The organism is Glycomyces sp. NPDC047010 (assembly GCF_040644205.1).
Taxonomy (GTDB): domain Bacteria; phylum Actinomycetota; class Actinomycetes; order Mycobacteriales; family Micromonosporaceae; genus Glycomyces.
Genome location: NZ_JBEYVY010000008.1, coordinates 1 through 114955 on the forward strand (window position 1 = coordinate 1; position 114955 = coordinate 114955).

A 114955-nucleotide genomic window follows, 5' to 3' on the forward strand; every position below is an offset into this window, starting at 1 on the left:
CTTGGGGGGGGTTCCTACTTCCGTGTTTCTGGGGGTTCCCGGGCCGTTGGCGTGGGGGCCGGGGTTCCGTAAATGGCGCCCCCCCCGTCTTCCGCGGGGCCCGGCCCTCTATGTCTTCGAGCGTTGCCGCTCTGGTCTTAAGCCGCGACCTCGGTGGAGGCCGGGACGATGTTGACCAGCTTGCGTCCGCGCTTCTGCGAGAACAGCACCTCTCCCTCAGCGAGGGCGAAGAGGGTGTCGTCGCCGCCGCGGCCGACGAGGTCGCCCGGGTGGTACTTGGTGCCGCGCTGACGGATCAGGATCTCGCCCGCGCTGACGTGCTGGCCGCCGAAGCGCTTGACGCCAAGTCGCTTGGAGTTGGAGTCACGCCCGTTGCGGGAGCTGGATGCGCCCTTTTTGTGTGCCATGGTTCAACCCCTACTTGGTGATGCCGGTGATGCGCACGCGGGTCAGCGGCTGGCGGTGACCCTGGCGCTTGTGGTAGCCGGTCTTGTTCTTGTACTTGTGGATCTTGATCTTCGGGCCCTTGGTGTGCTCGAGAAGTTCACCGCTCACCGTGACGCCGGAGGCGTCGGTGACCACAGTTCCTTCGTCGACGAGCAGCACCGCGGGGAGCGTAAGCGTGTCGCCGGACTCGCCACGAAGCTTCTCGACTTCGAGGACGTCGCCCTCGGCGACCTTGTACTGCTTTCCGCCAGTCTTGACGATTGCGTACATGTCGACGCGGTCTCCTTGGGTCTTCCCCGATGCGGGGACATGATGTCAGTTCCCCGCAGGGGAACGGTGTCTGTCAAATTTCGCGGTGTCACGCACCGTGCCAACTCCGGCTTCGCGAACGTCGCCTGGGCTGGCCCGCCGATCGAGCTCCGCGCTCGCCTCCGCGTGAACGGGGGCGAAAAGCTGAGGGCTCTATAGGCCGCTCACTAGGGTACGTCATGTACCCGCTGGTTCCGGCATCGGTACCAGGCGGACGCCGCGAACGTCACAGTCCGCGGCGCCGCCCGGGCCTAAGCCGGTGCCGATTCGGTCCCGGCCTCGTCGCCGTTGTCCGGTTCGGCGTCCGCGGGGACGGACGCCTCCGGGGCGGGAGCGGAATCGGCCGCCTCGGTCTCGGCCGGAGCCTCGGCGACCGCCTCGGGGGCGGTCTCCTCGGCGGCCTGGACCTCGGTGGTCTCGTAGTCGTCGTCCTCGTGGCCGTGCTCCGACGCGGCCGCGATCTTCGCGGTGGCGTCGGCGGTCGACTTGGAGTGCGGCTCGGACTTGTCCTGCTTCCGCGACTGCTGCTGCTGTTGCTGCTGCCCGGACTTGGACTTGTCCTTCTTCTTCTTGCCGCCGTTCTGGCCCTGGCCCTGGTTCTGCTGGCCCTGGTTCTGGCCGGAGTTGCCCCCGCCGCCGTTGCCCTTCTTGCGACTGTTGCCGAGGATCTCGTCCGTGTGGACGATGACCCCGCGGCCCTTGCAGTGGTCGCACGGCTCGGAGAACGCCTCGATGAGGCCCTGGCCGACCCGCTTGCGGGTCATCTGGACCAGGCCCAGCGAGGTCACCTCGGTGACCTGGTGCTTGGTCCGGTCCCGGCCCAGGCACTCGGTCAGGCGGCGGAGCACCAGGTCGCGGTTCGACTCCAGGACCATGTCGATGAAGTCGATCACGATGATGCCGCCGATGTCGCGCAGGCGCAGCTGGCGCACGATCTCCTCGGCCGCCTCCAGGTTGTTCCTGGTGACGGTCTCTTCGAGGTTCCCGCCCTCACCGGTGAACCGGCCGGTGTTGACGTCGATCACGGTCATCGCCTCGGTGCGGTCGATGACGAGCGAACCGCCCGAAGGCAGGTAGACCTTGCGGTCCAGCGCCTTCAGCAGGCCCTCGTCGACGCGCTTCTCAGCGAAGACGTCCTTCGTGCCGGTGTGGCGCTTGAGCCGCGGCAGCAGCTCGGGCGAGACCGACTCCAGGTACTTGTGGATCTCGTCGTACGCCTCGTCGCCCTCGACCAGGAGCTCCTTGAAGTCCTCGTTGAAGACGTCGCGGACCACGCGGATCAGCACGTCCGGCTCGGAGTGGAGCACCGCCGGGGCGTTGCTCTTCTTCGCCTTGGACTGGATCTCCTCCCACTCGATCTGGAGGCGGGAGATGTCGCGGGCGAGCTCCTCGGGACCGGCGCCCTCGGCGGCGGTGCGCACGATGACGCCCGCGCTCTCGGGGACCAGCTTCTTCAGCGCCGCCCGCAGGCGGGTGCGCTCGCGGTCGGGGAGCTTGCGGGAGATCCCCGAGGCGTTGCCGCCGGGGACGTAGACCAGGTGGCGGCCCGAGAGGGCGACGTGGCTGGTCAGGCGGGCGCCCTTGTGGCCGACCGGGTCCTTGGTGACCTGGACGAGCACCGAGTCGCCGGGACGGAGGGCCTGCTCGATCGAGCGGGCCTTCCCGGCCAGGCCGGTCGCGTCCCAGTTCACCTCGCCGGCGTACAGCACGGCGTTGCGGCCGCGGCCGATGTCGACGAACGCGGCCTCCATGCTCGGGAGCACGTTCTGGACCTTGCCGAGGTAGACGTTCCCGACCAGGCCCTGGGCACCGGACTTGGAGACGTAGTGCTCGGCGAGGATGCCGTCCTCCAGGACGGCGGCCTGGGCGCGGCCGTTGCGCACGCGCACGACCATCTGGCGCTCGACCGCCTCGCGGCGGGCCAGGAACTCGGCCTCGCTCACGACCTGGACGCGGCCGCGGCCGGACTTGCGGCCGTCGCGGCGGCGCTGGCGCTTCGCTTCGAGCCGCGTGGACCCGGAGACGCCGCGCACTTCCTCGTTGGAGGAGGTGCGGCGCTGCGGGGTGCGGACCTTGACGACCACTTCGGCGTCGTCGTCGGAGTCGTCGGGGCGCGACGAGCGGTCGGAGTCCTCGGACCCGGCCCGGCGGCGGCGCCGGCGGCGACGGCGGGTGACCTCGGGGCCGTCGGCGCCCGAGTCCTCGTCGTCCTCGTCGGCCTGCGACTCGTCGTCGTCCTCATCGTCGTCGTCGAGGCCGCCTTCGGCCCCGTCGACGCCCTTGCCGCGGCCTCGGCCGCGACGGCCCCGGCGGCCGCGCCTGCGGCGCCCGGCCTCGGAGTCGTCATCGTCGTCGTACTCGTCGTCGTCGAAGTCCTCGGCGACCGGCTCCTCGGCCTTCGGCTCGCGCTCGGCGGCCTTGTCCTCGGGGCCCTTGTCGCCGGGCCTGTCGGCGGAGCGCTGCTCGCCGCGGTTGCGCGTGCGCTTGCGCGTCGGCTGCTGCTCCTGGTTCTGGGCGGCCTTCTTGGCCGGAGCCTTCTTCGCCTGGCGGCGGGGCTCGGATTCCTGGTTCCGGCGCGGCTCGGCGTCGTCCCGCTCGTCGCGGGAGTCGGCGCGGGCGCGCTCGGGCCTGGGTTCGGCCGCCTTGGGGGCGGTCTTGGGCGGGGGTGCGAACATCGCGGCGGTCGAAGCGGCGGCACGGGGCCGCTCGCTTCGCGGCGCCTCGGGCGCCGGTTCGTCGCTCTTGGGTTTTTGAGGAGCCATGAAGGTCACCGCGATCGCGGGCACCTGTTCGCGCGGCTCATTCTCGCGCATACGAATAAATCTCCATTCCAGCCGCCGCCCGGGCGCGTGACGCGGTTTGCGTCCGCTGCCGCACGGGCGCGGCATCAGCAGTGCGGTCCTCCCGACCGGGCGGGGGCCGGCTTCCGGCTCGCGTCGCCCAGCAGGCTCGCGAGCCTTGTTCCGGCGCTGTCCCCTGCCGTTCGGGCCGCTCTGTAAAGCCTCAACTCGCGCTGGGGAAACACCTCTGCCCCCAGCCGAGTCGTCAAGTCCGTCGCCGTCGTGAGGGACGCGGACAGGACATCTGCGGGTCGCACCGTCCATGAAAATGTGCGGTACGACAAGGTCGAGTATCGCACACTCTGCGTCATTCGCCGAACAGGTGGACAAGCCGGTGCGGTGCCTCTCAGTGCGGCCGGTCACGATCGGGTGAGAAAACACGACTCCTCGTGGTTGGCACGGTTCGCCCGTGGCCCGTGTCCCATGTACTCGATAAGCTGGCGGTTGGCGCGGCAGCAGAGCCCCCACAGTAAGGAAAGAGCCATCGCACTCCAGGTGATCGACTCGGACGAGACCGAGGAGCCCCGGGCGGACGGGAAACCCTCCACCTACCAGGGGCGGCATCGCGGTGCCGACCTCTTCCGGCAGCTCACCAGCGTCGGATGGGTCCTCGCGGTCGTCGCGGTCCTGCTCCTCGGCGGCGGCACCGTGCTCTTCTGGAGCTCCGGCATCGGCGACGAGAAGCCGCTGGTGGAGGCCGACGCGATCGGCGACCTCTGCGAGCGCGCCGTCAACGCCGAGCTGCTCGGCCCGTGGGCCGACACCGAGCAGGCGCGCAACCCCGCGGAGGCGTCCGAGGAGAAGGTCCGCAGCTTCGACTGCACCTACTCCGCGGAGTACGCCGGGGGCGACGCCTACCGGCTCGTGACGCTGTTCGCGACCGTGCAGGTGTACGAGGACTCGGCGAAGGCGCGGGCCGCGTACGCCGGGGTGCTGGAGTTCGAGGCGTCCGAGGGCCACGCGACGGCCGACGTCGGGGACGTCGGCGAGCAGGCGGCCACCGCGGTGATCGCCGAAGGCGAGGAGACCGAGGTGCGCCTGCACGCGCAGGAGGCGAACACCACACTGAGCCTGAACGTGTTCGTCACGGGCACGCCGCCCGAGGGCGGGGACGTGGCGGTGTTGGCGGAGGACCTGTCGGCGGGTCTCCTCGACTCACTCCCCCGGGCGGGGAATTAGGCGGCTCCCTTTAAGCTGACCGTGACTACCGCGGCGTCAAGTCGACACGCCGCAACCATTCGCGGAGGATCATCGTGAGCGCCACACCACCCTTTGGACCGGCATACGACGAGCAGCCCGACGACGGGCGGCGGTCGGGATCCGGCCAGTGGCGGCCCCGCGCGGGCCGCCCCCAGGGGTCGGGCGAGCCGCATTCCGCGCAAGGAGACCAGGGCCGGTACCAGGACGGGCAGCAGCCCCCTGGTCGCGGCCGGCAGCCGCAGGGCGGCGGGTACGGGCAGCAGCAGCCGGGGCGGCCCCAGGCGGGGCGTCCCTCGCCGCAGGCCGGACGGCCCTCCCCGCAGGCGGGTGCGCCGCGGGCGGGCGGTCCCTCGGCCGGGCGTCCCTCGCCGCAGGGCGGGCAGTACCAGTCCCCGCAGCAGCAGTCCCCCCAACAGCAGTTCTCGCCGCAGCACGGCGGGTATGAAGCGCAGCCCGGAGGGTACGAGTCGCGGCGTTCGGGCGGTCCGGTGACCGGGTCGACGCCGCGCACCGACTCGCGGGGCGCGCAGCCGGGCGGGCGCGAGTACCGGCCGCAGCAGGGGGCCCCGGAGGGCTCGCCTCAGCAGCGCCAGGACCAGCCGTTCGAGGAGGCCGCGTTCGGCGACGACCGCGGCGGGGACGACTGGGGAGGCGGCGGCGAGACCACCGCGATCAAGGGCCTCGGCTCCAGGGAGCCGCGGCGGCGGTCCGACTTCCAGAAGGTGCGCAGCCGCGCCCGCAAGTCCAGCCCGTGGCCGAAGATCATCGCCGCGGTCGTGGCGCTCGGCCTGGTCGGCGGCGGCGCGTGGTGGTTCATGAACCGCGACACGGACGAGGAGCAGGGCGGCGCGGCCGACTCGGGCCTGACGTACTCGGGCTCCGAGGAGCCGTGCGCACTGGTGGACCCGGCGGCGCTGGGCTCGGCGGCGGGCGGCGCCGAGCCGACCGAGGTGGCAAACGCCGAGCAGAAGACCGGCAGCTGGGACCAGCAGTGCGACCTGACGTACGGGGAGCCGGACCAGGCGGCGGCGATGCTGACGATCGAGGGCTCGGTGTACGAGTCCGACGCCATGGCCAGCGTCAACTTCGACCTGGGGACGCGCGACCTGGGCGAGATGCCCGAGCTGTGGACGGTCCTGGACCCGGCTCCGGCGGTCGGCGACGAGTCCGCGGCGGTCGCGCGCGTGGTGACCGACGGGACTTCGAACTACCAGCTCCATGTCAAGGACGACAACGCCTACGTGGTGGTGCGGCTCGCGGTGTCGAAGGACGCCGGGGTCGACGAGGCGGCGCTGACGGAGATGACGACGCAGCTCGCGGAGGCGTACTTGGCGAACTGGCGCGACGCGAGCTGACGTGAATCGCATTTCATAACAAAACGGACCCAAGAGGGACCCCTGGTTCAAAAATACCGAAAGGGTCCGACAAGCACGAAGGGCCGATCCCGCTGAGCGGGATCGACCCTTTCACTCGTACGGGTGAAAACGCCAGGGACGGGCTAGTACGTCCGCATCGGGGCGCCGAACATCTGCGACTCGATCGACGTCGGCGCGCACCACAGGTAGCGCTCCTTCTGGCCCTTGCGGAGCATCGCGATCATGTCGTCGTGGAGCATCTGGAGCCACTGGAGGACCTCCTGGTTGACCCGGATCGCCGAGCGCGCGATCTGGGCCTCCTCGGCCGTGAGCCGCTGGAGGACCGTCATGTGGGCCTCGCCGGTGAGCGCGTCCGCGAAGTTCGTCAGGCGCGGGAGCACCGTCAGCTGCGTGCGCCACGGACCCAGGACCGGCTTGGTCTGGGAGCCGCGCTCGCCCACGTCGTAGACGTACAGGGCCGGCGAGTGCTGGCTCGCCTCGACCGTGACCGGCTGGTCCCCGTGCAGGACCGCGAGGCGGTCGTTGCGGCCCGTCGCCGTCTCCCCCAGGCCGTTCCACTCCTGCGGGCGGGTCGTGCACACCGCGACGCGGGTGCCGATCGCCAAGGCGCGGAACACGAGCAGGCGGGCGAGGTACACGCCTCCGATGAGGTTGATGCGGGTCTCCTCCGGGCGGAAGAACGGCGCGACGACCGGGACCTGCTCGGCGTCGCGGCCGATCACGAGCCCGGCGGGCGGGCTCGCCGACGTCATGAGCTCCAGGGCCCGGGCCGTCGGGATCTGCGAGACGGACTTCACCGGCTCGATCGGCTTGCCCGCGTCCCGGGCGGTCTCGACCGCGCGGTCCGTGACCGGCAGGCCGTAGACCGTGCCCTCCGTGGGGCCCGCCGAGACCTGCGACACGCCGAACAGGCCCGCGGAGGTCGGCATGGAGCTGACCGGGCCGCCGGTGATCGGGGCGCCCGCGCCCGAGTACGGCACGCCGGAGTACGGCTGGGCGCTGGCGGGCTGCGCGGAGTACGGCTGACCCGATACCGGGCCGCCGGAGATCGGGCTGCCCGACACGGGCTGGCCGGAGACCGGCTGGGCCGAGACCGGGGCCGCGGACACCGGGGCGGCCGCGGGCGGCTGCGCGGGGCGCTGCTGCTGGGACGTCGGCTGCTGGTACTGCGGCTGGGCCGGGCGCTGCTGCTGCGAGGACGGCCCCGGCGGGGGGCCGACCGGGCGCTGCGGCTGCTGCGACACCGGCTGCTGGTACTGCGGCGGCGAGGACTGCTGCTGGGGCTGCTGCGGCCCGTGGCCCTGGGGCGGGCGCATCTCCGGGGGCCGCGGCGTCTGGTACTGCGGCTGCTGCGGGTGCTGGCCCGCGGGCGGCTGCGGGGGCTGCGCGCCGCCGCGGGCGCCCGGCGGCTGGGCGCTCGGGGGCTGGGGCGGCTGCTGCCCTTGGCGCGCACCGTAGACGGCGCCCTGCTGGCCGGTCTGCGCGGGCCGACCCGGCTGCTGCCCGGTCTGGCCCGGCTGACCGTAGACGGGGCCCTGGGGCGGGCGGGCGACCGGCGGCTGGGGCGACTGCGGCGGGGAGCCGGGCTGCTGCTGGCCGGGGCGGGGCACGTTGAGGGTGCCGCCCTGGTCGTCGTCCACGGGGCGCTCGTCGTCGTCGCCGGAGTGGCGGCCGCCGGGGCGCTGGTTCCCGTTCTGGTACGAGCCCCCCTGGTAGGTGCCGCCGCCGTAGACGTTGCCGCGGTCGGTCATCGGGGTCCTCCTCCGGTCGGGGCGGATGCGTAGGCGGCGGGGCCGTGCTCGCCGTCGAGGCGCTGCAACCGCACGCCGAGCTGGTCGGCGACGTTGAGCAGCTGGTTCTGCGCGGACTCCCACGACGCCTGGTCGAGCGCGAGGCGCACGATCCCGTCCACGGCGAGCTGGCGCCCCGTGATGCGGCCGTCGGGGTTGACCTTGCCGTTCGTCCCGGCGGTGACCACGGTCGAGACGGTCACGAACGCGGCGGGCACGCCCGAGAGCGCGTCCACGGTGCGGTGCAGGGCCACGGCGTCGGTGGGCCACTTGGTGATCCGGTAGGCGACGTGGCGCAGGCCGTCCGCGTACCAGTGGTTCCACTCCTCGGCGGTGCGCTCGCCCGGGACCGGCGCGAACGCGACGCCGAGCGACTGCTGGACCGCTTCGCGCACGCCCTCGGCGTCGAGGATCCGGTTGGGGACGCCGACGTTGCCGAGGAGCTTGCTGACGCGCTGCGCGGTCGAGGCCAGCGCCTTGTAGACGCCGTCGACCTCGCCGCCGCGCTCGGCGGTGGCCTCGCGGGCGTCGCGGGCGCCGAGGCGCACGGCGAGCCATGCCTTGTGGTGGACCACGGCGGGGTAGTCGCCGAGGAGTTCGCGGTAGGACCGCGAGGACGGGCTGTTGTCGTAGGCGGCGAGGCCGACGGGCGTGGTGTGGCCGACGAGCTGCACGGCGGTGACGGGGACGGAGGTCTCGTCGAAGAGCCGTTCGAGGCGTTCGAGCGGGACGGCCTTGGTGCCCTCGTCGGTGGTGCCGATCTCGATGACCGTGAACCATCCGCCGTTGTCGTGGCCGATGCCCACGTTCTCGTCGCGGTCCTCGACGCCGGTGATGCCCAGGTCGGGGGCGATCCGGTGGAGGACCTCGGTGAGCTGCTGGGGGTCGAGGGCGCGGATGCGCCGACGCATGCGGGACTTGAGCGGCCAGGTCTGGTACCACCAGTAGTCGCCCTTGCGCCAGAACACGACGACCAGCACGATGAGCGCGACGCCGCCTCCGGCGGCCAGCGCGATCATCCCGAAGGCCAGGCTCGCGAGCGCGATCGTGAGCGCGAGCTCCACCGCGATGAGCTGGGCGACGGTGAGCGGGCCGAGCCGTCCCGAGGAGCGGGTCGTGAACACGACCGACTCGCCGGCGACCGGGCCGCCTTGCTGCTGGGCCTGCACGGACGCGGTACCGCGTGCTTGCTGCTGCCCCTGAAGCATCGTCATTGGCGACGTCTCCATCATGAAGGTGAGTGGTCGTACCTATCGTAAGCGGACGAGACCACCTCTTGGTCCCCCGCCCTTGCGGTGTTTCGGCCCGGTATACGGCGGACCGGCCCTTTGGCGCTGCGGCGTTAGACTGTGCGGGTGCGAATCCTCCCGCGTATACCTCTCTATTCTGCGGCAGTCGCGATGGCGGCCGCCGGATCCATCCTGCTGACCACGGCTCCCGTGTACGCCGAGTTCACGCTCGATCCTGCGCCGGCGGACGAACAGGTCCCGTGCCAGCCGGTGTCCGATCCGGGCGAACCGCTGAACACGCGGCCGTGGGCGAAGAACTTCATCGGCCTCGACGACGCGCACCAGTACAACCGCGGCACGTTCGAGACGGGCTCGAAGGAGGGGGATCCGGTGACCATCGCGGTCATCGACTCGGGTGTCGCGGCCGAGCGTTCCGACGTGTTCGGCGACCGGCTGCTGTCCGGTTACGACTGGTGGGACCCGTCTGCCAAGGGCCAGTGCGACTCCGCGTACCACGGCACGGCGGTGGCGTCGATCGCGGCGGGCGGTCCGGTGGGCGACGGCGACTTCATCGGGGTCGCCCCTGAGGCGAACATCCTGCCGATCCGGGTGTTCTCGGGTGCGAAGGACGAAGGCGGGGACGCTGCCAAGAGCATCGTGGTGGCGGGTGCCATCACCGATGCGGTGGCGAACGGCGCCGACGTGATCAACCTGTCGCTCGTGGTGGTCACGACGCCGGACCTCGAAGCGGCCGTCGAGGCGGCGATCGACGCGGGGGTGGTCGTGGTCGGTGCCACCGGCAACGAGAACAAGAACATGGACGACGGCTCGATCGAGGCCGACCAGCAGACGTACTACCCGGCGAACTACCCGGGCGTGATCGCGGTGGCGGCCCACAACCAGAGCGGGAACTGGTACGCGAGCAGCAACTTCGGCGAGCACATCGACCTGCTCGCGCCCGGCCAGGGTCTCGCGTTCCCGTATGCGGGCGGCGAGTGGAAGGTTGCCGAGGGGACGAGCTTCGCGACGCCGTTCGTGGCGGGCGCGGCGGCGCTCTTGAAGGGCGAGTTCGGTGCCGAGGCGACGCCCGCATGGATTCAGGCACGCTTGCAGGAGACGGCGATCCACCCGCCGGACGGGTTCAACATCTACCAGGGCTACGGCGTCCTGAACGTGGCGGAGGCCCTGACGGCCCCGTTCGACGCCTCGGAGGTCACTTCGGTGGACGTCGATGCGGTCCCGACCGAGGATGCCGTTTCGGCACCGCTGTCGGAGGAGGACCGCGACGAGATCGGTGCGCTCGACGTCGATTACGACCCGCTGGGCCTCCAGAAGACGATCGCTTGGGCGAGCGTCGGTGGTGCGATCGTGCTGGTCGCCTTGGTCCTGGTGCTGCGCACCATCATCCCGAAGGGCCGGCGCCGTCGCTGGCGGGCGGGGACCAGGGAGCCGGAGAAGGTCTCGGTCGGCGCCGACAGCGGCTGACCCGGCGTGAGCCGAACGGGCGGGGGTGCGGGCTCCGGCCCGCACCCCCGCTCGTTCGGTCCGTCCGGGCATTCGTCGGCCGATGGGATCGATCGTCGTCCGGCTTCGGGGCGGGGACGGCAGAAGACCCAGGCGATCGGGGGGATCGGCCTGGGTCTTCGTTCAGCTTGGCGTGCCGAAGGTTCCGGTCTAGCGGAACCGGGCGGCGTTCGCGGCCTCGGCGTCAGCGTAGTTCTGACGGGCGCGGTCGACGGCGCCGCCGATCTGCTCGAGGATCTCGTTGATCTTCGCCATCGACGAGTCCCACTCGGCCCGCTGCTCCATGTAGGCGTCGCGGTCCGCGCCTTCCCACTCGAGGGCGTCGAGCTTGGTGGCGAGGTCCGAGAGCCTGTCGTTGATGGAGCCCGACTCGCTGATGATCTGCGAGTACGCGGACTCCATCTCCTCGTAGCTAAGGGCAATCTGTCCGGCCATGGTGGTTCACCTCTTCCTTGGGGTCTTGGGGGTTGGGCTAGAGAAGTCCGTCGAAGCCCTGCGAGCTGGTCTGGTCCTGGTCGGCCGTCGCGGTGGCGCTGTTGTCCAGCATGTTCGCGATGTTCTCCAGGGCCTCAAGGAGGTCGGTGGCTTCCTTGTCCCAGACGATCATGACTTCCTGGAAGGACGCGGCGCCCGCACCCTGCCACGAGGCGGCGAGCGAGTCGCAGAGCGACTTCAGGCTCGCGAGGGTGCCGTCGACGTCCTGACGCGCGTTCAGAGTCTCAACAGCCGCATCGCGGACTGTGTCTTCTGTCATTGCAACCATGCGAAACACCTCCTGTTTCGTAACCGGGGGCCGCGGCGCTAGGTTCCTAGGCCGTAGGGGTATCCCAGTGAGTCTTCATCGATTCCGCAGTCACCATAACCCGTCCGTGCAAACTCACCGGGCTGGCGGTGCGCCTCCGAGTTTACTAGTAGTGACCGAGCCCGTGTATCCCCACTTAGTGCCACGTCGGGCGTACGGGGCAACCCGGGCGGACCCCCGGGTAGTCGGGTCGAAAGGGACGAGCCGTCATCCGTGATGCGGGAGTTGCCCCGGCTCGCGACCGGACGGAATCGCGGCTTCCGTCCCAGGTCGGGGGATCAGCCTCGCTCCCTTGTGTCCCGATCTCCCCCGTTCGTGCCATGTCGTGCCGCCGCGGCGTCCGGATTGCGCCGCATCGGTATGCTGGAGGGAGCACAGATCGGAGCGGCCGCGTGCCCATCGCAGCGCGTCGAGGTTCGCGAGCGCCCGACCATACCCCCTGACGAATCTCATACCCGAGGTGATGACGTTGCTTCCTGAGGACATGGGCGGCGGTGCAGTCCAGAACCGCGACGGCTCCTACACCGTTACCGACTCCAGCGGCACCAGGTTCCAGATGACCGAGGAGTCCTTCGACGAGTTCATCTCGAAGATGGGCATCACCCTCGACGACCTTGAGCTGTACCGCAGCCAGGTCATGGGCGGATCGGTCGTCCGCCTCCGCGAGGGCGCCAACCCCGAGTACCTCAGCGCCGGCAGCTTCCAGCCCGTCGACACGGTGAACGTGCCGTTCGGCGGCTTCGACGACGCGCTGGAACTCGCCGAGTCGTACAAGTCGGTCTTCTACCCCGGCCGCGCCGAGCAGATCGACCGCGTGTTCCACGGCCTCGACACGGGCCGCGTGATCAGCGAGGAGATCAAGGTCGGCTACCTGGAGGCGGACGGCAACGTCACCGCCAGCGTGAACAGCGTCCAGAGCGAGTTCGACTCGCGCGGCGGCGGGCTCTCCGAGAACGACGTGAACAACGTCCGCGGCGACAACGAGCGCGGAAGCGACACCCCCGGTTCCGGTGAGACCCCGGAGTCCGACGACGACATCGACATGCTGTAGCCCTGCGGCAGCAGACGACCTGAACCCCGAGGAAGGAGCCCGTCATGGTTGCCAAGGGCAAAGGCAAGGACTATTACAAGAGCACCTACACCCACGAGCAGCTGTGGGACATGCTTCAAGTAGGTGACGACTGGAGGGTCGAGCAGGCCGGCTCGATCTGGACCACCGCCGCGAGCGGTATGAAGGCCGCGCGCGAGGAGATGGCCGTCCACGTGACCACGCTGCGCACGCAGTGGACCGGCGCGGCCTCCGACGAGTTCCAGGGCCGCATGTCGATCGTCGAGCGGTACAGCATCGAGTCGGAAGACGGCATGAAGCAGATCGGCGATGTCACCATGCCGAACCTCGCCGGATTCCTGAAGTCGGCGCAGACCGATGCTCAAGGTGCGGACCTGTACCCCAGCTCCACCGAGACGTACGACGAATGGCTTGAGAGCCAGGACATCGACAAGACCAAGCCGGAGTACGAGACCAAGAAGGTCCAGTACCAGCAGCAGTACGAGCAGTACCTCGACCAGCGTCACGAGGCCATCGCGCAGATCGTCGCCGACCTCGGCGACCAGTATGCGATCGTCAAGGCCGAGCACTTCGAGGAGCCTCCGTCCCCGCCTCCCAGTGACATGCCCGGCAACACGACCTACCAGGCACCGACCGGCGGGGTCTTCGCCGACGACTCGCTTTCAGGCTCCAACGACGTGGGGAACTCCCCTGCTGACATCTCGAGCGGCGACACCTCCGGTGCCGACGGCATCGTCGGCACCGACGATGATCTCGACCCCGTGTCCAGCGAGTGGACGCCGAGTTCCTACGAGGACACCGACGGCCAGCTCGCCGGTGGTCTCGCGGGCGGCGGCGGTGTCATCCCCTCCGGTGGCGGCGGCTACACCACCGGTATGGGCGGGGGTGGCCTCGGAGGCGGCGGTCTCGGTGGCACCGGTGCGGGCCTCTTCGGCCCGGCGCGCGGCGCGACGCCCGTCGGCGGCGCGGGGAATTCCCCGGGACGCGGCACGGGCGGCACGAGCCCTGCACGCGCGGGCGCCTCTTCCGGTTCGGGCCGTGGCGGTTCGGGCAGCGGACGCGGCGGCCTGAACAACGGCAGCGGCGGCCGGGGCACCGGCTCGGGCAGCCGTCCCGGCAGCAGCAACAACAGCGGACGCGGCGGCTCCCGCTCCGGTTACAGCGACGATGACGACGACGAGACCTACAACAGGGAGACCTGGCTGCGGGAGGACGACGTCGACTGGAGCCGCAACCGCGTCAGCGACGACGAACTCGACGAGGACTAGTCGGCGCTGAACGAAGTCGATGAGGGGCGAGCGGAACCGACCGCTCGCCCCTTTCGTCTGCCCGAGAGACAGCGAGGGCCGCAACCGATGTGAATCGGTTGCGGCCCTCGCTGTCTGATCAGCGCTGGTTGGGTTCGCTCGGCCGCCACGGCGGACTCTGCTCACCCGGATTCGGCTGGCCGTACCCCTGCGGCGGGCTGCTGTAGCCCTGGCCCGGAGGAGGACCGCCGTAGTTCTGGCCGCCGCCCCCTGGCGGGACGTACGGCTGCTGCTGCGCCCCTTGCTGGTACGGCGCCTGGCCTGGGCCGTTCCCGGGGTTGAACTGGCCCTGCTGCTGCGCGGCGGCCTTCCGGCCGCGGCCGCGGAGCACCAGCCAGACCGCAATGGCAGCGCCGACGAGGACGACCGCCGCCGCGACGACGATGATCGTGGAGAGGTTCGACTCCTTGTTGCCTTCGGCCGCAGCCGAAGGGCCGCCGGTGGCGGCGCCCGGGTCCTGTGCGGAATCGGACGGCGCGGGGTCGTCAGGAGTGGCTCCGCTGGCGCCGGGCTCGCCCATCGGGTACCCGAGCGGGTTCTCCTGGACCGGTTCGATGCCCTCGGCGTTGACGGCCTGGTCGGCGTTCACGAGGCCGTATCCGGCGTCTTCGCTGCGCTCGCCGTTCCCGTCTCCGGCGGTCTGGATGATCCGCTGGATGACGTTGCTGGCATCCAATTCCGGATGCGCCGCCCAAGTCAGCGCCGCAACGCCGCCGACGAAGCCGCTTCCCATGGATGTACCGCCGTACTGCGGTCCGTAGAGGTCCTGGTCATCGCTGAGCGAACCGACCGACGGGAGCGGAATCGTCATCTCATCGGCGGGAGCAGCGACGACGACTTCAGGGCCGGTTGTGGTGTTCTCGTACCAGATTTCACCGTCGCGTTCCGTACCGGTCACTGCCACAACGCCTTCGGTGGAGGCTGGGTAGAACACCGGGTCTTCCGGCGTGTTGCCGGTCGAGGCGACGACGATCGCACCCTTGTCGATCACGTACTGCAAGACTTCGGCGTATTCCTCGGGGTAGCTCTGACCGATGAGCCCCCAGGGCATGACGAGCACATCGGCACCATTGTCGACCGCCCACCGGAACGCCTCGTACTCCGGCTCTCCGATTGCGCCCCCGACCTCCAGCGCCGCACCCGTGTCGATCCGGACCGGCATCAACGTCGCCTTCGGAGCCGCGAGCAGCACCGCCGATGCCACGGCGGTACCGTGCCCGTCGTTGTCGTTCCACGCGTCCTCTTCATCGGGGAAGACCGTGTAGCCGGGCAGGACGTCCTTGTCCTCGAAGAACGGGTGCTCGCTGATCCCGGTGTCCACGACCGCGACCGTGACGCCCTCGCCCTCGGTAGTCCCCCAAGCCCCCGGGGCCTGGATCAGGTCGGTCACCCAGGCGTCCTCGTCGTTGAGGGTCGTGTCCTGGGCCAGCGCGACTCCCGGCCAGGCCGTGACCGCCGCCGTAGCGGCCAGTGCAGTGAGGCCGGAGGCGAGTGCGGTGCGGAGTGTTCGGCGTGGGGTCCGGGGAGCGGCGAGGGTTGGGGTGAGAGGTGTGGCCATAGGGATGGACCCCTTCCGTGTGCCGGTCGTTACAGCGCTGTCCGCTCTGCCCCACAACATACCGGACCTGTTTCAGCCCCGCGAGCCACGGAGGATCGCCGGGGGAACATAACGATCTGGTCACAGACGGGACGTTCCGTGCGTCGCCACTATCGGCCGTTTGCCTGGGATTTGTACGCTGTGTGTTGATCGGCACACGAGAGATTGGACCCCCCGTGAGCGCCCCACCGGTCTGTACCCGTCTTGCCCGCACCGCTTCCCTTGGGACCCAGCATGGTTGATCTGTCATTGGACCCTGAGGAGATCAAGCGCGGCGGCGTCTCCATGTTCGCGGCCTCCGACGGGCTGTACGAGGACTTCAAACAGGTCGCCAGTGAGGGCGGCGCGCTGGCGGGCTCGGTGGACACCGGGTCGTTCACCGGCGTCAACGAGGTGGCCCAGGCGGTCGAGCGGTGGGAGGGCGCGATCGTGCCCGGGCTGCGCGGCCGGGTGGAGGAGCTGGGGGCGTTCCTGGCGGTGTACTCGGTGCAGCACGTGGAGCTGGACGGGATGACCGCGGAGATGTTCGCCCAGTACGCGGACCCCGAGGTGTTCCCGGTCGATCCGGGCGCCCGTACGACGCCGGCACCGGAGTAGGACATGGGGATCAGTTACGGCGCGCTTCGCGACGCCGACTTCGCGCCGCTCGCGGCCGTCGGGGAGCAGTGGCGGGCCCAGGCGGGCCGCATGGAGGAGCGGGAGTCCGAGCTGGACGACCTGCGCCGCAGGCAGATCGGCGAGTCCCAGTGGTCCGGGACGGTGGCCGAGGAGGTGCGGTCGCGGGTGAAGCTCATCGGCGACGACACCGTGGAGCGGGCGGGCGAGTGCCGCCGGATCGCGGCGGCGATCGAGGACGCGGTCGAGGTGTTCAAGGACCGGCAGGAGGAGCTCCTGGAGCTGCTGGCGTCGGTGCCGGACGGCCTGTCGGTGGACGCCGACGGGGTCGCGACCGGGGAGGCGGCCGACGTGGCGGCGTTCGAGCAGCGGATGGACGCGATCCTCGACGCGGTAGCGGAGGCGGACGAGACCCTGCACGCGGCGGTGGCCGCGATCGCGGGGACCACGGACGCGGGCGAGCGCGCGGAGCTCGCGGCGGGCGTGGCGCTGGCCGACGACTTCCAGGACATGCTGGACCGGGACGCGAGCCCCGCGGAGGTGAACGCGTGGTGGGACGGCCTGTCGCCCTTCGAGCAGCAGGGGCTGCTGGAGGCGCGGCCGGAGCTGCTCGCGCAGGTCGACGGGATCCCCTCGGGGATCAGGGACGACGCGAACCGGACCCTCCTGGAAGGCGAGATCAACCGGCGGGACGGTGAGATCGAGGCGGTCGAGGACCGGCTCGCGGCCGACCCGGGGAACGAGGCGCTGCAGAAGCGGCTCGCGGACCTGCAGGGGACGCAGGAGAAGCTGACGGACCTGCGGTCGCTGGTCGAGAAGCCGTACCAGGTCGGGTCCGGCGGGCCCGCGCTCGACCACTACCTGCTGGGGTACTCCTCGGCCGAGGACGGGCGGGCGATCGTGGCGGTCGGGAACCCGGACGAGGCCGACAACGTGTCGGTCCTGGTGCCGGGCACCGGCGCGGACCTGGGGAACGTCGGCGGGAGCGTCGACCGGGCCGAGCTCATGGCCGGGGACGCGTACTGGGCGGACCCGGACGCGAAGACCGCGTCGGTGCTGTGGCTGGGGTACGACGCGCCGGACGACATCGTGCCGCAGGCCATGGACCAGAAGTACGCGGAGGGCGCGGCGAAGGACCTGTCGTCGTTCGCCGCGGGGATGCGCGCGGTCGACGAGGACGGCCAGTCGCACCTGACGATGACCGGCCACTCCTACGGGTCGACGACCGTGGGGATCGCCGCGCGCGACGCGGGCCTGGACGTGGACGACATGGTGTTCGTCGGCTCCCCCGGCGTGGGCGTGGACTCGGCCGCGGACCTGGGCATCCCCCCGGACCGGGTGTGGGCGACCAGGAACGAGGAGGACATCATCGGCTGGGCCCGCGAGGACACGATCAACACGGTCGTCGGCGGGGGCGGCGGCGGGCTGCTGGGCGGGCCGCTCGGGGGCCTGGTCGGCGGCGCCGTCGGGTACTTCACGTCCGACCACGACGACCTGATCCACGGCACCGACCCGGTCTCCGACGCGTTCGGCGGCAGGACGTTCCACAGCGACGCGACCCGCGACGCGGACGGCCTGGACGAGCTGTGGAAGGACAACGTGGAGAACCACTCCTCCTACTGGGACGGCGACAACGGGCATCCCCGCAACGCCGCCCGCGACAACATGGCCTATATCGTCACCGGTCAGACCAGCGGCGTCAGGTGAAGTCCCTTGCGCTGGCCCTCCCACTACTGCTCGCAGGATGCTCGATGACCGCAACCGAACCGCCCGAGGCCCGCTATACGCAGGCGGAGGCGTACGCCCCGATGGAGGCCGCCGTCGCCGAGGCCGCGGCGGCGCTCCCGGACTTCCCCGGGTTCGCCTCGCGCACCTGGCACGAGCTGCCCTGCACGCACGCGGGCGCGGAGGACCCCGGCCATGTGGGCGTGGAGATCTCGTACATGTTCGCCGAGTCGCTGTGGTCCGATCCGCTGGTGCGGGAGACGTACGCGGACGCGCTGCGCGGGAAGTGGGCCGAGGACGGCCTGGACGTGCACCGGGACGACTCTGTGACGCTCGCGACCGGCCGCACCGACCGGAACGTGGAGGCGCTGCGGGAGGACGGGATCAACCTCTGGTACCGCGTCTCGGGCGTCGTGGGCCTGGTCGTGCAGTCGGGGTGCGTGCCGCGCAGCGACCCCGGGGAGATCGAGTACGTGCCCCCGGCGGGCGGGATCGCGCCCGGGGGCGCCGGCGACCTGGTCGGCGAGTACTTCCCGGAGGGGATTCCGAAGGACCCGGTGGACGGTGAGGCGGACTACTCGTCCCTGTAGTCAGTCCCGGCAGGCGATGCCGTAGACCCGGTCGGTGGCCGGTTCCCCTTGGGGCGGGACGCATCCGGGGTCGGGGTCGACGCGTTCGACGCAGCCGCTGGCGGCGGTGAGCGCGGGGGCGTCGCCGCCGGTGTAGCCGAGGGCGATCTCGTCGGTGCGCTCGGCGGTGATGCGGCGGACCCCGTCGAGGGTCGCGCCGTCGTAGGTGAGCGCGTAGTCGCCGCCGGACCAGAACGCCCGCACGGCCGCCTCGTACGCGGGGAGGTCGGCGGCGCGCAGCTCGTACGTGAGGCTGTACCGGAAGGTCTCCAGGCCCGCGGGGGTGCGGTAGCCGCACGAGGCGACCTCGACGGTGCGGGCCGCGAACCCGTCGAAGGCGGGGACGGCGGCGGCGGTCTCGCCGACGGCCGCTTCGAGCCGCTCCCAGGTGCCGTCCTCGGTGTACAGGCCGCGGGGGTCGCCGGGTTCGGCGGCGGCGAGTGCCCACTGGCGGACCTCGGCGCCGGTGGCGACGGCCAGGAGCAGCGCGAGGGACCACACGGCGGTCTCGATCCCGGCGATGCGCCCGCGCGGGCGGTCGGGTTCGGCGCCGAGCCAGCCGCGGGCCTTCGCGGTGACGGCGAGGACCGCGCCGAGGAACACGATCGGGGCGGTCGCGGCGAGGAACACGGCGGCGACCTGCGCGGCGCCGTCGCTCATGGCCTGGCGGACCGGCATCGCCGAGGGCGTCAGGAGCAGCACGAGCTGCACGAGCGCGAGGGAGCCGGCGGCGGCGAGGTAGAGGCGGGCGCGGCGCCCGCCGCGGCCGAGCCAGATCGCGGCGAGGACGTTGACGGGCACCGAGGGGGCGAGGACCAGGAGGTACGCGAGGCCGCGCTCGGCGAGGCCGTTGTCGACGCCGGGCCACGCGTACGCCTGCACGCCGCGCCAGCTCCACAGCCACACGGCGATCACCGCGGCGGCCTCGGCGAGGAGGAGCACCTGGATCGCGAGCACCCCGAGCGGCGGCCGGGCCGGGCGGCCGGGCCGCGTCAGCGACGCGGAGTCGAGCTCGGGGGGCGTGAGCAGTGGGTTCAATTCGGGCCCTCGGTGTGCGGGGGTGCGAGGGGGATTCGCACCGGTACGAGCGTAGTACGCCGCGGGGCCGCCCTCCGGTTGCACGTGACGAAGCTTGCGAGTCACGTATGTTCACATACCGGTGGGCGGCCCCGCGTCGCTCGTACTTAGGCGGTCCCGTTCGGGGGGAGCAGCGTCGTCTGGATGAGCTGCTCGCCGTCCTTGCGGCGCACCAGGGTGCCGCGGCCCGGGGGCTGCGGGCTGGGCTTGAGCTTCCCGAAGATCGCGCCCTCCTCCTTGCGGCCGCTCATGAGCAGGCCGGGGGATTCGAGCGACTTGATCTGGCCCACGATCGGGTCCATCAGGGCCCGGGCCGCACCGGAGGCGCGGCGGGCGATGATGACGTGGAAGCCGATGTCGCGCCCGACCGGGATCAACTCCTGGATGGCGGCCAGCGGGTTCACGCGCTGGGCGACCATCTCGTAGTCGTCGACGATCAGGTACAGGTCCGGACCGGTCCACCAGGAGCGGTCGCGCAGCTGCGCGGGCGTGACGTTGTCGCCCGGCAGGCGCTTCTCGATCGGGCCCCTGAGGTTCTTCACCGAGCCCTCGAAGTGCTTGCCGGACATGGCGTAGTCGAGCAGGGTCGGCTTCTGGATCTCCTCCAGCATGCCGCGCCGGTAGTCGGCCATGATGATCTTGGCCTCGTCGGCGGTGTAGGTCGACTGGATCTGCCGCGCGATGTGCCGCAGCAGGTTCGTCTTCCCCGACTCCGAGTCGCCGAAGACCAGCATGTGCGGCTCGTTGGCGAAGTCCAGGTACACCGGCTTGAGCCCGGCCTCGTTGAGGCCGATCGGGATGCCCGGCCTGGTGCGGTCGACGGCCTTGAGGAAGTCGGCCACGTGGAGCTGCTTCGGCAGGAGGCGCACGGGCGGGCACGGCTGTCCGCGCCACGCCTGCTTGACCTTCTTGACGAAGTCCTCGACGCCCGGCTGGAGGTCGTCGCCGTCGCGGATCGAGTCGATGCGCGGCACGGCGGCGAGGGTGTGGAGCTTCGAGAGCGAGAGCCCCCGGCCGGGGCGGTTCTTCGGCACGTTCGCCGCCGCCTTGCGGTCGAGCTCGGACTCCATGTTGTCCGAGAGCTTCAGCTCCAGCTTCAGGCCGAACATGTCGCGCATGTTCATGCGGATGTCGCCCCAGCGGGTGCAGGTGACCATGACGTGGACGCCGTAGGCCAGACCCCGGTTGCCGATCGCGCGGACCTGGTCCACGAACGGCTCGAAGTCCTCGCGCAGGGTCATCCAGTTGTCCACCACGAGGAACAGGTCCCCGTACGGGTCGTCCTGGAAGCGGCCCTGCTCCTTCATGCGCCGGTAGGAGCCCATGCTGTCGATCTTGTTGGCCGTGAAGAACGCCTCGCGCTCGTCCAGGATGCTCGTGACCTCCTGGATCGTGCGCCGCACGCCCTCCTCCTCCTGCCGTCCGAAGACGCCCGCGACGTGCGGGAGGTCTTCGAGGCCGCGCAGGGTGCCGCCGCCGAAGTCCAGGCAGTAGAACTGCACTTCGCGCGGGGTGTGGAGCAGTGCGAGCGAGCCGATCATGGACCGCAGCATCGTGGACTTGCCCGACTGGGCGCCGCCCGCGATGGCGACGGTGCCCTGGGCGCCGGAGAGGTCCACGATGAACGGGCTGCGCTTCTGCTCGAACGGGCGGTCCTCCTCGCCGAGGACGGCGTGGAGCTTCCCGTTGAGGGAGAAGCCCTTCGGCGTGAGGCCCCGGACCGGGTCCACTTCCAGGGGCGGGAGCACCTGGTCGAGGGTCGGCGGCTCGGCGAGCGGCGGCAGCCACACCTGGTGGGCCGGGCGGCCCATCCCGATGCAGTTGTTGACCATGACCTCGAGTTCGGAGAGCTTCTCGTTCTCGTCCTCGGTCTCGGCCTCGACCACTTCCTCCTCGGGCTCCTCCTCGACCTCGGGCTCCGGCGGGAGCTCCACGAAGCCGGGCAGGAACCGCTGCACCTTGTGCTGGACGGCCGCGATGCGCTCGGCGCGCGAGGCGACCCGCTTCGGCGGCTTGTACGACCCGCCGACGTAGGCGGCGCGGAACCGCACCAGGTCCTGGGTGCCGACCTGGAGGTAGCCGTGGCCGGGGGCCTGCGGCAGCTCGTAGGCGGCGCCGGTGCCGATGACGGTGCGCGACTCCTGCGCGGAGAACGTGCGGAGCGCGACCCGGTACGACAGGAACGTGTCCAGGCCCTTCAGCTTGCCCTCTTCGAGCCGCTGCGAGGCGAGCAGCATGTGCACGCCGATCGAGCGGCCGATGCGGCCGATCTGGAGGAACAGGTTGATGAACTCGGGCTTCGCGACGAGCATCTCGGAGAACTCGTCGGCGATGATGAGCAGCGTCGGCATGGGGTCCATCGGCTGCCCGGCCTTGCGGGCCTTCTCGTACTCCCACCGGTTGGTGAAGTTGCCCGTCGAGCGCAGCACCTCCTGGCGCCGCACCAGCTCGCCTTCGAGCGCGTCGGCCATGCGGTCGACCAGCTCGATCTCGTCGGCGAGGTTGGTGATGACCGCGGAGACGTGCGGCAGCTCGTCCAGGGACGCGAACGTCGCGCCGCCCTTGAAGTCGACGAGGATGAAGTTGAGCTCCTCCGACGAGTGCGTCGCGATGAGCGACCCGACGATGGTGCGCAGCACCTCCGACTTACCGGAGCCGGTGGCGCCGATGAGCAGGCCGTGCGGGCCCATGCCGCCGACCGCGGACTCCTTGAAGTCGATGTCGACGATGGCGCCGTCCGGGCCGGGCCCGATCGGGACCTTCAGGTAGTCCTTGACGGGCTTCTCGCGCCAGTGCACGGCCGGGTCGAGCGCCGCGGCGTCGTTGAAGCCGAGCATCTCCGGCAGGCTCGACGGCGCGGCCATCGGCGAGGCGTCCTCATCGCCCGACTCGGTGGCCCCGGTGGCGCCCTTGAGGGTCAGCCGCCAGGGGGCGAGCGAGCGGGCGATGCCCTCGGCCTGGTTGTAGGACAGGGAGTCGGGCCTGCCGAGCACGCGGCGCCGGCCGGCCTGGTCCGTGTAGATCTCCTCCGCGGTGACGTCGTAGAGCTTGACCTGCGGCCCGGGCTTGCGCGGCAGGTAGCCGGAGAAGTCGAACACGGTCACGCCGGCCATGCCGTCGGCGGCGATGATCCCGGTCGGGTCCACCTCGCCGCCGTCGAGGACGACGACCAGGTGCGCCTGGCCCTCCCCCGCGGTCGCGCCGGGCGACCACGCGCCGCGGCTCGACAGCTGGTCGCGCAGGGAGGTCTCCAGCTGCGTGGTGGTGTTGAAGAACATCCGGACCGGACCGGCCCCGTCCTCGGCGGACGGGTGCTGGAGGTGCGGCAGCCACTTCATCCAGTGCCACTCGGGCATCCGCTCGCTGTCCGCGACGACCGCGATGATCACGTCGTCGGGCGAGTGGAGCACCGCGAGCTGCGCCAGCTGGGCGCGCACGTTGTCCATGACGGTGGGCCGCTCGCCGCGCAGCACCAGCCGCGCGGCCTCGGTGTACTTCATCGACCGGGGGATGTCGATCACGTTCGAGTGCGCGGCGACGAACCGCCGCAGCGCCATCGACGTCATCGGCTCCAGGTCCTCGACCGGCTTGGTCTCCGGCGGCACCAGCTTCATCGTCATGCGCTGCTTGCCGATGCCGACGCGCACGTCCAGGGAGTCGTCGTCCTTGGAGCGGCGCTCCCACATGCGGCGGGAGCCCACGAGCGACCACAGGGCCTTCGGGTCCGGGTGGCGCCACCGGGCCGCGCGCCACTGGCGCTCGGCGCCCTTGCGGGCACGGCGCCGCACCTGGTTGAGGTAGCGCATGTAGTCGCGCCGGTCGGCGTTGAACTCGGCCTTCTTCTGGGCCCGGTTGCCGCCCATGTTGGTCGCCATCATGCCGACCATGGAGATGCCCATCATGGCGCCCATGGCGATGCGCATGGTGTTGCTGCCGCTGTTGGCCGAGGACCCGGTGCCGACGCGGGTCATCATCATCATCGCCATGGCGGCGGCGCCGGCGAGCATCGGCAGGATCATCAGATACTGGGCGATGTTCTTCGGCTGCGGATCGGGCATGTCCGGCGGTGACTCCAGGAGGATGTCACCGCGGGGAGCCTGCGGCCCGCGCTTTCGCGGCGGTCTGCGGAAGAGTTTGGTCGTCACAGAGGGTCCTTGTACTCACCGGGGGATGCGCCTGCCACGGCCGGCCCGGCCGATGCCCTGCGAGCGTCGGCGAGGATGCTTGCTGGCCGCGGCGTGGGCGCTGCCGTATAAAAGATATAAGTGCGCTCTGTCGAGTATCGCACTAACAGGGTAGAACCGCATCGCCACTCGGGCGGTACACCGACCGTGGCATGCGGGATTTATCCTTTTACAGTCCCCCCGATTCCGACCCGACCCGGAGGTTCGCGCGGTGAGCACCAAGTCGGCCACCCTCTCAAGGGTGACGATCGTCAGTCCTCGCACCAGGATCGACCTCGCACTGCCCTCAGACATCCCCCTGTCCGACCTCCTGCCCACGATCCTGCACCAGGCCGGCGAGTACTACATCGACGAGGCCGGCGACAACGGCGGCTGGATCCTGGCGCGCCTGGGCGAGGACGCCCTGGACACCGGGCACTCCTGCTCGCAGCTGTCGATCAGCGACGGCGAGATGCTGTACCTGAACCCGGCCGACGCGGCCAAGCCCGAGATCGTGTTCGACGACGTCATCGACGCCGTCGCCACCGCGACCGAGCAGCGCGGCAACCGCTGGGACCACCTCGCGACCAAGCGCTTCAGCGTCGGGGTCGGCACCGCCGCCCTGGCCGTCGGCGCCATCGCGATCCTCCTCACCGGCCACCTCGCGAGCGCGATCGTCGGCCTGTCGATCGCGCTGATCCTGGTCGGCGCCTCGGCGCTGCTCTCCCGCGCGGTCGGCGACTCGCGGGCCGCCACCTACTTCGGCATCACCGCCGTCCTGTACGCGGGCGTCGGGGGGCTCCTCATCGCCGCGGACGGCGGCCTGTTCGACCTGACCGGGCCCAACGTGCTCATCGCCGCGTCCGCGATCCTGCTGTTCAGCGTGCTGGCGATGGTGTCCGTGGGCGACATGGCCTCGGCCCCGGTGTTCATCGTGTCGATCCTCGGGGCGGTCGTCCTCGGCGTCTCGACCGCGTTGATGATGGTCATCCCGGGCAGCAGCGCCGCGACGGCCGCGGGCATCGCGGCGCCCCTGGCGCTGGCGATCCTCCCTGCCGCGCCGCGCCTGTCGCTCACCATGGCGATGGTGCCGACCCCGACGCTCCCCACGACCACCGAGGAGCTGAAGGAGGGCGACACCGAGGCCATCGACGGCAAGCGGATCCTGAAGCTCTCCGAGCACGCCGGGAACTACCTGGAGGCCCTGTACTCCTTCGCGGCGGTGACCGGCCTGGTCTCGGCGATCGCGCTGGCGTTCTCGGGCACCATGCCCGGCCTGATCCTCGCGACGATCCTGTCGCTGGTGCTGCTCAGCCGCGCCCGTACGATCGAGGATCGTCCCGCGCGCATCGTGATGCTCACCGGCGGCATGGGCGGCCTGGCCGCGACCCTCGCGGCGATCTTCGTCGCCAGCGGGGACAGCATCCTGGTGCGCCTGACGGTCATCCTCGGCGCGCTGACGCTGCTGACGCTCATCGCGATGGTCTACGGCCTGGCCGTGGCCGGCAAGAAGATCGCCCCGACGTGGGGCCGCAGCCTCGACATCATCGAGGCGCTGCTGATCGTGTCGATCCTGCCGCTGGTCGGCTGGGTCTGCAACCTGTACGAGATCGCGTTGTCGCTGCGCGGCTAGCCCCGACACCCCCGATTCGAGAGGCGTATTCCGATGCCCCAGATGCGTTCCCGCCGCGAGCAGGTGGACGCCCACAAGTTCATCACCTCGCGGATGAACCAGGCCCTGGTGCTGGCCAACCCCGACTCGGTCGAGCGGCCCCTGCGGCGCATCGGCGTGTCGATCTTCGCTTCGGTGATGGTCCTGGCGCTGGTCTTCGGCGGCTTCGCGATCGCGACGCTGTTCGGCAAGGGCAACGCCCTGCCCGAACCGGGTCACATCATCACCATCAAGGGCAGCAACTCCGTCTACGTGTACACCACGAAGAGCGGCGGCGAGGCCACCGAGGAGGACCCGCTGCGGCTGTGGCAGGTCGCGAACTACACCTCGGCGCTCCTCCTGGTCAAGCCCGGCTCCGACGGCAAGCCGCCGGTGCAGGACCTGAAGGCGTCTTCGCTGAAGAACATCAAGCGCGGCAGCTTCACGATCGGCATCCAGAGCATCCCGTCGCAGCCGCCGGACCCCGCGGAGCTGCTCCAGGACCAGAACTGGAACACCTGCTCGATGCCCCGCACCGACGGCGGCACCGCGAACTTCCAGCTCACGCAGTTGATCCTCAAGGACCTCCCCGATCCCTCCCAGTGGCTCGGCGACGACAACTGGCTCCTCGCCAAGACCGCGGTCGACGAGGAGAAGGGCGAGATCCCGGACTACTTCCTGCTGTGGAACGGCTTCAAGCACAAGATCGGGGCCGACACCGAGACGGCCCGGGCGCTCATCGGCGACCTGAACCTGAGCATGGACGACGCCATGCCGCTCAACGAGAGCATGCTCCGCACCGTCCCCTCGGGCTCGGAGATCGAGCCGCCGGTCGAGGACGGCTTCGGCGAGCCCTCTGCGGTGCTGACCGACGACAACGAGCCGCTCGACTACGGGCGCCCCGTCAAGTCCGGGAACGAGCTGTACGTGCTCTTGAAGACCCCCGCCGGGGACGAGTTCGCGCGGATCACGCCGACCATGGAGATGCTCCTGGCCGCGAAGTACAAGGGGACCGTGGAGGTCGACCCCACGACCCGGAGCGAGATCGGCTCCGACGCGGTGTACATGCCGAAGAACTTCCCGGACGCGAATCTGAGCGGTTCGACCTGGTCGGTCGACCGCGACCGCCCGGCGGTGTGCGCGGTCTACGACCCGGCCGATCAGCACGACGAGGCGACCTCGATCCAGATCGCGATGTACGAGGACGCGCCGGACGCCCTGACCGGCCCGGCCGATTCGGTGGAGATCACCGACGAGGGCGAGATCTTCTCCGACGTCAAGGACCTCGTGGCGCAGACGGTCCTGCCGCAGGGCACCGCGGCGCTGGCCGACGCCCGCACCGACCAGGGGTCGACGATCCAGGGCTTCACCTACCTGATCAGCGACCAGGGCATCCGCCACGGCCTGGTGGACGACGGCGAGACGGACTCCACCCAGAAGATGCTCGGGTACTTGGACGTCAACCCGATCTCGGTGCCGAACGAGATGATCTCCCTGATCCCGGTCGGCAACGCGCTCGATCCGCGGGACGCCAGGAAGCAGATGTACTCGGACGCGGACGACATGCCCGCGTACGAGTCGGCCGAGCCTTCGGCGGAGGCGGGCGGCTGACGGTTCGTGCACGCCTGTGCCGCCGGGGACCGTTCGGTTCCCGGCGGCTTTGGCGTTTTCTGGGGATTCAGGGAGGGTCCGCGCGTGTTAGCCTGGCGCGACACACTCCCGACAAAACGAGGAACCGTCATGTCCTACCCGCCTCAGCAGCCGGGGTTCGACCCGAATCAGCAACCTTCCTACGGCCAGCAGCCGGGTTACGGGCAGCAGCCGCAGCAGCCCGGCTACGGGCAGCAGCCCCCCGGGTACGGTTCCCAGCCGCAGCAGCAGCCGGGGTACGGCCAGCAGCCCGGCTACGGGCAGCAGCAGCCCCAGCAGCCCGGGTACGGCTCCCAGCCCGGCTACGGCCAGCAGCAGCCCGCGGGGTACGGCCAGCAGCCCGGCTACGGCGCGCCCGGCCTCCCCCCGGCCCCGAAGTCGAAGACCCCGCTGATCCTCGGGATCGCGGGCGGCGCGGTCGTGGTGATCATCGCCGTCGTCCTGCTCGTGCTGAAGCCGTTCGGCGGCGGCGGCCCGGGCGCGGGCGACTCCCCGAGCGACGTGGCCGACGGCTACATGGGCACCACGGTCGACGCGATGAACTCCGGCGGGTTCTCGGACCTGGAGGGCCTGGCCGCGGACCTGCGCCCGTACATGACCGAGGAGCTCCAGCAGGAGATGGACGAGGGCCTCGCGGACTCCGACTCCGGCGACATGGCCGAGTTCGAGAGCATGTTCGACGGCGCCGAGTTCAACATCTCGTACACGATCGGCGAGGAGACCGTCGACGGCGACACCGCCACGGTGGCCGCGACCCTCGCGGGCGACGCGACGATGGCCGGCGAGACGATCCCGATGGACCAGGAGCTGACCCTTGAGCTCGTCAAAGAGGACGGCGTCTGGAAGATCAGCGGCGACGGCGGCCTGCTCTAGCCTTTGAAAGACCGAAGGGCCCCACCGGATTCCGGTGGGGCCCTTCGGCGTCGCTCGAACGGGGGCGCGGCTCAGACGAGGGCGTCGAGCAGCGGCAGGTAGCCGTCGCGCTGGCCCGCGGCGTTCGGGTGGTACGACTCGCCGATCGGGTACGAGATGCCGTTGACCCACTCGGTGTCGTCGCACACGGCGTGGCCGGTGAAGGCGTCGCGCACGTCGATGTAGTCGAAGCCGTGGCTGGCGGCGACCTGGCCGGTGGTGGTGGCGAGGAGGTCGGCGGCGGCGTTGAGCTGGGACTGCTCTCCAGGGCTGATGCGGGTGATGGCGTTGCACTGCTCGCCGTTGAACAGCCGCGGGTAGCCGAGGACGACGACCTGGGCGTTGGGCGCGGCCGCCTCGATCGCGTCGTAGACGGCGTGGAGCTTGGCCGGGAGCTGGTTCCGGATGAACGCCTCGGCGTCGTCGATCTCCTCGTCGCAGGTCCACGGGTACGGGTACGCGCACTGCTGGACGACCCCGGCCCAGCCGGTGTCGTTGCCGCCCACGGTGATCGTCACCAGGTCGGTGCTGGAGGAGAGGGCGCCGAGCTGCTTGGAGAGCACGTCGCCGGTCTTCGCGCCCGAGCAGGCGGCGAACTCCAGGTCGGCGCCGGTGGCGTCGGCGAGCAGGGACGGGTAGGCGGACTCGGAGCGGGAGCAGCCGCTCCCGTCGTCGATGTACGAGCGGGTGCCCACGCCGGAGGCGTAGGAGTCCCCGAGGGCGACGTACTCGATGGTCTGGGCCTGGGCGGCGCCGCTGGTCAGCGCCAGAACCGACACGACGGAGACGGCCAGCGCCGCCGCCATTGTGGAGATTCTCCGGGAGAGGGACATTTTGGGCTCCGTCTCGAATTTTGTCCGAACTGGGAGCTTTAGTTATATCGGCTGCACCCGGCGCAGTCCACAGACGGAACATGCCAAGTAGGAAAATTTACTTCTTTCGATACCCCCTGGGCGGCAGGGGTTTTCAGAGCCCTTCGGGGAGGTCGAGGCGGTCGAGCGGCTGGGGCTCGTCCGGGGTCTCGGCGAGGAGGCGGTCGGTGTCGTCCTCTTTGGCGTCCTCGGGTTCGGCGAGGAGCCGCCGGACCTCGGCTTCGAGGTGGGCGCGGACGAGGATGCCGAAGCGCTCGCCGTCGTCGGCGGCGAGGGCCTCGACGAACGCGACGTGCTCGGGGACGAGGTCGCGGTGGACCTCGAAGTGCTCGAACATCGAGAAGGTGCACAGGCGCGTCTCGATGAGGAGGGTGCCGAGCATGCGGGCGAGGCGCACGGACCCGCCCCAGCTGGCGAGGACGCGGTGGAAGTCGAGGTAGGCGTCGCCGAGGGCGCGGGCGTCGTCGCGGCGGAGGGCGCGCTGCATGCGCTTGACCTCGGTGCCGAGTTCGGCGAGGACGGCGCGGCGGTCGGCGGCGGGGAGGGTGAGGAGGCGTCGACCGAGCTCGGGTTCGATGGTGGCGCGGAGCCAGTGGATGTCGCGGACGTCCTCGGGGGTCATGGTCTTGACGGCGAGGCCGCGGCGGCGCGGGATGACCAGGAGCCCTTCGGCGGTGAGGCGCTGCATGGCCTCGCGGAGGGGGCCGCGGCTGACGCCGAGCTGGTAGGCGAGTTCGGCCTCGCCGAGGACGGTGCCGGGCGGGAGGGAGCCGTCGACGACCGCTTCGCGGAGCCGTTCGGCGATGAGGTCCACCGTCGAGGTGCGGCGCACGGGGGCGAGCCGCCCCACCTTGCGGTTGCCTTCGAGCCCGCCCAATCCGCTGCTGCGAGTCGCCACGTCTGTCCGATTCCCCTCTGTCTCTTCTGGGCAGCATTCTACTGCCGACCCGTACTCCACGTTCCGCGTCAGGTCCCGGTTGCGGTCGCGCGGGATGGTCGCGCGGGTCTCTCCGGACGGCTTGCGCTTTCGTTACCGAACGTCGATAATCAGATTGTCGACAAACTTACAATAGAACGTTAGGGTCGGCAAGACACCCGAGTCCGACTCAGGAGGCGACCAACGTGTCGAACGAACTGCATCTGAACCGCCGTCATCTGCTCCTCGGCAGCTCAGCGGGGGCGGCCGCCCTCGCATTGGGGGCCTGCTCGCGGACGGACGGCGGCGGTGACGGAGGGCTGCTCGAGAAGGCGCAGGACGGCGGCAAGCTCCGCGTCGCCTACGCCGACGAGGCCCCCTACGCGTACACCGCGGACGACGGCACCGTGACGGGCCAGTCGGTGGACACCCAGGTCTACCTGCTGGACCAGCTGGGCATCAAGGCCGACCAGATCGAGTGGAAGCTCACCGAGTGGGACTCCCTCATCACCGGCCTGGGCACCAACCACGACATGGTCATCGCCGGCATGTACATCACCCCCGAGCGCTGCGAGGCCGTGGCCTTCGCGAACCCCGACTACGTGATGCCCGACGCGCTCATGACCCTGGCCGGGAACCCCGGCGGGTACACCGACTTCAACACCATGGCCGACACCGACGGCGTCATCGGCGTCATGAACGGCACCAGCGAGCACGAGATCGCCGACAAGACCTACGGCGAGGACCGCATCAACGTGCAGGCCAACCTCGACTCGCTCATCCTCGAACTCAAGGCCGGGCGCTGCGACGCGATCGCGCTGACCAGCGCGAACCTGCGCCTCGCGGCCGAGTCCGACCCCGAGGTCGAGGTCACCGAGGGCTTCTGGCTCATCGACCCCGACAGCGGCGAGGACATCATCGGCGCCGGCGCGGCCGTGTTCCAGCCCTCCGACTCCGACTTCCGCGACGCGGTCGACGGGGAGCTCGACAAGCTCCTCGCGGACGACGCGAAGTGGGAGGAGCTGACGAGCCCGTACGGGTTCACGCTCGACGAGAACCACCCTGAGGGCCTCACGGCCGAGGACCTCTGCCCGGACACCTACCAGTAGGAGGCGGGTCATGGACTTCCAAGCGGTCATCGAATCACTCCCCCGATACGGAGAACCGCTCCTGGTCACGATCGGCGTCACCGTGGCGTCGGCGGCGCTGGCGCTCGTGCTGGCGTTCGGCCTCGGGCTCATGACGGGCTCCAGGCACCTCGCGGTGCGCACCCCGGCCAGGGCGTTCGTGGAGTTCTTCCGCGGCTCCTCGGTGGTGGTGCAGCTGTTCTGGTTCGCGTTCGCGATGCCGGTGGTGCTGGGCATCCAGTTCGACTACCTGATCGTGGCGGGGATCATCGCCCTCGGCTTCAACTACGGCGCCTACTCCTCGGAGGTGGTGCGCGGCGCGATCGCGGCGGTCCCGAAGGGCCAGCTCGAAGCCGCGACGGCGCTGAACCTCACCCCGGTGCAGAAGATGCGCCTGGTGGTGCTCCCCCAGGCGTGGCCCGAGATGATCCCGTCGCTGTGCGCGTTCGCGATCATGCTCCTCAAGGCATCGGCCCTGGTCTCGGTGATCGGCGTCCTCGACATCACCTGGCTGGCCGGGCTCATCGGCAAGCAGCCCGGGCAGGACCGGCTGCTGCACTACGCCGTCGTCCTCGTCATCTACTTCGTGCTCGCCTGGCTCATCTGGACCGGGATGCGGGCGCTCGAACGCAAGGCCAAGCGCGGCCTCGGCATCGACGCGAAGCCTGAGAAGGGCCGCCTCGCCCCGGCGGTCGCCGCTGGAGGGATCGACTGATGCAGTCAGGTTGGAGCAACGAGACCCTCCGGGAGATCTTCCCGGCCATCTGGGACGGCTTCATCGTGGTCCTCCAGGTCACGCTCGTGGCCGGGATCATCGCGGTCGTCCTGGGACTGCTGGTCGCGATCGGCGTGCGCAACGGCCCGGTGTGGCTGCGGCGCCCGCTCGCGCTGGTCTTCCAGTTCATCCGCAACACCCCCCTGCTGGTGCAGGTGCTCATCGTCTGGACGGCGACGAGCCTCTACATCAACCCCGACTGGAGCGCCTTCGCCGTCGGCTCGACGGTGCTGGGCCTCCACTACGCGTCCTACACCTCGGAGTCCTACCGGGCGGGGATCGACGCGATCCCCAAGGGCCAGTGGGAGGCGGCGACCGCGCTGAACCTCCCGTCCCACCGGGTGTGGGGGGCGATCGTCCTCCCGCAGATGTTCCGCCGCTCCGCGGCGGCCGTCGGCAACTGGATCATCGCCATGTTCAAGGAAGTGCCGACCCTGTTCATCATCGGCGTGATGGAGATGATCGCGGAGGCCCGGGCCTTCCAGGGCCAGCACTACACCGGCGCCGTCGAGGGCTACACCCTCGCCGGGCTGCTGTTCCTCGCCGCCTCGTACCCGGTCGCGGTCGCGATGCGCAGATTGGAGAACCGCCTTGCAAAATCCAATTATTGAGTTCGACCGCGTCGACAAGTCCTTCGGCGACCTCAAGGTCCTGGACGAGCTAAGCTTCCGGGTCGACCCCGGCGAGCGCGTGACGCTCATCGGGCCCTCCGGCTCGGGCAAGACCACGATCCTGCGGCTGCTCATGACGCTGGAGACGGTGACCCCGAAGGCCGACCCCGCGGCCGACGGCGGCGTCGTCTGGGTCGAGGGGCAGCCTTACTCCCACATGGAGAAGAAGGGGAAGCTCGTCCCCGCGAGCGAGAAGTGGCTGCGGCAGCGGCGCTCCCGCGTGGGCATGGTCTTCCAGCAGTTCAACCTGTTCCCGAACATGAAGGTGCTGCGCAACGTCACCGAGGCGCAGGTCCACGTCGCCGGCCGCTCCAAGGACGAGGCCGAGCAGAAGGCCCGGGACCTGCTGGAGCTCGTGGGCCTCGCCGAGAAGACCGACGAGTACCCCGCGCGCCTCTCCGGCGGCCAGCAGCAGCGCGTCGCCATCGCCCGCGCCCTCGCCATGGACCCGGACATCCTCCTGCTCGACGAGGTGACCAGCGCCCTGGACCCCGAGCTCGTCGCCGACGTGCTCGCGGTGCTGCGCGACGTCGCCGAGACCACGAGCATCACGATGCTGTGCGTGACCCACGAGATGGGCTTCGCGCGCGACGTCTCCGACCGCGTGATGATGTTCGACAGCGGCCGGATCGTCGAGCAGGGCCCGCCCGAGGCCATGTTCTCCGAACCGCAAGAAGCGCGCACTCAGGACTTCCTCAGAGCCGTTCTCGCGGAGTAGGCTTGGTGTTCTCCTCCATCCTTGGAGAGTGTTAGGGGTGTTCGAGGGGGGCGGTCATGAGGGGTTATCGACCGCCCTCCTCATTCTTTTCGCCCGCGCCAGGACCCGGCGGCGCCGCGGCACCCGCGGGGTGCGGACGGGTGGCAGAATCAGTCTTCGTGTCAGCACCTGATCCAGCTCTAGGGATGCGCGGATGAACCTGTTCGGCCGGGGCGAGAACCTCCCCGAGGAGTCCATCGCGGTGATCGGCCTGGGCCGCTTCGGCTCCGCGGTCGCCGAGTCCCTCACCCGCCTGGGCCACGAGGTCCTCGCGATCGACGAGCGCCCCGAGATCGTCCAGCGCGCCTCCGAGACCCTCACGCACGTCGTGCAGGCCGACTCCACCGAGTCGGCCGTCCTCGTGCAGCTCGGCATCGGCGAGTTCGACCACGTCGTGGTCGCGATCGGCACCGACATCGAGGCGAGCGTCCTCACCGTCCTCGCCTGCGAGGAGGCCGGCGTCCGCGAGATCTGGGCGAAGGCCATCAACGCCAAGCACGGCCAGATCCTCCACCGCACCGGCGCCCACCACGTCGTCTACCCCGAGTGGGCGATGGGCGAGCGCGTCGCGCACCTGGTGAGCGGCCGCATGCTCGACTTCATCGAGTTCGACGACGGCTTCGCGATCGTCAAGACCAAAGCCCCCACCGAGGCGATCGGGAAGACCCTCGCCGAGTCGCGCCTGCGCTCCAAGTACGGGGTCACCGTCGTCGGCGTCAAGCAGCCCGACAAGGACTTCACGTACGCGACCCCGGACACGGTCGTCTCCGAAGGGGACACCCTCATCGTCTCCGGCGCCACGACCAAGGTCGAGGCGTTCGCCTCCACCACATGATCCCGAAGGTCAAGGCGTTCTTCCGCCACCCGGGCCGCCTCATCCCGCTCCTGTTCATGGGCGTGATCCTCGCCGGGACGCTGCTGCTCATGCTCCCGGTCGCGCACCTCGGCGACCGGCGCACCTCCTTCGCCGACGCGCTGTTCACCTCCACGTCGGCGGTGTCGGTGACCGGCCTGGCCGTCCTCGACACGCCCGTCCACTGGTCCTGGTTCGGGCAGTTCGTCATCATGCTGCTGTTCCAGATCGGCGGCCTCGGCATCATGACGAGCGCGGTCCTCATGGCCCTGCTCGTCACCCACAAGCTGGGCCTGCGCACCAAGCTCGCCACCCGCATGGAGATCAGCCAGGCCCTGAACCTCGGCGACTTCAAGGCGATCCTGGTGCGCACCATCGCGTTCACGTTCGCCGTGGAGGCGGTCGTGGCCCTGGCGCTGGCGATCCGCTTCTCGTCCTTGGACTTCGGGCTCGGCAAGGCCGTCTGGTACGGCGTGTTCCACTCGGTGAGCACCTTCAACAACGCCGGGTTCGCGCTGTTCTCGGACTCGATGATGAGCTACGCGACGGACCCGTGGATCTGCGTGCCGATCGCGCTCGGCTCGATCCTCGGCAGCCTCGGCATGCCGGTGATCTTCGAGATGACGCGCCGCCACTGGGGCCGGCGCCAGTGGTCGGTCCACACGAAGCTGACGCTCGTCGGCTCGGTGGTGCTCATCCTCGGCGGCTGGGCCGCGTACCTGGCGTTCGAGTGGTCGAACCCGGCGACGTTCGGCCAGTGGCCCTGGTACGACCGGATCCTGCCCGCGTTCTTCCAGTCGTCGGTGGTGCGCGCCTCGGGCTTCAACTCGATCGACATCGGCGCGATGCGCGAGGACTCGCAGCTCGCCTCGATCATCCTGATGTTCATCGGCGGCGGCGCCGCCTCGACCGCGGGCGGCATCAAGGTCACCACGTTCTTCCTGCTGCTGCTGGTGATCTGGGCCGAGGTGCGCGGCGAGACCGACGTGACGGTGTTCCGCCGCCGCATCGACCCGCCGGTGATCCGCGAGGCCCTCGCGGTGGCCCTGGTGTACGTGGCGTGCAACGCGTTCGGGGTGTTCCTGATGCAGCGGTTCGAGCCGGGCATCGAGATCACCGCGATCATGTTCGAGGTCACGAGCGCGTTCGCGACGGTCGGCCAGTCCACCGGCATCACGTACGACCTGTCCGAACCCTCGGTGTGGCTCTTGACGATCGCCATGTACACGGGCCGCGTCGGACCGGTGCTTTTCGCCGCGTCGCTGGCCCTTCGTACACGAAAACGTCTATACCGGTACCCTTCGGCGCGCCCGCTCGTGGGGTGAGCCCCGCCTCAACTGCCCCTGCGGCGACAAGCGAAGATGGTGTCCAGCACGCCGCCACGCGGATCGTCGCCCCCAGAAAGGACGCCCCCCGATGTCCCGTAAAGCCCGGCAGCGCACCAGTCGTCTCCCCATCCGGATGCAGTTGATGCTCCCGATCGCCGCGGCACTCATGGGGATGCTGGTGCTCGGGCTGTTCCAGACCGTCTCCGTGTGGGACGAGTACCAGAACGCGACGGACGCCGAGGTGCTCGCGGGGCTCTCCGCGGACCTGAACGACGCCCTCGAAGCGCACCGGCTGGAGGCCGGGCCGCTGGTGGAGTCGGTGATCAACGGCGGCGGCGGCCAGTTCGACTCGGCGGTCGCCCGCCGCGAGACCGACTGGGCGTTCGACCGGCTGGAGGAGGCGTCCCCCGGTGTGATCGCTCGCTTCCCCGACCTGGAGGACGACCTGGAGTCGCTGTTCTCCAAGGCCGAGGGCCTGGAAGGGGCCCGCGCCGCGTTCGACCGCCTGGCCGCCGGGGAGGCCGACTTCACCGACGAGGACGTCGCCGACGCGTACCTGGTGTACCGGGACGTCGCGAACAAGATCGTGAGCATCGCCGCGATCCTCCCGCGCATGGTGGACGACGCGGGCGTCGCCGCGCACCTCGACTCGCTGGCGGCCCTCATGCAGGCCAGCCGGATCGCCGCCGAGATCCAGTTCACCGTCGCCACGGACCTGGTGAGCCTCAACGAGGGGCAGGCGGTCGTGGTCGGGCGCGCCGAACTCTCGAACGTCGCGTACCTGTCGGGGAACTTCGACCGGCAGATCACCGAGTTCCAGGCCAACGCGTCCTCGGAGACGAGCGCGGTCTACAAGGCGGCCATGGACTCCGAGGAGATCGAGACCGCGCAGGAGGCCCTCGGGGTGTACGTGCGCGGGAACGTGCCGACGATCAGCCCCCAGGACTTCTCGAACGCGCAGGGCGCGATCATCGCGGCCCTCGACACCAGCCAGGGCTCGGTCCTCGACGCCATGCAGGACGACGTGGACGCGATCCGCGACGCGTCCTCCCGGACCCTGCTGACGACGTTCGCGCTGGTGATCGTGCTGGCGCTGACCTCGATCATCTCCGCGGCGATGCTTGCCCGCCGCATCAGCCTCCGCGTCGACGGCGTCCGCGAGGCGACCCTGACCGCCGCGTACGACACGCTGCCGAAGACGGTGGCGGCGGTGTCGCAGGCGGCCAACGCCGACGAGGTGGACCGGCTGCTCCAGACCGCGAAGCGCCAGACGGTGATGTCCGCGGACTCGCGGTACGCCGACGAGCTCGACTCGCTCGCCGAGGCGTTCAGCGCCGCGCACCACCAGGCCCTGCGCCAGACCGCGAACCAGGCGCTGCTGCGCATCGACGTCGAGGCCATGATGAAGACGCTCGCCCGCCGCGGGCAGAGCCTCATCCGCCGTCAGCAGCAGGTCATGGAGTCCCTGGTGGAGCAGTCCCCGGACCACGCGGTCCCGGACGAGTGGCGCAGCGTCTACCACCTGCTGGCCCGCATGCGCCGCAACGAGGAGAACCTGCTGCTCCTGGCGGGCGGCGACCCGCAGCGGCGCTACAACCACCCGGCGAACCTGGACACGATCATCCGCGACGCGGTCGCCGAGATCGAGGACGCGGGCCGCGTCGTGGTCGAGAACCAGGTGTCGGCGCGGCTGGAGACCAAGCCCGCCGGGGACCTGGTGCGCATCCTCGCGGAGCTGCTCGACAACGCGGCCGCGTACTCGCCGCCGACCCAGTCGGTGCGGGTCACCTCGCGCCGTTCGGGTTCGGAGATCGTCATCTCCATCGCCGACGACGGCATCGGCCTCGCGCCGGAGCCGATGGCGGCGATCAACCGCCGCCTGGCCGAGCCGACCCAGCTGAACTCGGAGCTGACGGCGACCATGGGCCTCCTCGTGGTGGGGCGCCTCGCCGCCGAGCACTCGGTGAGCGTGCAGCTGCACTCCACGATGGGCAAGGGCACGCTGGCGCTGGTGCGCATCCCGGCGAGCGCGCACGCGGAGGACCCGGTGGGCCTCTCGCCCGACCAGGGCTCGGCCGCGCGGCTGGCGCTGTCGGCTCGCGCCGCGAACCTGCCGGTGACCGGGACGGGCGCCGAGGCCGCCGGATCGGGTGCCGTGGAGCCGATCGTGCCGCGCCCGCGCAAGGCCGGCCAGGCCCCCGCGCCACGTCCCGTAGCTGGGGGAACACTCAACGGAGGCAAGCCGGTGGCGGCCCCTGCGGGCCCCGCTCCCGAGACGCTGGATGTTACCTTCAGGAAGGTGAACCGAGCACTCGAAAACTCCGGCAGGACCAACGGCGCCGAACTGCCCCGTCGCGCGCCGGGCTCCCGACTGCTCCCCGGCTCCGTCCCCAGTACCCGGCAGGGCGGCGGCGCCGATCTCGACCCGGCGGAGATCCGGGACCGGCTCGCCGGTTTCGCCTCCGGCATCGCGGCGGCCGCCGCGCACGAACAACGCCAATAGAAAGCAGCGAGATGGTGGATAGCAAGGACAAGAACGTCGGTGAACTCGACTGGCTCCTGACCTCCTTCGTGGAGAAGGTGCCGGACGTCTCCGAGGCGCTCACGGTGTCCGTCGACGGCCTCGCCATCGCCGCCTCCCGCGGCCTGTCGACGGACCGGGCCGACCAGCTCGCCGCGATCACCTCGGGGCTCGCGAGCCTGACCACGGGGGCCGCGAAGGTCCTCGACGCGGGCCGCATCCGCCAGTCCGTGATCGACATGGACGAGGGCGTCCTGCTGCTCATGGCCGTCGGCGACCGGGCCCAGCTCGCGGTCCTCGCGAACGCCGGCTGCGACCTCGGCCAGGTCGGCTACGAGACCGCCCTGCTGGTGAAGCGGGTCTACGCGGCGCTCGAACCCGATGCGCGCGGCGGGATCTGACCGACCGCGCGTAGGAGATTGCTCACCCGCGCCGGGCCGCGCCCATCGACGGCCCGCGCGGGCCATTCCCCCGCTATGACGTGTCGCAGTTTTTGGAAGCATGGTCGACCTGCGACAACCACTGAGCGCCCATCGAACGGTCACGCTGCGCCACGCCGCTGAGGCTGCGCCCCTCCGCGTCGGCGGCGTTTCACGGGGCTATGCTGCGTTCGCTACCTGGAAATGAATCATGGAGGCCCACAGGTGACCACGGTTGAGCCCAAGCTTGAGCCAACGCCGATCGTCGCGCGTCCCTGGCCGGTGCGACGGGAGCCCAAGGGCTCCTGGCTCGCCCGCACGCTCCGCACGACCGACGCGAAGCAGATCGGCCTGCTCTACTTCGTGACGTCGTTCGCGTTCTTCGCGATCGGCGGCATCCTGGCCCTGCTGATCCGCGCGGAGCTGTTCCAGCCCGGACTCCAGATCGTGTCCTCTGAGCAGTTCAACCAGCTGTTCACGATGCACGGCACCATCATGCTGCTGATGTTCGCGACCCCGATCGTGTTCGCGTTCGGCAACTACCTGGTGCCGCTCCAGATCGGCGCCCCCGACGTCGCGTTCCCGCGCCTCAACGCGTTCGCGTACTGGCTGTACCTGTTCGGCTCGACCCTCGCGGTCGCCGGCTTCATCACCCCGGGCGGCGCGGCGTCCTTCGGCTGGTTCGCGTACCAGCCGCTGTCGAACGCCGTGAACTCCCCCGGCATCGGCGCGGACATGTGGTTCGTGGGCCTGTCGATCTCGGGTGCGGGCACGATCCTCGGCGCCGTCAACATGATCACCACGATCGTGACGATGCGCGCGCCGGGCATGCTCATGTTCCGGATGCCGATCTTCACGTGGAACATCCTCATCACCAGCCTGCTGATGATCCTGGTCTTCCCGATCCTGTTCGCCGCGCTGCTGGCCGTCATGGCCGACCGCGTGCTCGGCGCGCACGTGTTCGACGCCGACACCGGCGGCGCGATCCTGTGGCAGCACCTGTTCTGGTTCTTCGGCCACCCCGAGGTGTACATCGTGGCGCTGCCGTTCTTCGGCATCGTCTCGGAGATCTTCCCGGTGTTCAGCCGCAAGCCGATCTTCGGCTACAAGACCCTCGTCGCCGCGACGCTCGCCATCGCGGGCCTGTCGATGGCGGTGTGGGCCCACCACATGTACGCGACCGGCGCGGTCATGCTGCCGTTCTTCTCGCTCATGACGTTCCTGATCGCGGTCCCGACCGGTGTGAAGTTCTTCAACTGGATCGGCACCATGTGGAAGGGCCAGCTGACGTTCGAGGCCCCGATGCTGTTCAGCATCGGCTTCCTAGTGACGTTCCTCCTCGGCGGCCTCTCGGGCGTCCTGCTCGCCAGCCCGCCCGTGGACTTCCACGTCTCCGACTCGTACTTCGTGGTCGCGCACTTCCACTACGTGCTGTTCGGCACGATCGTGTTCGCGGTCTACGCCGGCGTGTACTTCTGGTTCCCGAAGGTCGCCGGGCGCATGTACGACGAGCGCCTCGCGAAGGTCCACTTCTGGCTGACCTTCATCGGCTTCCACACGACGTTCCTGGTGCAGCACTGGCTGGGCGCCGAGGGCATGCCCCGCCGGTACGCCGACTACCTGGAGTCCGACGGGTTCACGACGCTGAACATGATCTCCACGATCGGCGCGTTCATCCTCGGCCTCTCGACGCTGCCGTTCATCTGGAACCTGTTCAAGTCCTGGAAGGCCGGGCGCGTCGTGGAGACGAACGACCCGTGGGGCTACGGCGGCTCGCTCGAATGGGCGACCAGCTGCCCGCCGCCGCTGCGCAACTTCGACCGCCTCCCGCGCATCCGCTCGGAGCGCCCCGTCTTCGACGAGAAGTGGGGACACCTGGTCAAGGAGGTCAAGGGCCACTAGCCCGCGACCTCGCAGCAAGGCCCTGGAGCCCGGCTCCAGGGCCTTCGCTTTGCCCGCAATTCGGAATGAAGGCAACGCTTTACTGGCAAAGCGGAATTAACGCGCAGTCCCGTGCCTGCACTTCCGGTGGGGCGCGTCCGTCACTAGGATCGACGGCATGAGCCGGGCACTGATCGTGGTAGACGTCCAGAACGACTTCTGTGAGGGAGGGTCGCTGCCCGTCGCGGGCGGCGCGGCCGTCGCGGCGGCCGTCACCGACCTCGTCAAGGCCGCCCCGGGCCGGTGGGACCACGTGGTCGCCACCCGGGACTGGCACATCGACCCGGGCCTGCACTTCTCGGCCGAACCCGACTTCCGCGACTCGTGGCCCCCGCACTGCGTGGTGGGCACGGCCGGGTCGGGCTTCCACCCCGACTTCGACCACTCGCTCGCCGAGGCCGTGTTCGACAAGGGCGCCTACGAGGCCGCGTACTCGGGCTTCGAAGGCTCCTCGGGCGAGACGGGCCTCGCGGAGTGGCTGCGCGCCCGCGACGTGGACGCGGTCGACGTCGTCGGCATCGCCACCGACCACTGCGTGCGCGCCACCGCGCTCGACGCCGCCGCCGAGGGCTTCGCGACGACGGTGCTCCTGGAGTACACGGCCGCGGTCGCCGAGGAGACCCGCGCGAAGGCCCTGGAGGACTTCGCGGAGGCGGGCGTCGCCGTCGAATAGCCCCCCGGAACGCATGGCGGAGCGGCCGGGGCGCATCGCCCCGGCCGCTCCCGTCCGCTCAGACCCCTTCGCCCATGTCGTCGGGCATGACCACCATCTGCCCGTAGTTGTTCGAGTTGTCGAAGTCGAACGCGAACGAGTCGACGCCGTACATGGGCGTCTGGATCGACACCGTCACGTACGCCCCGCCGGCCTGCTCGTCGCCGGTCCACTCGTCGAACGGCCGCGGCGTGACCGTCCACTCCTCGGAGATGCTCTCCCCCGGCGCGAGCGTGCCCTGCTCCGCGGTGAAGTAGTCGCCCTCGGCGCAGTCGGTCGCCTCGTCGAGGCCCTCGACCTCCAGGCTCGGGTCAGCGCACATCGAGATCGTGAACCCCTGCGACTCGTGGTCGCCCGCGTTGGTGATCGTGGCCTTCGCCGTCCACGTGCCGTCGCCGTTGTCGGTCTTCGCGACCTCGATCGCGAGGTCGGTGATCCCCCACATGTACGCCGACTCGGTGACGTCCTCCAGTTCCGCGCCGGTGCGGTACCGGAAGATGTCGAAGTCCAGCGGCCCCGACTGGTCGGAGCCGTGCGGCTCGGGGACGAGCAAGAGCACGCCGGTGACCGCGGCGGGCGCGATGTCGAGCAGCGGGAACGAGCCGGGGTCGCCGAGCGCGATCTCCTCGGTGACCTCCCAGCCGCCGTCGCCGTCGCCCGCCACGGCCACCGCCTGGGCGATCAGGGTGTCCCCGGGCGTGCACGCGAACAGCGCGACGGCCTCCGTGGGGCCGCCGTCCTCCAGCTGCGCCTGCACGAGCTTCAGCAGCCGGATCTTCCCGTCGCCGTACTCGGCGGTCTCGGCGTCGCTGATCGTCGCGGGCGCCACCGGGCAGATGTCGTTCAGGCTCCCCTGGCCCGGATAGAACTCGGGGAGTTCGATCTCGGCGCCCACGAGGTCCGCGAACGTCGGCAGGACCGGGTCGGTCTCCGTCTCCTGCCCCTGCGGGACCTCCCCCGCGCCGGTGTCGCCCTCGGCGGGCGTGGTCGCGTCCTCGGACGACTCCTCGCTGGAGGTCTCGGCGGGCCGCGGGTCCACCTCCTCGCCGTTGGACTCCTGGAGCCACCACGCGGCCGGGACGGCCACGATGAGCGCGGCCAGCGCGGCGGCCAAGGCGCCCTTGGTGGTCCGGCGCCGTCGCACCCGGCCGTGGATCACGGCGGAGTCGACGGGGTCGACCATGAGCTCAGCGGAGTGCGCGAACTCGGCGAAGGCCTCTTCGAAGAGGGTCTCGTCTGGCGTGCTCATCGCTGCTCCATCTCGTCTTGGACGGTGAGTCGGCCGGCGAGCGCGGCCTTCCCCCGAGTGAGCCAGGAGCGGACGGTGGCTTCGGCGACGCCTTCCTGCTCTGCGATCTCCGCGACGGTCAGGCCCGCCATGTACCGGAGGATCACGGCCTTGCGGTGGTGCTCGCCGATGCCGGCGAGCGCGCGCATCAGGTCGACGCGGTCCCCGTCGGGCGGGGTCTCGTGGGTCTCTCTCTGCCGGTTGAGGAATCGCTGCACGACCCCTCGGCGGCGCAGGTGGCTCGTGGCGAGGTTCCAGGCCACGCGGCGCACCCACGCGGTCGGGTTCTCGTACTCGCGCACCTTCTTCCAGCGGGCGAGCGCCCGGCAGAACGCCTCCGCCACGAGGTCTTCGGCTTCGGTCCGGTCGCCGGTGTAGGCGAAGATCTGGCCGGTGACGGCGCGGACGTTGGCAGCGTAGAAGTCGTCGAATTCGAGGCTGGCGCGCATGGGCAGCAGCTGCGCCGCGGCGCCTCCCTCCCCTGGTGGAGCAGAGCTGTCGCGGGTGGGCGTCATAGGGGCTCCTCGGCTACGGTACTGCGGGTTGGGGGTCCGCATCAGATACACGAGCCGGGGCGCGGGAGTGACGCACTCCAGATTGGAGTTCTGGTTCACACTTTGCGGTGGGCAAGGCGTCCCCGCGTCGGTGCTCGCGGGGACGCCTTGCGGCACAGGTGCTTCTACGGGGCGAGTTCGAGGTCCGCGACCCGGGCGCCGAATGCGGCCTTGATGTTCGGGGGGAGGTCCGAGTCGGCGGTCCCGGTGTCGACGGTGGCGGTGAAGACCGGCCCGGTGAGGGAGTCGTCGGTGGCGGTGTCGACGGCGTCCTGCCACTGGGCGACGTCGACGACGGTGGTCCACTCGTGGCTGAAGGTCTCGCCTACGGCGAGGTCACCGATCGGCACGGGCACCCCGGCCCCGTCGCCCTCAAGGCAGTCGGAGGTCCCGAGGTCGGTCGCGACGTCGGCGGGGGCCATGCCGCACACGGACACGTTGTACCCGATCGCGGTCCGGGGCCCGTCGTTGCGGACCGACACGGTGAGCCGGTACTCGCCGTCCTCGCCGGCGGGCTGGGCCCCGATGGTCACGTCGAGGTCGGCGTAGCCGGCCGTCCCGAGGTCGCCGAGGTGCTCGGCCGCCGGTGCTCCCGCGTCGTCGAGGCGGATCAGCTCGAACCAGTAGGGGACGTCGTCGCCGGCCGGGTACTGCTCGGCGTAGCCGACGATGAGGCCGTCCCCGTCGTAGGAGAGGAGCTGCGGGGAGCGGCCGGGCTCGGAGCGGGTGAGCTGCAGTGTGGCCTCCCAGGTCTTCGAGTCGAGTTCGGTCTCGGTGAGAACGACGGCCTGGAGGGCCGTGTCGCCGCCGGTGGCGCATCCGAAGAGGCCCACCGCTTCCGCGGTACCGGGCACGCCGGTCAGGGTCGCCGGCGTCAGCTGCTTGAGGTAGACGGCGCCGTCCTCGGCGGGCGGGGCGAAGGTGCCGTCGGCGATGACGGCGTCCTCGGTCTGGCAGTCGGAGCCGGAGCCGAAGGAGGGGAGGGTGATCGCGGCGCCGATGATCTCCTCGGGCGCGGGCAGGACGTCGCCCTCCCAGATCGTGTTCGGGTCCTCGTCGGGGAACGGGGTCCCGTCGTCGGTGGTCTGCTCGGCGGCGGGCGGCGCGGCGCTCCGGTCGTCGGCTCCGGCGGTGTTCGCCAGGAGCCAGCCGGCGGGGGCGAGGAGCGCGAGGGCGGCGGCCCCGGCGGCGGCGGTGCGGCCGATGCGGCGGCGTCTCGCTTTGCGCCACAGCGAATCCGTGCCGGCGCCGCGGACCTGGGCGGCGGTGTCGTCGGTGTAGTCGATGAAGACGGTTTCGAGCGGGTCTGGGGTGGTCACGGCTGCTCCTTGGTTTCGTCGATGCGGAGGCGTTCGGCGAGCGCGGCTCTGCCCCGGGCGAGCCAGGTGCGGACGGTCGACTCGGCGACCCGCTCCTGGTCGGCGATCTCCGCGCCGGTCATCCCGGCGATGTAGTGGAGGACGATCGCCTTGCGGTGGCGTTCGCCGAGGGTGGCGAGGGCGCGTTCGAGGTCGACGCGGTCCGGTTGGGGCCCTTCGATGTCGGTGACGTGCTGGCGGCGCAGGAAGCGCCGGGTGAAGGCGCCGCGGCGCAGCCGCGACGTGGCGAGGTTCCAGGCGACGCGGCGGACCCACGTCGCGGGGTTGTCGTAGGCGCTGAGGGTCTTCCAGCGGGTCAGGGCCCGCAGGAAGGCTTCGGCGGTGATGTCCTCGGCTTCGGCGTGGTCGCCGGTGTAGGCGCGGATCTGCGCGGTGATCTGGCCGATGTTGTTCGCGTAGAACGCGTCGAACTCGGCGCGGCGGTCCGGTGCGGCGCGTTCGCGGTCCAGGGCGGTCGCCAGGGCGGCGGATGCGTCCATGCGGCTCCTCGGTGCGGTTGGACGGGGTGCGGTCGTGTCGATCGCACCCTCCACACGAACGAGGGGGCCCGGGCGTCCCGCCCGGTTCGGGGTTTTCTCAGGGGCCGCTTACGGCCGGGCGGTCATTTCCCGTAGCGGCGGTCGCGGGTGGCGAAGGAGCGGACGGCGCGGAGGAAGTCGACGCGGCGGAAGTCGGGCCAGTTGGAGTCGCAGAAGTAGAACTCGGAGTACGCGGACTGCCAGAGCAGGAACCCGGAGATGCGCTGCTCGCCGGAGGTGCGGATGACGAGGTCGGGGTCGGGCTGGCCGGTCATGTAGAGGTGGCGGGCGATGGAGTCGGCGTCGATGGCCTCGGCGGCCTGTTCGAGGCTGGCGCCGGTGGCGGCCTGTTCGAGCATGAAGGAGCGGACGGCGTCGGCGATCTCGCGCTGGCCGCCGTAGCAGACGGCGAGGTTGACCTGCATGCCGCGCTTGTCGGCGGTGCGCTGCTGGGCGCGTTTGAGGGCGTTCTGGTGGTCTTCGGGGAGGAGGTCGAGGGCGCCGACCATGCGCAGCTGCCAGGGCTGGTCGTCGTCGGAGAGCTCGCCGGCGAGTTCGTCGATGATGTCGAGGAGGGGGTCGAGCTGGTCCTTGGGCCGGGAGAGGTTCTCGGTGGAGAGGAGCCAGATGGTCACGTGCTCGACGCCGAGTTCGTCGCACCAGCCGAGGAAGCGCTCGATGTGCTTGGCGCCGGCGCGGTGGCCGTCGTTGGGGTCGGTGAGGCCCATGTCGCGGGCCCAGCGCCGGTTGCCGTCGACCATGACGCCGATGTGCCTGGGCAGCGGCTGTCCGGTCAGCTCGCGTGCGAGCCGACGCTCGTATATCCGGTAAAGCAGGTTCGAGATCGCCACAACCGGCAATTGTAGGCCGGGGCCTTTTCGGGCCCCGGCCGTGTCCTCCGCAGGTGGGGCGGGCCTACCCTTCGAGCCGCTGCTTGAGGGCGTCGAGCTCGGCCCACAGGACGGTGGGGAGGCGGTCGCCGAAGCGGGCGAACCAGCTCTCGACGAGGGGGACCTCCTCGGCCCATTCGGCGGGGTCGACCTTGAGGGCGGCGGCGAGGTCGCCGTCGGCGAGGTCGAGGCCGTCGGTGTCGAGGGCGCCCGGGGTCGGGCAGTACCCGATGGGGGTCTCGACGGCGTCGGCGCGGCCTTCGAGGCGTTCGACGACCCATTTGAGGACGCGGGCGTTCTCGCCGAAGCCGGGCCACAGGAAGCGGCCGTCGTCGCCGCGGCGGAACCAGTTGACGTAGAAGACCTCGGGCAGGAGGGCCTCGTCGGCGGCGGCCTTGCCCATCTCGATCCAGTGGCCGAAGTAGTCGGCGGCGTTGTAGCCGATGAACGGGAGCATCGCCATGGGGTCGCGGCGCACGACCCCCACTTTGCCGGTGGCGGCGGCGGTGGTCTCGGAGGAGAGGGTCGCGCCCATGTACACGCCGTGGACCCAGTCGCGGGCCTGGGCGACGAGCGGGACGGTGGTGGCGCGGCGGCCGCCGAAGAGGATCGCGTCGATGGGGACGCCGCGCGGGTCGTCGTACTCGTCGGCGAGGACCGGGCACTGCTTGACGGGCGTGCAGAAGCGGCTGTTGGGGTGCGAGGACGGCTCGTCGGAGTCGGGCGTCCAGTCGCGGCCCTTCCAGTCGATCGCGTGGGCCGGGGGCTCGCCCATGCCCTCCCACCACACGTCGCCGTCGTCGTCGAGGGCGACGTTGGTGAAGAGGGTGTGGCCCTTCTCGATGGTGCGCATGGCGTTCGGGTTGGTGCGGTAGTCGGTGCCCGGGGCGACGCCGAAGAAGCCGTACTCGGGGTTGGAGGCCCACAGGCGCCCGTCCTCGCCGAAGCGGAGCCAGGCGATGTCGTCGCCGAGGGTCTCCACCTTCCAGCCGGGGATGGTGGGTTCGAGCATGGCGAGGTTGGTCTTGCCGCACGCGGACGGGAACGCGCCGGTCACGTGGTAGACCTTCCCCTGCGGGCTGGTGAGGCGCAGGATGAGCATGTGCTCGGCGAGCCAGCCCTCGTCGCGGCCCATCGCGGAGGCGATGCGCAGCGCGTAGCACTTCTTCCCGAGGAGCGAGTTGCCGCCGTACCCGGACCCGTACGACCAGATCTCGCGGTCGCCGGGGAAGTGGGAGATGTACTTGGTCTCGTTGCAGGGCCACGGGACGTCGGCCTGCCCGGGGGCGAGCGGGGCTCCCACGGAGTGGAGGCACTTGACGAAGTCGGCGTCGGGGCCCATCTTCGCGAGGACCTCGGTGCCCATGCGGGTCATGATGTGCATCGACGCGGCGACGTACGCGGAGTCGGTGAGCTCGACGCCGAACATCGGCTGCTCGGCGTCGAGGGAGCCCATGCAGAAGGGCACGACGTACATGGTGCGCCCGCGCATGGAGCCGCGGTAGAGGCCGGTCATGGTCTCGCGCATGTAGTCGGGCGCGGTCCAGTTGTTGGTGGGCCCGGCGTCCTCGGGGTCCTCGGAGCAGATGAACGTCCGCTCCTCGACGCGGGCGACGTCCCCGGGGTCGGTGCGGGCGAGGAACGAGTCGGGCTTGGCGGGGACCGGGACGAGGGTCCCGAAGGCGACGAGCTCGCCGGTCAGGCGCTCCCATTCGGCCCGGGAGCCGTCGCACCACACGATCCGGTCGGGATCGGTGAGCTCGGCGACCTCGCCGACCCACGCGAGCAGCCGGTGGTGGCGGGTGGGCGGGTCGGTGAGGCCCGTGCTGGGGGCGGCGGTGTGTTTCGCGGCGGGTTCTGCGGCGACTTCGATGCTCACGGTGGCTCCTTCGGTCGGCTTCTGGGCACGGACGCGGGCGCTCCGGCCGGGGCCGGTCCTTCGGACGCTACGGGAACGGGCGCGAACGCGCAGGAACTCGTGCGTGATTGAACGGCCGTTGAACAGGGACGCCGCCTGCGGACATTGATCTTGTGCGCATTCGGGCTCGCAGCGATCACAAATACCTGCACATTCTGCGTCACCGCGCAGGATCGAGCACAGCGGCGCGAATTTGACCGTTGCTCTCAACTAATGCGCTCGGTTTCGATCATGGAACGAGCGCGTTAGATCGCCGCCGCAAAACGGTTACGGAACCGCGACTGGCGGCTTTTGCCCCGAACGCCCCCACAGCGGGGCGTCTTGGGCGAAGATGCACAGCAGCACCGATCTACCGCAGGCACGTAGGGTCGAACCGTTGGAGACGTCGATGGCGCACCGTGAACCGCAAGGGCAGCAGGGCCGCAACAAGACCGGGGTCGTGGCGTTCGCGGTCGCGCTCGCGGTGGTCCTGGCGATCGTGCTGGTGTACTTCCTCATGAAATGAGCACGCGAGAACGGGCGGGGACGCGATGCGTCCCCGCCCGTTCCGTGCTTCAGGTCAGACCGACGGCCCCCGGCGGCGCAGGTCGTCCACGCTCAGCATCGCCTCGCGCAGCTCCTTCAGCCAGTCCTCCGCGTGCTGCTCGACCAGGCGCACGCACCACGCCAGCGCGTCCTGCCGGGACGCGGCCACACCGGAGCCGACGAGCGTGTCGAGGACGAGCCGCTCGGGCTGGCGCAGCCGGGTCGTGACCGGCAGGGACTGGTGCGTGAAGACCATCGTGGTGGACCCGCAGCGCGCCCCCCAGGACGCCTGCCGGTGGTACCGGTACTGGAGCTGCTGCGCGATCTGCACCCGCATGTCGCGGGTCGCCTCCCGGAACCGGGAGATCCGGCCCTCCTCGGTGGCGGCGCGGTCCGACTCGGTCGCGTCCGCCGGGTGGTCCGGGGTCGGCAGCGGGCAGATGATGATCATCTCGTCGCGGTCCACGGTGACCTCGGGCATCCCGGCGATCCAGCCGTCCGGGACGATCCCGTAGATCCACGCCGGGGCGTCGTCAGTGGACGGCAGCGGGCCGTAATGCCACGAGCCGGTGTCGTCGATGGCGGCCATTGACGGGTCTCCTCACGTTTCAGGAACGCTCCAGGTGTACCCCATCGAGTCAAGCAGAGCCGATCGAGGGCTCGCAAGCGTCGCGCACCCCGCTGTTCACAGGCCCCGCATGAAGAACCCCGCGAGCGCGCACACCGCGAACACCGCCGCGCCCACGCACGCGATCGTCTGCCCCGGCCGCGGGCGCACCCGGTACTGCCACGACAGCCACACCCCGAGCACGATCGGCCCGGTCGCGATGCCCAGGAACAGCGTCAGCGCGGCGAGCGCCTGCCGCACCGCCGACCCGTCGGCGTGCAGCACCCCGAGCGCGACCGCGACGGCGAGCGCCCCCGTGGCCGCGCCGATGAGCGCCGCGGTCGCCTCCGTGTGGCGGGGCGCCTCGATGGGAAGTTCACCCTGCCGGGCGAGCGACAGCAGCCGCCCGGACCGCTCCAGCCGCATCCTGACGCGTTCGGCGTCCGGCTCCGGGTCCGGTGCCCCCGCCGACGGGGTCGGCCCGGTCCTGCGGTGCCCCACGAAGTCCCCGAGCGACCGCCACAGGATCGCCACGGCCTTGTCGGTCTCGGCCACCAGCGTCGCAGCGGACACCGACGCCCGGTTCGCCTCGTCCCGCGAGGTCCGGGCCGCCTCGACGGCGGCACTGAGCCGCCCGGACTCGTCCTTGTACGCGGCGTCGGCGGCGCGGATCTCGGCGTCGGCGTCGGCGCGGTCCTTCAGGTAGGCGGCGACGGCGCCGGCGTATCCGGTGTCGGTCGTCATGGCGTGCTCCTTCTCGGGCGGGCCCGCGAGTGCTCGTGCTGGTCCTAGGGCAGGTCGAGGACGGCCGACGGGTTCGGCAGGAGCGCGGTCGTCCGGTACGGGATCACGACCTGCGGGACCCGGTGCCGGGCCCGGTCGAAGTACAGGCCGCGCCGCGACCGCGGGTACCAGGCGGGGCCGCCGCTGGCGGGCGACAGCGGCGCCAGCTCCGGGCCCTGCACGTCGAGCGCGAGCCACGCGTCCACGGCGTCGAACCGCGCGGAGAACCCGCCCAGGTCCTCCCGCAGGCGCGGCACCGACCGCCACCAGCCGAGCGTGTGCAGGTGCCGCTCGGGCCCGTCGATGAGCATGGCCCGCAGCCGGGCCGACCCGGCCGCGTCGAGCCGCGCGGACCCGGCGTCCACGGCGTAGAACAGGTTGAGGCGCAGCAGCCCGTCGCAGCGGGACTCCCAGTCCTTGCACGCCGAGTCGAGGTCGTCGTGCCAGTCGACCTCGGCCCCTTCGGTCTCCAGCGCGGCCGCGAGCGCCAGCGCGGAGGAGGCGGCGTCGGGTTCGAGGCAGCAGATGTCGACGCCGATGCGCTGGCCGCGGGCGGCGGTGAGGGCGGCGGCGGCGAGGATGTCGGCGGCCTCGGTGGTGCGGGTGCCGAGGATCGCGAGGTTGCGGCCGGGCGCGCGGTGGAGGGCGAGCTCGGCGCCGCGGGAGGCGACGTCGATGGTCTGGCCCAGGAACGCGGTGTCGGGCGCGGGGATGCCCGCGGTCAGGTCGGGCACGTGGTCGCCGTCGAAGAGCGCGGGCGGTTCGTTGCCGGGCGGGCGGGCCTCCCAGAGGCGCTGCTGGAGGGGCTCCCAGGCGTCGGCGTGCCCGGCGTTGGGGATGGCAACGACGCGGTTGGCGCCGGTGTGGCCGGACTCGTCGTTGACGACGGCGTGGAAGCGGGCGACGGTGTCGGCGGCGTGGTTGGACTCGGCGAGGACCCTGCGGGCCTTGGGGAGCGCGATGCGCAGCGTGAACTGCGCGACGAGGCTGGGCCGGCCCCAGAGGGCCTCGATCCCGGCGATGTCCTGCGAGGCGAGGACGAGGTGGATGCCCTGGCTGCGGCCGCGGCGGGCGAGGTCTTCGAGGAGCTGCACGGCCTCCTCGGTGACGGCGTCGCGGGCTTCGAGGAGCACCTGGAACTCGTCGACGACGGCGACGATGCGGGGCCAGTGGCCTCCGGGGTCGGCGGCGCGGAGCTCTTCGAGTTTGGTGGCCTCGTGGGCCTTCGCGGCCTCGGCGCGGCGGCGCAGCTCGTCCTTGAGGTGGCGCAGGAGCGCGAGGCCGAACTCGCGGTCGTCGTTGATGTTGACGCCGACGAGGCGCACGTGCGGGAGCCAGGTGGGGTCGCGGCGCCCGGAGGCGAAGCGCGCGAAGGAGACGCCCTCTTTGAAGTCGAGGAGGTACAGCGCGAGCTCGTCGGGGCTGTAGTCGGAGGCGAGTCCGGCGATCCACGCGTACAGGAGGTTGGTCTTGCCGGACCCGGAGGGCCCGCCGACGAGCGCGTGGGGCGGGTTGTCGCCGAGGCTGAGCTTCGCGACGTCCCCGGCGGGGGTCTCCCCGATGGCGGACTGGAGCCCGGACGCAGAGGAAGCACTCCACAAGCGCTGCGGCAGCAGATCGACCAACCGCGCGGGCTCCTTCCCGGCAAGGTGCTTCTCAGCAACGGCTTTTGCAGCGTTGGTGACAGTCGTCGACGGCGGCGCCGGGTCGAGCTCGATGGGAGCGCCGGGCAGTGCGGTCGCGGCCTTCGCGGTGAGGCGCGGCAGGTCGGCGGGTCCGGCGGTGTCGTCCCCGACGATGACGAGGTGCACCCCGGCGGCGACGCCGGTGCGGCGCAGCCGCGCCAGCTGCGCCTGGTCGTGCGCGGGCCACGCGGCGAGGTCGGCGTTGAGCAGCACGAGCACCCGCCACGGCTCGGGCCTGCGCCCGGTGGCGGTGGCCAGCGCGGCGAGCGAGTCGTGCTCCCCGGCGAGCACGTCGGCGTTCACGCGCCGCACGGTCTCCACAAGCGAGTCCAGCTCTTCCCGCAGCCCGGAGGGGCCCACGAACGAGAGCAGCCCGGCCTTCCCGAGCGCCGCGAACGCCGACAGCGACCTGCCCAGGTGCTCGGGGTCGTACACGTGCAACCGCACCAGCCCGGCGGGCACGGCCCCCACGGCCCGCAGCAGCAGCCCCGGAAGCGCATGCGCCGCATCGGTATCGATCCGCAGATGCGACCGGTCGAGCAACGGGATCAACGCAGGGAGTGAGGTGTCGGTCACTGTGGGTTCTGGATTGTCGTACCCCCCTGCCACAATGGACGAGCCGGCTGATGCAGTCGCGGTTTCCGGGGGGATCCCTCCGGTGGCGGCGAGGTCATCGCCACTCTCGACCGGAGCGCGCCCGGTCGAGGCGGTCTCCGGCAAGGTGGTGGCGGTGGTGGGTGGGTTGGGGGGGAGGGAGGGCCCCTCAGAGATACTCGATTCGCTGGCGGCGATGCGACCGACGCGCAACAGCGGCGCCGCCCCGCGGGTCAGCCCCGATTCCAGCCGCCACTCGGCCCAGCGCGCCCCGGCTGCCGCCGGGGCGGCCGCGGCCGCGGCGTCGAGTGCGGCGCGGTGGCCGCCTTCGACGGCGGCGGCCTTGCGCGCCTGGAGGGTCGCGGTCATCTTCTCGTGGATGTGCCGCAACTGGGTCTGCTTGCGCGTGGCGTCGCCGATGACCCGCTCGGCGCGGCCGCGCTCGGACTCGGCCCGCTCGGCGGTGCGCTCGGCGAGGAGCCGCGCCTCGCCGCGGGCGCGGCCGAGCTCGTCGCCCATGGCCGCCACCAGTCGTCTGCGCCAGCTGCTCATGGTCAGGCCCTCCGGTCGGTCGTGCTGCGCTCATCGCTGGGGGCCTGCCGCGGCAGGCGGTGCATCGCGGCGACGAGCACCGGCCCGATCGCGGCGGTCCGCGCCGCGTCGTCGCCCGTGCCGACCCCGAGCGTGCAGGCCGAGGCGAGCGCCTCGGCCACGTGCACCGGCTCCGCCTTCGGCACGAGGGCGCGGACCTTCGCGAGGCACTTGTCGCGCAGGCCCGGGACGTCGCTCGCGTTCGGGTTGCGGCCCAGGTGCTCCGCGGCGAGGCTGCGCACCAGCGGCCACGCCAGGCCCGGGAGCTTCACGCCGGTCTCGGGGCCCGCGTCGCGCAGGCGCTTGCAGTACGCGTCGGCGTTGCCCTCGCCCGCGGCCTTGAGCAGCTCGTTGAACAGTCGCGTGGGCGGGAACTTCTCCGGCTCGGCCTCGCCGTCGCGGTCGCACAGCTCGTTGACGCGGTCGGTCCACCACCGGCGCGGGTCCACAGGGGCCGGTGCCGCGGACGGGCCGGGACGTGCGGGCCCGGTGCCGCCCTGCACGGGGACGGCGCCGCCGGCGCCGATCGCGGCGAGGTAGTCGTCGACGGCCTCGGCGGCCTCGCCGAGGCGGGTGCGGGCCGCCGCGAGGCGTTCGCGCGCGGCGCCGAGCTTGTGGAGGCCCACCTCGGCGTTGGACTCGCGCGACGCCTCGGTGAGCTCGGTCTGCGCGGCCTCGAAGCAGTGGTCGGCCGTGTCGAGCGCGGGCAGCGGGAGGTCGGCGGCGAGGGCTCTGAGGCTCCCGGCGAGGGCGGCGACGTCCACAGGGGTCTCCGTTCTAGAGGGTCGCGGCGTACGCCTCGGCCTGCTCGGCGGCGGCGAAGGTCGCGGCCAGGGACTGCTCCAGCTCCGCCGCGGCCTGCGCGAGCGCGGCCTGGGCGGTGGCGACGGAGTCGTGGCCGGACCCGGCGGTGACCGCGGTCAGGCCGCCCTGGGCCGCCTCGATGTTCTGACTGGCGGCGGTGATGGCCGCCTGGCCGTCGCGGACCTGCTGGAGGGCGGCGGCGATGGCGGACTTGAGTTCGGCGACGCTCACGGTGGACACGACGCTTATTCTCGCGGAGATTCCGCCGACTTTCCGTGATGATGTCGCAACCCGGCGTGTCTGGTTTGTCGGATTCCCGACTGTCCAGTGACAACCAGTGTTGCTTTCGATGCATTTTTGGGTGGCGCAGTGACGTACCTCCCAACTACAGTGTGAGTACCAACGGGGCCAGGTCCCCCACACATCGACACCCGGGAGGCGACCGTGCCAGTGCAACGCACTTACGTCCTCGACACTTCGGTTCTGCTGTCAGACCCAGGAGCGTTCTCACGGTTCGACGAACACCACGTGGTCATCCCGCTCGTCGTAGTCAGCGAGCTGGAAGCCAAACGCCACCATCCGGAGCTGGGCTGGTTCGCCCGGGAGTGCCTGCGGCGCCTCGACGAACTGCGCGTCAAGCACGGACGTCTCGATGAGCCGATCGCGATCGGGGACCACGGCGGTTCCATCCGGGTCGAGCTCAACCACGTCGACACCTCCGGTCTTCCGGCGGGGTTCGCCTTGGACACGAACGACTCCCGCATCATCGCCGTCACCAGGGCCCTCGGGCTCGAAGGCGCCGACGCGGTGCTGGTCACCAAGGACATGCCGCTGCGGGTGAAGGCGTCCGCGGTCGGCATCCCCACCGAGGAGTACCGGCACGGGCAGGCCGTCGACCCGACCTGGTCGGGGATGGCCGAGCTCGCGGTGTCCGACGAGGTCGTCGCCGCGCTGTTCGACGGCGCCGACGTCGACCTCCCGCACGATGTGGACCTGCCGTGCCACACGGGCCTGGTGCTCAACGGCACCAGCTCGAAGGCGCTCGGCCGCGTCACGGTCGACAAGCAGATCCGCCTGGTGCGCGGCCGCGAGGCGTTCGGCGTCCACGGCCGGTCCGCGGAGCAGCGCGTCGCCATCGACCTGCTGCTGGACCCGGACATCGGGATCGTCTCGCTCGGCGGCAAGGCCGGGACGGGCAAGTCCGCGATGGCCCTGGCCGCGGGCCTAGAGCAGGTCCTCGAACGCGAGGTCTTCAAGAAGGTCATCGTGTTCCGCCCGCTCTACGCGGTCGGCGGCCAGCAGCTCGGCTACCTGCCCGGGTCCGAGAACGAGAAGATGAGCCCGTGGGGCCAGGCGGTGTTCGACACGCTCGGGGCGGTCACGAACGACAACGTGATCTCCGAGGTCGTCGAGCGCGGCCTGCTCGAAGTGCTGCCGCTGACCCACATCCGCGGCCGCAGCCTCCACGACGCGTTCGTCATCGTCGACGAGGCGCAGTCGCTCGAACGCGGGGTGCTGCTGACGGTGCTGTCCCGCATCGGGCAGGGCTCCAAAGTGGTCCTCACCCACGACGTGGCGCAGCGCGACAACCTGCGGGTGGGCCGCTTCGACGGCGTCGCGAGCGTCATCGACGTGCTCAAGGGCCACCCACTGTTCGCGCATGTGACGCTTACGCGCAGTGAGCGTTCTGAGATCGCGGAGATGGTCACCAACCTGCTGGAAGGCTGACGGGAAAGCTCTGGCATGCTGTGTCCCGGGCGTCTGTGGACAGACGCCCGGGACACAGGAGTAGAGCGCATGATCCCACTGCTGACCCGCTACGGCGCCCGTGTGGCCGCCGTGCTCGTCCTCGCACTCGGGGCCGTCATAGCCGTCAACGCCGTGACCGACGACCCGTCGGAGCAGGACGCCCAGCACCCCAGCCAGGCCGCCGCCGAGCAGCAGGCCGAGGCCGAGGCCGCGTACGAGGAAGTCCGCTACCTGCACGTCAACTACATCGACGAGACCGCCGGCGCGGACGTCGCGGTGAAGGCCGACGCCCTCGCCGACTTCGCCGCGGACCGGGCCGCGAGCCTGAACGGCGCCCAGGAGGACGCCGACCAGGCCGAAGCGGAGGCCGAGGCGGAAGCCGAGGCCAACTCCAACCCGACGTCCGTCGACATCCCGGGCAGCTGCTCGGACTACTCCGGGAACAAGGCCACCGGCTGCGCGATGGCGCTGGAGAACGGCCACGACCTGGAGCAGGTCGGCTGCCTCGTGGCCCTGTGGGACCGCGAGTCCGGCTGGAACGAGTACGCCGCCAACGGCATCGGCGCGTACGGCATCCCGCAGGCGCTGCCCGGCGACAAGATGGCCAGCGCCGGCTCGGACTGGGAGACCAACCCGGTCACCCAGATCAAGTGGGGCCTCGGCTACATCGAGGGCCGCTACGGGAACCCGTGCGGCGCGTGGGCCCACTCGGAAGAAGTCGGCTGGTACTAGCTAGCAAGACGGGGCGGGCGCCTGAGCGCCCGCCCCGTTCCGCACTCCCCCCTTTTCCCCTCCCCCCAGGAGCCCCTGTTGATCCCGAAGCTGACCCGCCACGCCGCCCGGATCGCCGCGGTCCTCGTGCTGGCCCTCGGGGCCGTGATCGCGGTCCTCGCCGCGACCGACCGGCCCGCGGACGACGACGCGAACCATCCGAGCAATGCCGCGGCGGAGAACCAGGCGGATGCGGAGGCCGCGTTCGACGAGGCCCGTTCGCACCACATGAACTACATCGCGGCGACCGCGGGGGCGGATGTCACCGTGAAGGCGGCGGCGGTCGCGGAGTACGCCGTGGACATGGCGCAGGGCCTGGACGACGCCCAGGTGGACGCCGACCAGGCCGCTGAGGAGGCCGCGATGAACAGCAACCCGACGTCAGTCGAGGTCCCGTCGAGCTGCGGCGAGTACTCCGGGAACCGGGCCACGGGGTGCGCGATCACGCTCGAACGCGGGTACGACCTGGAGCAGTTCGCGTGTCTGGAGCTGCTCTGGAAGAAGGAGTCCGGCTGGAACGAGCTCGCCGAGAACTCGATCGGCGCCTACGGCATCCCCCAGGCCTACCCGGGTTCCAAGATGAGCAGTGAGGGGGACGACTGGGCGACGAACCCCGTCACGCAGATCCTCTGGGGTCTGGGCTACATCGAGGGGAAGTACGGGACCCCGTGCGACGCCTGGGCGTACTCCGAGGCCGAGGGCTTCTACTGAGCCGGTGCAGGTCTTGAGGTAGCCGCCGATGACGACGAGGGCGACGATGCCGGAGGCGATGGTGAGGCGCTGGAGGAGTCCGGCCATCTCCAGCCAGTGCGGCCGCGGCATGGAGAACCATTCGAGGACGTACGGCAGGGACGTGAAGGACAGGGCGGCGACGGAGAACCAGGCGCAGCCGATGACGAGGTCGGCTCGTTTGGCGCGTTCGGGTTCGGTGCGGCGGAGCCATCGTCCGAAGGCGATGCCGAGGACGGCCATGATGCAGAAGGCGACGAACGCGGCGTAGCGGTGCACCAGGTGGTGGGTGGTGAACTCGGTGACGCCGTCGCGGTCGGAGGGGACGATGGCGACGATCGCGATGGCGGCGGCCCAGGCGAAGAGGGACCAGGAGAGCCATTTGGGGGCGCCGGTCTGGCGGGCCTGGAGCGCGAATGCGGAGGCGCCGAGGGAGAAGAGGCCGAGCGCGACGGGCAGGAGCCAGCCGAGCGGGGTGTACAGGTGGATGCTGATGACCTTGTAGAGCGGGTTGAGTCCCGAGGTGGCGTGGAGGACGACCATGGCGACCAGGCCGGCCGCGAGGGACGCGTTCCCGACGCCGATGAATCCACTGGGGACCGTCGCTGTCGCGGTCCGGTTCGCTGCGGGGGCAAAAGAAACCATGTGTAATAGCCTCTTTGTTTTCGGCTCCGGAATCAGTGACGCGGACACCCGAATCGCTCCCCCCGCCAGCACCCGGCCTCTGGTAGCGCCTGCCCTACCGCGGGCCCTCCTCCGCTGAGCCCTCTTGCGGGGCCTCCGCCCCGGCGGCGTCCCGCGGGGCTGGGGGTGTGCGAGGCTTGCGGGATGAACGAGTTGGCCGGAGCGCTGTCCCCGTACCTTCGCCAGCACGCCGGGAACCCGGTGGCGTGGCGCCAGTGGGGGCCTGCGGCCCTCGCCGACGCGGCGGCGCGGGACGTGCCGCTGCTGATCTCGATCGGGTACTCGACGTGCCACTGGTGCCATGTGATGGCGCACGAGTCGTTCGAGGACCGGACGGTGGCTGCGGCGATCAACGACCGGTTCACGCCCGTGAAGGTGGACCGGGAGGAGCGGCCGGATCTGGACGCGGTGTACATGCAGGCGACGATGGCGATCACGGGTCAGGGCGGGTGGCCGATGACGGTGTTCGCGTTCCCGGACGGGACGCCGTTCTTCGCGGGCACGTACTTCCCGAAGGCGCATTTCCTGCGGCTGCTGGACGCGGTGCACGACGCGTGGTCGGGGCAGCGGGAGGAGCTGCGGCACCAGGGTGCGGCGATCGTGGAGGCCGCGGCGGCGGGCGGCCCGGCGTTCGCTGACGTGACGGTGGCGTGCCCCCTGGACGGGCCGTGCCCGCCCGCGCCGCCGGTCAGGGAGGCGATGCTCGACCGGGCGGCGGAGACGATCCTGGCGTCGGCCGATGTGGTGAACGGCGGGTTCGGGTCGGCGCCGAAGTTCCCGGGGGTGCCCTCGCTCCGGTTCCTCCTCGACGCCTATGTACGCACCGTGGACGCGCGGCTGCTGGACCACGTGAAGCTGACGGCGGAGCGGATGGCGCGGGGCGGGATCTACGACCAGCTGGAGGGCGGGTTCGCGCGCTACAGCGTGGACGCGGCCTGGACGGTGCCGCACTTCGAGAAGATGCTGTACGACAACGCGGAGCTCCTGTGGCTGTATGCGCGGCTGGCGGGCGAGGGCGAGCTGTTCGCGCGGGTCGCGGACGAGACGGCGGCGTTCCTGCTGGAGCGGTTCTCGACGCCGGAGGGGGCGTTCGCGGCGGCGTTCGACGCCGACACCGAGGGCGTCGAAGGCAAGACGTACGTGTGGACGGCCGCGGAGCTGGAAGCGGTCCTCGGGGACGATGCGGGGTTCGCCATGGGCGCGTTCGGGATCGACCCGGCGGGCCCGAACTTCGAGCACGGCGCGAACGTCCTGGAGCTGCCGGAGGACCCCGTCGACGGGGCGCGGTTCGCGGCGGTGCGGCACCGGCTGCTCGCGGCCCGGCGCGAACGCCCGCAGCCGGGGCGCGACGACAAGGTCGTGGCGGCGTGGAACGGGATGGCGATCGCGGCGCTCGCGGAGTACGCCTCGCGCACCGGCCACCGGGACTCCCTGGTGGCGGCCGAGCGGGCCGCGGCGTTCCTCGCCGAGAAGCACATCGGCGCGGACGGGCGCCTCGCACGGGCTTCACTGGGAGGAGCAGTGTCGGTGGCACCGGGCATCCTGGAGGACTACGCGGCCGTGGCGCTGGGGTTCCTGCGATTGGGAGGTGAGTGGAACGCGCGGGCGCTGGCGCTGCTGGAGCAGGTGCGCGCCCACTTCGGCGACGGCCTCGGCGGGTTCTACGACACCGCATCGGACGCGGAGGCGCTGGTGACGCGGCCCGCGGACGTGCACGACGGGCCCACGGCCTCGGGCTGGGCGCTCGCGGCGGCCGCACTGCTGGAGGCGTACGCGGCCACCGGCGACGAGTCGTACAAGGACGACGCGTGGCGGGCGATCGCGCGGGCCGAGCCGGTGATGTCGGGCAACCCGCGGTTCACCGCGGGCCTGCACGCGGCCGCCGAGGCCCTGGTGCGGGTCCAGCGGGACCCCGGCGAGTCCTGAATCACCGGGCCGCCCGGGGAAACCGGCTTGCCGGGCGGCAAGCACGGCGCTTACGTTTGAGAGTTGTGAAGCCGAGCCCGCTGCGCCCTCCCCCGCCGTCCGAGATCCCCGCCGACCCGTGGCGGTACCTGCTGTTCGTGGCCCGGTCCCACACGGGCCTGGTCGCGCTCGGGTTCATCGGCCTGAGCATCTCCGGGACCGCGTGGGTCCTCCTGCCGTGGGCCATCGCGAAGGTGATCGACGAGGTCATCGCGGCCGGGAGCACCGAGCCGCTCCTGCGGTGGGCCGTCGTGCTCGTGGTCGTCGCGGTCGCGTCGTCGTGGGTGTTCATCGCCGGGTACCGGGCCCTGTTCATGGCCGAGTCGCACGCGCGCGTGCGCACCGTCCGCAACCTCACCGACCACCTCAACCGGGCCGGGACGGGCGTGCGCGGCGCCGTCTCCCCCGGCGAGATGGTCAACCTCTCCACCGAGGACGCCCACAAGACCGGCTCGTTCATCTTCCAGCTCGGGTTCGGGTGGATGGGCGTCGTCATGCTCGGCGTCGGCACCGTCCTGCTGTGGAACATCGCCCCCGCGCTCGGCGGCGTCATCCTCGGCGGCGTCCTGTTCATCGGGTTCGTCGTCGGCCCCGTCCTCGGCCGCCTCCAGCACCACCAGATCGCCTACCGCGCCTCCGTCGCCACCCTCACCGGGCAGGCGTCCGACGTCGTCGGCGGCCTGCGGGTCCTGCGCGGCGTCGGCGGCGAGGACCAGTTCTCCCGCCGCTACCGGGCCGCCTCCGCGGACCTGCGCGACGCCGGGTACGGCGTCGCCCGCGCCGACTCGTGGGTCCAGGGCCTGCGCACCAGCCTCCCCCTCGCGCTCATGGCCGCCATCACCTGGGTCGCCGCGCGCCTCGCCATCGGCGGGACCATCAGCGTCGGCGAACTCTCCGCCGCGTTCGGCATGACCGCCCTCGTCGCCCAGCACTCCGGCGCGATGATCGGCATGGCGCAGGCCGTCATCGCCGCCCAGGTCGCCTCCCGCCGCCTCACCGCGTTCTTCGGGACCCGCAATGACATCGCCGACACCGGCGAGGGCCGCGGCGCGCACGGGCCCCTCACCGACCCCGAGTCCGCGCTCGAAGTCGCACCCGGACGCCTCACCGTCGTCGTCTCCGCCGAGGCCAAACCCGCCGAAGCCGCCGTCGAGCGCCTCGCCCGCTACCGCGAGTCCGGCGCCGAATGGGGCGGCACCAGGCTCGACGCCCTCGCCCTCGACGAGGTCCGCGAACGCGTCCTCCTCCTGCGCGACGACTACCTGTTCGCCCAGTCCCTCGGCGAGACCCTCCGCGTCGACGAGCCCAAGGCCCTCGCCGCCATCGAGGCCGCCTGCGCCGCCGACGTCCACTCCAGCCTCGGCTCCGACCTCGCCGGGGAGGTCACCAACGGCGGCCGGAACCTCTCCGGCGGCCAGCGCCAGCGCCTGCGCCTCGCCCGGGCCCTCGCCGCCGACGCCGAAGTGCTCCTCGCCGTCGAGCCGACGAGCGCCGTGGACGCCCACACCGAGAACCTCATCGCCTCCCGCGTCGGCGCCGCCCGCAAGGGCCGCACCACGGCCGTGGTGACGGCGTCGCCGCTGTGGCTGGCGCGCGCCGACGCGGTCGTGTGGATGGTCGACGGGAAGGTGCGGGCCGCCGGTTCGCACGCCGACCTGTCGAAGCACGCCGAGTACCGTTCCCTCACCTCCAGGCAGGAGTCCCGATGAGCGACCAGACCGCGGGCCGCCTGCCCGTCGCCGACCGCGCCGCCATGTTCCAGGCGATCAAGCGGCTCGTCCTGGACGACAAGGCCGCGTTCGCCGGCGTCGTCGCCCTCTACGCGGCCGCCGCGGGCGCGGGCGCGGCCCTGCCGGTGATGCTCGGGCAGGTCATCGACGGCATCGGCGGCGGCTGGACCGCCTCCCGCGTGGACCTCGTGTGCGGGGTGATCGTCGCGCTCGTCCTGGTGCAGCTGATCCTGATGCGCACGGGCCGCAAGCTCGGGTACCGGCTCGGCGAGCGGGCCGCGGCGCGGCTGCGCGAGTCGTTCATCGACCGGGTGCTGCGGCTGCCGCTGGGCACGGTGGAGCGCGCCGGGACCGGCGACCTCGCGACCCGCACGTCAGGTGACGTGGGCGCGGTCGCGGAGCTGCTGCGCAAGACCGGCCCGGAGGTCGCGGTGTCCTCGATCGAGGCGGTCGTGCTCATCGCGGCCGCGTTCGTCGTCAGCCCCCTGCTCGGCGTCCTGTTCCTGGTGGGCGTGCCGACGCTGATCCTCACCGCGCGCCGGTACCTGCGCCTGGCGAGCCCGGTGTTCCTGGCGGAGCGGGCCGCGATGAGCGAGATCGCCGAGACCCTCACCGCGTCCGCCGCGGGCGCGCAGACGGTGGCGGCGTACCGGATGCAGACCGAGCGCGGGGACGCCGGGTACGCGCGCGCCGCGACCCACATGGACCGCCTGCGCGGGATCATCCGCCTCCAGACCTGGTTCTTCCCGTCCGTGGACCTGACGTTCCTGCTCCCGGCCGTGTTCGTCACCGTCGTCGGGTCGCTGTGGTACCTCGAAGGGTGGGTCACCGTCGGGCAGGTCGTGGCGGTCGCGATGCTGACGCTGCGCCTTGACGGGCCGGTGTTCCGGACCACGATGGCGCTCAGCGAGTTCCAGATGGGCGGGGCGGCGATGGCCCGCGTCGAGGGCGTCCACCTGATGCCCGACGAGGTCCGCGACGCCGAACCCGACGGCGCGGAGGTCCGCCTGGACGACGTGACGTTCGGGTACGGCGACGGGCCCGACGTGCTGCACCGGCTCAGCCTGCACCCGAAGCGGGGCGAGCGGCTCGTGGTCGTCGGCCCCTCGGGGGCCGGGAAGTCCACGATCGCGCGCCTGGTCGCCGGGATCGACAGGCCCCGTTCGGGATCGGTGACCCTCGGCGGGGTGCCCGTCGCGGACGTGCCGCTGGAGACGGTGCGCCGCAAGGTCATCCTGGTGACCCAGGAGCACTACATCTTCACGGCCACCTTGCGCGAGAACCTGAACCTCGCGGCGCCGGAGGCCGGGGACGCGGCGCTGCTCGACGCGCTCGCCATGGTGGACGCCCGGTGGGTCGCGGACCTGCCGGAGGGCCTGGACACGATGCTCGGCGACGAGTACCACGGCCTGAACCTCGCCGAGGCGCAGCAGCTCGCGCTGGCGCGCGTCATCCTCGCCGACCCCGACGTGGTGATCCTCGACGAGGCGACGGCGGGGATCGACCCGGGCTCCGCGGGGAACGTGGAGGCGTCGCTGGCCGCGGCCCTGCACGGGCGCACCGTGATCGCGATCGCGCACCAGCTCCAGGCCGCGGAGTCGGCGGACCGGATCGCGGTCGTGCAGGAGGGGCGGATCGCCGAGGAGGGCACGCACGCGGAGCTGCTCGCGGCGGGCGGCGTGTACGCGGCGCTGTGGACGGCGTGGAAGGGCGTCGCGGCCTGACCCGCCGGCTCCCCTGATCGAAGGACATACGCGTAGCCGCGCCACAAAATACCAGTAATTCGCATTTGCGACACTAAGGTGGTCTCCCGTACCCGCGGCGCTCCGGCGCCGCGCACCTCGATACGGGAGTTCCCATGCCGCGCACCACTTTCCCCCCGCACGTCCGCAAGCACCGCTGGGCCGGGTACACGTACTGGTCGCGCATGACGTGCGCGGAGGCGCCGGTCCTGGACCCGGTGGTGCTCATCGGCGGTGCGCTGCACCGCAAGGAGGACTGGGGCCGCGTCGAGCAGGGGATGCTCGCCGCCGCGGACGTGCTCTGCCCGGACCTGCCCGGGTGGGGCGAGGCGGACCTGCTGCCGCCGTACCTCGGACCGGACGTCCCCGTCGAGTCCCTGGTCCGGCTCCTGGACGACCTGGGGATCGAGCGGGTCAACGTCTTCGCGGGCTCCTACGGGTCGTCCGTGGGGTACCGGATGGCGCAGACCCACCCCGACCGGATCGGCCGGATGGTCCTGGCCGGGACGATGGGCGGCATCCCCCTGGAGTCGCGGCCGATGATGCGCGCCGCGGTGGCCCTCGCCGAGTCGGGCCCGCGCGAGCGGTTCGGCCCGGCCGCGATCGAGGCGCTCATGAGCCCCGAGCCGGACATCGCCGGGAAGGCCGTGGTCCGCCGAATCATGTCGATGCGCTTCGGCTCCGCCGACGACGCGGACCTCAAGAAGTTCATCGCCAACACGCACCGGCTGCTCTCGCGCCAACTCATCGACCCGTCGATCCCGCCCGCCGCGCCGATCCTGTTCACCACCGGCGAGCACGACAACCTGACGCCCCCCGCGCTCTGCCGCGACCTCGCGTTTACCTGCCCGGAGAGCTGGTACGTGGAGTTCGCCCGCGCCGACCACCTCATCCACCTGGAACGGCCCGCGCAGCTCGTGGACCTCATGACCCGGTTCTTCTCCGGCGAGGACTTCACGGAGCTGCCGTACGCCACCGTGGTGGAGGACCTGCGCCGGGTCCCGGTGCACGCCTAGCGCACCGGGACCCGGAGCTCACGCGGTGATCTTGACGCGCCGCAGCAGCTGCGCGTTCAGGGCGACCACGATCGTGGAGGCCGACATGAGGACCGCGCCGACCGCGGGGCTCAGGGTGATCCCCACGCCCGCGAGCACGCCGGCGGCGAGCGGGATCGCCACGATGTTGTACCCGGCGGCCCACCCGAGGTTCTCGATCATCTTGCGGTAGCTGGCCTTCGAGAGGCGCCGCACCCCGCCGACGCCGCGCGGGTCCGAGGACGCCAGGACCACCCCGGCGGACTCGATCGCCACGTCGGTGCCCGCCCCGATCGCGATCCCCACGTCGGCCCGCGCCAGCGCGGGCGCGTCGTTGACGCCGTCGCCGACCATCGCCACCCGCAGGCCCCGGGCCTGGAGCCCGGCGACCGCCTGGTCCTTGTCCGCGGGGAGGACTTCGGCGAAGACCTCGTCGGCGTCGGTGAACCCGAGGTCGGCGGCGACCGCCTCCGCGACGGCGCGGGCGTCGCCGGTGATCATCGCGATCTTCTGCACGCCTTGGGAGCGCAGGTCGGCGATGGCCTGCCTGGCCTCGGGCCGCACCTCGTCTTCGAGGGCGATGGCGCCGAGGACCTTCGGGTCGCCGTCCAGGGCGACGAGGTACAGGACGGTGGCGCCGCGGCCCGACCAGGCGTCGACGTCCCCGGCGAGTTCGCCCGGAACCTCGATGCCGATCTCCCGCAGCAGCGCGGGCCCGCCGACGGCGTACCGCTTCCCGTCCACCGCGGCCTCGACGCCCCTGCCGGTCCGCGAGCGGAAGTCGGTGGCGCGGAGGCCGTGCCCGTCCCCGCCGTGGGCGACGATGGCGCGGGCGAGCGGGTGCTCCGAGTCCGACTCGACGGCCGCAGCGAGGTGCAGCACCGAGTCCGCCTCGGTCCCTTCGGTTCCGCTGACGCCGGCGACGGTGTGCTCCCCCTTGGTGAGCGTCCCGGTCTTGTCGAACAGGACGGCGTCGACGGTGCGCATGCGCTCGATCGCAAGGCGGTCCTTCACGAGGATCCCGGCCTTCGCGGAGACGGCCGTGGTGATCGCGATGACCAGCGGGATCGCCAGGCCGAGGGCGTGGGGGCAGGCGATCACGAGGACGGTGACCGTGCGGACCACGGCGGCGTTGACGTCGCCGAGGAGCGACCAGACCGCGAACGTCGCGATCCCGGCGCCCATGGCGATGTAGAACAGGAGCGCGGCGAACCGGTCGGCGAGGACCTGGCCGCGGCCGCGGGACTCCTGGGCCTGCGAGACGAGGCGCTGGATGCCCGCGAGGGCGGTGTCGTCGCCGACGGCCTCGATGCGCACGCGCACCGCGGAGTCGGTCGCGACGGTCCCGGCGACGACCCGGTCCCCCGGGCCGCGCGGCACGGGCCGCGACTCGCCGGTGATCATCGACTCGTCCATCTCCGCCTCGCCGTCCACGACCTCGCCGTCGGCGGGGACGCGGGCGCCGGAGCGCACCAGCACGACGTCGCCGACTCCCAGGGACGCGGCCGGAACGGTCTCCACGGTGCCGTCCTCGGCGACGCGCTCGGCCTCGTCGGGCAGCAGCGCCGCGAGCGCGGCAAGGGCGCCCTGGGCCTGGCCGATGGCCTTCATCTCCTGCCAGTGGCCCAGCAGCATGATCGTCACCAGCGCCCCGAGCTCCCACCAGAACTCCAGGTCGAAGAGGCCGAGACTCGTTGCCAGCGAAGCGATGTAGGCGACCGAGATGGCGGTGGCGATGAGCAGCATCATCCCGGGCACGCGGTCGCGGATCTCCCGCACGCCGCCGACGAGGAACGGCCAGCCGCCGTAGAAGAACACGGCCGTCCCGAGCACGGGCCCGACCAGCTCGATCCCGGGGAAGTCCAGTGTGTACCCGAACCAGTCCATGATCATGTGGCTGGTCGCCACCAGCGGCACCGTCAGCGCCAGGCTCAGCCAGAACTTCCGCCGGAACGCCTCCGGGTCGTGCCCGGCGTGCTTGTCATGCCCGCCGTGCCCGCCACCATGACCGCCGCCGTGGCCCTCGTGCCCCTCGTGCGTCCCGGCGTGCCGCTCCCCATGTCCCTCATGGTGCCCCGCATGCCCGCCGTGCCCGTGATGCTCGCTCACCGGAGGCTCCTTCCGTCTCGTCCTTCAGTCGCCTGAGACTATACCCCCAGGGGGTATAATTGCAACACGAAAAAACGGCACCCACCCGAAGGCGGATGCCGTTTTCAAGACCTGTGGAGCTTAGGGGATTCGAACCCCTGACCTTCTCATTGCGAACGAGACGCGCTACCAACTGCGCCAAAGCCCCTTGCGGCGACAAGATTAGCACGGCCGCGGAAGGGGGCGGCAAGGGCGTTGTGTGGGCCCGGTCTCGCTAGATCCAGGAGTCGAGCCACATGCGGGCCTGCCATTCGTCGCGGGGCAGGGCCTCGCCGGTGTAGATGGGCCAGAAGTACGCGAAGCAGAGGACGACGACGGCGACGAAGGCCCCCGCGATGAGCGCGCCGGTGAGGCGGCGCTCAGGGGAGGCCAGGGACAGCTCCCCGCGGCGGTGGCGGCCGATGATGAGGCCGAGGGACCAGGTGACGGCGCCGATGAAGAACGGGACGGCCGGGGCGGTGTAGAAGAAGAACATCGTCCGCTCGGGGTAGAAGAACCACGGGATGATGCCCGCGCCGATGCCGGTGAGCAGGAACCAGGCCCGCCAGTCGCGGCGCGCGACCGCCCAGACGAGGAGTGCGAGCGTCGCGGGCACGAACGCCCACCACAGCAGCGGCGTGCCGAGGAGGAGGACCTCCGAGGCGCAGTCGCTGCTGCCGCAGTTGACGTCGGAGCTCCAGTAGAAGACCACGGGCCGCAGGTCGAACAGCCACTGCCACGGCCAGGACTGGTAGGCGTGCTCCGAGGAGAGGCCCTCGTGGAACTTGAGGACGCTCAGGTGGTACTCCCACCAGTTGACGAGCGCGCCGAGCACGGGCGGCTCGGAGCGGCCCTGTTCGGCGAGCCAGTGGCGGTAGGAGCCGGTGTCGTTGAGGAACCAGCCGGTCCAGGAGGCGACGTACACGCCGATCGCGAGGAGCCCGAACCACAGGTTCTGCCCGAACTCGTAGATGACGGTGTCGCGGAAAGGCTTGCGGGCGCCCGCGTCGGCGCGCAGGCGCCAGTCCCAGACCACGTAGAGGACGATCGCGGCGATGATGTACCACAGCGCGGACCACTTGGTGGCCATGGAGAGCCCGAGGAGGACCGCGGAGGCGATCCGCCACCACGGGAGGCCGAGCCTCGGCCTGCGGCGGCGCACGTCGAGGCCGTCGTCCATCGCGGCGAGCCAGCCCGCTCGGCGCCAGTCCCGGTCGCGGACGAGGCAGTACATGGCGGCGAGGATCAGCGTCGCGAGGAAGATGTCGAGGAGCGAGGTCCGCGAGAGCACGAAGTGGGAGCCCTCGACGGCGAGGAGGAGCCCGGCGGTGCCGCCGAGGAGCGTGGAGCCGGTGAGGCGGCGCATGAGGCGGATGAGGATCGCGACGCCGACGATCCCGGCGGCGGCCGCGGCGATGCGCCAGCCGACCTCGTCGTAGCCGAACGCGATCTCGCCGAGGCTGATGAGCCACTTGCCGAACGGCGGGTGCGCGACGTACGCCGAGCCCGTCGCGCCCGGGTCCCACTCGACGCCGTGCGAGAGCATCGTGTGCGCGTCCTGCGCGTAGTAGACCTCGTCGAAGATCAGGCCCTTGGGGTGGTTCAGGCCGATCAGGCGCAGGACCGCGGCGATCCCGGTGACCGCGAGGGTCACCCAGAGGGCGCGGCGGCGGTCGTCCGGGACTGTCGCGGCGAAGCGCGCCCGGACGGCGGGGAGGGGGCCGGGGAGCGGGGTCGGCCGCCAGGCGGCTGGCGGCTGCTCGGGCCGGACTGCGGTGGCGCTCACCGGCCCGAGTTTAGGGTGTCTCCTTCACCGTCAGTGCACCAGCTCGCTCGGAGGCGTGAAGTCCCCTTCGCCGTTGATCTCCCACTGGGAGGCCAGGATGTCGGCGACCGCGTTCGCGGGTTTGCCGAGGTTCGCCGCGCCCACCGCATGCTCCGGGCTATCCGGGTCGGCGATGAACGCCGCCGCCGCACCGTTCGGGGTGAAGCCCACGAACCAGTTGGTGGAGTTGTCGTCAGTCGTCCCGGTCTTGCCCGCGACCGGGCCTCCCACGGCTGCGCCAACCTGTTCTGCGGTGCCCCAGGTACAGCTACCGGTCTTGGCGCCGTCGCCGGTCGGACAGCGGGCTGCATCAATCGCCGCGCGCGCGACCTCCTCATCGATGACCTGCTGGCAGTTCGAGCCGAACGTGATGGTCCCGCCGGTGGTCGTCTGGGCGCTCGTCACCGGGATCGGAGTGCAGTACACGCCGTCGGCCGGCAGCGTCGCGTACGCGGCCGCCATCTCCAGCGGCGTATTCTGCGTGACACCGAGGGTAAAGGTGCCGAAGCCCTCCGCGGCCCCCTCTGAGGTCAGGCTCAGGTCGTTGGAGTTGTGGAACTGGACGCCGAGCCGCTTCGCCATCTCGATGACCTTGTCAGCGCCGACACGCTCCTCCAATTGCACGAAGTAGGTATTCACCGACTCGCCGAATCCGGTCCACATGTTGTAGTCCCCGACCTCCGAAGCCGAGGCGTTCTTGGGACACCAGTAGCCACCGCACGAGTCCGAGCCCGAGATCGGGTACTGCGACGTGTACTGATAAGGCGAGTAGATCGTAGTGTCCAGCGGCATCCCGGCTTCGAGGGCCGCGAGCATCGTGAACATCTTGAACGACGAACCGGCCTGGTACCCCGCCACCGCCGAGTTCCCGCTGAGCAGCGGGTTCGTTGTGTTCGGATAACTGCCCTTGCCGTACTCTGAACCGGCCGAGTTCGAACCGTTGTCGGACACGTCGTTCGAGTAGTTGCGGTTGACCGCCATGACCTCGATCGCGCCGGTCCCCGGCTCGACCACGACCGACCCGAGCGCGTACTCCGACCCGGTCTCCAGCTGGTTCTCGATGGCCTCCTGGGAGGCGTCCTGGAGCTCCAGGTTCAGCGTCGAGGTGATCTCGTAGCCGCCGCGGTACAGGCGGGCCTTGCGGACCTCCTCGGACTCCCCGAAGTCCTCCTGCTGCTCCCACCACTTCTCGAAGTAGTCGACGAAGAACCCGTAGTCGGAGTCGATCGCGCCGCCGGAGGTGTTGTTCGCCTCCTGCGGGTTCAGGTTCAGCGCCTCCTCCTTCGCGGTCTTGCCCTCGTCGGAGGTGAGGTAGTCGACGGCGACCATGCGGTTGACGACGTGGTTGCGGCGGGCCAGCGCGGCCTCCGACGAGCCGTTGATCGGGTCGTAGACGCTCGGGGACTGGATGAGCCCCACCAGCATCGCCGACTCGGCGACGGTGAGGTCGGCGGGGACCTTCCCGTAGTAGACCTGGGCGGCCGCGCCGATGCCGTACGCGCCGTTGCCGAAGTACACGGTGTTCAGGTAGTTCGTGAGGATGTCCTCCTTGGACATCTCCTCTTCGAGGGCGAGCGCGTACCCCATCTCCTTGACCTTGCGGTCGATGGTGACCTCGCTGGCCGACGCGACCTCGTCGGGGGTGGTCGCGGTGTAGGAGAGCACCTGGCGCACGTACTGCATGGTGATGGTCGAGGCGCCCTCGGAGGTGCCGCCGTCGGCGATGTTCGTGACCAGGGCGCGCATGACGCCCTCGGGGTCGACCCCGTTGTGCTCGAAGAAGTTCGAGTCCTCGGTGGCGACGAGCGCCTGGATCACCGACTCGGGGATCTGGTCGTACTCCAGCTGCACCCGGTACTGGTCGCCGAACGTGGCGATGACGGTGGTGCCGTCCGAGGCGTACAGGGTCGAGGACTCGGGCGCGGGGGGCAGGACCAGCTCGTCGGGGAGGTCCAGGACGGCCTCCGAGCCGACCTTGGCCAGGCCGCCGATGCCGCTGGTCACCGGCAGGAACGCCAGTCCCACGACGAGGCCGAACGCCACGGCCACCGGCACGAGCGCGAACATGGCGCGGCGCTGCACGGCGGTGATGGGTCCGAACCAGGTCTGCGCCACCGGTTTCGACGAAGAATCACTCACGCTGTCTCCCAAAGCCCCGACACGGGGAAGGAACGGTCATTTCAGTTGGGCGCGGCGAAGCGCCGATCAGGCGGAGTTCCGGGGGCGCCCCAACTCTACGACGCGCCAGGGGGGCGGTTCTGACGCAGTCCGGCACTGGTGGGGGCGATTACAGCACGGCGCGGCCGCGGGCGCGCCGCCCGCCCCGATCGTGCACCGGCTGCTACGGGACGGGGACGGACCGGCGGTGCGGCTCCTCACCAGGCGAACGCGAGCGCCGCCGCGAACACGGCCCCGGCGAAGACCCAGCACAGGCCGATCGCGCCCGAGCGGCCCTCGTACAGGCGCGTCGCGCCCGAGATGGGGACCATCGCCATGGCGACGACCATGAACAGCACCAGCGCGGGCGCCCAGCGGAGCAGGAGTCCGCCGGTGCCGCCGACGTAGGCGCTGTGCGCGTCGGGGCCGGTGGAGCGCGCGGGCAGGTCGGTGCCGATGTCGGCGGCCGAGACCTCGCCGGTGAGCGCGAGGTCCTTCGACCAGCCGTCCGTCGCGAAGTGCCCGTTGCAGGAGGGCGCGAACCCGTCCTTGCAGGAGGTCACGGTCACGGTGCCCTGGTCGGCGTGGCCGATGCTGATCCACAGCGCGGGCGCGGCGGCCCACGCGAAGAACATGAGCAGGCACGCGCACACCAGGACGCCGAGGAGCGCGGGCCCGAGGCGCTTGGGCTCGCGGCGGCGCTGGGGGCGGCCGGGCTTGGCGGGGCGGCGCTTCTCGGTCTCGGCGGCGCGTTCCCACACGGCGCGGATCGCGGCCATGCCGTCGGCCTGGGAGCCGAGCGGGCTGCGCTGCGAGACGGGGCGGGGCGCCTCCTCGGCGGGGTCCCAGTCGACGGGCCCGATCGGGTCGGCGTGCTCGATCGCACCGTAGGCGGCCGGGACCTCGGGCACGGGGTGATCGGCGCCGGCGGACTGGGGCTGGTCGGCCGCGCGGTGTGTTCCAGACATACCGGCTATTGCATCACCGAATCCCCGAAGCCGGGCGCAATCGCGCAGGGATAGTGTGTCGGCCTCCACCGCGGCGACGCTCGCGAGCCGCGCCGAGAGTGCGCAGGTCGGGTGGTGACCGGCCGTGACCTGCCGGTGGACGCGGTCGGAGGGGGGCCGTCCAGAATCCGGGACGGATACCATGGGGCCCATGACTCACGTACTGACCGCGCTGGCCTGGCCTTACGCCAACGGCCCCCGGCACATCGGACATGTAGCGGGATTCGGGGTCCCCGCCGACGTCTTCGCCCGCTACATGCGCATGCGCGGTCACGACGTGCTCATGGTCTCCGGGACCGACGAGCACGGCACCCCGATCCTGGTGCAGGCCGACTCGGAGGGCCTCAAGCCCGCGGAGGCCGCCGCGAAGTACAACCGGATCATCGTCGAGGACCTGGACGCCCTGGGCCTCTCGTACGACCTGTTCACGCGCACCACGACCGGGAACCACTACAAGACCGTGCAGGAGCTGTTCTCCACGCTCTACGGCAACGGGTACATCATCCAGAAGCGCACGCTCGGCGCGATCAGCCCGTCCACGGGCCGCACGCTCCCCGACCGCTACATCGAGGGCACGTGCCCGCACTGCGGGTTCGACTCGGCGCGCGGCGACCAGTGCGACAACTGCGGGCGCCAGCTCGACCCGATCGACCTCATCGACCCGAAGTCGCGGATCAACGGCGAGACCCCGAAGTTCGTGGAGGAGGACCACTTCTTCCTCGACCTCCCGGCGTTCGCCGACGCGCTCAACGCGTGGCTCGACACGCGCACGGGCTGGCGCACGAACGTCGTGCGGTTCACCAAGAACCTCCTCGACGACCTCCAGCCGCGCCCGATCTCCCGCGACCTCGACTGGGGCGTGCCGATCCCGCTCGACGGTTGGGTCGAGCGCAAGGACAAGCGCCTGTACGTGTGGTTCGACGCGGTCATCGGATACCTGTCCGCGACAATCGAGTGGGCGCGCCGCTCCGGCGACCCCGAGGCGTGGAAGAAGTGGTGGCAGGACCCCGAGGCGGTCTCGTACTACTTCATGGGCAAGGACAACATCGTCTTCCACTCCGAGATCTGGCCCGCGATGCTCCTCGGCGCCAACGGCGAGGGCGACAAGGGCGGCGAACCGGGCGCGCTCGGGAAGCTGAACCTGCCGACCGAGGTCGTGTCCTCGGAGTTCCTGACCATGGAGGGCAAGCAGTTCTCGTCCTCGCGCCGCGTCGTCATCTACGTGCGGGACTTCCTGGAGCGGTACTCCCCCGACGCGCTGCGGTACTACATCTGCGCGGCCGGCCCGGAGAACCAGGACTCGGACTTCACGTGGGCGGAGTTCCTGCGCCGCAACAACGACGAGCTCGTCGCGGGCTGGGGCAACCTGGTGAACCGGTCGGTCGCCATGGCCGCCAAGAACTTCGGGTCAGTCCCCGAGCCCGGTGAGCTCGAAGAGATCGACCGGGAGCTGCTCGCGGCCACCGCCGCGTCCTTCGACACCGTCGGCGACCTGATCGGCCAGAACAAGGTCCGCGCCGCGATCGGCGAGGCCATGAAGACCGTCGCCGCGGCCAACAAGTACCTCGCCGACACCGCGCCTTGGAAGATGAAGGAGGACCCGAAGCGCCAGGGCACGGTCCTCTACACGGTCCTCCAGGCAGTCTCGGACCTGAAGACCCAGATGAGCCCGTTCCTGCCGCACTCCTCGCAGAAGGTCCACGAGCTCCTCGGCGGCACGGGCGTGTTCGCGCCGATGCCGCACATCGAGGAGGTCGCCGACCTGGACGAGGGCGGCGCGACCGACGGCCCGTACCCGATCCTCACCGGCGACTACGCCGACGTCCCGAAGTGGGAGTCGGTGCCGCTGGCGCCCGGGACGCCCCTGGACAAGCCGGTCCCGGTGTTCGCGAAGCTCGACCCGTCGATCGTCGACGAGGAGATCGAGCGGCTCAACTCCTAAGCAGCGCAGACGCAGCGGCCCCCGGCATCGCGCCGGGGGCCGCTGCGCGTTCGAGCCTTCGAGCCGGTTCCTGTTTCCTATGGGAAACAGGATCAGACCGCGGGGGCGAGTTCGGCGCGGCTGACCCACTTCTCGTAGACGCCGCGGCGCACCGCCTCCGCGCCGGTGCGCGAGAGCACGTCGGGGCTGGGGCGCGAGAGCCGGAACCGGGCCCACTCCTCGTCCGCGTCGACCAGCGACCCCGGGATGCCGTTCCAGACCGCGCGGGCGGTCTCGCGCAGCACGCGCCGCACCTGGTGGGCGCGGCCGGTCGCGACGCCCGGGATCGAGGCGACCGCGTGGACGGGCGTCCACTGCTGCCCGGCGTACCGGAACAGCTCCGCCTCCGTCCCGGACTCGTCGTAGCCCAGGAGCGAGGCCCCCTCGGGCAGCGGCAGGTCGGTGAGGTCCGCGGTGACGTGCTCGGGCAGCAGGTGCGCGGAGGAGATCGCGAAACCGGTGCCCAGGACGGGCGCGCCGCGCCGGTCCGAGGACGGCATCGCCGTCAGGCCCTCGTAGTCGGGGGCGACGGGCACCTGGTAGTCGGCGGGGTCGGCCACGGCCCAGCGCAGGGCGAACGCCCACGGCTCGCCGTGCTCGGACTCGCCGCCGAGGACCGCCCGGGACGCGGGCGTGCGCAGGTGCGCGGTGTCCCTGCGCCGGTAGCAGAACCCGCCCGGCACGGCCGCGGTCTCCATGAGCCGCACGATCTGCGCGGCCGTCACGGGCCGCTCCATGAGCTCGCCGACACCGAGGGGCGCGGAGCGGCGGACCCGGTCCAGGAGCACCCGCGCGGCGGGCTCCAGGTGCGGGGTCTGGGTCAGGCGGCGCACGTACGCGAGGTCGATCCCGGGCGCGAGCGGCACCGTGAGCGCGTGCTCGTCGGCCACGGTCACCGGCACGCCGTCGCGCAGGACCTCGCTGGCGTGGGCGAACGCCCGGTACGGGTACTCGCTCTCGGGGCGGGTGTTCGGGAGGAAGTCGGGGCGCGGGAGCGCCGAGAACAGCTCCCACGCGGCGCCGTCGGCGAAGGGGGCGCCGGGGAACCGCTCGCCCTGCCATTCGACGGTTGCGGTCTGGAGTTGCGGTTCGGCCGGGACGGCGGGGCGGCGTTGCTGGAGCGCTGCGGCGCGGTTGCGGCGGGACGCGAGGTCGCGGGTCATGTGCGGCTCGATTCGTCTGCGCTGGTGCGACGGCGGTGTCGCCTGGTATTCGTATTGGTCTATCCGCAGTCGGTGCACCGACTGCCCGCCAACGTAAGCGCGCGCTGTCAGGCGCGCATGTCCGCTGCATGAAGAAGGTGTTACGGACGGCACACCGCCCAGCTCGGCGCCGTTCCGTGGCATGGTTGTCCCGTGTACCGATCCGAGCCCGCGCCGCTCCCCGAGCCGCTGCCGTTCCCCGTCGCCGACAGCCACACCCACCTCGACCTGGTCGACGTGTTCGGGTCCGAGGAGGAGCGGCCGACGCCCGCGCCGGACGCGCCCGAGGTCCTCGCGCGCCTCGCCGAGGCCGAGGCCGTGGGGGTCGCGCGGGTCGTGCAGGTCGGCACCGACGTGGCGTCCTCCCGGTGGGCGGCCGAGGCCGCCGCGGACCCGCGGGTGCTCGCCGCGGCGGCGCTGCATCCGAACGAGGCGCCGCAGTTGGACGACCTCGACGGCGCCCTGAGTGAGATCGACGCGCTGGCGGCGCTGCCGCGGGTCGCGGCCCTCGGGGAGACCGGGCTCGACTACTTCCGCACCGACGAGTCCGGGCGGGCCGCGCAGCAGCGGTCGTTCCGGGCGCACATCGAGATCGCCAAGCGCCGCGGGAAGACCCTCGTCATCCACGACCGGGACGCCCACGAGGACGTCCTGTCGATCCTCGACGAGGAGGGCGCGCCCGACCGCGTGGTCCTGCACTGCTTCTCCGGGGACTTCGCGTTCGCGAAGGAGTGCGCGCGGCGCGGGTTCTTCATGAGCTTCGCGGGGAACGTGACGTTCAAGAACGCGCAGCACCTCCGCGACGCCGCGTCCGTGGCCCCCGCGGAGCTCGTGCTCGTGGAGACCGACGCGCCGTTCATGGCCCCGATCCCGGTGCGCGGGTACCGGAACCACCCGGCGCTCACGAACTACACGGCCCGGTTCCTCGCCGATTATCTGGAGCGGGACCTCGAAGCGTGGTGCGAGCGGCTGTGGCGCAACACCGAGGCCGCGTTCGGGCCCTGGTAGGGCCTACGACACGTCGATCTCGGCGGTGGCGGTCGCCGTGGTGCCCTCGGCGTCGGTGAGCGTGAACGTGACGAGCCACCGGCCCGCCTCGCCGAGGTTCACCTCGCCCGCGAGGATGCCGGTGCGCAGCTCGATGAGCCGGAGCTCCTGGGGCTCTTCGCCTTCGAGGCCGTAGACGGCCTCCCACTCGACGGCCGCGAACGCGACCCCTTCGAGGTCGTCGGCGAGGATGCGGACGCTGTTCGCGCCCGGCCGGCCTGGTTCGAGCACGACCTGCGCGGTGAACGCCTCGGTCGTCACCAGCGTCGCCGTCTCCGTGGACGCCGACTCCGAGGTCTCGGCGTTCAGGAGCGCGGTCTTCGCGGGGACGGCCTGCACGAGCACGGCCACGGCCCCGAGGACCACCGCGAGGAACACGGTCTCGACCCCGGCCATGACGCGCAGGCGGGCGCGGCCCTCGCGGCCGCGCAGCATCGCGCGCCTCGTGAAGAGCCCGATCGCGACGGTGACGATGAGGATGCCGGACTTGAGGAGCACGAGCTTCCCGTACTGGGTCTGCGTGAGCGCCTCGATCGAGTCGATGTGCAGCAGCGAGGACGCGATCCCGGCGACGATGAGGTTCGCGATGAACCACGGCACCAGCGCGAGCCAGGTCGCGGCGGTCCGGTCGGGGAGCTCGGTGTCCTTGCGCAGCGCCAGGATCAGCAGCGCGAACACGCCGCCGCCCCACGCGAGCGCGGTCGTCAGGTGGACCCAGTCGGCGATGAAGGCGACGACGACGGGCTCGGAGGCCATGGGGTGCCCGGCGAGCGGCCAGGTCGCGCCGAGGGCGAGGCCGACGGCGGCGAGGCCCATCGTCACGGGCCGTCTCGGCTCCTCCTCGGCGGTGACGACGTACCGCATGAGCGGCAGCGCGAGCAGCACCAGCAGGAGCCTGAGGAGCGCGGAGAGGCCGATGTTGGACTGCATGACCGACTGGAGCCCGGCGGCGTCGAGGTCGGAGACGCCGGTGCCGGTCTCGTAGGCCGCCTGGAGGGGCAGGCCGAGGACGGCGGTCATGGCGACGACGGCGAGGCCGAGGGCGACGAGCTTCGCGGCGGCCTCGCGGGGGCGGGCGCCGGAGACGAGGAGGATCCCCGCGCCGATCGCGAGTGCCAAGGCCGCGTAGCCGAACCAGCGGTTCCCGTACAGGAGCCCCTGGACGAGCGGGTCGGTCCCGGCGGCGGTGAGCGCTTCGGCGCTCGGCGCCTCGGACTCGGCGCCGACGGCGTACGTGAAGGTGCCGGAGACGGGGTGCCCGTCGTCGGAGACGACGCGGTATCCGACCAGGTAGGTGCCCTGCTGGTCGGCGTCCACCTTGATGGTGATCTCGGTGCCGTCCTCGCTGCGGACCACTTCGGTGTCTGCTCGGTCACCATCGGGAGCCACGACGCCGGTGCCCGCGTCTACGGGGGTGACTGGCTCGTTGAACTCGACGACGACTTCGCTCGGGGCCTCGTCCAGGACCGCCCCGGACACGGGGGTGGTCTTCGTGGCCGCGGCGTGCGCCGAAGCGCCCGAGGCCCACAGGACCCCGATGAGGACCGCCGCGAGCGACGACCAGGCGAAGCGGGCGGCGTGCCGCCGCGCGGCGGCCGCACCGTGCCAGGGGGTGCGGCGGGTCCGTGCGGGGGGACGTTGTCGGGTGGTCAGACGGTGGTGCATCGCCGCTGAGCGTACTCGAAACCGCTTCGTGAATCGAGTGTTGGACCTGAGAAAGGCTGAGCGAGGCACATGGGCAGTTCGGAGCGGAAGAGCGAGCGCAGGAAGGCCGCGGAGGCGCTGAAGAAGCAGCAGGCCGCGGAGGCCAGGCGGCGCAAGGTCCTCCTGTGGGTCTCGATGGGCGCCGCGGTGGTGCTCATCGGCGGGCTCCTGGGGTGGGGCATCTGGTACAACAGCCGCGGCGACGACTACGACGTGAACGAGCCGACCGCGGCGGTCTCCGACTCGTACGGGGTCACGCTCGGCTCCGGGCCGGTCGAGGTCGACCTGTTCATCGACTACATGTGCCCGGCGTGCAACCAGTTCGAGTCGGCGTACTCCGCGCAGCTCCAGTCGTGGCTCGACGACGGCTCGGTCACGGTCAACTACCACCCGATCACCATCCTCGACCGGCTCTCCTCCGGCACCGAGTACTCGACGCGCGCCGCGGCGGCCGCGGTCTGCGCCGCCGACGTCGGCGAGCAGCAGTTCCTCGACTACACGCTGGCGCTGTACGAGAACCAGCCCGCGGAGAACTCGACCGGCCTCTCAGATGACGAGCTGATAGCGATCGGCACCGACGACGTGGGCCTCGACGCGTCCTGGCAGACCTGCGTCGAGAACGGCACCTACAAGGGCTGGGTCCAGGACGGCACCGCGTGGGCCACCGGCGACGGCGGCGTCACCGGCACCCCCACCGCCAAGGTCAACGGCGAGGTCGTGGAGAACGCCTCCTTCGCCGACGACGTCCAGGCCGCGATCGACGCCGCCTGACACCGACGGGAACCGGAGGGGCGCAGCCGATCGGCTGCGCCCCTCCGGCGTCCACGCGGTTTCCGGGCAGGGGCGACGCCGGGCGCGGTCGATTCGAGCCACCCCCGGTTCGATGGTGCCCGGCGGGTACGACACCGGTCCGCGGGCGGGTCAGCCTCGCAGGGCGGCGAGGGCCGTCTCCAGGGAGAAGCCGAAGGGGAGCTCCAGGCGGTGGCGCTGCAGGAGTTCCGTGTCGGCGAGGAGGTCGGCGATCGGGGCGTCGGCGGCGACGCGGCCCGCGTCGAGGACGACGGCGCGGTCGCACAGCTGGAGCGCGTACGGCAGGTCGTGGGTGACCAGGAGCAGGGTCGGGGCGGTCCGGTGGAGGATCGCCGCGAGGTCCCTGCGGCTGGCCGGGTCGAGGTTCGCGGAAGGCTCGTCGCAGACCACGATGTCGGGGCGCATGGCGAGCACCCCGGCGAGGGCCGCGCGGCGCTGCTGGCCCACCGACAGGTGGTGCGGCGGGCGGTCGGCGAGGTCCGCGAGGTCGACCGCCTCCAGCGCGGCGGCGACCCGCTCGGCGAGCTCCTCGCCCCGCAGTCCGAGGTTCGCGGGGCCGAACCCGACGTCGTCCGCCACGGTCGGCATGAACAGCTGGTCGTCGGGACTCTGGAAGACGATGCCGACGCGGCGGCGGACCTCGGCCAGCGTCTTCTTCTCCACTCTGACACCGCCCACCGACACCTCCCCCTCGGTGGCGGTCAGGAGCCCCGCGAGGTGCAGCATGAGCGTGGTCTTCCCGGCCCCGTTCGGGCCGAGGATCGCGACCCGCTCCCCCTCCTCCACGACGAGGTCGACGCCGCCGAGGGCCCGGTGGCCGTCCGGGTAGGCGTGGCCGAGGCCGCGGATGTCCAAGGCGCTCATGCGTTCACCGCCGTCCACGCCGCGACCGCGGCGGCGACAGCGGGCGCGGTCATCGCGGCCGTCCACTGCAAGGCGCTCGCGGGCGCGGGCCCGACTTCGAGCGGGAGGCGGCCGGTGTAGCCGCGGGCGGCCATCGACTGCCAGACGCGTTCGCCGCGCTCGAAGGAGCGGATGAAGACGGTGCCGAGGCTGCGGGCGAGCGCCCCGGCCTGCCACAGGAACCGCGGGTCGTCGCAGCGGGCGAGCCGCGCCAGCCGCATCTGGGTCACCTCCGCCACCGTCAAGTGCGCGTAGCGGATCGCGAACGCGGTGATCTGGAGGAGGATCTCGGGGCAGCGCAGCCGCGAGAGCCCGGCGAGGACCCCGGCGACGGGCGTGGTCGCGGCGAGCAGCAGCGCGGCCCACACGCCGAGCGTGGCCTTCGCGAGGAGGTTCCATCCGGCCCACAGGCCCGGTTCGGAGACGGTGAGGAACCAGACGTGGACCGGCGGGCCCTCGACCATGAACGGGAACGCCAGCGCCAGCACCAGGAACGGCGACTCGACGAGGCTCCGGGTGAGCACCCACGTCACCGGTATCCGCGCGAGTGCGAAGAGCGCGGCGAGCACGAGTGCGTGGACGCCGAAGGCCCACACGGCTTCCCGCGGGGTCGCGGCGATGGCGCAGGTGAACGCCACCAGCGCGACGATCTTCACCTGGGGCCGGAGCCGGTGGAGCGGGGAGTCGCCGGGCCGGTGGAGGCCGTCGACGGCGTTCACGGGCGGCCCGGCGTGCGGGCGCTGGACGGTGCTCCAGTTGCGCGCGGGCGTGTACGCGCGCCTCCGCGTGCCTTCACGCGTGCTCTTCCGCGGGCGCCTCCGCGGGCTTCCTGCCGCGGGCGAGGAGCCAGAACAGGCCGGTGGCGACGCCGAGGGTGAGGAGGACGCCGAGGATGCCGGCGAGCGAGGCGCCGAGGACCTCGTTGTCGAGGAAGGACATGCCGTAGTCGGCGAAGGCGCCGCCGATCTCGTGGTCGCCCGCGGCCTGGAGGACGCAGGTGCCGCCGGTGATCTCGCCTTCGGTGGTCTCGCAGCCGGTGAGGAGCACCGATTCGAGGCCGTCGGGCGAGGCGGAGGCGAACAGGGACACGAACCCGGCGAGGACGAGGGTGACGATCGTGCCGGTGATGACGAGCTTCTTCATCATGCCTCCTTGACGGCCGGGGCGGGCTGGGCGAGCGGGGTGCCGCGGAGGGCGTGGACGAGGTCGGGGCGGGCGACCGCGACGGCGGTGACGGCGCCGGCGGTGATGACGCCTTCGCCGATGCCGACGAGCACGTGGGTGCCGAGGATCGCCCCGGCGATCGCACCGAAGGACTGGCCGACGGGTTCGCCGCCGATCCAGAACTGGAGCACGAACCCGGCGGAGGCGGCGACGACGCTGACGATGGACGCGGCGAAGACGGCGGCGCCGAGGCCCCAGCGGGTGCGCGGGAGGACCTTGAGCGCCAGGGCGATCACGCCGTAGGCGGTGAAGGTGGCGATGAGGGCCATGTTGGCGACGTTGAGGCCGAGGGCGGTGACGGCGCCGTCGGCGAACAGGAGCGCCTGGATGACGATGACGACGGTGACGCAGAGCGCGCCGAGCCAGGGGCCGAGGAGCGCGGCGGCGAGGGCGCCGCCGAGGAGGTGCCCGGAGACGCCCGCGGCGATCGGGAAGTTGAGCATCTGGGCGGCGAAGATGAACGCGGTGGCGAGTCCGGCGAGCGGGACGAGCCTGTCGTCGAGGCCGCGGCGGGCGGCGACGGTGCACCAGGCGACGGCGGTGGCGGCTATGAGTGCGGTGACGAGCGACGTGGGCCCGTCGATGACGTCGGTCGGGATGTGCAGCGCGAGGTCTTCCACGGGCGGCGCGCCTTTCGGTATGTGTCCGGGGGGATTTGTGGCGGCCGCCCTGCCGGCTGCAAGGCGCCCACGCTGGAATCAACAACCCAATTTGGGCTATTGCAATTATTTTGCAATAGCGGGGCCGTCCGCGTCAAGCCGGTCGCATATTTCGGGACGCCGGGCCGGGCGGCGCGGTCGGCCAGCGAGTGTCGAGCGTGCTCCCAGGCGATTGTCAGGGACGGAAGGTAGGGTTGCGACCTGTGAACGTACGACTTCAGCCCGGTGAGACGGCACCGGATTTCACGCTCGCCACGGACACCGGCGACACGATGACCCTGTCGAGCCTTCAGGGCCGCAAGGTGATCCTCTACGCGTACCCGCGGGCGATGACCCCCGGCTGCACGAAGGAGGCCTGCGACTTCCGCGACAGCCTCGCGAGCCTCCAGGCCGCGGGGTTCGCGGTCGTCGGGATCTCCCCTGACGAACCGGAGGAGCTCGCGAAGTTCGTCGAGCGCGACGGCCTCACCTTCCCCCTGCTCTCCGACCCCGAGCACAAGGTGCTTGAGGAGTACGGGGCGTGGGGCGAGAAGAAGAACTACGGCCGCACGATCACGGGCGTCATCCGCTCCACCTTCGTCATCGACGAGGCGGGCAAGATCGAGGCGGCCCAGTACAACGTGAAGGCCACGGGCCACGTCGCGCGCTTGAAGAAGCAGCTCGGCCTGGACGAGTAGCACGCCGCGGCCCCCTGGGGGCCGCGGCGTTCCGCGTCTCGTTACTCCGCCGCCGCGGTGCGCTCCAGGGCGTCCGCGGTGACCGTGCCGTCGTCGGCGGTCTCGCCGGTCACCGTGACGGTGTCGCCTTCGGCGAGGGAGCCGAGGTCGATGGTGTCGCTCGACGTGACCGCCGTGTCCTCGCCGGTCTCGACCGTGACCACGGTGCCGTCCTCGGTCTCGATGGTCACCGTGGTGCCGTCGACGCCCGTCACCGTGCCCGTCGTGGCCTGGCCGCCGAACCCGCCGGGCATCTCGCCGCCGCCGGGGAAGCTCCCGTCGCCCATGGCGCTCATGTCGGGGAACCCGCCCGCGTCGGTCTGCGCAGCCGTCTCCGTTGCGCCCCACTGCTGCTGGACGGCGATGCCGCCCGCGAAGCCGCCGGCCACGAGCACGGCCGCGGCGATCCACTTGGTGGCCTTGTTGGTCCAGGGCCGGCGCTTCGCGAGGGCCTGCTCCAGGTCGTCGGGCATCGGCTCGATCGCGGGCGGGTCGTCCTTGACCGCCTTCAGCATCACGGTGTCGCTCTTGCTCATGCGGGTCTCCTTACTCGTAGCGGAGGGCGTCGATGGGGCGCAGCTTCGCGGCGCGCGAGGCGGGGTAGCCGCCGAAGAACAGGCCGATGCCGACCGAGACCCCGAGGGCCAGGAGCACCGTGCCGGGGACGATCACCGTCTCGTACCCGGCGATCGTCATGGAGGACGCGAGGTACGCGAGGCCCACGCCGAGGCCGCCGCCGAGCAGGCTCAGGGCCGTGGCCTCGACGAGGAACTGGGTGAGGATCGCGCGGCGGGGCGCGCCGAGGGCCTTGCGGATGCCGATCTCGCGGGTCCGCTCGGTCACCGAGACCATCATGATGTTGGTGATCCCGATGCCGCCCACCAGCAGGCTGATCCCGGCGACCGCGCCGAGCAGCAGCGTGAACGTCTCGGCCGTGTCCGCCTGCGTCTCAAGGAGTTCGGCGGCGTTGGTGATCGAGTACGGCGCGGTCTCGTCGCCCGAGACGCGCATGAGCCCGTCGAGGACGGCCGAGGCCTCCGCCTCGGCGGCGTCCACGGTGTCGGACCCGGTGGACTGCACCAGGATCTGCGACAGCGCGCCGTACCCGGTGAGCGTGCGCTGCACCGCGGTCAGCGGGGCCACGACGAGGTCGTTGTTGTCGCCGAAGCCCGTCGAGGAGCTCTGCTCTTCGAGGACGCCGACCACGGTGTAGACGGCGCCGCCGAGGCTGACCTGCTCCCCCACCGGGTCGTCGCCGCCGAACAGCTCGTCGGCGACGGTGGACCCGACGACCGCGACGCGCGCTGCCGCCTCCACATCGGACTCGGTGATGCCGGTGCCCTCGGCCACCTCGAAGTTCGCGGCCTCCAGGTAGTCCTCGTCGGAGCCGACGACCGAGCCGACGTCGTACTCCGCGCCGTCCCACACGGCCGTCGCCGAAGTCGTGGCGACCGGGGAGACCGCGGCGACGTCCGGGGTCAGCTCGGACGCTTCCAGGCCCTCGGCGATCGACGCGGTCAGGTCGGTGAACCGCACCTGCGTCCCTTGGGAACCGGACGCGGTCACCGTGAGCGTGTTCGTGCCGAGCGCCTCGATGGACTCCTCGACCTCCTGCTGCGAGGCGGTGCCGACGCCGACGAGGAGGATCACCGAGGCGACGCCGATGAGCACGCCGAGCACGGTGAGCGAGGACCGGAGCTTGTTCGCGGCGACGCCGCGCAGCGCGAAGCGCAGGATCTCGGCGGCGCTCATCGCCTGCCCTCCAGAGGTTCCCGTTTGGTGTCGGCGACGACGTCGCCGTCCCGCAGGCGGATCACGCGGCCCGCGCGCTCGGCCACCTCGTCCTCGTGCGTGATGAGGATGATCGTGCGGCCCGAGGAGTGGAGCCGGTCGAACAGGTCGAGGATGTCCGCGGTGGACCGCGAGTCGAGGTTCCCGGTCGGCTCGTCCGCGAGGAGCAGCGACGGCGCGGTGACCAGGGCCCGCGCCACGGCGACGCGCTGCTGCTGGCCGCCGGAGAGCTGGTTCGGCTTGTGCCCGGCCCGGTCGGCGAGGCCGACCTGCGCGAGCGCGGCCGCCACGCGGGTGCGGCGGTCGTGCCGCGAGACCTTCGCATATGCAAGGGGCAGTTCGACGTTCGCGGCCGCGGTGGTCCGCGGGATGAGGTTGAACGCCTGGAACACGAACCCGATGCGCCTGCTGCGCACCAGGGACTGCGCGCCCTCGCCGAGCCCGGCGACGTCGACGCCGTCGAGCCGGTAGGACCCCGACGTCGGCTGGTCGAGCAGCCCGAGGATGTGCATCAGAGTGGACTTGCCGGAGCCGGAGGTCCCCATGATCGCCACGTACTCGCCCTGCTCGACGCTGAGGGACACGCCGCGCAGCGCGTGGACGGCGGTCTCGCCGTGGCCGTAGACCTTCGCGATCCGGTCGAGCGCGATGACGGTGCCCATCAGTTGCCCCCCGGGAAGCCGCCGCCACCGCCGCCGGGCATCTGCCCGCCGGTCCCTCCGGGCATCGTGCCGCCGCCGGGGAACTGCATCTCGCTGCTCCCGGAGTCGGCGTCCTCGGTGACGACGAGCGCGACCGTGTCGCCCTCGGCCAGGCCGGAGGCGATCTCCACTGAGGAGTCCCCTTCGAGTCCGATCTGGACCGTCGTCTCGGTCTGCGCGCCGTCGTCGCCGATCACCGTGACGGTGCCCGTGTCGCCGGAGACGTCAACGGCCGCAGAGGGAACGGTGAGCACGTCGGCGGCCTCCTCCACGGTGATCGCGACGGTGACGGTCTGCCCCAGGCGCACCTGCTCGGGGAGTTCGTCGAGCGTGAGCGTCACGTCGTAGGTCGCGACGCTGCCGCTGGAGCCCGCGGTCGGCGCGACCGCGGTCAGTTCCGCGTCCGAGGTCGCGTCGATCGCGTTCCAGGTGACCGTGCCGGTCTGGCCGACCGCGACGTCTGCGGCGTCGGCCTCGGCGACCGCGGCGGTGACCCGCAGGTCCCCCAGGTCGGCGATCTGCATGAAGCCCTCCGAGGAGGACGAGGAGGAGGACGTGTCGGTGGATTCGCCTGCGCCGCCGCCCGACCCGCCGGAGGACCCGGAGCTCGCGCCGACCGTGCCGTTCACGGCGATCACGGTCCCGGAGGCGGGCGCGGTGAGCACGGTCCCGTCGACCGCGTCCTGCGCTTCCTCTACGGCCGCTTCGGCCTCGTCCACCGCGTCCTCGGCGTTCTCGGTCTCGGCGTCCGTCTCGGCCCGGTCGAGGCTGTCCTCCGCGGCGTCGAGGTTCTCCTCGGCCAGTTCGAGGTCGCGCTGCGCGTCCGCGTCATCCACGGTCGCCAGCGTCTGTCCCTTCTCGACCACATCGCCGACGGCCGCCTCGATGGCGGTCACGGTCCCGGAGGTCGCGAACTCGGCGGTGGCGGTGGAGGCGGCGGTGACCGTCCCGTCGGCGGCGACGGTGCGCGTCACGGTGCCGGTGGTGGCGGTCGCGGTGGAGGCGACCGTGGCGGACCCGGCGTCCTCGGCGGTGGCGGCGTCGCCGCGCAGCAGCAGGTAGGACCCGCCCGCGCCGGCCGCGAGGACCAGCGCGAGCCCGCCGTTGACCAGCAGGGAAGGAGGTGGCTTTCGCATGGGGGAATGCTCGCGGCGCCGCCTCGGGGCCGAGACCCGGTCAGCTCAAAGCCGCCTCAGAAGAGCTGGGGGCTCCATGGGAGTGCCGCGCTAGGACTTCGGCAGGAGCACCCGGAACGTGGCGCCGCCGCCGGGCGTCTCCGACAGGCGCACGCACCCGCCGTGGCCGGTGACGATGGCCGCCACGATGGACAGGCCGAGCCCCGACCCGCCCTCGCCGCCGCGGACGCGGCCCTGGTCGGCACGGTAGAGCCGCTCGAACACGGCCTCGGCGTGCTCGGGGGCGACGCCCGGCCCGGTGTCGGCGACCTCCACGACGGCCGCGGGCAGGCCCGGCAGCTCGCCGACCTGCGCGAGGCAGCGCGGCCCGGGGCTGTGGCTCCAGCCGATGCGCACGGCGATGCGGGCGTTCCCGGGCGTGTAGCGCAGCGCGTTCGCGACGAGGTTGGTGAGGACCTGCCGCAGGCGCGGCTCGTCCCCGGTGATGTCGACGGCGTCGAGGAACTCCTCGGAGCCGCCCGTCAACGCCTCCAAGGCGATGAAGCGGCCGGGCGCGCGGATGTGGGCGTCCCCGACGACGTCGGCGGCGACGCCGAGGAGGTCCACGGGGCCGCGCTGGAGCGGCCGCTGCCGGTCGAGCGCGGCGAGGAGCATGAGGTCGTCCAGGAGGAGGCCCATGCGCTGCGACTCGGCCTCGATGCGGCCGATCGTGTCGTCCATGACCGGCCCGGGCGGGACCCCGCCGCGCCGGTACAGCTGCGCGAACCCCTTGATGGACGTCAGGGGCGTGCGCAGCTCGTGGGAGGCGTCGGCGAGGAACTGGCGCAGGCGCGCCTCGGACGCGGCGCTGTCGTCCAGGGCGGTCTGGACGCGCCCGAGCATCGTGTTCAGGGCCTGCCCGAGGCGCCCGGTCTCGGTGTGCGGGTCGGTGTCGGTGACGCGCTCGTCCATGCGGCCCTCCGCGATCGCGACGGCCGTGGCCTCCATGCGGTCGAGGGGGCGCAGGCCCAGTCGCGCGACCCAGAACGCGCTGACGGCGAGCACGAGGAGGATCGCGACGACCACGCCGCCGCCGATGAGCAGCAGCGACTCCGTTGCGGCGCCGATGTACTCCGAGGACAGCGCGAACACGACGTACCCGTCGGTGTCCTGGGCGTCCTCCACGAGGATCCGCCACGAGTTCCCGTCGGTGTCGTCCACAGTGGCCGTCTCACCGACGCGCGCGGCCAGGTCGCCGAGGCCGGTCAGCTCGGGGGCGTCGTCGCCGAGGGTGCGCTCCAGTTCCCCGTCGGCGCCGTAGATGTAGACGCGGGGGCTGTCGGGGAGCCCGGCCTGCGGGGACGGCGGGTCGAAGCCCCCGTTGCCGCCGAAGTCCTCGCCTGCGCGGGGGTTGTTCCCGCGGGTCATCTCGGCGGCGGTCGTGAGCTGGGAGTCGATGCGGTCGGTGAGGACGTTCTGGAGGAGCGCGGTCGCGACGAGGATCGCGGCGGCCAGCGCGAGCGTGCACAGCGTGACGATGGTGAACGCCATGCGGGAGCGGACGGTCCAGTGCCGCCAGCGCCGGGGGCGGATCATCTGCGGGGCTGCCTGAGGGCGTAGCCGAAGCCGCGGACGGTCTGGATCAGCGGGGGCTCCACGACGTCGATCTTCTTGCGCAGGTAGTAGACGTAGGACTCGACGATGCGGCCGTTGCCGCCGAAGTCGTAGTTCCACACGCGGTCGAGGATCTGCGACTTGGAGACCACTTTGCCCGCGTTGACCATGAGGTAGCGGAGGAGTTTGAACTCGGTGGGGGACAGCTCGATCGGGTTGCCGGCGCGGCGGACCTCGTGGACGGTCTCGTCCAGTTCGAGGTCGGCGTAGCGCAGGACGCGGTCCTCGGCGGGCGCGGGGGCCTTGGCGCGGCGCAGGATCGCCTGGATGCGGAGGACGACCTCTTCGAGGTCGAAGGGCTTGGTGACGTAGTCGTCGCCGCCGACGGTGAGGCCGGTGACGCGGTCGCGGACGGCGTCGCGGGCGGTGAGGAACAGGACGGGGAGGTCGCGTTCGGCGCGGAGGCGCTTGGCGACCTCGAAGCCGTTCATGTCGGGGAGCATGACGTCGAGGATGACGAGGTCGGGCTCGAATTTGGCGGCGGCGCGGAGCGCTTCGGCGGCGTCGCGGGCGACCTCGACCTCGAATCCGGTGAGGCGGAGGGTCGCCGACAGGAGCGCGGCGATGTTCTCCTCGTCGTCCACGACGAGGACGCGGTCCTTGCGTTCAGGCGCTTCGCTCACTCCAGGCTCCTTCGTTCCAGTGCCCTGAATGCCTATCGCCGCAGGCCGGGGCCTTGCTGGGAGAAGCCTCAAAGAAAGGTCAGAATCGGGTGGCGCCGGTCTATCCGAGTGCGACGGCGTCGCCTTCTTCGAGCCCGGAGGTGACGGCGACGCCGCCGTCGCCGCGCAGGCCGAGGGCGACCTCGCGGGTCTCGGTGGTGCCGTCGGGGTTGACGACTTCGGCGGTGGCGGTGTCGCCGTCGATGTCGCGGAGGGCGGCGGCGGGGACCCAGAGGGTGTCGGGGGCGCTGTCGAGGACGACGGTGACGGTGGCGCTGGAGCCCGCGAGGGCGTCGTCGGGGGCGTCGGCGAGGGTGATGGCGACGCCGTAGGTGACGAGGCCGTCGGTGTCGGTGCCGACGAGGTCGATGGTGGCGACCTGGGCGTCGACGGGTTCGTCGGCGAAGGTGACGGTGACGGCCTGGCCGGGGGCGAGCGCGGCGGCGTCGGCTTCGGCGAAGTCGGCGGTCACGGTGACGGTGGTGAGGTCGGCGAGTTCGATGAGGGCGGTCCCGGCGGAGAGGACGGTGCCGGTGCTCGCGGACACGGACATGACGGTGCCGTCGGCGGGGGCGGTGACGGCGGTGGCGTCGAGTGCGGCCTGGGCGTCTTCGAGGTCGGCTTCGGCCTGGTTGCGTCGCTGCTGCGCGGTGAGGATCGCGTCGGTGCCGCTGCCGGTGTCGCAGGTCTGCGTCTGGCCGCCCATGGAGGGCGTTTCCGTAGTGGTGGTCGTGGTGGTCTCGCACGTGTCCGCTTCGGCCGCATCGGCTTCGGCGTCGTCCAGGTCGTCCTCGGCTTCGTCGAGTGCGGCCTGGGCGTCGTCCACGGCTTCGGCCGCGTCGGCGTCGTCGATCCGGGCGAGCACGTCGCCTTCCGACACCTCGTCCCCCGCTGCCACGTTCACCTCGGTGATCTCGGCTTCGGTGTCGAACCCGAGGGACCAGGAGCGGGCGGCGGCGACGGTCCCGGACGCGGAGGCGGTGAGCTCGACGTCGCCGCGCTCGACCTCCACGGTGCTGGCGGCCTCGGCGGGCGCGGGGTCGCCGAGGAGGAGGTAGGCGGCGGTGCCGCCCGCGGCGAGGGCGAGTGCCGCGGCCGCGATCACCGTGGTCTTGACGCGAGGAGATCCCATGCGGTGAAGCGTCGGCCCGCCCGCTCGGGGCGCCCTCAACCGGACCTCAGAGGCGACTCAGAACCCGCCTGGGCCCCATGGCCTCGTCGATCTCCCGCAGCCGCCGCACGTCCTCGGCACTCCCCTGCCGCAGCACGCGCTCGCGCGCCCGCCGGTACGTGTCCAGCAGCGCGCCCTGCTCCTCCAGCGGCAGCATCCCCGACCGCTCCACGGCCACCGCCAGCGCGACGACCCGCTCCACCTCATCGACACCGTTCATGCCCCGAATCTCCGCGCCGCAGTCGTCCGGGCGGCGACGCGCAGGTGAACGGCGGCGCTCGGCGCGGCCTCAATCCTTGTCGAGGGCTTCGCCGATGGTCCTGGCGGCGTCGGGGAAGGCGCCGGGGTTGGGGCCGGAGTAGTTGAGGCGCAGGTAGGCGCCGGTGGGTTCGGCGGGGAACCATTCGTCGCCGGGGACGACGAGGACGCCGGCGGCCTCGCAGGCGCGGGCGAGCGCGGGGAGGTCGGTGCCGTCGGGGAGGCGGGCCCAGAGGTTCAGGCCCCCTTGGGGAACGGCTTCGAGGTGGACGTGCGGGGCGTGGTCGGCGAGGCTCGCGACCATGAGGTCGCGGCGGGCGGCGAGCTGGTGGCGCAGGCCCTTGAGGTGGGTGCGCCAGCCGGGCTGGGTGACGACGTCGGCGGCGACGGCCTGGAGGAGGCCGCTGACATACATGGACTCGGCCTGGGCGTCGGCGAGGATGCGGTCGCGGGAGGGGCCGCGGGCGATGACGGCGGCGACGCGGACGGCCGGGGAGACGCTCTTGGTGAGGGAGCGGACGTAGACGACGTGGCCGGTGTCGTCGCGGGAGGCGACGGGCCGCGGGTCGGCGCCGATGCCGAACTCGTGGGCCCAGTCGTCCTCGATGAGGAACGCGCCGCGGCTGCGGACGACGTCGAGGACGCGTTCGGCGAGCCCGTCGGTCCATTGGGCGCCGGTGGGGTTGGCGAAGTTCGGCTGGGCGTAGAACGCGCGGGCGCCGGTGCGCTCGAACGCCTGGTCGAGGAGGTCGGGGTCGGGCCCGTCGGGGCCGGTGGGGATGGGGACGAGGTCCACGTGCTCCCTTGCGGCGGCGACGATCGCGCCCCAGAACGTGGGCGACTCGACGAGCAGCGGCCTGCCGGGGCCGACGAGGACGCGGAACAGGGAGCTGAGGCCGGTCTGGCTGCCGGGGACGACGATGACGTCGCCGGGCGTCGGGGGCGCCACTCCGGCGGCCATGGTCTCGCCGAGTTCGGCGGCGAACCAGTGCTGGAGTTCGGGCATGCCCGCGGCGGGCGGGCGGCTCATGGCGGCGTCGCCGCGGGCGGCCCTGGTGAACGCGGCGCGCACGAGCCGTTCGGGGAGCAGTTCGCGGTCGGGGTACCCGGAGTGGAGCGCGATGACGTCGTTCGCGGCGGTCTTGAGCGCGGTGGGCACGCGCGGGACGCGGGCTGGCGGGGCGCCGAGTGCCGCTGTCTGCCAGCGGTAGTCGCTGGGCCTGGCGGTGCGGACGGCGCGCACGAACGTGCCGGCGCCGGGGCGGCGCTCCACGAGCCCTTCGGTGTCGAGGGCCCGCAGGGCCTGCTGGACGGTGACGGGGCTGGCGGCGAACTCGGCGACGAGTTCGCGGGTGGAGGGCAGCCGGGCGCCCGGGGCGGCGCCGGCGATGCGTTCGCGCAGTGCCGCGGCGATCTTCGCACTGCTATCGTTGACCATGAGAGACAACAGTAGCGCTACTGCCCTTGCGGCGCCACCGCTATCGCGTTCCCGGGCGGGCCTGTGGTGGGGGCTGCTCGGCGTCGTGGCGTTCTCGTTCACCCTGCCGCTCACGCGGATCGCCGTGGACGGCATGTCCGCGCTGTTCATCGGCGCGGGCCGCGCTGCCATCGCCGCGGTCCTCGCCGGGATCGCGCTCGCCGCGACCCGCCAGCGGCTCCCGACCTGGAGCCAGTGGCGCCGCCTCGCGCTCGTCGCCGCGGGCGTGGTCGCCGGGTTCGGGATGCTCACCTCGTTCGCACTGGAGCACACGTCGGCGAGCCACGGCGCGGTCGTCATCGCACTCCTGCCCGCCGCGACCGCGGCGATGACCGTGCTGCGCACGCGGGAGCACCCGCCGCGGCGCTTCTGGATCGCCGCCGGCGCCGGCGCCGTCGCGGCGGTCGCGTTCGCGGCCTTGGGGAACGGCGGCCTCGACTCGCTCGGCTGGCCGGACCTGCTCCTGTTCGCGGCGGTCGCCGCCGCCGCGGTGGGCTACACCGAAGGAGGCCTGCTCGCGCGGGAGCTCGGTGCGTGGCAGACGATCTCGTGGGCGCTCGTCCTCGGCGCCCCCGTCATGACCGCCGCGACGGCCTTCGCGGTGGCGGACCAGCCGCCCGCCGCGACCCCGGTCCAGTGGGGGGCGTTCGCGTACCTCTCGGCGGTGAGCATGTTCCTCGGCTTCTTCGCCTGGTACCGCGGCCTCGCCCTCGGCCCCATGGCCCAGGTCAGCCAGGTCCAGCTCGTCCAGCCGGTCATGACGATCGCCTGGTCCGCGCTCCTCCTCGGCGAGCCGCTGGGACTCCCCACCCTCCTCGGCGGCCTCGCCGTCGTCGCCTGCGCGGCCCTCGCCGTCAGATCCCGCCTCCCGCAATGAGGAACGGCCCCCGCCGGGAAGGCAGCGGGGGCCGTCGTCTCAGGTGCGCCTAGTCGTTTTCGAGCGCGTGCCAGACCGGCTCGGTGCTCAGGTCGAGCACCAGCGCGGTCACGTCGTCGGGCGCCACCTGGAGCGGGCCCTCGAACGCGCCCCACCAGGACCAGCTCGCAGAGCCGTCCGGGTAGAACGCGGCGGCCTCCACATAGGTCCCGTCGGTCGTGTACGCGACGACCGTGCCGTCGGCGAGCGTCTCGGACGCGCACTCGGTGTCGTCGGCGGAGCAGTGGAGCAGGTAGTGCCCGTCGTACTCCTCGCCGCCCGAGAGGTCCTGGATCCCGGGCGTGAGCCCGCCCGGCAGGTACACCGCGGTCTCGAACCCCTCCCCGGTCTCGCCCACCCAGAAGTCGGCCCGGAACTTGCGCTGCACGGGCGTCTCGTTCACGCCGTCGATGTAGTAGTTCTGGAGCCGCACGGCCTCCAGGCTGTTGTCGAACGTCCAGTCCGGGAACTGCGACGCCAGCGCGCCGTCCACGTCGGACTGGAACTCGGCGGTGTACTCGTCCCGGACGAAGTCCCAGGCCGCGGAGTACTCCCACCCCTCCTCCGGGATCTCCGTCCCCTGAGCGGAGGCGGCGGTCGCGGGAAGGAGCACCGCCGCGACCGCTGCCGCGGAGACGACGACGCGCTTGGCGGAGCTTGCGAGAACGGACATGAAGATCACCTTTCGGTCGAACCCAGACGTCACAGTCCATACGCCAGATAGGACCCGGAAGGTTGCACCCCCGGGTCCCCCGGTTCGCCGGCCCGAGGCCGAAGATGTGTGCGCGAGGGGGGACTTGAACCCCCACGTCCTAGGACACAGGAACCTAAATCCTGCGCGTCTGCCAGTTCCGCCACTCGCGCGAAGCGCGACGTGGCGGACCAGAGGTGCAGTCGCCACTCGCGCGGGCGCCGGCGGAGCCGGTGCCCTGTCATTTGAGCAGCAACTAGTGTGTCACACGCCTGTACGCTGCCGTAGGCTGGTCAGGATGACTCGACCTGACAAGCGCGCCGCCGATGAGCTGCGCCCCGTGAAGTTCACCCGCTCCTGGACCGATCACCCGGAAGGGTCGGTCCTGGTCGAATTCGGTCGCACTCGCGTGCTGTGCACGGCGTCGGTGACGCCGGGCGTGCCGCGGTGGCGGCGCGGTTCGGGCGAGGGGTGGGTGACCGCCGAGTACTCGATGCTGCCGCGCTCCACGCACTCGCGCTCCGACCGCGAGTCGATCCGCGGCAAGATCGGCGGACGCACCCATGAGATCTCCCGCCTGATCGGCCGCTCCCTGCGGGCCTGCGTCGATTTCAAGGCCCTCGGCGAGAACACGATCACCCTCGACTGCGACGTGCTCCAGGCCGACGGCGGCACCCGCACCGCCTCAATCACCGGCGCCTACGTGGCGCTGCACGACGCGGTGGACTGGCTCAAGGACCAGAAGCTCGCCCGCAAGCCCGACAAGATCCTGACGACCTCGGTGTCGGCGATCAGCGTCGGCGTCGTCAACGGCGTGCCCGTGCTCGACCTTCCCTACGAGGAGGACGTCGCCGCGTCGGTCGACATGAACGTCGTCTGCACCGGCGAGGGCGACTTCGTCGAGGTCCAGGGCACCGGCGAGGAGGCGGTCTTCAACCGCTCCGAACTGGACCAGCTGCTGGACCTGGCCCTCAAGGGCTGCAAGGAACTCGCCGGCCTCCAGGCCCGGACCCTGCTGAGCTCATGAGAGTGCTCCTGGCGACCCGCAACGCGGGCAAGGTGGACGAGCTGCGCCAGATCCTCGCCGAGGCCGCGCCGCACGTCGAACTCGTCGGCCTCGACGCCGTGGACGAGTACCCCGAGACCCCCGAGACCGAGCTGACCTTCGCGGGGAACGCCCTGCTGAAGGCCCGCGACGGCGTCAAGCACACCGGCCTGGCGACGATCGCCGACGACTCAGGGATCGCCGTGGACGCCCTCAACGGCATGCCCGGCGTGCTCTCCGCCCGCTGGGCCGGGAGCAAGAAGGACGACGCGGCGAACAACGCCCTGCTGCTCGACCAGCTCGCCGATGTCCCCGACGGGCTCCGCACCGGGCAGTTCGTCTGCGCCGCCGTGATCGTCTTCCCCGACGGGCGCGACATCGTCGTCCACGGCGAGATGCCCGGCCACGTGATCCGGGAGCCCCGGGGCGCCAACGGGTTCGGGTACGACCCGCTGTTCGTGCCCGACGGGTTCGACCTGACGAGCGCGGAGATCACCGCCGAGCAGAAGAACGCCATCTCGCACCGCGGGAAGGCGTTCCGCGAGCTCGCGACGAAGATCTGACCGAGACCTGAAATGAGAGGCGGCCTCCGGGCCGCCTCTTTCTACTTGCGGGCCTTCAGGAGTTCCAGGGCCTTGTCGGCGTGGGCCCGCATGTTCATCTCGCTCTTGACGACGCCGATGATCTCGCGCCCGGCGCCGATGATGAAGGTCTTGCGCTTGGTCGGGACGATCGTGATCTTGCGGCGCACCCCGAACACCTCGGCGATCTCGCCGCCCGTGTCCGACAGGAGCGGGTACCCGAGCGAGTGCTTGCGCGAGAACTCGGCCTGGCGCTCGACGGCGTCCGTGGAGATGCCCACCGGGGTCGCGCCCAGTTCGCCGAACTCGGCGGCGAGGTCCCGGAAGTGGCACGCCTCGGCGGTGCAGCCCGCCGACATGGCGAGCGGGTAGAAGAAGAGCACGACCGGGCCGTCCTTGACGAGGTCGTCGAGGCTGCGCGGCGCCCCGGTCTCGTCGTCGAGGGTGAATGCCGGGGCGGTGTCGCCGATGTCCATGGAGCCCAGTCTATCCACGCGCGGTCCGCGGCGGGCCGGTCCGATCCGTGTCGATAGGGGGGTGATTGCGCTCCGCACCACAATATAGATACACTCGAATATAGCAATTCGCGTCAGCAGCAGTCCACAAGATCGCGCGCGGGCTCGCGGGCCTGGTTGGGAGCGCTCCAGAACCGGCAGAGGAGTAACTCCATGTCCACCACCGCCACGGCGGCGCTCGGCGGCAGACGCCGCCGCATCGCCGCCGTCATGTCGATGGTGCTGGCCGCAGTAGCGGCCATGACCATCTCGACGCTGTTCACCAAGAGCGACGCGGAGGCCCACGGCGCCACCGTGTTCCCGGGCTCCCGCCAGTACCTGTGCTACTTCGACGCACTCGGCGGCACCGGCGCGCTCGACCCGTACAACGAGGCGTGCCAGTCCGCGCTGGACCAGGGCGGGGCCACCCCGTTCTACAACTGGTTCGGCAACCTCGACTCCAACGGCGCGGGCCAGACCGTCGGGTACATCCCCGACGGGCAGATCTGCAACGGCGGCGGTCGCGGCCCGTACGACTTCTCGGCGTTCAACGACGTCGGCGACTGGCCGAAGACCCACGTCACCGCGGGCGACACCGTCCAGTGGCGCTACAACAACTGGGCCCACCACCCGGGCCGCTTCGACCTGTACATCACCAAGGACGGGTGGGACCCGACCCAGCCGCTGGCCTGGGACGACCTGGAGAAGTTCCAGACCTTCACCAACCCGGCGTCCAACGGCGGGCCCGGCAGCAACGACCACTACTACTACGCGAACCTGACGCTGCCGCAGAAGTCCGGCTACCACATGGTGTTCACGCACTGGGTGCGCTCGGACTCCAACGAGAACTTCTACGCCTGCTCCGACGTGCAGTTCGACGGCGGCAACGGCGAGATCTCGGGCGTGCGCCCCGGCACCTCGTTCCCCGGCAACGACGGCGGCGTCGTGGACCCGCCGACCTCCGAGGACCCGACCGACGACCCGACCGACCCCGGCACGGGCAACCCGTCCGGGATCTGCGCGGCGACCGCGTCCGTCTCCTCCTGGAACGGCGGCGCGACGGTGAACATCACGGTCAAGAACACCGGGACCACGGCGATCAGCAACTGGATGGTCCACTGGATGTGGCCGCCGGGCTCGGGGATCACCATCAGGGACTACTGGAGTTCGACGATAACCACGATGGGCGACATGCAGATGGCCGGTCCGGCCGCATGGAACGGCACGATCAACGCCAACGGCACGGCGACCTTCGGCTTCAACGTCACGGGCACGCTGACCACCATGCCGACCATGGACTGCATGCAGGGATGACAACGCGGTGATCGCTCCGGGTGACGCCTGCACGGCGGAAACCTGAACGATCGTCGAAAAATCACCGCTTCGGCTCCTCCCCCGGGTACCCCGCTGGAATACTCCATTTCAGCAGGTCTTCCGGGGGAGGAGCCATGTCAGCAGCCACTGCGGCCGTCGAACCGGCCGCGTCATCGGGTTCCATGTCGGCGAACACGCGCGCCGGCGCCGTCATCCAGTACTACATCTCCAGCCAGGTCGACGCGCTCAACCGCGCGATCGCCGCCACCGAACGGCACGCGCCCGGCTCCGCCGGGGGCGTGCGCGCCGTGATCCACCGTCTGCGCACGGCGATCCGCGGCTACGAGCACCTGTTCACCGCGACCCCGCACGGGGGCCCGCAGCTCGACCAGCTCCTGTCCGCGCTCAAGCACACCGAGGACCTGGAGCGCCTCCGCACCCACTTCGCCGACCGCTTCGACCAGCTCGGCCTCACAGTCGCCGAGTACCCGAAATGGTATGGCGCCCTTGACGAAGAGGTCCGCGAGTCGTACCGGCAGATCGAGCGCGTGCATTCGCAGGCGTGGGTCGCGGCGCTGCTCGGCCAGGTGCGGATGTTCGCCGAGCACGCGAAGTTCACGCGCGACGGCGACAAGCCCGCGTCCTCGCTCATGGGGGTCATCTCCAAGGCGAAGATCCACCTGCTCGACACGTACGTGAAGATGAGCCACGCGACCGACCTCGTGGCCGCGAGGGACGAGATGCGCACCGCCGCCCGCGACGCGCACTTCCTCACCGAGGCGGCCTCACCGGCACTGGGGCGCAGCGCCGAGGAGGTCATCGTCCCGGTGTCCGATCTCGGCCATCTGCTGGTCCAGTACCGGCAGGCCGTCGTGGCCCGCAACTGGCTCCTGCGGCTGCCCGGCGCCGACCGCGCCGACCGGCTCACCGCGAGCCTCGCGGACCTGGAGAAGGAGCACCTGCACCAGCTCGGCGAGCAGATCGACCAGGCGACCGCGGACATGATCGACCGCTGGCAGTAAGGGGACACGCGAACGGCGGGCGCTCACCAGAGCGCCCGCCGTTGTCGTGTCCTGACTACTTCCCGCGCAGGACCGACGCGAGGTTGTCGAGGCCGATCGGGCCCAGGTTCAGGGCCGCGGTGTGCCACGCCTTCAGGTCGAAGTCGGCGCCTGCGGCGGCCTTCGCCTCGTCGCGCGCGGCGATCCAGGCCCGCTCGCCGAGCTTGTAGCAGATCGCCTGGGCCGGCCAGCCCGCGTAGCGGACGATCTCCGGGTGGGCGCGGTGCTCCGCGATGCGGCCGCGGGTGGTGAGCACGTCGAGCGCGACGTCGAAGTTCCAGGTGTCGCCGTGGCGCTTCGCCTCCGCGGCGGGCAGCGGCAGGCCGAGGTGCCAGCCGACGTCGATGACGACGCGGGCGGCGCGCAGCGCCGAGCCCTTGAGCATCCCCAGGCGCGTGCCCGGTTCGGTGAACCAGCCGAGGTCGTCGGAGAGCCGCTCGGCGTACAGGGCCCAGCCCTCGGCGTGGCCCGAGACCGAGCCGAAGACCTTCGCGAATCGCGAGATCCCGTCCCCGGCGACCTTCGTCTGCCCGATCTGGAGGTGGTGGCCGGGCACGCCCTCGTGGAAGACCGTGGTCAGCTCGGCCCAGGTGCGGAACCGCTCGCGGTCGGCCACGGGCCACCAGGTGCGGCCCGGGCGCGTCAGGTCCTCGGAGGGGCCGGTGTAGTACGCGGACCCGGCCGAGGAGCCGTGCACGAGCTGCACGTCCAGGTTCATCAGCTGCGGGTCGATGTCGAAGTGGACGCCGTTGAGCGCTTCGAGCGCGCCGCGGTGCTTCGCCTGGAGCCACGCGAGGTACTCCTCGGCGGTGTCCACGGCCTGCGTGGCGTCGAGGTGCGCGATGACGTCGCCGAGACCGGCGCCGGGGAGGATGCGCTCGGCCTCGGCCGCCATCTCGTCCTCGATGCGGTGCAGCTCGTCCCACGCCCACTCGTACGCGTCGTGCGGGTCCAGGACCGCGCCGAGCGTGGACCGGGCCGCGAGCAGGTACCGCTCCTCGCCGACGCCGTCGTTCGGGTCGGCGTGCGGCGCGTAGGTCTGCTCCAGGTAGTCCGCGACGGACGCGAACGCGGCGTACGCGGCGTCGGCCGCCTCGCGGAGGTCCTGCGCCTGCGAGCCGTCGCCGTAGGCCGCGACGTGCTTGTCGAACACGCGGGAGTCGGCGTTGCGGCGGGCCTGCTTGGCGCCTTCGAGCGCCTGGCGCAGGGCCACCGTGGTGCCCGCGTCGATCCCGGCGTTCATGGTCTGGCGCCAGGTCGCGAGCATCTCGGGGATCGCGCGCATGCGCGCGGCGTTGAGGCGCCAGTCGGTCTCGGTCTCGCGCGGCGCGAGGTCGATGTAGCTGACGACGTTCTGGAGCATCCCGTAGGGGACCTTCAGGGCGCGGCGCCATTCGCCCGCGTCGTGCTGGTCCACGATGACCTGGAGGCGCTCGGCCATGTGCAGCCGGGCGAGGTCGTCGGCGGGACCGGTGGATTCGAGGGTCTCCAGGCGGGCGAGCGTGTCGCGGCACAGCTGCGCGCGCGCCGCCACGGCGTCGGGTCCGTAGTCGGTGGCGACGCCGAAGTCGCCCGTGATGCCGACGGCGCCGGCGAATGCGGGGTCGAGCCGCGCGTACGAGGTGATGGACTCGTCGGCGAGAGCGAAGATCGGTGAGGTCATGCGCGCTAGCTTACCGCGCGGCTAGGAAACAGATGTTTCAAGATCGGCGTTCACCGTGATCTGGTCGAGACCGTAACCGCGCCCACGAGCGCCGCCAGCAGGAGCAGCGACAGGACCTCGAACGGCAGCACCCACTGCGAGAACACCGCCTCCCCCATCGCGGCCGCGTCTCCCGCGCCGTTCGCGTCCAGGTCGGCCTTCGTCCACCCGAACGCCCCGGTCACCGCCGCCGCCAGCGCCAGCCCCGCGCCGCCCGCGACCGCGGCGCCGGGCCAGCGCGCCCGGTCCAGGTCCTCGGACGGGTCGGTCGGGGCCTTCGTGAGCATCGTCGCGAACAGCAGCAGGACCACGATCGCGCCGACGTATACGAGGACGAGCACCCACGCGAGGAACTCCGCGGCGAGCACGAGCGCGGCCCCGGCGATCCCGGCGAACGCGACGGCGAGCCACAGCCCGGCCCGCACGATCCGGTCGGTGGTGACCACGGCGAGGCCCGCGCCGAGCGCGAGGAGCCCGAACGCGGCGAGCAGCACGTCCGCGAGCGTCACGCGGGCTCCTCGGCAGGCTCGGTGCCTTCGGGGCGCGGGGCGGCGGGCGCGTTCGCAAGCCACTCCCCCAGGTGCTCCTTGTCGTGGAGGAGGTTCCGGATGTCGCCTTCGGCGTACGCGAAGTCGGGGGCCCAGAAGAGGGCGTCGAAGGGGCACACGTCGACGCAGATCCCGCAGTACATGCACAGGGAGAAGTCGATGTCGAAGCGGTCGAGGACGTTGACCTGGCGGGGCCGGGCGGCTCCCTCCACTTCGACGGTCTCCTTGTGGGAGTCGATGTAGATGCACCAGTCGGGGCATTCGCGGGCGCACAGCATGCAGGAGGTGCAGTTGCCCTCGTGGAGGGCGATGACGCCGCGGGTGCGTTCGGGCAGTTCGGGTTCGCGCTCGGGGTACTGGCGGGTGACCGCGCGTCGCGTCGCTGTGCGCGCGGTCGCGGCGAGCCCGCCGACCAGACCGCTCCCGGGAAGCCTCATGTCCTCATCGTGGCAGACGGGACCGGTGTTTTCCAGTCCGGCGCCGCGTCCGCTGTCCGATTCCCGACTCCCACTGGCCGCACCCGTTTTCCCATGAAAACCCCTGCACCACTGGCGACAGCCGTTACCGTGAGCTCTTGACACGTCACGTCTGCCGGGTGGGTCCCGGCGGCGATCGGGGAGGAACCGTGCCCATGCGAATCACGCAGTCCGTCCGCGGGATGCTCGCGGCGGTGGCGCTCAGCGCCGCGGTCGTGCTGTCCAGCGCCGCTCCGGCGAACGCGGCCATCACCGTCACGCTCTCGCCGACGGCGGGGGCGGTGGGCACCAGGGTGGACGTGCTCGCGTCCAACTGCGACAAGGACGCCACGGGCGACGTGGAGGGGACCGACGTCTCCTTCAAGCTCCCGAAGAACAACAACAACGCGCAGGGCAGCTTCACCGTCACGAACGACCTGAAGCCCGGCACGTACACGATCACGGTGACCTGCGACGGCGACACCGCCTCCTCGAAGTTCACGGTGACGTCGGGGACGGGCGCCTCCACCGGCGGCGGCTCGACCGCCTCGGACGCGGCCACGGTGGTCCTGTGGTCGGGCGCGGCGCTGGTGCTCGCGGCGGCCGCGGGCATGTGGCTGCTGAAGCGCCGCAGCGGCGTCACGGCCGCCTAAATGGACACCGAGCCTCCAGGGGCGGATGAACGTCAGCCTGAGAGGCCCTGCCACCGGCCGGAACCCGCGTTCCGGCCGGTGGCGGCTGTCGTGCTCTCGCTCGTGCTCGCCGGGGGCCTGGGGCTCATGATCGGGAGCGTGACGCCGGTGCCGTCCCTGCGCTGGCCGGAGTTCCACTCCCCCTTCGACGACGACCCGTTCGCGGTGGCCGACCCGGCGGGCGGGGACTGGCTCGACCGCTCGGAGCCCACGCGCGTGGACATCGACCACCTCGACGTGCACGCCCCGCTGACGGCCCTGGGCCTGGACTTCCGCGGGAACTTCGAGGTCCCGGCGATGTGGCGCCCGCAGGACGCGGGCTGGTTCGAGCCGGGCCCGACGCCGGGCGAGTTCGGGCCGACGGTCCTCATGGGGCACGTGGACACGAAGAAGGGCCCGGCGGTGTTCTACTCGGTGAAGCGCCTGGAGGAGGGCGACGAGATCGAGGTGACCCGCGAGGACGGCATCGTCGTGGTCTACGAGGTCACCGGCGTCGAGTCCTACCCCAAGAAGCGCCTCCCCTACGAGGACGTGTTCGGCATCGGCCCCGAACCGGTCCTGCGCCTCATCACCTGCGGCGGCGAGTTCGACCGCGACGCGGGCGACTACACCGAGAACGTCGTGGTCTTCGCAGACTACGCGGGCCACCACCAGGCCACCGAGAAGGAGCTCGCCCGCCCCCTGAACGGCAGGAACGACTTCAAGGACCGGGACTGAGCCTCACCGTTGGTCTGCAAATGCTTCACACTGAGAACATGACCGTTAACTTCCGTCCCACTGCAGACGACGCTCGGATCATTCAAAGCTGCGGGCATGAGAAGGAGAGCCCCTCCGACGTGCTTCGGCGGGGCCTACATGCGCTCGAAGAGCTCGCGTTGCGGGAGCAGGCACGTGCCGGCCAGGCACAAGCCAATGCCGAGGTTTCCGAGAGCCGGGCACCGGATAGTGAATCGGGAGAGATCGGCATCGAGACGCATCGGCAGCTGCTAGGAACGCCCTCAGAACCATTCCGCGAACAGGTACGGCGGAAGTTATCCACAGGCTGGAAAATAGTTCTGTGCAAACTCGACCCGGTCTGTGATTGTAGATATCAAAAACACCTGTCTCCGGTGGTGGTGGAGAGGAGACAGGTGGAGCCGGTTCCGGTAGGACTGGCGGTGAATTTGGGAAACCCCGGGGGCCGTCCCCGAAGACCGTGCGGGAGTGCACTCCCGCACGGCTCCTACCGGAAGACACCTCGCGAGGTGAGTAGTACGCGGGCGCGTCGGCAACCAGTCGATGCGCCCGCACCAAACAAACCGATATCCGAACGACGCACCAGCGGGGCCGAATGAGTGGCAGCGCACATCCACGTCGCCGGATAAGGCGACGACGCGCTCGAAGGCTTCCTTCGTCTCTTGGAAGACTTCGGCTCCGGGGCGGGCCCAGAGGGCGTCGTTGAAGAGTTCGACCTCGATGGGGCCGGTGAAGCCGGTGGCGTCGACGTCGGCGAGGTAGCGCTTGAAGTCGATGCAGCCGTCGCCGAGCTGGCCGCGGCCGGTGAGGACGCCCGCGGGGAGCGGGGTGACCCAGTCGGCGAACTGGAAGGACGCGATGCGGCCTTCGCGGCCCGCGCGCGCGATCCCTTGCCGCACTTGCGGGTCCCACCAGATGTGGTAGGTGTCGACCACGACGCCGACCGCTTCGGGGGCGAAGGGCGCGGCGAGGTCGAGGGCCTCGGCGAGGGTGGTGACGACGCAGCGGTCGCTGGCGAACATCGGGTGGAGCGGCTCGATGGCGAGCGTGACGCCCTGCGCGAGCGCGTAGGGGGCCAGCAGGTCCAGGGCCTCCTTGACGCCTTCCCTCGCGGTGTCGATCGTGCCGCCGTCGGGGATGCCGCCCGAGACGAGCACCAGCGCCGGGGCCCCCACGGCCGCCGCCTCGTCGATCGCCTTCTTGTTGTCGGCGATGGACTCCGGGGTCGGGTCGGTGAAGAAGCCGCCGCGGCAGAGGCTCGTGACCTCGACGCCCGCGTCCTTCACGAGCTTGGCCGTGGCCTCGACGCCCATCTCCTGCAACGGCTCGCGCCACAGGCCGATCCCGGCCCCGGCGCGGGCGCAGGCTTCGACGGCCTCGCGCTGGTCCCAGAACTTCGCGGTCGCGTGGTTGAAGGAGAAGCGGTCCGCGGCGCTCATGCGAGGGTCCGCTTCGGCTGGCCCGCGGTCTTGAGCAGGGCGTTGAACCGGTCGATCGCGAGGTTCTCGTCGGGGAAGAGCTTCACTTCCAGGGCGAGGTCCACGATCTGTCCGAAGTGCTCGATGGAGCGGGCCGATTCGAGGCCGCCGACCATCTTGAAGTGGTCCTGGTAGCCCGAGAGCCACGCGAGGAACACCACGCCGGTCTTGTAGTTGAACGTGGGGGCCTCGAAGACCTTGCGCGCCAGGGGCACCGTCGGGTCGAGGACCGCGTGGAACCCGGCGACGTCGCCGTCGTCGAGCTTCTTGACTGCCTGCGAGGCGAGCGGCGCGAGGGGGTCGAAGATCCCCAGGAGCGCGTCGGAGTACCCGAACTCGTCCCCGGCGATGAGCCGCGGGTAGTTGAAGTCGTCGCCGGTGTAGCAGCGGACCCCTTCGGGGAGCCTGCGGCGCAGGGCGATCTCCGCGTCGGCGTCGAGGAGGCTCATCTTGATGCCGTCCACTTTGGCCGCGTTCTCGGTGACGATCTCGACGAACACGTCCGCGGCCTCGCCGAGGTCCGAAGTGCCCCAGTAGCCTTCGAGCGCCGGGTCGAACATCGGGCCGAGCCAGTGGAGGATCGCCTTGCCGCTGACCTCGCCGAGGAGCTCGGCGTAGAGGGCCTTGTACTCGTCGGGGCCCTTGGCGCTCGCGGCGAGGGCCCTGGAGCACATGAGGATCGTGCCCGCGCCCGCGTCCTCGACCACCCCGAGCTGCTCCAGGTACGTCGCCCGGATCTCGTCCATGGTGGACGGCGCCGCGCCGAGCTGGTCGGTGCCGACGCCGCACGCGAGGAGGTCGTCGGGCCCGGCCGCTTCGGCGGAGCGCTTGATGAGCTGCTTGGTGGCCTCCCAGTCGAGGCCCATGCCGCGCTGGGCGGTGTCCATGGCGTCGGCGACGCCGAGGCCGAGGTCCCACAGGTGGCGCCGGAACCCGATCGTGGCGTCCCAGTCCACCGCGGCCGGTCGGCCGGGGCCGTTGTCGGCCAGGGGGTCCGCGACGACGTGCGCCGCGGAGTAGATGACGCGGGAGGTGAACTCGCGGGTCACAGGACCAGCTCCTCAAGGTCGATGCGGCGGCCCTCGCGCGCCGAGCGGTAGCCCGCCTCGGCGAGCTGGACGCCGCGGGCGGCGGCCAGGAAGTCGTGGTGCCACGGCTCGTCGTCCACCACGTGGCGGAGGAACTCCTCCCACTGGAGCTTGAAGCCGTTGTCGAACACCTCGTTGTCGGGCACCTCGTGCCACTGCTGCCGGAACGGGATCGGCTGGTCGATGTCAGGGTTCCACACCGGCTTCGGGGTGTGCGCGCGGTGCTGCGCGCGGGCCTTGCGGAGCCCTGCGATGGCGGAGCCCTCGGTGCCGTCCACATGGAACTCCACGAGCTCCTCGCGGTCGACGCGGGTGGCCCACGACGAGTTCATCTGCACGACGGTGCCGTCTTCGAGCTCGAAGATCGCGTACGCGGCGTCGTCGGCGGTGGCCGCGTAGGCGTTGCCCTGCTCGTCGAAGCGCTCGGGGATGTGGGTCGTGACGTTCGCGATGACCGACTTGATCGGGGACCCGAACGTGCCCTCCAGCAGGTACGACCAGTGCGGGAACATGTCGAGGACCATGCCGCCGCCGTCTTCGGCGCGGTAGTTCCAGGAGGGGCGCTGGGCCTCCTGCCAGTCGCCCTCGAAGACCCAGTAGCCGAACTCGCCGCGCACGGACAGGACCCGCCCGAAGAAGCGGGAGTCGACCAGGCGCTTGAGCTTGCGCAGGCCGGGCAGGTAGAGCTTGTCGGCGACCGCGCCGTTCTTGACGCCGGCGTCGCGGGCGGTGCGGGCCAGCGCGAGCGCGTCCTCCAGGCTGGTGGCGATCGGCTTCTCGGTGTAGACGTGCTTGCCGGCCTTGATCGCGGAGTTGACGGCGGCGAGGCGGTGCCGCGTGGTGAGCGCGTCGAAGTAGACGCCGATCGACTCGTCGTTCAGGGCCTCGTCGAGGCTGGTCGTGTACTTGTCGAGGCCGTGGCGCTCGGCGACCGCCTTGAGCTTGTCCTCGCTGCGCCCGACCAGGGTGAGCTCGGGCCAGATGACGCCGCCGTCGGCGCGGGGGACGCCGCCCTGCTCGCGGATCGCCAGGAGCGACCGCACGAGGTGCTGCCGGTAGCCCATGCGCCCGGTCACCCCGTTGAGGGCGATGCCGACGGTGATTCTCTCTGCCATAGGGATCTGCTCCAGACGATAAGGCAAGCGCTTTCATACAGTCTTGTGAAGCATACAGCACACTCGGTCCCGTTTGAAAGCGGTCTCTAGACAGATTTACACACGTGAATGCGTTGCGTCCAGGTCCGGATACGGCGAAAACCCCGCTCCATTCGGAGCGGGGCCTTCGCGGAAGCGTCTAGAGGTACTGCTCGCTGATGCCGGTGACCTCTTCGGCGGGCGCCCAGATCTGGTACACGCCGTTGTCGTAGGGCTCCAGGCCCAGCGAGCGCGCCACGTCGGAGCGGCCGCCGGAGTACTCCAGGCGGTACCACTCGCCGGAGGCCCCCAGCAGCAGGAACGGCTCCCCGCGCCAGGTGCAGACCGTGCGCACGTAGAAGAAGTCCTCCAGCTCGCCGATCGGCACGCCGCGGCGGTACCGGCCCTCGGCGACCTGCACGAACCCGTCGCCGCCGGTGGGCGAGTAGAGCCGCACGTGGGCGCCGTCGGGGCTGGAGTCGTACTCGGCGCCCTTCCAGCGGGCGATGTAGCCGTCGCGCATCAGGCGTCCTTCCAGTCGCTGGAGCGGTGGTCGAGGACCGAGGCGGCCCGGTCCTCGGGGTTGGGCCGCACCAGGTCGTAGTGGCCGTCGGCGTCGCCCCAGGCGTCGCCGAGCGCGCTGTCGTAGCCGCCTGCCGCGCCGCCGCCGTACCCGAACGCCTCGCCCATCGGCCCGGCGGGCGGCGGGCCCGACGGCTCGGGGGCGGACGGCAGGGCCGGGACGGAGGGCGCCTCGATCGCGGCCGGGCCGCCGAAGGCGCCGTCCACGGGCGCCCACTCGCGGGTGTCCGAGTCGTACTGCGCGATCTCGGTGACCTCGCCGCGCGAGTCGATCCGGAGGATCTTCGCGCCGTGCGGGAGCCGCACCGAGTCGACCTTGTGCTCGGGGATGCGGTCCTCGGGGGACTCCGAGGGCGCGAACCCGTCGCCGCGGAACGGGCCGGGCTCGACCACGGTCCCCCCGCGGGACTCCGCGGTCGGGAAGTCGTTGCCGCCGATGGCCGCCGGGTACAGGTCGGTGCGGTAGCCGGTCCAGCGGAGCACGTGCACCGAGTCGTCGGTGGGGCTGAAGTCCTCGCTGGAGCGGATGAGCCCGAGCGCGAGGTACAGCTGCGCGGGCGTGCGCAGGTGGTCCACGGCCTCGGCCGGGTGGACGAACCCGCCGACGCGGTCGTACCCGCGCTCCAGGTAGAACGGCACCTGGTGGTGCGGGATGGTCTTCTGCCACAGCACGGGCTGCACGCGGTGCGCGGGCGAGGCCGCGCGCGCGGCGGCGGCGTGGCGCTTCTCCATCTCGCGGGCGAAGACCAGGAGGTCCTTCGCCTCGGCCCACTTCAGGAGCGGCTCGATCTCGGGGCCGGACATGTTCGCCCCGACCTCGGTGCCGGGGTTGACGTACAGCGCGTAGTCCTGGCCCGGCCAGTGCTGGATGAGCCACCCGAACGGGACCGTCGTGTGCGCGGTCTCGCCGCCGACGCGCTCGGCCATGCGGGCCTCGGTGGTGTACACCGTGATCCCGATGTTGCCGTCGACGATGTCGCTGGACCACCGGAACGCCGGGTCCCCGACGCGCAGGTGCGCGGCCTCGGGGTCGGCGATCGGGAGGACCACGCTGGCGCACAGCAGGGTCTGGAGGAACCCGGCGGTGTCGCCGGAGGTGGCGGCCTCGGCCAGGAGCGGCTCGGCGGCGTCGCCGTCCAGCTCCACGGGCTGCGGCGCGGCCGACGCCCGCGGGGCGGGCTCGGGCGCGGCGGGCCTGCGGCCGAAGGCGCTCGACATGGACGCGAACGACTCGGCGGTGCGCTGCTCCTCCTCCTGCGCGGCGGGCGTGCCGAACGCGTCGCCCGAGGAGTAGGTCTCCGGGTACGCGACCGGCGCGGGCTCGCGCGTGGGGAGCGCGGCCTGCGAGTCGGACTGCTGGTCGCGCAGCCAGTCCGGGGCGTCGGGCCACTGGTCCTGCGGGGACGGCCAGTGCGGCTCCGCGGGGAAGGCCCCCTCTTGCGGCTGCGACCCGTAGCCCTGGGGCTGCGAGCCGAACTGCTGCGGCTGGGAGCCGTAGCCCTGGGGCTGGGACCCGAAGCCCTGCGGCTGCGAGCCGAAGTTCTGCGGCTGGGACGTGTAGCCCTGGGGCTGCGAGCCGAAGCCCTGCGGCTGCGACCCGAACGACTGCTGCTGCGGCGTGTAGTCCTGCGGCGGCGGCTGGTACGACTGCGCGGGCGACTGGAGCGACTGCTGCGACTGGAACTGGCCGCTGAATCCCTCCGGCTCGGCGTCCTCGCGCGGCGGCTGGCGCAGCGGCAGTCCGGCCGAGGTGGTCCCGCCGACCGTCGACGCCTGCTGCGCGGCGGACCCGTTCAGGTCCGAGGAGCGGCGCGGCGCGGGCGGCACGTCGGGGATCGGCGGCGGCGGGGGCATGAAGCTCTCGCGCTGCGGCGGCGGCGCCTGCGGGGCGGCCGCGATCGGGTTCGCGAACGGGTCGGACTGGCCGTCCCCGAACGGGTCCCGGCGGGTCGCGCCCGCGAAGCGGTCCTCCCGGTACGGCTCCGGCGCGGCCGGGGCCTGCGGCTCGGGGTCGGCCGGGACGGTCGTCATGCCCTGGGCGACTTGGGAGACGAACCACGCGGGCAGGTAGCCCTCGATCGGGAGGCCCGGGTTGACCGCGAGCCACCACTCCTCGTCGGGCCACGACTCGGCGAGCGACGCGAACGTCACCCTCCGCGACGATCCCGCGTTGTCGCGCAAGCAGACCTGAAGCGCGGACTCCGACGTGAACGCGAGGATATGGGTGCGATCGTCCGTGGTCCACGTGGCCCACGTGTCGGCGCCCGTGCCGTTCACTCCCTCATAGGACAGTGGGAGGACAAGTTCGATCTGCGCCAGGATCCGGAAGTATCCGTCCTGGTCCTCGGCTCGCAGTGCTTCTCGGAGTCGGTGCTCGATCTCGTTACTGGGTTCCCACATCGATCCCACTCAGCCCTTCCCCCCTACCGGTCTTGGATGGGGCGGTGTCGAGCGAACGCGGCGTCCCCTCGCGATGGTCACCGTAACGCGAGGGCGTTGTCAAGCTTCGTTCAGTAGGCCAAAAATAACGAAATCATAAAGACGAACGCGTGTCATTCCCACGCTGTGGGCCTGTCGCTGTGTAACGATCCCGCTCTGATGGGGAACCGCGCTGCTCGATACGTGATGGCCTGCGTCTGCTCGACGCTGTTGGCGCTCTTGCTGTCCGCACCCGTCGGGGGCGCCGCGCCGGTCCCCTGGCAGGTCGCCGCGGCCGGAGCGCCCGCCGCCTGGGCCACGGCGAACGGCGACGGCGTCGTCGTGGCCGTGGTCGACTCCGGCGTCGACGCCGACCACCCCGACCTCGCGGGCGCGGTCCTCCCGGGCCGCAGCTACGTCGACCTCGACCCCGGCGCCGAACCCCGGCTCCTCGCCTTCGGTTCGGAGGAGAGCCCGGTCTACGAGCGGGCCTTCGGCCAGGCCGACCCGGTCGGCCACGGCACCGCCGTCGCGAGCCTCATTGCCGGGCGCGGCACCGACGGCCACCCCGGCATGGCCCCCGGCGCCGCGATCCTCCCCGTGCGGGTCCTCGACGACGAGAACAAGTACCACGACTCGGCGATGGTCGGCGCGGCCGTGAAGTGGGCCGTCGACAACGGCGCCGACGTCATCAATCTGTCGCTCGGCGGCCACTACGACTCCGCGCCGTTCGCCGAGGCCATCGCCTACGCCGAACGCAACGACGTGGTCGTGGTGGCGTGCACCGGGAACCGCGGACAGGACGACACCGGGGAAGAAGAGGTGTGGTTCCCCGCCCGCATCGACGAGGTCCTGGCGGTCACCGGCACCGACGACCGCGGCCAGCGCTGGCGCACCGCCGTCACCGGCGAGGCCACCGACCTCGCGGCGCCCGGCGCGGACCTGAGCGCCGCCGACGCGACCGGCGGGCACAAGACCGTCACCGGCACCTCGTTCGCGTCGGCGATCGTCTCCGGCGCCGCGGCGCTCGTGCGCTCGGCCCACCCGGACTGGTCCGCCGACCAGGTCCGGCGGGCGCTCACCTCCACGGCGAAGCCCGGGGACGCGGACCTCGGCGCGGGGATCGTGGACGCGGGCGCGGCCGTGGCCGCCGACGTCGCCCCCGAAGCGGAGTCCGAGCAGATGCCCTCGATCTGGAGCGCGGCCGCCACGGCCGCGGGCGGCGGCCTCCTCGGCGGGGCCGCACTGCTGCTGCGAGGCCGCAGGCGGTTGCCGGTGCGCCCGCGTACCATTGCCGGGTGACCGCCGCCGCCGCGAAAAAGGGCAAAGAAACCGAACTGGCCAAGAAGCGCCGGGCCCGCGTCATCGACCGCCTCCTGGCCGCGGCCCACCCCGACGCCCACTGCGAGCTCGACTACGCGAACCCGCTGGAACTCGCGGTCGCCACGATCCTGTCGGCCCAGTGCACCGACGTGCGCGTCAACCTCACGACCCCGGCGCTGTTCGCGCGCTACCGCGACGCCGCGGACTACGCCGACGCGAACCCCGAGGACGTCGAGGAGCTGATCCGCCCCACGGGCTTCTACCGCAACAAGACCCGTTCGATCATCGGCCTCGGCAAGGCCCTCGTGGAGCACCACGGCGGCGAGCTCCCCGAAGGCATGGACGACCTGGTGAAGCTCCCCGGGATCGGCCGCAAGACCGCGAACGTCATCCGCGGCAACGCCTTCGGCGTCCCGGGCATCACGGTCGACACCCACATGATCCGGATTACGAACCGCCTGAAGCTCGTGGACGGCAAGGACCCCGTGAAACTGGAGTTCCAGCTCCAGAAGCTCATCGAGCACCGCGAGTGGACCATGTTCTCCCACCGCATCATCTTCCACGGCCGCCGCGTCTGCATCGCCCGCAAGCCCGCGTGCGGGGCGTGCTCGCTCGCCGCGCACTGCCCGTCGTTCGGCGAGGGCCCCACGGACCCCGCCGAGGCCGCGAAGCTCCTCAAGGGCGACAACGTGGAGCAGCTGATCAAGCTCGCGGGCATCGAAGACGCGGTGAGCGCGTGAGGCGGCTCCTCGCGGCCCTGCCGCTGCTGCTCCTCGCCGCCTGCACCGGAAACCCCTCGGACTCCCAGACCCCGCGCAGCGCCGACGAGCCGAGCTGGTCCGTCCCGTGCGACCCCGGGACCACCCCCGTCGAAGGCGTCGGGGAGCTCGAACTCGACTGCCTCGGGGACGGCGCCCCGACCGCGGTCGGCGCCGACGGGAAGCCCCTCGTGGTGGTCCTGTGGGCGAGCTGGTGCGTCCCGTGCCAGGCGGAGGCCCCCGAGATCGAAGCGTTCTTCCAGGCCAACGGCGACCAGGTGGGCGTCCTCGGCGTCGACACCGCGGACACCGACGACGCCGGGCGCTGGTTCGCCGACGACTTCGGCATGACCTTCCCGTCCGTCGCCGACCCCGACGAGGCCGTCCGCATCGGCCTCGGCGTCCCCGCGCTCCCCGGCATCGCGCTCGTGAACGCCGACGGCACGGTCGCCGAGCTCATCGTCCAGCCCGGCGTCACCGCAGAGAGCCTCGCCGAGGCCGCGGGCGTGGCGTTCGGCCTGGAGCTGGCGTGACCGACCCCCATACCAGCGACGTCAACGACCGCGACCTCCACGACCCCGGCTGGTGGCGCCCGCTCCTGAAAGCGGCCGCCGAAGCCCAGGGCCCCACGGCCGAACGCGTCATCGAAGGCCACCTGCGCCCCTACGACGAGGAGCACGCGCGGACCGCCTCGGTCCTGGTCCTCCTGTCCGACACCGCCACCGGCCCCTCGGTCCTGCTCCAGCAGCGGGCCGCGACCCTGCGCCACCACCCCGGCGAGGTCGCGTTCCCCGGCGGCGCCGCCGACCCCGGCGACGCCGACAGCGCCGCCACGGCCCTGCGCGAAGCGGCCGAAGAGCTCGCCGTCGACCCCGCCTCGGTGCTCGTGGGCGCGACGCTCCCGCCGCTGTGGATCCCCGTGTCCGGCTTCGCCGTCACGCCCGTCCTCGCACTGTGGCGCCGCCCGCACACCGTCGCCCCGCAGGCCGCCTCCGAAGTGGCCGCCGCCCACCAGGTCCCGCTGCACGTCCTCGCCGATCCCGGCTCGCGCGGCACCGTCGGGTACCCGTCGGGCCGCAGCGGACCGGGCTTCCAGGTCGCGGGCGTGCCGCTGATTTGGGGGTTCACCGCCGGGGTACTGTCGTGGCTACTGGACCTGGGCGGCTGGTCCCGGCCCTGGGACCGGAGCCGCACGATGGAACTCGAAGGGCGCTAGCGCTCAAGCGATTGCGGGGTGGCGATGAGTCCGAGCGGTTCGGGCCTCCTGGTCGACGTCGTCATCGTGCTCCTGGCGCTCCTGTTCGCGATCAACGGCTACCGGCAGGGCTTCATCCTCTCGGCCGCCACGTTCCTCGGCTTCCTCGGCGGCGCGCTCCTGGGCATCCAGGTCGCCCCGTGGGCCGCGGACTTCTACCAGGAGCCGCTCGCCAAACTCGTCGTCGCGCTCGTCGTCGTCTTCGCGCTCGCCCTCGGCGGGCAGGCCCTCATGACCGCGATCGGCTACCGGCTCCGCAAGAAGCTGAAGTCCAACGGCTCCAGGCGCGTCGACCACTACCTGGGCCCGGTCATCTCGATCGTCGCGGTCCTCCTCGTCACCTGGATGGCCGCCGCGCCGCTCGCGAGCCTGCCGCTCCCGGCCATCGCCGGCGCGGTCCGCAACTCCTCGATCGTCGGCGGCATCGACGACAACATGCCCGAGGCGGTGCGCGGCGTCTACGACCGGCTCCGCGAGTCCCTGAACACCACGGGCATGCCGAACATCTTCTACGGCATCGACCCGACGCAGGTCCGCGACGTGCCCGCCCCGGACCCCGAGCTCGCCGCGTCCTCGGTGGTGCGGAACGCCGAGGAGTCGGTCCTCAAGGTCCACGGCTCGGCCCCCTCCTGCGACCGCCAGATCGAGGGCTCCAGCTTCGTGTACGCCGACGGCCTCGTCGTCACCAACGCGCACGTCGTCGCCGGGACCGACGACGTCCGCGTCGAGTCCGACGGGGACCTCCTCGAAGCCGAGGTCATCGTCTTCGAGCCGGACAAGGACCTCGCGATCCTCCACGTCCCCGACCTCGACGCCGACCCGCTGCCCGTCAACGACGACACCGCCGAGTCCGGCGCCGACGCGATCGTCCTCGGCTACCCCGGCGGCGGCCCCTACACCGCGACCGCGGCCCGCGTCCGCGAGGCGCGCGTGGTCACGGGCCCCGACATCTACGACGACGGCACCGTCACCCGCGAGGTCTACCAGCTGTACGCCACGATCATCGGCGGCAACTCCGGCGGCCCGCTCCTCAATCCGGACGGCGAGGTCATCGGCGTCGTGTTCGCCGCGGCCGTGGACGATCCGGAGACCGGGTACGCGCTCACCATGGACGAGTCCGCGGCCGTGCTCGACGCCGGACTCACCGCGAGCGGGTCCGTGGGGACCGGTTCGTGCACGTGAGATGTGCGATCTTGGGGATTCTCTCCATTGCCGGATGTTGGGCCTGACGTCACAATGCGGGTAGGCTGTAGCGGTCGCCGTCGACGCTTTCCGCTCCCCGGAACGAAACCCCTGCTGAGACGGCGCGGCGAGTCTCACGCGGTGACGCTCGGAACGGACGGAAGCCATTCATTCGGATACGAATGTCGATTCCGGCGGCGACGGTGCGCATGTGGATTTACGGGGGTCTCGCTCCCGCAATGCGGACAAGAGGCATAGACTCAGTACTTGCACTAGCGGTGCGTTGAAGAAAGGTGCGAACGGACATGGAAGACGTATTGGCGAGGGCCGCCCTGTTCAAGGGGGTCGACCCCGAAGCTGTCGAGTCGCTCATCAAAGAGATGGAGTACGTCGACATCAACAAGGGCCAGACCGTCTTCACCGAGAACGAGCCGGGCGACAGTCTGTACATCGTCATGTCCGGCAAGGTGAAGCTCGGGCGCCGCTCCGCCGACGGCCGCCAGAACCTGATCGCAGTGATGGGCCCGTCCGACATGGTCGGCGAGCTCGCGCTCTTCGACCCGGGACCCCGCACCGCCACCGCCACCGCTCTCACCGACACCCGCATGGCCCGCCTGTCCAAGACCGCCCTGCGGCCGTGGCTCGCGAACCGGCCCGAGATCGCCGAGCAGCTCCTGCGGGTGATAGCGCGCCGGCTGCGCCGCACGAACGACTCGATGGCGGACCTCATCTTCACCGACGTCCCCGGCCGCGTCGCCAAGGCCCTGCTGCACATGGCGAGCCGCTTCGGCACCCGCGACGGCGGCGTCCTGCGCGTCACCCACGACCTCACCCAGGAGGAGCTGGCCCAGCTCGTCGGCGCCTCCCGCGAGACCGTGAACAAGGCCCTCGCCGACTTCGCCGGCCGCGGCTGGCTGCGCCTGGACGGCAAGAGCGTCATCATCATGGACCCGGAGCGCCTCGCCCGCCGCGCGCGCGTGTAACGCTTCCGGTCGAACTTCGGGGCCCCTGGCGACGCCGGGGGCCTTCGTCGTACCCCAGGTAGTGCGCCTCATCACCTCCGTCACCGCCCTTGGCCGCATGGACGCCCGCAGGTCCAGCCGTTTAGACTTCCCGTAACCATCCCGGAGTCTGACTGAAGGAGCGTTGTGGCAGGGCAACTGAACGTCGAAGTCGTGGCAGTCGACTCGAAGGTGTGGTCCGGCGCGGCCGAGGCCGTGTACGCCCGCACCACCGAAGGCGAACTGGGCATCCTGCCCCGCCACCAGCCGCTGCTCGGCGAGCTCCGCATCGACAGCACCGTACGGGTGCAGCCGGTCGGCGGCGGCGAGCTCGCCTGGAAGATCGAAGGCGGCTTCCTGTCGGTCACCACCGACGGCGTCACCATCCTCGCCGAGACCGCCGAAGCGGTCGCCCCCGCCTCGGCCTGACCATGCTGAAGGCACTGCTGATCGTCGCCGCACTGGCGGCGGCCGTCGCGGTGTTCCTCGTGCTGACCTACGTCCGGCGCTCGATCCTCTCCCGCTCCGGCTCGGTCGCCATGGCCGCCCGGCTGTCGCGGCACATGGAGGGCCGCGGCTGGGCCCCCGGCTTCGGCGTCTACGAGCGCGGCACGCTCCGCTGGTACCGGATGTTCTCCCTCGCGTTCGGGCCGCGCTACGCGCTCTCGCGCCAAGACCTCCAGATCGCCGACCGCCGCGTCCCCGCCGGCCCCGAAGCGCAGATCTTCCCCCCCGAGGTGGCGATCCTCCGCTGCAAGAACGCCGCCGGAGACGTCGAACTCGCCATGACCACCTCGGCCGTCACCGGCTTCCTCTCATGGCTGGAGGCCGCCCCGCCCGGAGCGGCCTTCTACTCCGACCGAGACTGACCGCGATGCCCGCCCCCGAAAGGAGGCGGGCATCGTCGTGTCAGGCGGCGGGCTGGAGGGCCTGGGTGAAGAGGACTTCGCCGTCGAGGTCTTTGAGGGAGACCGTGAGGACCTCGGTGTCGGCGTCGATGTGGACTTCGCCGAAGAACTGGTAGCCGACGGCGGGCGAGGTGTTGGCGGCGGGCGGGGCCTTGACGAAGACCGCTTCGGGGCCGAAGGTGGGGTCGAGCTGGTTGGGGCCGAAGGCGCCCGCGTTCAGGGGGCCGGAGACGAACTCCCAGAACGGGTCGAAGTCCTGGAACGCCGCGCGGTCGGGCGAGTAGTGGTGCGCGGCGGTGTAGTGGACGTCGGCGGTCAGCCACACCATGTTGGCGACCTCCTCGCGCTTGCAGTACGACAGGAGGTCGGCGATCTCGGTCTCGCGGCCCATCGGGGCGCCGCCGGTGCCCTCGGCGATGCCCTCCCAGGCGCCCGCGCCGTCGCCGACGAGGAGCCCGATCGGGAGGTCCGCCGCGATGGCCTTCCACGTCGCTTTGGAGCGGCGCAGTTCGCGCTTGAGCCACGCGAGCTGGCGCTCGCCGAGGATCTGCCCGGTCGCGCCGTCGGCGTCCGGGTTGGGGCTCTTGTAGGTCCGCATGTCGAGGACGAACAGGTCCAGGAGCGGCCCGTACGAGATCTTGCGGTAGATGCGGCCCTCGGCGTCGAAGCCGCCGGGCGTGTACTCGGCGAACGCCTGGCGGGCCCGCGCGGCGAGGACGTCCACGTTCTTCTCGGTGTACTGCGGCAGGTCGAGGATCTCGCCGGGGTACCAGTTGTTGGTGACCTCGTGGTCGTCCCACTGGTTCACCATCGGCACCTTCGCGAGGTACGCGCGCAGGTTCTCGTCCAGCAGGTTGTACTTGAACTGGCCGCGGTACTCCGCGAGCGTCTCGGCGACCTTCGACTTCTCCTCGACGACCGTGTTGCGCCAGGTGGTCCCGTCGGGGAGCGCGACGGTCTCCACGAGCGGCCCGTCGGAGTAGACGAAGTCGCCCGAGCAGAGGAAGAAGTCCGGCTCGGCGTCGGCCATGGCCTGGAAGATCCGGTAGCCGCCGAACTCGGGGTTGATGCCCCAGCCCTGCCCGGCGAGGTCGCCGGACCACTGGAACGTGATGTCGCGGCACTCGTCCGCGGCGGTCGTGAACGAGCCTTCGAGGGCGTCGGACTTCCGCTCGCCTTCGGCGCGGACCTTGTAGTAGTACGTCTGGCCGGGCTTGAGGCCGCTGAGGCGCAGCTTCCCGGTGTAGTCGGTGTCCGAGGTCAGCGCGGGGCCGCGGAGCTCCCTGGCGTGCTTGAAGTCCGGGCGCGCGGCGAGTTCGACGCGCATGCGCGAGCCGCGGTCGGCGCGGGTCCACAGGACGGCGCCGCGCTCGGTGACGTCGCCGGACTGGACGCCGTGCGTGAGCAGGGGCCGGGACGCGGCGTACGAGATCCCGGGGGTGCCGAGGAGCACGGCGCCCCCGGCTCCGGCGGCGAGCAGTTTCCTACGGTCGATCGGCACGGTGGCCTCCAATGCGGGCGGGGTGTCGGCAGTCGCCACTCACGCTCGCAGACCCCGGTGGCACCCGAGTGGCCCGGAAGTGAACAGAAGGCCCCGCGCTCCGGACGGCCTGGGGCCGGGGTGTTCCGGAGCGCGGGGCGGGAGGCCCTACGCGCCGAGGCGCGGGAAGGGCTTGGTGGAGAAGACCACTTCTACGGGCACTTCGAAGTACTCGGAGAGCTTCAGCGCCAGGTACAGGCTGGGGCTGTACTCGCCGCGTTCGAGGTAGCCGACGGTCTGGTAGTGGACGCCGAGGGCCTCTGCGAGCTGGCGGCGCGAGACGCCCCGCTCGGCGCGCAGCATCGCGATCCGGTTGTAGACCTCGTCCCCGGCCACGGCTCGATCACCAGTCCCTCTGCATGTCGGCGCGGCGCGCCGCCACGGCCGAACCCGACTCGCGCCGCGACATCCGCCGCAGGAGCCTGGGCGCCAGGGCCATCGAGACCACGGCCCAGAGCGCGAGCACGGCGAACATGGTAGCCGTGCGCCATCCGCCGCCG

General features: G+C 71.4%; 101 protein-coding genes, 2 tRNA genes and 2 pseudogenes (1 of these 105 cut by a window edge). 47 read left to right on the top strand and 58 right to left on the bottom strand.

Translation table 11 applies throughout. The features are described 5' to 3' along the window. Positions 1-137: 137 nt before the first annotated feature. The 3 genes from rpmA to AB0A65_RS17115 all read right to left on the bottom strand — a co-directional run bounded on the left by rpmA (position 138) and on the right by AB0A65_RS17115 (position 3569). Positions 138-407, bottom strand: coding sequence for a 50S ribosomal protein L27 (gene rpmA / locus AB0A65_RS17105; protein ID WP_359952229.1), 270 nt, complete (start codon positions 405-407; stop codon positions 138-140). Between the two features lie 10 nt (positions 408-417). Continuing rightward, positions 418-717: a 50S ribosomal protein L21 gene (rplU, locus tag AB0A65_RS17110; protein WP_359952230.1), complete on the bottom strand. Its 300-nt coding sequence runs from the start codon at positions 715-717 to the stop codon at positions 418-420. 290 nt (positions 718-1007) lie between these two features. Next, complete coding sequence (locus AB0A65_RS17115; protein WP_359952231.1) at positions 1008-3569, bottom strand: Rne/Rng family ribonuclease; 2562 nt, start codon at positions 3567-3569, stop codon at positions 1008-1010. Between the two features lie 522 nt (positions 3570-4091). Between AB0A65_RS17115 and AB0A65_RS17120 the strand changes: the two genes are divergently transcribed. Together AB0A65_RS17120 and AB0A65_RS17125 are read left to right on the top strand one after the other, a co-directional pair. After that, entirely contained in the window at positions 4092-4775 is a 684-nt protein-coding gene (locus AB0A65_RS17120; RefSeq protein WP_359952232.1) for a hypothetical protein, read from the top strand. A gap of 74 nt (positions 4776-4849) precedes the next feature. Beyond that, positions 4850-6151, top strand: a complete 1302-nt coding sequence (locus AB0A65_RS17125; RefSeq protein WP_359952233.1) for a hypothetical protein — start codon at positions 4850-4852, stop codon at positions 6149-6151. 143 nt (positions 6152-6294) lie between these two features. Here AB0A65_RS17125 and AB0A65_RS17130 read toward each other — a convergent pair whose 3' ends face one another. Together AB0A65_RS17130 and eccE are read right to left on the bottom strand one after the other, a co-directional pair. Continuing rightward, positions 6295-7923: a hypothetical protein gene (locus tag AB0A65_RS17130; protein WP_359952234.1), complete on the bottom strand. Its 1629-nt coding sequence runs from the start codon at positions 7921-7923 to the stop codon at positions 6295-6297. Then, positions 7920-9176 (bottom strand): type VII secretion protein EccE, encoded by a 1257-nt coding sequence (gene eccE / locus AB0A65_RS17135; RefSeq protein WP_359952235.1) that lies wholly within the window; start codon positions 9174-9176, stop codon positions 7920-7922. The genes AB0A65_RS17130 and eccE overlap by 4 nt, the downstream gene beginning before the upstream one ends. 186 nt (positions 9177-9362) lie before the next feature. Here eccE and AB0A65_RS17140 point away from each other — a divergent pair, with 186 nt between their 5' ends. Further along, positions 9363-10676 carry a S8 family serine peptidase gene (locus AB0A65_RS17140; protein WP_359952236.1) on the top strand — a complete coding sequence of 438 codons (1314 nt, stop codon included), beginning with the start codon at positions 9363-9365 and terminating at the stop codon, positions 10674-10676. A gap of 189 nt (positions 10677-10865) precedes the next feature. On the opposite strand, the gene AB0A65_RS17145 is transcribed toward AB0A65_RS17140, so the two are convergent. Further along, positions 10866-11150 (bottom strand): WXG100 family type VII secretion target, encoded by a 285-nt coding sequence (locus tag AB0A65_RS17145; protein ID WP_359952237.1) that lies wholly within the window; start codon positions 11148-11150, stop codon positions 10866-10868. A gap of 37 nt (positions 11151-11187) precedes the next feature. After that, on the bottom strand, positions 11188-11469 hold the full coding sequence (locus AB0A65_RS17150) for a WXG100 family type VII secretion target (RefSeq protein WP_359952238.1): 282 nt from the start codon (positions 11467-11469) through the stop codon (positions 11188-11190). A gap of 511 nt (positions 11470-11980) precedes the next feature. On the opposite strand from AB0A65_RS17150, the gene AB0A65_RS17155 reads away from it, so the two are divergent. After that, complete coding sequence (locus AB0A65_RS17155) at positions 11981-12568, top strand: hypothetical protein (RefSeq protein ID WP_359952239.1); 588 nt, start codon at positions 11981-11983, stop codon at positions 12566-12568. A gap of 44 nt (positions 12569-12612) precedes the next feature. After that, on the top strand, positions 12613-13854 hold the full coding sequence (locus AB0A65_RS17160) for a hypothetical protein (protein WP_359952240.1): 1242 nt from the start codon (positions 12613-12615) through the stop codon (positions 13852-13854). Between the two features lie 118 nt (positions 13855-13972). Here AB0A65_RS17160 and AB0A65_RS17165 read toward each other — a convergent pair whose 3' ends face one another. Next, positions 13973-15283 carry a S8 family serine peptidase gene (locus AB0A65_RS17165; protein ID WP_359952241.1) on the bottom strand — a complete coding sequence of 437 codons (1311 nt, stop codon included), beginning with the start codon at positions 15281-15283 and terminating at the stop codon, positions 13973-13975. Between the two features lie 441 nt (positions 15284-15724). Here AB0A65_RS17165 and AB0A65_RS17170 point away from each other — a divergent pair, with 441 nt between their 5' ends. From AB0A65_RS17170 to AB0A65_RS17180, 3 genes are read left to right on the top strand one after another with little or no spacing between them, the layout of a single operon-like run. Further along, positions 15725-16087, top strand: a complete 363-nt coding sequence (locus tag AB0A65_RS17170) for a hypothetical protein (RefSeq protein ID WP_359952242.1) — start codon at positions 15725-15727, stop codon at positions 16085-16087. 3 nt (positions 16088-16090) lie between these two features. After that, complete coding sequence (locus AB0A65_RS17175) at positions 16091-17812, top strand: alpha/beta hydrolase (protein ID WP_359952243.1); 1722 nt, start codon at positions 16091-16093, stop codon at positions 17810-17812. A gap of 44 nt (positions 17813-17856) precedes the next feature. Then, positions 17857-18420 carry a hypothetical protein gene (locus AB0A65_RS17180; RefSeq protein ID WP_359952244.1) on the top strand — a complete coding sequence of 188 codons (564 nt, stop codon included), beginning with the start codon at positions 17857-17859 and terminating at the stop codon, positions 18418-18420. Here the strand turns inward: AB0A65_RS17180 and AB0A65_RS17185 are convergent, their stop codons facing one another. Then, positions 18421-19497, bottom strand: coding sequence for a hypothetical protein (locus AB0A65_RS17185; protein ID WP_359952245.1), 1077 nt, complete (start codon positions 19495-19497; stop codon positions 18421-18423). It abuts the gene before it with no gap. Positions 19498-19643: 146 nt separating this feature from the next. Next, a complete protein-coding gene (gene eccCa / locus AB0A65_RS17190; RefSeq protein WP_359952246.1) occupies positions 19644-23594 on the bottom strand; it encodes a type VII secretion protein EccCa in 3951 nt (1316 codons plus the stop codon). A 337-nt stretch (positions 23595-23931) separates the two neighbouring features. On the opposite strand from eccCa, the gene eccD reads away from it, so the two are divergent. The 3 genes from eccD (at position 23932) to AB0A65_RS17205 (ending at position 27873) form a co-directional block, all read left to right on the top strand. Further along, positions 23932-25332: a type VII secretion integral membrane protein EccD gene (gene eccD, locus AB0A65_RS17195; protein ID WP_359952247.1), complete on the top strand. Its 1401-nt coding sequence runs from the start codon at positions 23932-23934 to the stop codon at positions 25330-25332. 33 nt (positions 25333-25365) lie between these two features. Next, entirely contained in the window at positions 25366-26961 is a 1596-nt protein-coding gene (locus AB0A65_RS17200; protein ID WP_359952248.1) for a type VII secretion protein EccB, read from the top strand. A gap of 129 nt (positions 26962-27090) precedes the next feature. After that, entirely contained in the window at positions 27091-27873 is a 783-nt protein-coding gene (locus AB0A65_RS17205; protein WP_359952249.1) for a hypothetical protein, read from the top strand. 71 nt (positions 27874-27944) lie between these two features. On the opposite strand, the gene AB0A65_RS17210 is transcribed toward AB0A65_RS17205, so the two are convergent. Beyond that, the gene (locus AB0A65_RS17210) at positions 27945-28718 is read right to left on the bottom strand and encodes an SGNH/GDSL hydrolase family protein (protein ID WP_359952250.1); all 774 of its coding nucleotides are present in this window, start codon (positions 28716-28718) and stop codon (positions 27945-27947) included. A 160-nt stretch (positions 28719-28878) separates the two neighbouring features. Next, positions 28879-29682, bottom strand: coding sequence for a GntR family transcriptional regulator (locus AB0A65_RS17215; RefSeq protein WP_359952251.1), 804 nt, complete (start codon positions 29680-29682; stop codon positions 28879-28881). Between the two features lie 224 nt (positions 29683-29906). On the opposite strand from AB0A65_RS17215, the gene AB0A65_RS17220 reads away from it, so the two are divergent. The 10 genes from AB0A65_RS17220 to AB0A65_RS17265 all read left to right on the top strand — a co-directional run bounded on the left by AB0A65_RS17220 (position 29907) and on the right by AB0A65_RS17265 (position 40765). After that, the gene (locus tag AB0A65_RS17220) at positions 29907-30809 is read left to right on the top strand and encodes a transporter substrate-binding domain-containing protein (RefSeq protein ID WP_359952252.1); all 903 of its coding nucleotides are present in this window, start codon (positions 29907-29909) and stop codon (positions 30807-30809) included. Between the two features lie 10 nt (positions 30810-30819). Then, the gene (gene ehuC, locus AB0A65_RS17225) at positions 30820-31542 is read left to right on the top strand and encodes an ectoine/hydroxyectoine ABC transporter permease subunit EhuC (RefSeq protein ID WP_359952253.1); all 723 of its coding nucleotides are present in this window, start codon (positions 30820-30822) and stop codon (positions 31540-31542) included. After that, complete coding sequence (locus AB0A65_RS17230; RefSeq protein ID WP_359952254.1) at positions 31542-32213, top strand: amino acid ABC transporter permease; 672 nt, start codon at positions 31542-31544, stop codon at positions 32211-32213. Before ehuC ends, AB0A65_RS17230 begins: the two co-directional genes overlap by 1 nt. After that, positions 32194-32991 (top strand): ectoine/hydroxyectoine ABC transporter ATP-binding protein EhuA, encoded by a 798-nt coding sequence (gene ehuA, locus AB0A65_RS17235; protein WP_359952255.1) that lies wholly within the window; start codon positions 32194-32196, stop codon positions 32989-32991. Before AB0A65_RS17230 ends, ehuA begins: the two co-directional genes overlap by 20 nt. Before the next feature lie 193 nt (positions 32992-33184). Continuing rightward, the gene (locus tag AB0A65_RS17240) at positions 33185-33865 is read left to right on the top strand and encodes a TrkA family potassium uptake protein (protein WP_359952256.1); all 681 of its coding nucleotides are present in this window, start codon (positions 33185-33187) and stop codon (positions 33863-33865) included. Then, on the top strand, positions 33862-35208 hold the full coding sequence (locus tag AB0A65_RS17245) for a potassium transporter TrkG (protein ID WP_359952257.1): 1347 nt from the start codon (positions 33862-33864) through the stop codon (positions 35206-35208). The genes AB0A65_RS17240 and AB0A65_RS17245 overlap by 4 nt, the downstream gene beginning before the upstream one ends. Positions 35209-35299: 91 nt before the next feature. Beyond that, positions 35300-37714 carry an ATP-binding protein gene (locus tag AB0A65_RS17250; RefSeq protein ID WP_359952258.1) on the top strand — a complete coding sequence of 805 codons (2415 nt, stop codon included), beginning with the start codon at positions 35300-35302 and terminating at the stop codon, positions 37712-37714. A gap of 11 nt (positions 37715-37725) precedes the next feature. Continuing rightward, positions 37726-38133, top strand: a complete 408-nt coding sequence (locus tag AB0A65_RS17255; protein ID WP_359952259.1) for a roadblock/LC7 domain-containing protein — start codon at positions 37726-37728, stop codon at positions 38131-38133. A gap of 243 nt (positions 38134-38376) precedes the next feature. After that, positions 38377-40053, top strand: coding sequence for a cytochrome c oxidase subunit I (ctaD, locus tag AB0A65_RS17260; RefSeq protein ID WP_359952260.1), 1677 nt, complete (start codon positions 38377-38379; stop codon positions 40051-40053). Positions 40054-40210: 157 nt separating this feature from the next. Next, positions 40211-40765, top strand: coding sequence for an isochorismatase family protein (locus tag AB0A65_RS17265; RefSeq protein ID WP_359952261.1), 555 nt, complete (start codon positions 40211-40213; stop codon positions 40763-40765). A gap of 58 nt (positions 40766-40823) precedes the next feature. On the opposite strand, the gene AB0A65_RS17270 is transcribed toward AB0A65_RS17265, so the two are convergent. The 11 genes from AB0A65_RS17270 to AB0A65_RS17320 all read right to left on the bottom strand — a co-directional run bounded on the left by AB0A65_RS17270 (position 40824) and on the right by AB0A65_RS17320 (position 53180). Then, the gene (locus tag AB0A65_RS17270; protein WP_359952262.1) at positions 40824-42053 is read right to left on the bottom strand and encodes a hypothetical protein; all 1230 of its coding nucleotides are present in this window, start codon (positions 42051-42053) and stop codon (positions 40824-40826) included. Continuing rightward, entirely contained in the window at positions 42050-42607 is a 558-nt protein-coding gene (locus AB0A65_RS17275; protein ID WP_359952263.1) for a sigma-70 family RNA polymerase sigma factor, read from the bottom strand. The genes AB0A65_RS17270 and AB0A65_RS17275 overlap by 4 nt, the downstream gene beginning before the upstream one ends. A gap of 164 nt (positions 42608-42771) precedes the next feature. After that, the gene (locus AB0A65_RS17280) at positions 42772-43965 is read right to left on the bottom strand and encodes a hypothetical protein (RefSeq protein WP_359952264.1); all 1194 of its coding nucleotides are present in this window, start codon (positions 43963-43965) and stop codon (positions 42772-42774) included. Next, entirely contained in the window at positions 43962-44504 is a 543-nt protein-coding gene (locus tag AB0A65_RS17285; RefSeq protein ID WP_359952265.1) for an RNA polymerase sigma factor, read from the bottom strand. The genes AB0A65_RS17280 and AB0A65_RS17285 overlap by 4 nt, the downstream gene beginning before the upstream one ends. Positions 44505-44626: 122 nt before the next feature. Next, complete coding sequence (locus AB0A65_RS17290; protein WP_359952266.1) at positions 44627-45394, bottom strand: isoprenyl transferase; 768 nt, start codon at positions 45392-45394, stop codon at positions 44627-44629. 64 nt (positions 45395-45458) lie between these two features. Beyond that, positions 45459-47306, bottom strand: a complete 1848-nt coding sequence (locus tag AB0A65_RS17295) for a phosphoenolpyruvate carboxykinase (GTP) (RefSeq protein WP_359952605.1) — start codon at positions 47304-47306, stop codon at positions 45459-45461. Between the two features lie 604 nt (positions 47307-47910). Continuing rightward, complete coding sequence (locus AB0A65_RS17300; RefSeq protein WP_106366748.1) at positions 47911-48465, bottom strand: hypothetical protein; 555 nt, start codon at positions 48463-48465, stop codon at positions 47911-47913. A gap of 96 nt (positions 48466-48561) precedes the next feature. After that, entirely contained in the window at positions 48562-49227 is a 666-nt protein-coding gene (locus AB0A65_RS17305; RefSeq protein WP_359952267.1) for a hypothetical protein, read from the bottom strand. Between the two features lie 44 nt (positions 49228-49271). Further along, on the bottom strand, positions 49272-52097 hold the full coding sequence (locus tag AB0A65_RS17310) for an FtsK/SpoIIIE domain-containing protein (protein ID WP_359952268.1): 2826 nt from the start codon (positions 52095-52097) through the stop codon (positions 49272-49274). 2 nt (positions 52098-52099) lie between these two features. Next, positions 52100-52900 carry a hypothetical protein gene (locus tag AB0A65_RS17315; RefSeq protein WP_359952269.1) on the bottom strand — a complete coding sequence of 267 codons (801 nt, stop codon included), beginning with the start codon at positions 52898-52900 and terminating at the stop codon, positions 52100-52102. Positions 52901-52913: 13 nt separating this feature from the next. After that, entirely contained in the window at positions 52914-53180 is a 267-nt protein-coding gene (locus AB0A65_RS17320) for a hypothetical protein (RefSeq protein WP_219926995.1), read from the bottom strand. Positions 53181-53384: 204 nt separating this feature from the next. Here AB0A65_RS17320 and AB0A65_RS17325 point away from each other — a divergent pair, with 204 nt between their 5' ends. The 3 genes from AB0A65_RS17325 to AB0A65_RS17335 all read left to right on the top strand — a co-directional run bounded on the left by AB0A65_RS17325 (position 53385) and on the right by AB0A65_RS17335 (position 56171). After that, complete coding sequence (locus AB0A65_RS17325) at positions 53385-54668, top strand: PhoH family protein (protein ID WP_359952270.1); 1284 nt, start codon at positions 53385-53387, stop codon at positions 54666-54668. Positions 54669-54737: 69 nt separating this feature from the next. Then, positions 54738-55421 carry a lytic transglycosylase domain-containing protein gene (locus AB0A65_RS17330; RefSeq protein WP_359952271.1) on the top strand — a complete coding sequence of 228 codons (684 nt, stop codon included), beginning with the start codon at positions 54738-54740 and terminating at the stop codon, positions 55419-55421. Positions 55422-55499: 78 nt separating this feature from the next. Continuing rightward, a complete protein-coding gene (locus tag AB0A65_RS17335; RefSeq protein ID WP_359952272.1) occupies positions 55500-56171 on the top strand; it encodes a lytic transglycosylase domain-containing protein in 672 nt (223 codons plus the stop codon). Positions 56172-56207: 36 nt separating this feature from the next. On the opposite strand, the pseudogene AB0A65_RS17340 reads toward AB0A65_RS17335, so the two are convergent. Then, positions 56208-56834: pseudogene (locus AB0A65_RS17340) on the bottom strand (DUF998 domain-containing protein); the annotation flags it as partial. Between the two features lie 183 nt (positions 56835-57017). On the opposite strand from AB0A65_RS17340, the gene AB0A65_RS17345 reads away from it, so the two are divergent. The 4 genes from AB0A65_RS17345 to AB0A65_RS17360 all read left to right on the top strand — a co-directional run bounded on the left by AB0A65_RS17345 (position 57018) and on the right by AB0A65_RS17360 (position 63326). Next, entirely contained in the window at positions 57018-58799 is a 1782-nt protein-coding gene (locus tag AB0A65_RS17345; protein ID WP_359952273.1) for a thioredoxin domain-containing protein, read from the top strand. A 65-nt stretch (positions 58800-58864) separates the two neighbouring features. Further along, positions 58865-60547, top strand: coding sequence for an ABC transporter ATP-binding protein (locus AB0A65_RS17350; protein WP_359952274.1), 1683 nt, complete (start codon positions 58865-58867; stop codon positions 60545-60547). Beyond that, positions 60544-62292 (top strand): ABC transporter ATP-binding protein, encoded by a 1749-nt coding sequence (locus tag AB0A65_RS17355; protein ID WP_359952275.1) that lies wholly within the window; start codon positions 60544-60546, stop codon positions 62290-62292. The genes AB0A65_RS17350 and AB0A65_RS17355 overlap by 4 nt, the downstream gene beginning before the upstream one ends. Before the next feature lie 134 nt (positions 62293-62426). Next, on the top strand, positions 62427-63326 hold the full coding sequence (locus AB0A65_RS17360; RefSeq protein ID WP_359952276.1) for an alpha/beta hydrolase: 900 nt from the start codon (positions 62427-62429) through the stop codon (positions 63324-63326). Positions 63327-63344: 18 nt separating this feature from the next. Here the strand turns inward: AB0A65_RS17360 and AB0A65_RS17365 are convergent, their stop codons facing one another. From AB0A65_RS17365 to AB0A65_RS17385, 5 genes are all read right to left on the bottom strand, one after another. Continuing rightward, the gene (locus AB0A65_RS17365) at positions 63345-65453 is read right to left on the bottom strand and encodes a heavy metal translocating P-type ATPase (protein WP_359952277.1); all 2109 of its coding nucleotides are present in this window, start codon (positions 65451-65453) and stop codon (positions 63345-63347) included. A 114-nt stretch (positions 65454-65567) separates the two neighbouring features. Beyond that, positions 65568-65640, bottom strand: a tRNA-Ala gene (locus tag AB0A65_RS17370). Positions 65641-65706: 66 nt separating this feature from the next. Then, positions 65707-67257 (bottom strand): phospholipid carrier-dependent glycosyltransferase, encoded by a 1551-nt coding sequence (locus AB0A65_RS17375; protein WP_359952278.1) that lies wholly within the window; start codon positions 67255-67257, stop codon positions 65707-65709. A gap of 30 nt (positions 67258-67287) precedes the next feature. Beyond that, on the bottom strand, positions 67288-69435 hold the full coding sequence (locus AB0A65_RS17380) for a transglycosylase domain-containing protein (protein ID WP_359952279.1): 2148 nt from the start codon (positions 69433-69435) through the stop codon (positions 67288-67290). A gap of 236 nt (positions 69436-69671) precedes the next feature. Then, positions 69672-70421 (bottom strand): hypothetical protein, encoded by a 750-nt coding sequence (locus AB0A65_RS17385; protein ID WP_359952280.1) that lies wholly within the window; start codon positions 70419-70421, stop codon positions 69672-69674. 181 nt (positions 70422-70602) lie between these two features. Between AB0A65_RS17385 and metG the strand changes: the two genes are divergently transcribed. Beyond that, a complete protein-coding gene (gene metG, locus AB0A65_RS17390) occupies positions 70603-72402 on the top strand; it encodes a methionine--tRNA ligase (protein ID WP_359952281.1) in 1800 nt (599 codons plus the stop codon). Between the two features lie 92 nt (positions 72403-72494). On the opposite strand, the gene AB0A65_RS17395 is transcribed toward metG, so the two are convergent. After that, the gene (locus tag AB0A65_RS17395) at positions 72495-73604 is read right to left on the bottom strand and encodes a hypothetical protein (RefSeq protein ID WP_359952282.1); all 1110 of its coding nucleotides are present in this window, start codon (positions 73602-73604) and stop codon (positions 72495-72497) included. A 192-nt stretch (positions 73605-73796) separates the two neighbouring features. Between AB0A65_RS17395 and AB0A65_RS17400 the strand changes: the two genes are divergently transcribed. Next, on the top strand, positions 73797-74651 hold the full coding sequence (locus AB0A65_RS17400) for a TatD family hydrolase (protein WP_359952283.1): 855 nt from the start codon (positions 73797-73799) through the stop codon (positions 74649-74651). 3 nt (positions 74652-74654) lie between these two features. Here AB0A65_RS17400 and AB0A65_RS17405 read toward each other — a convergent pair whose 3' ends face one another. After that, entirely contained in the window at positions 74655-76355 is a 1701-nt protein-coding gene (locus AB0A65_RS17405; RefSeq protein WP_359952284.1) for a copper resistance protein CopC, read from the bottom strand. 69 nt (positions 76356-76424) lie between these two features. On the opposite strand from AB0A65_RS17405, the gene AB0A65_RS17410 reads away from it, so the two are divergent. Then, a complete protein-coding gene (locus AB0A65_RS17410; protein WP_359952285.1) occupies positions 76425-77165 on the top strand; it encodes a thioredoxin domain-containing protein in 741 nt (246 codons plus the stop codon). 150 nt (positions 77166-77315) lie between these two features. Here AB0A65_RS17410 and AB0A65_RS17415 read toward each other — a convergent pair whose 3' ends face one another. The 4 genes from AB0A65_RS17415 to AB0A65_RS17430 all read right to left on the bottom strand — a co-directional run bounded on the left by AB0A65_RS17415 (position 77316) and on the right by AB0A65_RS17430 (position 79951). Continuing rightward, positions 77316-78068: an ABC transporter ATP-binding protein gene (locus tag AB0A65_RS17415; RefSeq protein ID WP_359952286.1), complete on the bottom strand. Its 753-nt coding sequence runs from the start codon at positions 78066-78068 to the stop codon at positions 77316-77318. Further along, positions 78065-78826, bottom strand: a complete 762-nt coding sequence (cbiQ, locus tag AB0A65_RS17420; RefSeq protein ID WP_359952287.1) for a cobalt ECF transporter T component CbiQ — start codon at positions 78824-78826, stop codon at positions 78065-78067. Before cbiQ ends, AB0A65_RS17415 begins: the two co-directional genes overlap by 4 nt. Before the next feature lie 73 nt (positions 78827-78899). Beyond that, the gene (locus AB0A65_RS17425) at positions 78900-79253 is read right to left on the bottom strand and encodes a PDGLE domain-containing protein (RefSeq protein ID WP_359952288.1); all 354 of its coding nucleotides are present in this window, start codon (positions 79251-79253) and stop codon (positions 78900-78902) included. Beyond that, positions 79250-79951, bottom strand: a complete 702-nt coding sequence (locus tag AB0A65_RS17430; RefSeq protein WP_359952289.1) for an energy-coupling factor ABC transporter permease — start codon at positions 79949-79951, stop codon at positions 79250-79252. Before AB0A65_RS17430 ends, AB0A65_RS17425 begins: the two co-directional genes overlap by 4 nt. Before the next feature lie 242 nt (positions 79952-80193). On the opposite strand from AB0A65_RS17430, the gene bcp reads away from it, so the two are divergent. Next, complete coding sequence (gene bcp, locus AB0A65_RS17435; protein ID WP_359952290.1) at positions 80194-80667, top strand: thioredoxin-dependent thiol peroxidase; 474 nt, start codon at positions 80194-80196, stop codon at positions 80665-80667. A 41-nt stretch (positions 80668-80708) separates the two neighbouring features. Here bcp and AB0A65_RS17440 read toward each other — a convergent pair whose 3' ends face one another. The 9 genes from AB0A65_RS17440 to AB0A65_RS17480 all read right to left on the bottom strand — a co-directional run bounded on the left by AB0A65_RS17440 (position 80709) and on the right by AB0A65_RS17480 (position 89516). Continuing rightward, positions 80709-81242 carry a hypothetical protein gene (locus AB0A65_RS17440; RefSeq protein WP_359952291.1) on the bottom strand — a complete coding sequence of 178 codons (534 nt, stop codon included), beginning with the start codon at positions 81240-81242 and terminating at the stop codon, positions 80709-80711. A 10-nt stretch (positions 81243-81252) separates the two neighbouring features. After that, positions 81253-82458 carry an ABC transporter permease gene (locus AB0A65_RS17445; protein ID WP_359952292.1) on the bottom strand — a complete coding sequence of 402 codons (1206 nt, stop codon included), beginning with the start codon at positions 82456-82458 and terminating at the stop codon, positions 81253-81255. Further along, on the bottom strand, positions 82455-83159 hold the full coding sequence (locus AB0A65_RS17450; RefSeq protein WP_359952293.1) for an ABC transporter ATP-binding protein: 705 nt from the start codon (positions 83157-83159) through the stop codon (positions 82455-82457). Before AB0A65_RS17450 ends, AB0A65_RS17445 begins: the two co-directional genes overlap by 4 nt. Next, positions 83159-84334: an HlyD family efflux transporter periplasmic adaptor subunit gene (locus AB0A65_RS17455; RefSeq protein ID WP_359952294.1), complete on the bottom strand. Its 1176-nt coding sequence runs from the start codon at positions 84332-84334 to the stop codon at positions 83159-83161. The genes AB0A65_RS17450 and AB0A65_RS17455 overlap by 1 nt, the downstream gene beginning before the upstream one ends. A gap of 90 nt (positions 84335-84424) precedes the next feature. Next, a complete protein-coding gene (locus tag AB0A65_RS17460) occupies positions 84425-85909 on the bottom strand; it encodes a HAMP domain-containing sensor histidine kinase (RefSeq protein WP_359952295.1) in 1485 nt (494 codons plus the stop codon). After that, positions 85906-86610, bottom strand: a complete 705-nt coding sequence (locus AB0A65_RS17465; protein ID WP_359952297.1) for a response regulator transcription factor — start codon at positions 86608-86610, stop codon at positions 85906-85908. The genes AB0A65_RS17460 and AB0A65_RS17465 overlap by 4 nt, the downstream gene beginning before the upstream one ends. Positions 86611-86710: 100 nt before the next feature. Then, complete coding sequence (locus tag AB0A65_RS17470) at positions 86711-87781, bottom strand: efflux RND transporter periplasmic adaptor subunit (protein ID WP_359952299.1); 1071 nt, start codon at positions 87779-87781, stop codon at positions 86711-86713. A 46-nt stretch (positions 87782-87827) separates the two neighbouring features. Then, a complete protein-coding gene (locus AB0A65_RS17475) occupies positions 87828-88040 on the bottom strand; it encodes a hypothetical protein (protein WP_359952300.1) in 213 nt (70 codons plus the stop codon). A gap of 69 nt (positions 88041-88109) precedes the next feature. After that, on the bottom strand, positions 88110-89516 hold the full coding sequence (locus tag AB0A65_RS17480) for a PLP-dependent aminotransferase family protein (protein WP_359952302.1): 1407 nt from the start codon (positions 89514-89516) through the stop codon (positions 88110-88112). Between AB0A65_RS17480 and AB0A65_RS17485 the strand changes: the two genes are divergently transcribed. After that, positions 89515-90432 (top strand): DMT family transporter, encoded by a 918-nt coding sequence (locus tag AB0A65_RS17485; protein ID WP_359952304.1) that lies wholly within the window; start codon positions 89515-89517, stop codon positions 90430-90432. The genes AB0A65_RS17480 and AB0A65_RS17485 overlap by 2 nt on opposite strands. 49 nt (positions 90433-90481) lie before the next feature. On the opposite strand, the gene AB0A65_RS17490 is transcribed toward AB0A65_RS17485, so the two are convergent. Both AB0A65_RS17490 and AB0A65_RS17495 read right to left on the bottom strand, forming a co-directional pair. Further along, positions 90482-91144 (bottom strand): hypothetical protein, encoded by a 663-nt coding sequence (locus AB0A65_RS17490; protein ID WP_359952305.1) that lies wholly within the window; start codon positions 91142-91144, stop codon positions 90482-90484. A gap of 109 nt (positions 91145-91253) precedes the next feature. After that, a tRNA-Leu gene (locus tag AB0A65_RS17495) sits at positions 91254-91335 on the bottom strand. Positions 91336-91460: 125 nt separating this feature from the next. Between AB0A65_RS17495 and rph the strand changes: the two genes are divergently transcribed. Both rph and rdgB read left to right on the top strand, forming a co-directional pair. Next, complete coding sequence (gene rph, locus AB0A65_RS17500) at positions 91461-92189, top strand: ribonuclease PH (protein ID WP_359952307.1); 729 nt, start codon at positions 91461-91463, stop codon at positions 92187-92189. After that, a complete protein-coding gene (gene rdgB, locus AB0A65_RS17505) occupies positions 92186-92770 on the top strand; it encodes an RdgB/HAM1 family non-canonical purine NTP pyrophosphatase (protein ID WP_359952309.1) in 585 nt (194 codons plus the stop codon). Before rph ends, rdgB begins: the two co-directional genes overlap by 4 nt. Positions 92771-92811: 41 nt before the next feature. Here the strand turns inward: rdgB and AB0A65_RS17510 are convergent, their stop codons facing one another. After that, entirely contained in the window at positions 92812-93264 is a 453-nt protein-coding gene (locus AB0A65_RS17510) for a peroxiredoxin (RefSeq protein WP_359952311.1), read from the bottom strand. A gap of 192 nt (positions 93265-93456) precedes the next feature. Here AB0A65_RS17510 and AB0A65_RS17515 point away from each other — a divergent pair, with 192 nt between their 5' ends. Beyond that, positions 93457-94596 (top strand): lytic polysaccharide monooxygenase, encoded by a 1140-nt coding sequence (locus AB0A65_RS17515; RefSeq protein ID WP_359952313.1) that lies wholly within the window; start codon positions 93457-93459, stop codon positions 94594-94596. A 134-nt stretch (positions 94597-94730) separates the two neighbouring features. Then, the gene (locus AB0A65_RS17520; RefSeq protein WP_359952315.1) at positions 94731-95618 is read left to right on the top strand and encodes a hypothetical protein; all 888 of its coding nucleotides are present in this window, start codon (positions 94731-94733) and stop codon (positions 95616-95618) included. Positions 95619-95673: 55 nt separating this feature from the next. Here AB0A65_RS17520 and AB0A65_RS17525 read toward each other — a convergent pair whose 3' ends face one another. From AB0A65_RS17525 to AB0A65_RS17535, 3 genes are read right to left on the bottom strand one after another with little or no spacing between them, the layout of a single operon-like run. Beyond that, positions 95674-97320 carry a DUF885 domain-containing protein gene (locus AB0A65_RS17525; protein WP_359952317.1) on the bottom strand — a complete coding sequence of 549 codons (1647 nt, stop codon included), beginning with the start codon at positions 97318-97320 and terminating at the stop codon, positions 95674-95676. Between the two features lie 50 nt (positions 97321-97370). Then, positions 97371-97868 (bottom strand): NADH-quinone oxidoreductase subunit J, encoded by a 498-nt coding sequence (locus tag AB0A65_RS17530; RefSeq protein ID WP_359952319.1) that lies wholly within the window; start codon positions 97866-97868, stop codon positions 97371-97373. After that, the gene (locus tag AB0A65_RS17535; protein WP_359952321.1) at positions 97865-98344 is read right to left on the bottom strand and encodes a 4Fe-4S binding protein; all 480 of its coding nucleotides are present in this window, start codon (positions 98342-98344) and stop codon (positions 97865-97867) included. Before AB0A65_RS17535 ends, AB0A65_RS17530 begins: the two co-directional genes overlap by 4 nt. A 194-nt stretch (positions 98345-98538) precedes the next feature. Here AB0A65_RS17535 and AB0A65_RS17540 point away from each other — a divergent pair, with 194 nt between their 5' ends. Next, positions 98539-99015 carry a hypothetical protein gene (locus tag AB0A65_RS17540; protein WP_359952323.1) on the top strand — a complete coding sequence of 159 codons (477 nt, stop codon included), beginning with the start codon at positions 98539-98541 and terminating at the stop codon, positions 99013-99015. Positions 99016-99105: 90 nt separating this feature from the next. Beyond that, a complete protein-coding gene (locus AB0A65_RS17545; protein WP_359952325.1) occupies positions 99106-99771 on the top strand; it encodes a class F sortase in 666 nt (221 codons plus the stop codon). A 686-nt stretch (positions 99772-100457) separates the two neighbouring features. On the opposite strand, the pseudogene AB0A65_RS17550 reads toward AB0A65_RS17545, so the two are convergent. The 5 genes and pseudogenes from AB0A65_RS17550 to AB0A65_RS17570 all read right to left on the bottom strand — a co-directional run. Continuing rightward, a pseudogene (locus AB0A65_RS17550) lies at positions 100458-101228 on the bottom strand (sugar phosphate isomerase/epimerase family protein); the annotation flags it as partial. Continuing rightward, a complete protein-coding gene (locus tag AB0A65_RS17555; RefSeq protein WP_359952327.1) occupies positions 101225-102316 on the bottom strand; it encodes a dihydrodipicolinate synthase family protein in 1092 nt (363 codons plus the stop codon). The gene AB0A65_RS17555 and the pseudogene AB0A65_RS17550, both read right to left, overlap by 4 nt. Further along, positions 102313-103470, bottom strand: a complete 1158-nt coding sequence (locus AB0A65_RS17560; RefSeq protein ID WP_359952329.1) for a Gfo/Idh/MocA family oxidoreductase — start codon at positions 103468-103470, stop codon at positions 102313-102315. The genes AB0A65_RS17555 and AB0A65_RS17560 overlap by 4 nt, the downstream gene beginning before the upstream one ends. 178 nt (positions 103471-103648) lie before the next feature. Beyond that, positions 103649-104014 carry a hypothetical protein gene (locus tag AB0A65_RS17565; RefSeq protein WP_359952607.1) on the bottom strand — a complete coding sequence of 122 codons (366 nt, stop codon included), beginning with the start codon at positions 104012-104014 and terminating at the stop codon, positions 103649-103651. Beyond that, positions 104011-106470 carry an SseB family protein gene (locus tag AB0A65_RS17570; protein WP_359952331.1) on the bottom strand — a complete coding sequence of 820 codons (2460 nt, stop codon included), beginning with the start codon at positions 106468-106470 and terminating at the stop codon, positions 104011-104013. The genes AB0A65_RS17565 and AB0A65_RS17570 overlap by 4 nt, the downstream gene beginning before the upstream one ends. A 249-nt stretch (positions 106471-106719) precedes the next feature. Between AB0A65_RS17570 and AB0A65_RS17575 the strand changes: the two genes are divergently transcribed. From AB0A65_RS17575 to AB0A65_RS17610, 8 genes are all read left to right on the top strand, one after another. After that, positions 106720-107790 carry a S8 family serine peptidase gene (locus tag AB0A65_RS17575; protein WP_359952333.1) on the top strand — a complete coding sequence of 357 codons (1071 nt, stop codon included), beginning with the start codon at positions 106720-106722 and terminating at the stop codon, positions 107788-107790. After that, positions 107787-108551 (top strand): endonuclease III, encoded by a 765-nt coding sequence (nth, locus tag AB0A65_RS17580; RefSeq protein ID WP_359952335.1) that lies wholly within the window; start codon positions 107787-107789, stop codon positions 108549-108551. Before AB0A65_RS17575 ends, nth begins: the two co-directional genes overlap by 4 nt. After that, a complete protein-coding gene (locus AB0A65_RS17585) occupies positions 108548-109102 on the top strand; it encodes a TlpA disulfide reductase family protein (RefSeq protein ID WP_359952337.1) in 555 nt (184 codons plus the stop codon). The genes nth and AB0A65_RS17585 overlap by 4 nt, the downstream gene beginning before the upstream one ends. Beyond that, positions 109099-109785, top strand: a complete 687-nt coding sequence (locus AB0A65_RS17590) for a CoA pyrophosphatase (RefSeq protein ID WP_359952339.1) — start codon at positions 109099-109101, stop codon at positions 109783-109785. Before AB0A65_RS17585 ends, AB0A65_RS17590 begins: the two co-directional genes overlap by 4 nt. Before the next feature lie 24 nt (positions 109786-109809). Next, positions 109810-111006, top strand: coding sequence for a MarP family serine protease (locus tag AB0A65_RS17595; RefSeq protein WP_359952341.1), 1197 nt, complete (start codon positions 109810-109812; stop codon positions 111004-111006). A 305-nt stretch (positions 111007-111311) separates the two neighbouring features. Beyond that, on the top strand, positions 111312-111989 hold the full coding sequence (locus tag AB0A65_RS17600; protein ID WP_091052475.1) for a Crp/Fnr family transcriptional regulator: 678 nt from the start codon (positions 111312-111314) through the stop codon (positions 111987-111989). Between the two features lie 165 nt (positions 111990-112154). Further along, positions 112155-112436: a F0F1 ATP synthase subunit epsilon gene (locus AB0A65_RS17605; protein WP_359952343.1), complete on the top strand. Its 282-nt coding sequence runs from the start codon at positions 112155-112157 to the stop codon at positions 112434-112436. 2 nt (positions 112437-112438) lie between these two features. Then, on the top strand, positions 112439-112876 hold the full coding sequence (locus AB0A65_RS17610; RefSeq protein ID WP_359952345.1) for a DUF2550 domain-containing protein: 438 nt from the start codon (positions 112439-112441) through the stop codon (positions 112874-112876). A gap of 40 nt (positions 112877-112916) precedes the next feature. On the opposite strand, the gene AB0A65_RS17615 is transcribed toward AB0A65_RS17610, so the two are convergent. The 3 genes from AB0A65_RS17615 to AB0A65_RS17625 all read right to left on the bottom strand — a co-directional run. Next, on the bottom strand, positions 112917-114395 hold the full coding sequence (locus AB0A65_RS17615) for an alkaline phosphatase D family protein (RefSeq protein ID WP_359952609.1): 1479 nt from the start codon (positions 114393-114395) through the stop codon (positions 112917-112919). A gap of 168 nt (positions 114396-114563) precedes the next feature. Further along, positions 114564-114758, bottom strand: coding sequence for a helix-turn-helix transcriptional regulator (locus AB0A65_RS17620; RefSeq protein WP_106363454.1), 195 nt, complete (start codon positions 114756-114758; stop codon positions 114564-114566). A gap of 40 nt (positions 114759-114798) precedes the next feature. Then, a protein-coding gene (locus AB0A65_RS17625) for an ABC transporter permease (RefSeq protein ID WP_359952347.1) crosses the window boundary here: on the bottom strand, positions 114799-114955 show its final stretch. 695 nt of this gene lie beyond the right edge of the window; 157 of the gene's 852 nt are visible here — the last part of the coding sequence; the start codon falls outside the window, past its right edge; it ends in the stop codon at positions 114799-114801.

Coding starts and splice junctions, on each gene's coding strand:
- rpmA (WP_359952229.1), bottom strand. CDS start 407: ATGGCACACAAAAAGGGCGCATCCAGCTCCCGCAACGGGCGTGACTCC.
- rplU (WP_359952230.1), bottom strand. CDS start 717: ATGTACGCAATCGTCAAGACTGGCGGAAAGCAGTACAAGGTCGCCGAG.
- AB0A65_RS17115 (WP_359952231.1), bottom strand. CDS start 3,569: ATGCGCGAGAATGAGCCGCGCGAACAGGTGCCCGCGATCGCGGTGACC.
- AB0A65_RS17130 (WP_359952234.1), bottom strand. CDS start 7,923: ATGACCGACCGCGGCAACGTCTACGGCGGCGGCACCTACCAGGGGGGC.
- eccE (WP_359952235.1), bottom strand. CDS start 9,176: ATGACGATGCTTCAGGGGCAGCAGCAAGCACGCGGTACCGCGTCCGTG.
- AB0A65_RS17140 (WP_359952236.1), top strand. CDS start 9,363: ATGGCGGCCGCCGGATCCATCCTGCTGACCACGGCTCCCGTGTACGCC.
- AB0A65_RS17145 (WP_359952237.1), bottom strand. CDS start 11,150: ATGGCCGGACAGATTGCCCTTAGCTACGAGGAGATGGAGTCCGCGTAC.
- AB0A65_RS17150 (WP_359952238.1), bottom strand. CDS start 11,469: ATGACAGAAGACACAGTCCGCGATGCGGCTGTTGAGACTCTGAACGCG.
- AB0A65_RS17155 (WP_359952239.1), top strand. CDS start 11,981: ATGACGTTGCTTCCTGAGGACATGGGCGGCGGTGCAGTCCAGAACCGC.
- AB0A65_RS17160 (WP_359952240.1), top strand. CDS start 12,613: ATGGTTGCCAAGGGCAAAGGCAAGGACTATTACAAGAGCACCTACACC.
- AB0A65_RS17170 (WP_359952242.1), top strand. CDS start 15,725: ATGGTTGATCTGTCATTGGACCCTGAGGAGATCAAGCGCGGCGGCGTC.
- AB0A65_RS17175 (WP_359952243.1), top strand. CDS start 16,091: ATGGGGATCAGTTACGGCGCGCTTCGCGACGCCGACTTCGCGCCGCTC.
- AB0A65_RS17180 (WP_359952244.1), top strand. CDS start 17,857: ATGACCGCAACCGAACCGCCCGAGGCCCGCTATACGCAGGCGGAGGCG.
- eccCa (WP_359952246.1), bottom strand. CDS start 23,594: ATGCCCGATCCGCAGCCGAAGAACATCGCCCAGTATCTGATGATCCTG.
- AB0A65_RS17200 (WP_359952248.1), top strand. CDS start 25,366: ATGCCCCAGATGCGTTCCCGCCGCGAGCAGGTGGACGCCCACAAGTTC.
- AB0A65_RS17205 (WP_359952249.1), top strand. CDS start 27,091: ATGTCCTACCCGCCTCAGCAGCCGGGGTTCGACCCGAATCAGCAACCT.
- AB0A65_RS17210 (WP_359952250.1), bottom strand. CDS start 28,718: ATGGCGGCGGCGCTGGCCGTCTCCGTCGTGTCGGTTCTGGCGCTGACC.
- ehuC (WP_359952253.1), top strand. CDS start 30,820: ATGGACTTCCAAGCGGTCATCGAATCACTCCCCCGATACGGAGAACCG.
- AB0A65_RS17230 (WP_359952254.1), top strand. CDS start 31,542: ATGCAGTCAGGTTGGAGCAACGAGACCCTCCGGGAGATCTTCCCGGCC.
- AB0A65_RS17240 (WP_359952256.1), top strand. CDS start 33,185: ATGAACCTGTTCGGCCGGGGCGAGAACCTCCCCGAGGAGTCCATCGCG.
- AB0A65_RS17245 (WP_359952257.1), top strand. CDS start 33,862: ATGATCCCGAAGGTCAAGGCGTTCTTCCGCCACCCGGGCCGCCTCATC.
- AB0A65_RS17250 (WP_359952258.1), top strand. CDS start 35,300: ATGTCCCGTAAAGCCCGGCAGCGCACCAGTCGTCTCCCCATCCGGATG.
- AB0A65_RS17255 (WP_359952259.1), top strand. CDS start 37,726: ATGGTGGATAGCAAGGACAAGAACGTCGGTGAACTCGACTGGCTCCTG.
- AB0A65_RS17265 (WP_359952261.1), top strand. CDS start 40,211: ATGAGCCGGGCACTGATCGTGGTAGACGTCCAGAACGACTTCTGTGAG.
- AB0A65_RS17270 (WP_359952262.1), bottom strand. CDS start 42,053: ATGAGCACGCCAGACGAGACCCTCTTCGAAGAGGCCTTCGCCGAGTTC.
- AB0A65_RS17275 (WP_359952263.1), bottom strand. CDS start 42,607: ATGACGCCCACCCGCGACAGCTCTGCTCCACCAGGGGAGGGAGGCGCC.
- AB0A65_RS17285 (WP_359952265.1), bottom strand. CDS start 44,504: ATGGACGCATCCGCCGCCCTGGCGACCGCCCTGGACCGCGAACGCGCC.
- AB0A65_RS17300 (WP_106366748.1), bottom strand. CDS start 48,465: ATGGCCGCCATCGACGACACCGGCTCGTGGCATTACGGCCCGCTGCCG.
- AB0A65_RS17305 (WP_359952267.1), bottom strand. CDS start 49,227: ATGACGACCGACACCGGATACGCCGGCGCCGTCGCCGCCTACCTGAAG.
- AB0A65_RS17310 (WP_359952268.1), bottom strand. CDS start 52,097: ATGAGCAGCTGGCGCAGACGACTGGTGGCGGCCATGGGCGACGAGCTC.
- AB0A65_RS17330 (WP_359952271.1), top strand. CDS start 54,738: ATGATCCCACTGCTGACCCGCTACGGCGCCCGTGTGGCCGCCGTGCTC.
- AB0A65_RS17345 (WP_359952273.1), top strand. CDS start 57,018: ATGAACGAGTTGGCCGGAGCGCTGTCCCCGTACCTTCGCCAGCACGCC.
- AB0A65_RS17355 (WP_359952275.1), top strand. CDS start 60,544: ATGAGCGACCAGACCGCGGGCCGCCTGCCCGTCGCCGACCGCGCCGCC.
- AB0A65_RS17360 (WP_359952276.1), top strand. CDS start 62,427: ATGCCGCGCACCACTTTCCCCCCGCACGTCCGCAAGCACCGCTGGGCC.
- AB0A65_RS17385 (WP_359952280.1), bottom strand. CDS start 70,421: ATGTCTGGAACACACCGCGCGGCCGACCAGCCCCAGTCCGCCGGCGCC.
- metG (WP_359952281.1), top strand. CDS start 70,603: ATGGGGCCCATGACTCACGTACTGACCGCGCTGGCCTGGCCTTACGCC.
- AB0A65_RS17395 (WP_359952282.1), bottom strand. CDS start 73,604: ATGACCCGCGACCTCGCGTCCCGCCGCAACCGCGCCGCAGCGCTCCAG.
- AB0A65_RS17405 (WP_359952284.1), bottom strand. CDS start 76,355: ATGCACCACCGTCTGACCACCCGACAACGTCCCCCCGCACGGACCCGC.
- AB0A65_RS17410 (WP_359952285.1), top strand. CDS start 76,425: ATGGGCAGTTCGGAGCGGAAGAGCGAGCGCAGGAAGGCCGCGGAGGCG.
- AB0A65_RS17415 (WP_359952286.1), bottom strand. CDS start 78,068: ATGAGCGCCTTGGACATCCGCGGCCTCGGCCACGCCTACCCGGACGGC.
- AB0A65_RS17425 (WP_359952288.1), bottom strand. CDS start 79,253: ATGATGAAGAAGCTCGTCATCACCGGCACGATCGTCACCCTCGTCCTC.
- AB0A65_RS17440 (WP_359952291.1), bottom strand. CDS start 81,242: ATGAGCAAGAGCGACACCGTGATGCTGAAGGCGGTCAAGGACGACCCG.
- AB0A65_RS17445 (WP_359952292.1), bottom strand. CDS start 82,458: ATGAGCGCCGCCGAGATCCTGCGCTTCGCGCTGCGCGGCGTCGCCGCG.
- AB0A65_RS17450 (WP_359952293.1), bottom strand. CDS start 83,159: ATGGGCACCGTCATCGCGCTCGACCGGATCGCGAAGGTCTACGGCCAC.
- AB0A65_RS17455 (WP_359952294.1), bottom strand. CDS start 84,334: ATGCGAAAGCCACCTCCTTCCCTGCTGGTCAACGGCGGGCTCGCGCTG.
- AB0A65_RS17460 (WP_359952295.1), bottom strand. CDS start 85,909: ATGATCCGCCCCCGGCGCTGGCGGCACTGGACCGTCCGCTCCCGCATG.
- AB0A65_RS17470 (WP_359952299.1), bottom strand. CDS start 87,781: ATGGGATCTCCTCGCGTCAAGACCACGGTGATCGCGGCCGCGGCACTC.
- AB0A65_RS17475 (WP_359952300.1), bottom strand. CDS start 88,040: ATGAACGGTGTCGATGAGGTGGAGCGGGTCGTCGCGCTGGCGGTGGCC.
- AB0A65_RS17485 (WP_359952304.1), top strand. CDS start 89,515: ATGAGAGACAACAGTAGCGCTACTGCCCTTGCGGCGCCACCGCTATCG.
- AB0A65_RS17480 (WP_359952302.1), bottom strand. CDS start 89,516: ATGGTCAACGATAGCAGTGCGAAGATCGCCGCGGCACTGCGCGAACGC.
- AB0A65_RS17490 (WP_359952305.1), bottom strand. CDS start 91,144: ATGTCCGTTCTCGCAAGCTCCGCCAAGCGCGTCGTCGTCTCCGCGGCA.
- rph (WP_359952307.1), top strand. CDS start 91,461: ATGACTCGACCTGACAAGCGCGCCGCCGATGAGCTGCGCCCCGTGAAG.
- rdgB (WP_359952309.1), top strand. CDS start 92,186: ATGAGAGTGCTCCTGGCGACCCGCAACGCGGGCAAGGTGGACGAGCTG.
- AB0A65_RS17510 (WP_359952311.1), bottom strand. CDS start 93,264: ATGGACATCGGCGACACCGCCCCGGCATTCACCCTCGACGACGAGACC.
- AB0A65_RS17515 (WP_359952313.1), top strand. CDS start 93,457: ATGTCCACCACCGCCACGGCGGCGCTCGGCGGCAGACGCCGCCGCATC.
- AB0A65_RS17520 (WP_359952315.1), top strand. CDS start 94,731: ATGTCAGCAGCCACTGCGGCCGTCGAACCGGCCGCGTCATCGGGTTCC.
- AB0A65_RS17525 (WP_359952317.1), bottom strand. CDS start 97,320: ATGACCTCACCGATCTTCGCTCTCGCCGACGAGTCCATCACCTCGTAC.
- AB0A65_RS17535 (WP_359952321.1), bottom strand. CDS start 98,344: ATGAGGCTTCCCGGGAGCGGTCTGGTCGGCGGGCTCGCCGCGACCGCG.
- AB0A65_RS17540 (WP_359952323.1), top strand. CDS start 98,539: ATGCGAATCACGCAGTCCGTCCGCGGGATGCTCGCGGCGGTGGCGCTC.
- AB0A65_RS17560 (WP_359952329.1), bottom strand. CDS start 103,470: ATGGCAGAGAGAATCACCGTCGGCATCGCCCTCAACGGGGTGACCGGG.
- AB0A65_RS17570 (WP_359952331.1), bottom strand. CDS start 106,470: ATGTGGGAACCCAGTAACGAGATCGAGCACCGACTCCGAGAAGCACTG.
- AB0A65_RS17595 (WP_359952341.1), top strand. CDS start 109,810: ATGAGTCCGAGCGGTTCGGGCCTCCTGGTCGACGTCGTCATCGTGCTC.
- AB0A65_RS17600 (WP_091052475.1), top strand. CDS start 111,312: ATGGAAGACGTATTGGCGAGGGCCGCCCTGTTCAAGGGGGTCGACCCC.
- AB0A65_RS17610 (WP_359952345.1), top strand. CDS start 112,439: ATGCTGAAGGCACTGCTGATCGTCGCCGCACTGGCGGCGGCCGTCGCG.
- AB0A65_RS17620 (WP_106363454.1), bottom strand. CDS start 114,758: ATGCTGCGCGCCGAGCGGGGCGTCTCGCGCCGCCAGCTCGCAGAGGCC.